This is a genomic window from Cereibacter sp. Soil_C_27, from assembly GCF_057657095.1.
The window spans coordinates 327,614-436,963 of sequence record NZ_JBDGJD010000001.1 but is presented as its reverse complement, the minus strand read 5'-3'; the positions used below and the strand labels follow the sequence as shown (position 1 = coordinate 436,963).

105 protein-coding genes, 1 pseudogene and 3 riboswitches (2 of these 109 only partly in view) are annotated in these 109,350 nt (G+C 69.0%); of the genes and pseudogenes, 39 read left to right on the top strand and 67 right to left on the bottom strand.

The genetic code is table 11. From position 1 onward, the window contains the following. Together AC3A5Z_RS02150 and AC3A5Z_RS02145 are read left to right on the top strand one after the other, a co-directional pair. Positions 1 to 451 carry the 3' portion of a GreA/GreB family elongation factor gene (locus AC3A5Z_RS02150; protein WP_487517764.1) on the top strand. It extends 47 nt beyond the left edge of the window, so only the last 451 of its 498 coding nucleotides appear in the window; the start codon falls outside the window, past its left edge; its stop codon occupies positions 449 to 451. A gap of 209 nt (positions 452 to 660) precedes the next feature. Further along, entirely contained in the window at positions 661 to 864 is a 204-nt protein-coding gene (locus tag AC3A5Z_RS02145) for a hypothetical protein (RefSeq protein ID WP_487517763.1), read from the top strand. A gap of 72 nt (positions 865 to 936) precedes the next feature. On the opposite strand, the gene groL is transcribed toward AC3A5Z_RS02145, so the two are convergent. Together groL and AC3A5Z_RS02135 are read right to left on the bottom strand one after the other, a co-directional pair. Next, entirely contained in the window at positions 937 to 2,586 is a 1,650-nt protein-coding gene (gene groL, locus AC3A5Z_RS02140; RefSeq protein WP_487517762.1) for a chaperonin GroEL, read from the bottom strand. A gap of 74 nt (positions 2,587 to 2,660) precedes the next feature. Then, positions 2,661 to 2,948, bottom strand: coding sequence for a co-chaperone GroES (locus AC3A5Z_RS02135; protein ID WP_487518611.1), 288 nt, complete (start codon positions 2,946 to 2,948; stop codon positions 2,661 to 2,663). Positions 2,949 to 3,132: 184 nt separating this feature from the next. Between AC3A5Z_RS02135 and AC3A5Z_RS02130 the strand changes: the two genes are divergently transcribed. Then, entirely contained in the window at positions 3,133 to 4,119 is a 987-nt protein-coding gene (locus AC3A5Z_RS02130; protein WP_487517761.1) for a TraB/GumN family protein, read from the top strand. Positions 4,120 to 4,123: 4 nt separating this feature from the next. Here the strand turns inward: AC3A5Z_RS02130 and AC3A5Z_RS02125 are convergent, their stop codons facing one another. Continuing rightward, positions 4,124 to 4,312, bottom strand: a complete 189-nt coding sequence (locus AC3A5Z_RS02125) for a hypothetical protein (RefSeq protein ID WP_487517760.1) — start codon at positions 4,310 to 4,312, stop codon at positions 4,124 to 4,126. A 224-nt stretch (positions 4,313 to 4,536) separates the two neighbouring features. On the opposite strand from AC3A5Z_RS02125, the gene AC3A5Z_RS02120 reads away from it, so the two are divergent. The 7 genes from AC3A5Z_RS02120 to AC3A5Z_RS02090 all read left to right on the top strand — a co-directional run bounded on the left by AC3A5Z_RS02120 (position 4,537) and on the right by AC3A5Z_RS02090 (position 10,699). Then, on the top strand, positions 4,537 to 5,454 hold the full coding sequence (locus AC3A5Z_RS02120; protein WP_487517759.1) for a manganese-dependent inorganic pyrophosphatase: 918 nt from the start codon (positions 4,537 to 4,539) through the stop codon (positions 5,452 to 5,454). Positions 5,455 to 5,612: 158 nt separating this feature from the next. After that, the gene (locus AC3A5Z_RS02115) at positions 5,613 to 6,506 is read left to right on the top strand and encodes a TIGR01459 family HAD-type hydrolase (protein WP_487517758.1); all 894 of its coding nucleotides are present in this window, start codon (positions 5,613 to 5,615) and stop codon (positions 6,504 to 6,506) included. A gap of 114 nt (positions 6,507 to 6,620) precedes the next feature. Beyond that, on the top strand, positions 6,621 to 7,064 hold the full coding sequence (locus tag AC3A5Z_RS02110; RefSeq protein WP_487517757.1) for a MaoC family dehydratase: 444 nt from the start codon (positions 6,621 to 6,623) through the stop codon (positions 7,062 to 7,064). A 27-nt stretch (positions 7,065 to 7,091) separates the two neighbouring features. Continuing rightward, positions 7,092 to 8,015 (top strand): bifunctional riboflavin kinase/FAD synthetase, encoded by a 924-nt coding sequence (locus tag AC3A5Z_RS02105; protein ID WP_487517756.1) that lies wholly within the window; start codon positions 7,092 to 7,094, stop codon positions 8,013 to 8,015. 40 nt (positions 8,016 to 8,055) lie between these two features. After that, on the top strand, positions 8,056 to 8,514 hold the full coding sequence (locus AC3A5Z_RS02100) for a YcgN family cysteine cluster protein (RefSeq protein ID WP_487517755.1): 459 nt from the start codon (positions 8,056 to 8,058) through the stop codon (positions 8,512 to 8,514). Further along, the gene (locus tag AC3A5Z_RS02095) at positions 8,514 to 9,539 is read left to right on the top strand and encodes a threonine aldolase family protein (protein ID WP_487517754.1); all 1,026 of its coding nucleotides are present in this window, start codon (positions 8,514 to 8,516) and stop codon (positions 9,537 to 9,539) included. The genes AC3A5Z_RS02100 and AC3A5Z_RS02095 overlap by 1 nt, the downstream gene beginning before the upstream one ends. 140 nt (positions 9,540 to 9,679) lie before the next feature. Further along, entirely contained in the window at positions 9,680 to 10,699 is a 1,020-nt protein-coding gene (locus AC3A5Z_RS02090) for a ribose-phosphate pyrophosphokinase (protein ID WP_487517753.1), read from the top strand. Here the strand turns inward: AC3A5Z_RS02090 and AC3A5Z_RS02085 are convergent. From AC3A5Z_RS02085 to AC3A5Z_RS02055, 7 genes are all read right to left on the bottom strand, one after another. Further along, positions 10,696 to 11,046 carry an H-type lectin domain-containing protein gene (locus AC3A5Z_RS02085; protein WP_487517752.1) on the bottom strand — a complete coding sequence of 117 codons (351 nt, stop codon included), beginning with the start codon at positions 11,044 to 11,046 and terminating at the stop codon, positions 10,696 to 10,698. The two genes, AC3A5Z_RS02090 and AC3A5Z_RS02085, sit on opposite strands and share 4 nt — an antisense overlap. A gap of 98 nt (positions 11,047 to 11,144) precedes the next feature. Next, entirely contained in the window at positions 11,145 to 11,543 is a 399-nt protein-coding gene (locus AC3A5Z_RS02080; protein ID WP_487517751.1) for a F0F1 ATP synthase subunit epsilon, read from the bottom strand. 9 nt (positions 11,544 to 11,552) lie between these two features. Beyond that, a complete protein-coding gene (atpD, locus tag AC3A5Z_RS02075; RefSeq protein ID WP_487517750.1) occupies positions 11,553 to 12,983 on the bottom strand; it encodes a F0F1 ATP synthase subunit beta in 1,431 nt (476 codons plus the stop codon). A gap of 18 nt (positions 12,984 to 13,001) precedes the next feature. Beyond that, positions 13,002 to 13,871, bottom strand: a complete 870-nt coding sequence (locus tag AC3A5Z_RS02070; RefSeq protein WP_487517749.1) for a F0F1 ATP synthase subunit gamma — start codon at positions 13,869 to 13,871, stop codon at positions 13,002 to 13,004. Between the two features lie 22 nt (positions 13,872 to 13,893). Further along, positions 13,894 to 15,432 carry a F0F1 ATP synthase subunit alpha gene (gene atpA, locus AC3A5Z_RS02065; protein WP_487517748.1) on the bottom strand — a complete coding sequence of 513 codons (1,539 nt, stop codon included), beginning with the start codon at positions 15,430 to 15,432 and terminating at the stop codon, positions 13,894 to 13,896. After that, a complete protein-coding gene (locus AC3A5Z_RS02060) occupies positions 15,433 to 15,993 on the bottom strand; it encodes a F0F1 ATP synthase subunit delta (protein ID WP_487518610.1) in 561 nt (186 codons plus the stop codon). Between the two features lie 306 nt (positions 15,994 to 16,299). Continuing rightward, on the bottom strand, positions 16,300 to 17,082 hold the full coding sequence (locus tag AC3A5Z_RS02055; RefSeq protein WP_487517747.1) for a class I SAM-dependent methyltransferase: 783 nt from the start codon (positions 17,080 to 17,082) through the stop codon (positions 16,300 to 16,302). A gap of 63 nt (positions 17,083 to 17,145) precedes the next feature. Between AC3A5Z_RS02055 and gloB the strand changes: the two genes are divergently transcribed. Together gloB and clpA are read left to right on the top strand one after the other, a co-directional pair. Continuing rightward, positions 17,146 to 17,913 (top strand): hydroxyacylglutathione hydrolase, encoded by a 768-nt coding sequence (gloB, locus tag AC3A5Z_RS02050; RefSeq protein WP_487517746.1) that lies wholly within the window; start codon positions 17,146 to 17,148, stop codon positions 17,911 to 17,913. 167 nt (positions 17,914 to 18,080) lie between these two features. Beyond that, the gene (gene clpA / locus AC3A5Z_RS02045; protein WP_487517745.1) at positions 18,081 to 20,399 is read left to right on the top strand and encodes an ATP-dependent Clp protease ATP-binding subunit ClpA; all 2,319 of its coding nucleotides are present in this window, start codon (positions 18,081 to 18,083) and stop codon (positions 20,397 to 20,399) included. 361 nt (positions 20,400 to 20,760) lie between these two features. Here the strand turns inward: clpA and AC3A5Z_RS02040 are convergent, their stop codons facing one another. From AC3A5Z_RS02040 to AC3A5Z_RS02030, 3 genes are all read right to left on the bottom strand, one after another. Further along, positions 20,761 to 22,401 (bottom strand): peptidoglycan -binding protein, encoded by a 1,641-nt coding sequence (locus tag AC3A5Z_RS02040; protein WP_487517744.1) that lies wholly within the window; start codon positions 22,399 to 22,401, stop codon positions 20,761 to 20,763. Between the two features lie 3 nt (positions 22,402 to 22,404). Then, positions 22,405 to 23,589 carry a biopolymer transporter ExbB gene (locus AC3A5Z_RS02035; RefSeq protein ID WP_487517743.1) on the bottom strand — a complete coding sequence of 395 codons (1,185 nt, stop codon included), beginning with the start codon at positions 23,587 to 23,589 and terminating at the stop codon, positions 22,405 to 22,407. A gap of 73 nt (positions 23,590 to 23,662) precedes the next feature. Continuing rightward, positions 23,663 to 24,208, bottom strand: a complete 546-nt coding sequence (locus AC3A5Z_RS02030) for a gamma-glutamylcyclotransferase (protein WP_487517742.1) — start codon at positions 24,206 to 24,208, stop codon at positions 23,663 to 23,665. Positions 24,209 to 24,271: 63 nt separating this feature from the next. On the opposite strand from AC3A5Z_RS02030, the gene AC3A5Z_RS02025 reads away from it, so the two are divergent. Further along, positions 24,272 to 25,267, top strand: coding sequence for a DUF2125 domain-containing protein (locus AC3A5Z_RS02025; protein WP_487517741.1), 996 nt, complete (start codon positions 24,272 to 24,274; stop codon positions 25,265 to 25,267). Here AC3A5Z_RS02025 and AC3A5Z_RS02020 read toward each other — a convergent pair. The 7 genes from AC3A5Z_RS02020 to AC3A5Z_RS01990 form a co-directional block, all read right to left on the bottom strand. Further along, entirely contained in the window at positions 25,255 to 26,121 is an 867-nt protein-coding gene (locus AC3A5Z_RS02020) for an extensin-like domain-containing protein (protein ID WP_487517740.1), read from the bottom strand. The two genes, AC3A5Z_RS02025 and AC3A5Z_RS02020, sit on opposite strands and share 13 nt — an antisense overlap. A 3-nt stretch (positions 26,122 to 26,124) precedes the next feature. Then, entirely contained in the window at positions 26,125 to 27,057 is a 933-nt protein-coding gene (locus tag AC3A5Z_RS02015; RefSeq protein WP_487517739.1) for a prephenate/arogenate dehydrogenase family protein, read from the bottom strand. Then, complete coding sequence (gene hisC, locus AC3A5Z_RS02010) at positions 27,057 to 28,142, bottom strand: histidinol-phosphate transaminase (protein WP_487517738.1); 1,086 nt, start codon at positions 28,140 to 28,142, stop codon at positions 27,057 to 27,059. The genes AC3A5Z_RS02015 and hisC overlap by 1 nt, the downstream gene beginning before the upstream one ends. Before the next feature lie 193 nt (positions 28,143 to 28,335). Next, the gene (gene rpsD, locus AC3A5Z_RS02005; RefSeq protein ID WP_487517737.1) at positions 28,336 to 28,956 is read right to left on the bottom strand and encodes a 30S ribosomal protein S4; all 621 of its coding nucleotides are present in this window, start codon (positions 28,954 to 28,956) and stop codon (positions 28,336 to 28,338) included. A 170-nt stretch (positions 28,957 to 29,126) separates the two neighbouring features. After that, positions 29,127 to 29,582, bottom strand: a complete 456-nt coding sequence (gene derI / locus AC3A5Z_RS02000) for a D-erythrulose-4-phosphate isomerase (RefSeq protein ID WP_487517736.1) — start codon at positions 29,580 to 29,582, stop codon at positions 29,127 to 29,129. Positions 29,583 to 29,593: 11 nt separating this feature from the next. Then, positions 29,594 to 30,361, bottom strand: coding sequence for a triose-phosphate isomerase (locus tag AC3A5Z_RS01995; protein ID WP_487517735.1), 768 nt, complete (start codon positions 30,359 to 30,361; stop codon positions 29,594 to 29,596). After that, positions 30,358 to 31,134, bottom strand: a complete 777-nt coding sequence (locus AC3A5Z_RS01990; RefSeq protein ID WP_487517734.1) for a DeoR/GlpR family DNA-binding transcription regulator — start codon at positions 31,132 to 31,134, stop codon at positions 30,358 to 30,360. Before AC3A5Z_RS01990 ends, AC3A5Z_RS01995 begins: the two co-directional genes overlap by 4 nt. Before the next feature lie 161 nt (positions 31,135 to 31,295). On the opposite strand from AC3A5Z_RS01990, the gene fsa reads away from it, so the two are divergent. Further along, the gene (fsa, locus tag AC3A5Z_RS01985; protein WP_487517733.1) at positions 31,296 to 31,949 is read left to right on the top strand and encodes a fructose-6-phosphate aldolase; all 654 of its coding nucleotides are present in this window, start codon (positions 31,296 to 31,298) and stop codon (positions 31,947 to 31,949) included. 6 nt (positions 31,950 to 31,955) lie between these two features. On the opposite strand, the gene AC3A5Z_RS01980 is transcribed toward fsa, so the two are convergent. From AC3A5Z_RS01980 to AC3A5Z_RS01955, 6 genes are all read right to left on the bottom strand, one after another. Then, the gene (locus tag AC3A5Z_RS01980; protein WP_487517732.1) at positions 31,956 to 32,906 is read right to left on the bottom strand and encodes a sugar-binding transcriptional regulator; all 951 of its coding nucleotides are present in this window, start codon (positions 32,904 to 32,906) and stop codon (positions 31,956 to 31,958) included. Between the two features lie 4 nt (positions 32,907 to 32,910). Then, complete coding sequence (locus AC3A5Z_RS01975) at positions 32,911 to 34,047, bottom strand: iron-containing alcohol dehydrogenase (RefSeq protein ID WP_487517731.1); 1,137 nt, start codon at positions 34,045 to 34,047, stop codon at positions 32,911 to 32,913. A 1-nt stretch (position 34,048) separates the two neighbouring features. Beyond that, positions 34,049 to 34,486, bottom strand: coding sequence for a 6,7-dimethyl-8-ribityllumazine synthase (locus AC3A5Z_RS01970; RefSeq protein WP_487517730.1), 438 nt, complete (start codon positions 34,484 to 34,486; stop codon positions 34,049 to 34,051). A 71-nt stretch (positions 34,487 to 34,557) separates the two neighbouring features. Continuing rightward, a riboswitch (FMN riboswitch) is annotated at positions 34,558 to 34,686 on the bottom strand. 56 nt (positions 34,687 to 34,742) lie between these two features. Continuing rightward, entirely contained in the window at positions 34,743 to 35,675 is a 933-nt protein-coding gene (locus AC3A5Z_RS01965; protein ID WP_487517729.1) for a sugar phosphate isomerase/epimerase family protein, read from the bottom strand. A 10-nt stretch (positions 35,676 to 35,685) separates the two neighbouring features. Then, positions 35,686 to 37,191, bottom strand: a complete 1,506-nt coding sequence (locus tag AC3A5Z_RS01960; protein WP_487517728.1) for a glycerol-3-phosphate dehydrogenase — start codon at positions 37,189 to 37,191, stop codon at positions 35,686 to 35,688. Continuing rightward, positions 37,188 to 38,786, bottom strand: a complete 1,599-nt coding sequence (locus AC3A5Z_RS01955; protein WP_487517727.1) for an FGGY family carbohydrate kinase — start codon at positions 38,784 to 38,786, stop codon at positions 37,188 to 37,190. The genes AC3A5Z_RS01960 and AC3A5Z_RS01955 overlap by 4 nt, the downstream gene beginning before the upstream one ends. 675 nt (positions 38,787 to 39,461) lie before the next feature. On the opposite strand from AC3A5Z_RS01955, the gene AC3A5Z_RS01950 reads away from it, so the two are divergent. From AC3A5Z_RS01950 to AC3A5Z_RS01880, 15 genes are all read left to right on the top strand, one after another. After that, entirely contained in the window at positions 39,462 to 40,115 is a 654-nt protein-coding gene (locus AC3A5Z_RS01950) for a DUF2291 family protein (RefSeq protein ID WP_487517726.1), read from the top strand. Then, on the top strand, positions 40,112 to 41,647 hold the full coding sequence (locus AC3A5Z_RS01945; protein ID WP_487517725.1) for a sugar ABC transporter ATP-binding protein: 1,536 nt from the start codon (positions 40,112 to 40,114) through the stop codon (positions 41,645 to 41,647). The genes AC3A5Z_RS01950 and AC3A5Z_RS01945 overlap by 4 nt, the downstream gene beginning before the upstream one ends. 23 nt (positions 41,648 to 41,670) lie before the next feature. Further along, positions 41,671 to 42,705: an ABC transporter permease gene (locus tag AC3A5Z_RS01940; RefSeq protein WP_487517724.1), complete on the top strand. Its 1,035-nt coding sequence runs from the start codon at positions 41,671 to 41,673 to the stop codon at positions 42,703 to 42,705. 97 nt (positions 42,706 to 42,802) lie between these two features. Continuing rightward, a complete protein-coding gene (locus AC3A5Z_RS01935) occupies positions 42,803 to 43,750 on the top strand; it encodes a substrate-binding domain-containing protein (protein ID WP_487517723.1) in 948 nt (315 codons plus the stop codon). A gap of 100 nt (positions 43,751 to 43,850) precedes the next feature. Further along, positions 43,851 to 44,720: a DeoR/GlpR family DNA-binding transcription regulator gene (locus AC3A5Z_RS01930; protein ID WP_487517722.1), complete on the top strand. Its 870-nt coding sequence runs from the start codon at positions 43,851 to 43,853 to the stop codon at positions 44,718 to 44,720. A 1-nt stretch (position 44,721) separates the two neighbouring features. Beyond that, positions 44,722 to 46,218: an FGGY-family carbohydrate kinase gene (locus AC3A5Z_RS01925; protein WP_487517721.1), complete on the top strand. Its 1,497-nt coding sequence runs from the start codon at positions 44,722 to 44,724 to the stop codon at positions 46,216 to 46,218. 17 nt (positions 46,219 to 46,235) lie between these two features. After that, positions 46,236 to 47,924, top strand: a complete 1,689-nt coding sequence (locus AC3A5Z_RS01920; protein ID WP_487517720.1) for a glycerol-3-phosphate dehydrogenase/oxidase — start codon at positions 46,236 to 46,238, stop codon at positions 47,922 to 47,924. Between the two features lie 123 nt (positions 47,925 to 48,047). Continuing rightward, the gene (gene exbB, locus AC3A5Z_RS01915) at positions 48,048 to 49,067 is read left to right on the top strand and encodes a tonB-system energizer ExbB (RefSeq protein ID WP_487517719.1); all 1,020 of its coding nucleotides are present in this window, start codon (positions 48,048 to 48,050) and stop codon (positions 49,065 to 49,067) included. 3 nt (positions 49,068 to 49,070) lie between these two features. Further along, entirely contained in the window at positions 49,071 to 49,529 is a 459-nt protein-coding gene (exbD, locus tag AC3A5Z_RS01910; protein ID WP_487517718.1) for a TonB system transport protein ExbD, read from the top strand. Beyond that, complete coding sequence (locus AC3A5Z_RS01905; protein WP_487517717.1) at positions 49,526 to 50,431, top strand: energy transducer TonB; 906 nt, start codon at positions 49,526 to 49,528, stop codon at positions 50,429 to 50,431. Before exbD ends, AC3A5Z_RS01905 begins: the two co-directional genes overlap by 4 nt. Then, positions 50,428 to 51,408, top strand: a complete 981-nt coding sequence (locus tag AC3A5Z_RS01900; RefSeq protein ID WP_487517716.1) for an ABC transporter substrate-binding protein — start codon at positions 50,428 to 50,430, stop codon at positions 51,406 to 51,408. The genes AC3A5Z_RS01905 and AC3A5Z_RS01900 overlap by 4 nt, the downstream gene beginning before the upstream one ends. Further along, positions 51,405 to 52,394: a FecCD family ABC transporter permease gene (locus AC3A5Z_RS01895; protein ID WP_487517715.1), complete on the top strand. Its 990-nt coding sequence runs from the start codon at positions 51,405 to 51,407 to the stop codon at positions 52,392 to 52,394. The genes AC3A5Z_RS01900 and AC3A5Z_RS01895 overlap by 4 nt, the downstream gene beginning before the upstream one ends. After that, positions 52,391 to 53,338 (top strand): FecCD family ABC transporter permease, encoded by a 948-nt coding sequence (locus AC3A5Z_RS01890; RefSeq protein ID WP_487517714.1) that lies wholly within the window; start codon positions 52,391 to 52,393, stop codon positions 53,336 to 53,338. Before AC3A5Z_RS01895 ends, AC3A5Z_RS01890 begins: the two co-directional genes overlap by 4 nt. Beyond that, positions 53,335 to 54,108 carry an ABC transporter ATP-binding protein gene (locus AC3A5Z_RS01885; RefSeq protein WP_487517713.1) on the top strand — a complete coding sequence of 258 codons (774 nt, stop codon included), beginning with the start codon at positions 53,335 to 53,337 and terminating at the stop codon, positions 54,106 to 54,108. Before AC3A5Z_RS01890 ends, AC3A5Z_RS01885 begins: the two co-directional genes overlap by 4 nt. An 18-nt stretch (positions 54,109 to 54,126) precedes the next feature. Next, on the top strand, positions 54,127 to 55,152 hold the full coding sequence (locus AC3A5Z_RS01880) for a siderophore-interacting protein (RefSeq protein WP_487517712.1): 1,026 nt from the start codon (positions 54,127 to 54,129) through the stop codon (positions 55,150 to 55,152). Between the two features lie 67 nt (positions 55,153 to 55,219). Here AC3A5Z_RS01880 and AC3A5Z_RS01875 read toward each other — a convergent pair whose 3' ends face one another. The 9 genes from AC3A5Z_RS01875 to cbiE all read right to left on the bottom strand — a co-directional run bounded on the left by AC3A5Z_RS01875 (position 55,220) and on the right by cbiE (position 64,538). Beyond that, positions 55,220 to 57,343: a TonB-dependent siderophore receptor gene (locus tag AC3A5Z_RS01875; protein ID WP_487517711.1), complete on the bottom strand. Its 2,124-nt coding sequence runs from the start codon at positions 57,341 to 57,343 to the stop codon at positions 55,220 to 55,222. 67 nt (positions 57,344 to 57,410) lie between these two features. Further along, positions 57,411 to 58,307, bottom strand: coding sequence for a helix-turn-helix domain-containing protein (locus AC3A5Z_RS01870; protein ID WP_487517710.1), 897 nt, complete (start codon positions 58,305 to 58,307; stop codon positions 57,411 to 57,413). A gap of 110 nt (positions 58,308 to 58,417) precedes the next feature. Next, complete coding sequence (gene cobF / locus AC3A5Z_RS01865; RefSeq protein WP_487517709.1) at positions 58,418 to 59,194, bottom strand: precorrin-6A synthase (deacetylating); 777 nt, start codon at positions 59,192 to 59,194, stop codon at positions 58,418 to 58,420. Between the two features lie 48 nt (positions 59,195 to 59,242). Then, the gene (locus tag AC3A5Z_RS01860; RefSeq protein ID WP_107665674.1) at positions 59,243 to 59,920 is read right to left on the bottom strand and encodes an energy-coupling factor ABC transporter permease; all 678 of its coding nucleotides are present in this window, start codon (positions 59,918 to 59,920) and stop codon (positions 59,243 to 59,245) included. A 33-nt stretch (positions 59,921 to 59,953) separates the two neighbouring features. Then, a riboswitch (cobalamin riboswitch) is annotated at positions 59,954 to 60,175 on the bottom strand. A 20-nt stretch (positions 60,176 to 60,195) separates the two neighbouring features. Continuing rightward, complete coding sequence (gene cobA / locus AC3A5Z_RS01855; protein WP_487517708.1) at positions 60,196 to 60,924, bottom strand: uroporphyrinogen-III C-methyltransferase; 729 nt, start codon at positions 60,922 to 60,924, stop codon at positions 60,196 to 60,198. Continuing rightward, the gene (locus AC3A5Z_RS01850; protein WP_487517707.1) at positions 60,921 to 62,237 is read right to left on the bottom strand and encodes a cobyrinic acid a,c-diamide synthase CobB; all 1,317 of its coding nucleotides are present in this window, start codon (positions 62,235 to 62,237) and stop codon (positions 60,921 to 60,923) included. The genes cobA and AC3A5Z_RS01850 overlap by 4 nt, the downstream gene beginning before the upstream one ends. After that, positions 62,237 to 63,019 carry a precorrin-4 C(11)-methyltransferase gene (gene cobM / locus AC3A5Z_RS01845; protein ID WP_487517706.1) on the bottom strand — a complete coding sequence of 261 codons (783 nt, stop codon included), beginning with the start codon at positions 63,017 to 63,019 and terminating at the stop codon, positions 62,237 to 62,239. The genes AC3A5Z_RS01850 and cobM overlap by 1 nt, the downstream gene beginning before the upstream one ends. After that, positions 63,016 to 63,363 carry a cobalamin biosynthesis protein gene (locus AC3A5Z_RS01840; RefSeq protein ID WP_487517705.1) on the bottom strand — a complete coding sequence of 116 codons (348 nt, stop codon included), beginning with the start codon at positions 63,361 to 63,363 and terminating at the stop codon, positions 63,016 to 63,018. The genes cobM and AC3A5Z_RS01840 overlap by 4 nt, the downstream gene beginning before the upstream one ends. Continuing rightward, positions 63,360 to 64,538, bottom strand: a complete 1,179-nt coding sequence (gene cbiE, locus AC3A5Z_RS01835; protein ID WP_487517704.1) for a precorrin-6y C5,15-methyltransferase (decarboxylating) subunit CbiE — start codon at positions 64,536 to 64,538, stop codon at positions 63,360 to 63,362. Before cbiE ends, AC3A5Z_RS01840 begins: the two co-directional genes overlap by 4 nt. On the opposite strand from cbiE, the gene AC3A5Z_RS01830 reads away from it, so the two are divergent. Next, positions 64,537 to 65,280 carry a cobalt-precorrin-6A reductase gene (locus AC3A5Z_RS01830; protein WP_487517703.1) on the top strand — a complete coding sequence of 248 codons (744 nt, stop codon included), beginning with the start codon at positions 64,537 to 64,539 and terminating at the stop codon, positions 65,278 to 65,280. The genes cbiE and AC3A5Z_RS01830 overlap by 2 nt on opposite strands. Here the strand turns inward: AC3A5Z_RS01830 and cobJ are convergent. Genes cobJ through AC3A5Z_RS01800 form a run of 6 tightly spaced genes read right to left on the bottom strand, consistent with a single transcriptional unit; the run spans position 65,259 to position 71,961 of the window. Beyond that, on the bottom strand, positions 65,259 to 65,990 hold the full coding sequence (cobJ, locus tag AC3A5Z_RS01825) for a precorrin-3B C(17)-methyltransferase (protein ID WP_487517702.1): 732 nt from the start codon (positions 65,988 to 65,990) through the stop codon (positions 65,259 to 65,261). The genes AC3A5Z_RS01830 and cobJ overlap by 22 nt on opposite strands. Next, entirely contained in the window at positions 65,987 to 66,715 is a 729-nt protein-coding gene (locus AC3A5Z_RS01820; protein WP_181247715.1) for a precorrin-2 C(20)-methyltransferase, read from the bottom strand. Before AC3A5Z_RS01820 ends, cobJ begins: the two co-directional genes overlap by 4 nt. Then, positions 66,715 to 67,341: a precorrin-8X methylmutase gene (locus AC3A5Z_RS01815; protein ID WP_487517701.1), complete on the bottom strand. Its 627-nt coding sequence runs from the start codon at positions 67,339 to 67,341 to the stop codon at positions 66,715 to 66,717. Before AC3A5Z_RS01815 ends, AC3A5Z_RS01820 begins: the two co-directional genes overlap by 1 nt. Continuing rightward, the gene (gene cobN / locus AC3A5Z_RS01810; RefSeq protein ID WP_487517700.1) at positions 67,328 to 70,564 is read right to left on the bottom strand and encodes a cobaltochelatase subunit CobN; all 3,237 of its coding nucleotides are present in this window, start codon (positions 70,562 to 70,564) and stop codon (positions 67,328 to 67,330) included. Before cobN ends, AC3A5Z_RS01815 begins: the two co-directional genes overlap by 14 nt. A 3-nt stretch (positions 70,565 to 70,567) precedes the next feature. Beyond that, the gene (cobW, locus tag AC3A5Z_RS01805) at positions 70,568 to 71,602 is read right to left on the bottom strand and encodes a cobalamin biosynthesis protein CobW (protein WP_487517699.1); all 1,035 of its coding nucleotides are present in this window, start codon (positions 71,600 to 71,602) and stop codon (positions 70,568 to 70,570) included. Then, entirely contained in the window at positions 71,599 to 71,961 is a 363-nt protein-coding gene (locus AC3A5Z_RS01800; RefSeq protein WP_487517698.1) for a DUF1636 family protein, read from the bottom strand. The genes cobW and AC3A5Z_RS01800 overlap by 4 nt, the downstream gene beginning before the upstream one ends. 102 nt (positions 71,962 to 72,063) lie before the next feature. Continuing rightward, positions 72,064 to 72,267: riboswitch (cobalamin riboswitch) on the bottom strand. A 35-nt stretch (positions 72,268 to 72,302) separates the two neighbouring features. Between AC3A5Z_RS01800 and cobO the strand changes: the two genes are divergently transcribed. Next, positions 72,303 to 72,926, top strand: a complete 624-nt coding sequence (cobO, locus tag AC3A5Z_RS01795) for a cob(I)yrinic acid a,c-diamide adenosyltransferase (protein ID WP_487517697.1) — start codon at positions 72,303 to 72,305, stop codon at positions 72,924 to 72,926. Here the strand turns inward: cobO and AC3A5Z_RS01790 are convergent. Both AC3A5Z_RS01790 and AC3A5Z_RS01785 read right to left on the bottom strand, forming a co-directional pair. Continuing rightward, on the bottom strand, positions 72,923 to 74,122 hold the full coding sequence (locus AC3A5Z_RS01790) for an NnrS family protein (RefSeq protein ID WP_487517696.1): 1,200 nt from the start codon (positions 74,120 to 74,122) through the stop codon (positions 72,923 to 72,925). The two genes, cobO and AC3A5Z_RS01790, sit on opposite strands and share 4 nt — an antisense overlap. Before the next feature lie 83 nt (positions 74,123 to 74,205). Further along, positions 74,206 to 75,183, bottom strand: coding sequence for an aldo/keto reductase (locus tag AC3A5Z_RS01785; protein WP_487517695.1), 978 nt, complete (start codon positions 75,181 to 75,183; stop codon positions 74,206 to 74,208). A 301-nt stretch (positions 75,184 to 75,484) separates the two neighbouring features. Here AC3A5Z_RS01785 and AC3A5Z_RS01780 point away from each other — a divergent pair, with 301 nt between their 5' ends. Together AC3A5Z_RS01780 and AC3A5Z_RS01775 are read left to right on the top strand one after the other, a co-directional pair. Then, entirely contained in the window at positions 75,485 to 77,185 is a 1,701-nt protein-coding gene (locus tag AC3A5Z_RS01780; RefSeq protein WP_487517694.1) for an ABC transporter ATP-binding protein, read from the top strand. A 241-nt stretch (positions 77,186 to 77,426) separates the two neighbouring features. Then, on the top strand, positions 77,427 to 79,085 hold the full coding sequence (locus AC3A5Z_RS01775) for a calcium-binding protein (RefSeq protein WP_487517693.1): 1,659 nt from the start codon (positions 77,427 to 77,429) through the stop codon (positions 79,083 to 79,085). A gap of 43 nt (positions 79,086 to 79,128) precedes the next feature. Here the strand turns inward: AC3A5Z_RS01775 and AC3A5Z_RS01770 are convergent, their stop codons facing one another. The 6 genes from AC3A5Z_RS01770 to AC3A5Z_RS01745 form a co-directional block, all read right to left on the bottom strand. Next, entirely contained in the window at positions 79,129 to 80,070 is a 942-nt protein-coding gene (locus AC3A5Z_RS01770) for an MYG1 family protein (protein WP_487517692.1), read from the bottom strand. 28 nt (positions 80,071 to 80,098) lie between these two features. Further along, positions 80,099 to 80,284 carry a hypothetical protein gene (locus AC3A5Z_RS01765; protein ID WP_487517691.1) on the bottom strand — a complete coding sequence of 62 codons (186 nt, stop codon included), beginning with the start codon at positions 80,282 to 80,284 and terminating at the stop codon, positions 80,099 to 80,101. Positions 80,285 to 80,424: 140 nt separating this feature from the next. Then, positions 80,425 to 81,987, bottom strand: a complete 1,563-nt coding sequence (locus AC3A5Z_RS01760) for a DHA2 family efflux MFS transporter permease subunit (RefSeq protein WP_487517689.1) — start codon at positions 81,985 to 81,987, stop codon at positions 80,425 to 80,427. Continuing rightward, complete coding sequence (locus tag AC3A5Z_RS01755) at positions 81,974 to 82,477, bottom strand: isoprenylcysteine carboxyl methyltransferase family protein (protein WP_487517688.1); 504 nt, start codon at positions 82,475 to 82,477, stop codon at positions 81,974 to 81,976. The genes AC3A5Z_RS01760 and AC3A5Z_RS01755 overlap by 14 nt, the downstream gene beginning before the upstream one ends. Beyond that, positions 82,474 to 83,526 (bottom strand): type III polyketide synthase, encoded by a 1,053-nt coding sequence (locus AC3A5Z_RS01750; RefSeq protein ID WP_487517687.1) that lies wholly within the window; start codon positions 83,524 to 83,526, stop codon positions 82,474 to 82,476. Before AC3A5Z_RS01750 ends, AC3A5Z_RS01755 begins: the two co-directional genes overlap by 4 nt. A gap of 133 nt (positions 83,527 to 83,659) precedes the next feature. Beyond that, entirely contained in the window at positions 83,660 to 83,941 is a 282-nt protein-coding gene (locus AC3A5Z_RS01745; RefSeq protein ID WP_487517686.1) for a PepSY domain-containing protein, read from the bottom strand. Positions 83,942 to 84,070: 129 nt separating this feature from the next. Between AC3A5Z_RS01745 and AC3A5Z_RS01740 the strand changes: the two genes are divergently transcribed. Both AC3A5Z_RS01740 and AC3A5Z_RS01735 read left to right on the top strand, forming a co-directional pair. Further along, on the top strand, positions 84,071 to 84,730 hold the full coding sequence (locus AC3A5Z_RS01740; RefSeq protein ID WP_487517685.1) for a response regulator transcription factor: 660 nt from the start codon (positions 84,071 to 84,073) through the stop codon (positions 84,728 to 84,730). Continuing rightward, positions 84,727 to 86,037: an ATP-binding protein gene (locus AC3A5Z_RS01735; RefSeq protein WP_487517684.1), complete on the top strand. Its 1,311-nt coding sequence runs from the start codon at positions 84,727 to 84,729 to the stop codon at positions 86,035 to 86,037. Before AC3A5Z_RS01740 ends, AC3A5Z_RS01735 begins: the two co-directional genes overlap by 4 nt. Before the next feature lie 22 nt (positions 86,038 to 86,059). Here the strand turns inward: AC3A5Z_RS01735 and AC3A5Z_RS01730 are convergent, their stop codons facing one another. From AC3A5Z_RS01730 to AC3A5Z_RS01720, 3 genes are read right to left on the bottom strand one after another with little or no spacing between them, the layout of a single operon-like run. Continuing rightward, on the bottom strand, positions 86,060 to 86,533 hold the full coding sequence (locus tag AC3A5Z_RS01730; RefSeq protein WP_487517683.1) for a diheme cytochrome c: 474 nt from the start codon (positions 86,531 to 86,533) through the stop codon (positions 86,060 to 86,062). 8 nt (positions 86,534 to 86,541) lie between these two features. Further along, positions 86,542 to 86,931 carry a DUF1924 domain-containing protein gene (locus AC3A5Z_RS01725; RefSeq protein WP_487517682.1) on the bottom strand — a complete coding sequence of 130 codons (390 nt, stop codon included), beginning with the start codon at positions 86,929 to 86,931 and terminating at the stop codon, positions 86,542 to 86,544. Positions 86,932 to 86,935: 4 nt separating this feature from the next. Further along, on the bottom strand, positions 86,936 to 88,027 hold the full coding sequence (locus AC3A5Z_RS01720; protein ID WP_487517681.1) for a cytochrome b/b6 domain-containing protein: 1,092 nt from the start codon (positions 88,025 to 88,027) through the stop codon (positions 86,936 to 86,938). A 234-nt stretch (positions 88,028 to 88,261) separates the two neighbouring features. On the opposite strand from AC3A5Z_RS01720, the gene AC3A5Z_RS01715 reads away from it, so the two are divergent. From AC3A5Z_RS01715 to AC3A5Z_RS01700, 4 genes are all read left to right on the top strand, one after another. After that, a complete protein-coding gene (locus AC3A5Z_RS01715; RefSeq protein WP_487517680.1) occupies positions 88,262 to 88,849 on the top strand; it encodes an ImuA family protein in 588 nt (195 codons plus the stop codon). Next, entirely contained in the window at positions 88,830 to 90,242 is a 1,413-nt protein-coding gene (locus AC3A5Z_RS01710; RefSeq protein ID WP_487517679.1) for a Y-family DNA polymerase, read from the top strand. The genes AC3A5Z_RS01715 and AC3A5Z_RS01710 overlap by 20 nt, the downstream gene beginning before the upstream one ends. Then, positions 90,239 to 93,673 (top strand): error-prone DNA polymerase, encoded by a 3,435-nt coding sequence (locus AC3A5Z_RS01705; protein ID WP_487517678.1) that lies wholly within the window; start codon positions 90,239 to 90,241, stop codon positions 93,671 to 93,673. The genes AC3A5Z_RS01710 and AC3A5Z_RS01705 overlap by 4 nt, the downstream gene beginning before the upstream one ends. 633 nt (positions 93,674 to 94,306) lie before the next feature. Continuing rightward, a complete protein-coding gene (locus AC3A5Z_RS01700) occupies positions 94,307 to 96,061 on the top strand; it encodes a GMC oxidoreductase (protein WP_487517677.1) in 1,755 nt (584 codons plus the stop codon). A gap of 6 nt (positions 96,062 to 96,067) precedes the next feature. Here AC3A5Z_RS01700 and AC3A5Z_RS01695 read toward each other — a convergent pair whose 3' ends face one another. The 15 genes and pseudogenes from AC3A5Z_RS01695 to AC3A5Z_RS01625 all read right to left on the bottom strand — a co-directional run. Beyond that, positions 96,068 to 96,937, bottom strand: a complete 870-nt coding sequence (locus tag AC3A5Z_RS01695; RefSeq protein ID WP_487517676.1) for an SRPBCC domain-containing protein — start codon at positions 96,935 to 96,937, stop codon at positions 96,068 to 96,070. Next, a complete protein-coding gene (locus AC3A5Z_RS01690) occupies positions 96,934 to 97,410 on the bottom strand; it encodes an SRPBCC family protein (RefSeq protein WP_487517675.1) in 477 nt (158 codons plus the stop codon). The genes AC3A5Z_RS01695 and AC3A5Z_RS01690 overlap by 4 nt, the downstream gene beginning before the upstream one ends. A gap of 25 nt (positions 97,411 to 97,435) precedes the next feature. Further along, positions 97,436 to 97,738 (bottom strand): ArsR/SmtB family transcription factor, encoded by a 303-nt coding sequence (locus AC3A5Z_RS01685; protein WP_487517674.1) that lies wholly within the window; start codon positions 97,736 to 97,738, stop codon positions 97,436 to 97,438. A gap of 316 nt (positions 97,739 to 98,054) precedes the next feature. Next, positions 98,055 to 98,510, bottom strand: coding sequence for a cupin domain-containing protein (locus tag AC3A5Z_RS01680; protein WP_487517673.1), 456 nt, complete (start codon positions 98,508 to 98,510; stop codon positions 98,055 to 98,057). Then, positions 98,507 to 99,142 (bottom strand): TetR/AcrR family transcriptional regulator, encoded by a 636-nt coding sequence (locus AC3A5Z_RS01675; protein ID WP_487517672.1) that lies wholly within the window; start codon positions 99,140 to 99,142, stop codon positions 98,507 to 98,509. Before AC3A5Z_RS01675 ends, AC3A5Z_RS01680 begins: the two co-directional genes overlap by 4 nt. Before the next feature lie 201 nt (positions 99,143 to 99,343). After that, a pseudogene (locus AC3A5Z_RS01670) lies at positions 99,344 to 100,777 on the bottom strand (DUF6880 family protein). Positions 100,778 to 101,197: 420 nt separating this feature from the next. Then, on the bottom strand, positions 101,198 to 101,347 hold the full coding sequence (locus AC3A5Z_RS01665) for a hypothetical protein (protein WP_169310927.1): 150 nt from the start codon (positions 101,345 to 101,347) through the stop codon (positions 101,198 to 101,200). Further along, on the bottom strand, positions 101,340 to 102,719 hold the full coding sequence (locus AC3A5Z_RS01660) for an amidase (protein WP_487517671.1): 1,380 nt from the start codon (positions 102,717 to 102,719) through the stop codon (positions 101,340 to 101,342). The genes AC3A5Z_RS01665 and AC3A5Z_RS01660 overlap by 8 nt, the downstream gene beginning before the upstream one ends. Then, the gene (locus AC3A5Z_RS01655) at positions 102,709 to 104,127 is read right to left on the bottom strand and encodes a TRAP transporter large permease (protein ID WP_487517670.1); all 1,419 of its coding nucleotides are present in this window, start codon (positions 104,125 to 104,127) and stop codon (positions 102,709 to 102,711) included. Before AC3A5Z_RS01655 ends, AC3A5Z_RS01660 begins: the two co-directional genes overlap by 11 nt. Next, positions 104,124 to 104,723 carry a TRAP transporter small permease subunit gene (locus tag AC3A5Z_RS01650; protein WP_487517669.1) on the bottom strand — a complete coding sequence of 200 codons (600 nt, stop codon included), beginning with the start codon at positions 104,721 to 104,723 and terminating at the stop codon, positions 104,124 to 104,126. Before AC3A5Z_RS01650 ends, AC3A5Z_RS01655 begins: the two co-directional genes overlap by 4 nt. 79 nt (positions 104,724 to 104,802) lie before the next feature. After that, positions 104,803 to 105,942, bottom strand: coding sequence for a TRAP transporter substrate-binding protein (locus AC3A5Z_RS01645; RefSeq protein WP_136793485.1), 1,140 nt, complete (start codon positions 105,940 to 105,942; stop codon positions 104,803 to 104,805). Positions 105,943 to 106,447: 505 nt separating this feature from the next. Beyond that, the gene (locus AC3A5Z_RS01640) at positions 106,448 to 106,606 is read right to left on the bottom strand and encodes a hypothetical protein (protein ID WP_487517668.1); all 159 of its coding nucleotides are present in this window, start codon (positions 106,604 to 106,606) and stop codon (positions 106,448 to 106,450) included. A 482-nt stretch (positions 106,607 to 107,088) separates the two neighbouring features. Then, entirely contained in the window at positions 107,089 to 107,676 is a 588-nt protein-coding gene (locus tag AC3A5Z_RS01635; RefSeq protein WP_487517667.1) for a DJ-1/PfpI family protein, read from the bottom strand. A 58-nt stretch (positions 107,677 to 107,734) separates the two neighbouring features. Then, entirely contained in the window at positions 107,735 to 108,697 is a 963-nt protein-coding gene (locus AC3A5Z_RS01630) for a substrate-binding domain-containing protein (RefSeq protein WP_487517666.1), read from the bottom strand. A 43-nt stretch (positions 108,698 to 108,740) separates the two neighbouring features. Further along, positions 108,741 to 109,350 carry the 3' portion of an ABC transporter permease gene (locus tag AC3A5Z_RS01625; protein ID WP_487517665.1) on the bottom strand. The gene runs 374 nt beyond the window's last position, so only the last 610 of its 984 coding nucleotides appear in the window; its start codon lies beyond the right edge, outside the window; it ends in the stop codon at positions 108,741 to 108,743.

Below are 109,350 nucleotides of genomic sequence, written 5' to 3'. Positions count from 1 at the left end.
GCCCGATCTGCCGGTCAGCCCGCATCCCAACCATGTGACGCCGCGCGGTCTTGCCCAGTTGCAGGCCCGACTGGCCGAGGCACAAGCCCGGCTTACCGCGCTGCGTGCCCGGGCCGAGCGGCTGGACCGTCTGCCGGAGGCGGCGGCGGAGCGCGACATTCGCTATCTCGAGTCGCGGCTGCGCAGCGCCATCCTCACCGATCCGGCCAGCCTGCCGCTGACCGAGGTGGCATTCGGCCTGTCGGTCACGGTGGAGGATGACGAGGGCACCGAAACCACCTGGCAGATCACCGGCGAGGACGAGGCCTCGGCCGCCGAACACCGCATCGCGCCGCAATCCCCCCTGGCGCGGGCGCTGATCGGGGCACGGCTCGGCGACGAGGTGATCTGGCGCCGCCCGGCGGGCGCGCTCGGCCTGACCGTGACGCGGATCGCGGCGCCCGAGGCGTAGCGCCGCCGCCACCGACCGGGCAAAAGGTCGGATCGGCGCATGAAAACTTGTCATTCTGCCAATAATTCTGGCGCATACTGCGGCAATTGCCGCTTGCTTGCCTATTCCGCCGTCAAGCGCGCCCTAGGTGACAGCGCAAGAAGGCCGCGATCCCCCGCCCTTGGGGTAGGATGACCGCGGGGAGAGACATCTTTCGTCGAGAGGTCGAGATGATCGAATTGATGTTTGTGGTCTGCCTGAGCGCCTCGCCGCAGGATTGCGAAAAGCGCAGCCTCTACTATTCCGACATATCGCATCAGGCCTGCATGCTGGGGGCCGCGCCGACGCTGGCGAAATGGGTGGTCGATCACCCGCAATGGCATCTGGCCCGCTGGGCCTGCCGGGCGCGGGACAAGTCCGAGCGCGACGCCTGAGCCCTGCCAGGCACCGCACATGAAAAAGGGGGGCGCGAGGCCCCCCTTCTCCGATAGGCAATCCGGGCAGGATTACATCATGCCGTCCATGCCGCCCATTCCGCCCATGCCGCCGCCCATGCCGCCGCCAGCACCTTTTGGCTCCGGCTTGTCGGCGATCATGGCTTCGGTGGTGATCAGCAGCGAGGCGACCGAGGCCGCGTCTTCCAGGGCGGTGCGAACCACCTTGGCCGGGTCGATCACGCCGAACTTGAACATGTCGCCATATTCTTCGGTCTGGGCGTTGAAGCCGAAGTTCTTGTCGTTCGACTCGCGCACCTTGCCGGCCACGACCGAACCGTCGACGCCCGCGTTCTGGGCGATCTGACGCAGCGGAGCTTCCAGCGCCTTGCGGACGATGATGATGCCCGCGTTCTGGTCGGCGTTGGCACCGACGAGACCGTCGAGCGCTTTGCCAGCCTGGATCAGCGCCACGCCGCCGCCGACGACGATGCCTTCCTGCACGGCCGCACGGGTCGCGTTCAGGGCGTCATCGACGCGGTCCTTGCGCTCTTTCACTTCGACTTCGGTCATGCCGCCGACGCGGATCACCGCAACGCCGCCAGCCAGTTTGGCCACGCGCTCTTGCAGCTTCTCTTTGTCGTAGTCCGAGGTGGTTTCCTCGATCTGGGTGCGGATCTGACCGACGCGGGCCTGGATCTCGGCCTTGTCGCCAGCGCCGTCGATGACGGTGGTGGTGTCTTTCGTGATCGTGACCTTCTTGGCGCGGCCGAGCATGTCGATCGTGACATTCTCCAGCTTCATGCCGAGGTCTTCCGAGATCACCTGGCCGCCGGTCAGGATCGCGATGTCCTGCAGCATGGCCTTGCGACGGTCACCGAAGCCCGGAGCCTTCACGGCGGCGATCTTCAGGCCGCCACGCAGCTTGTTCACCACGAGGGTGGCCAGCGCTTCGCCTTCGACGTCTTCCGAGATGATCAGCAGCGGCTTCTGCGACTGGATCACGGCTTCCAGCAGCGGGACCATCGGCTGCAGCGACGAGAGTTTCTTCTCGTGCAGCAGGATCATCACGTCTTCCAGATCCGCAACCATCTTGTCGGGGTTGGTCACGAAGTAGGGCGACAGGTAGCCGCGGTCGAACTGCATGCCTTCGACGACTTCGGTCTCGGTCTCGAGGCCCTTGTTCTCTTCGACGGTGATGACACCCTCGTTGCCGACCTTCTGCATCGCATCGGCGATCTGACGGCCGATTTCGACTTCGCCATTGGCCGAGATGGTGCCGACCTGGGCGACTTCAGCCGAATCCGACACCGGACGGGCAGCAGCCTTGATCGCTTCGACGACCTTGGTGGTCGCGAGGTCGATGCCGCGCTTGAGGTCCATCGGGTTCATGCCCGCGGCGACGGCCTTGAGGCCTTCCTTGATGATGGCCTGGGCCAGCACGGTCGCGGTGGTGGTGCCGTCACCGGCCTCGTCGTTGGTGCGGGAAGCGACTTCCTTCACCATCTGCGCGCCCATGTTCTCGAACTTGTCGGAAAGTTCGATTTCCTTGGCAACCGTCACACCGTCCTTGGTGATGCGCGGCGCGCCGAAGGATTTGTCGATGACCACGTTGCGGCCTTTCGGGCCCAGCGTCACCTTCACGGCGTCGGCGAGAATGTTCACGCCGCGCAGCATGCGGTCGCGGGCATCGGTGTCGAACTTGACGTCCTTAGCAGCCATTGTGTTGCTCCTAGTCTATTGTTTCAGGGGACTTCTCGGGATTTCGCTCAGCCCTTGCGGGCGAGCGGACGCCATCAGGCGATGATGCCGAGAATGTCGCTTTCCTTCATGATCAGCAGGTCTTTGCCGTCGATGGTGACCTCGGTGCCCGACCACTTGCCGAACAGGACGCGGTCGCCAGCCTTCACGCCAACCGGGATCAGCTCGCCCGAATCCTTGCGCGCGCCTTCGCCGGTGGCGATCACTTCGCCTTCCGCGGGCTTCTCTTTCGCGGTATCGGGGATGATCAGGCCGCCCTTGGTCTTTTCTTCGCCTTCGATGCGGCGGACCAGCACACGGTCATGCAGCGGTTTGAATGCCATCTGAGAACACTCCCTAGGTTCCAGGTTGAATATCATTGGCACTCGATCGTGGTGAGTGCCAACGAGCCGTAGATAGGCAACACCCCCGAGTCTGTCAACCGCGGCTTGTGGCGAATTGCGCCCATCGCCTTGGTTTGGCCGCAGCCGCGTGGCACCCTGCGGGCCTCAGCCAAAGGACCTCCGGATGCCGCGTTTCCTGCCTCTCGCCGCCCTGCTCGCCCTGCTCTGCGTCCCCGCCTTTGCCGCCTGCGAGGGCGAGAACCTGATCGACATCCTCCCCGCGCCGGAGCGGGCGGCTCTGGAGGCGGCGGTGGACCGCCAGCCCTTCCCGCGCGGCAATTTCTGGCGCGCGACCCGCGGCGCGGCGGTGCTGCACCTGATCGGCACCTACCACCTCGACGATCCGCGCCACGCCGCCACCATGGCCCGCCTCGGCCCGGTCATCGCCGAGGCCGCGACGCTTCTGGTCGAGGCCGGACCCGAAGAAGAGCAGGCGCTGCAGCAGGCGATGGCCGAAAAGCCCGCGACGCTCTTCACCACCGGCCCCACCCTCCCCGAGACGCTGAGCGAGGCCGAATGGCAGACGCTCGCCTCGGCCATGCGGGCACGCGGCATCCCGCCCTTCATGGCGGCGAAGTTCCAGCCCTGGTATGTCTCGATGATGCTGGGCATCCCGGCCTGCGCGATGAGCGAAATCAGCCAGAAGAACGGGCTCGACCAGCAGGCGATCAGGGCCGCCGATGCCGCCGCCGTGCCGGTGCGGGCGCTGGAGCCCTACGACACCGTGCTCACCCTCTTCGGCGATCTGCCCGAGGAGGAGCAGCTGGCGATGGTCCGCTCCGCCCTGCCGCTCGAGGCGCAGGGGCCGGATTACGCGGTGACGCTGGCGGATGCCTATTTCGCGGGGGAATCGCGGCTGATCTGGGAGTTCATGCGGCTCGAGGCGCAGAAGCTGCCCGATCACACCGCCGAAAGCGCGGATGCCGAATATGCGCGGCTGGAAGAGGCGGTGATCTTCGCGCGCAACCGGGCGTGGCTCCCGGTGATCGAGGCGGCGCTGGAGCGCGGCCCCGCCGTTGCGGCCTTCGGTGCGTTGCACCTGCCGGGCCGCGACGGCGTTCTCGAACTGCTCCGGCGGGAGGGCTTCACCATCGAAGCCCTGCCGCTCTAGCGGGTCAGCGGATGTTGGCGTAGGCGGCCGGGTCGATGCCCAGCGTGCGCAGGTCGCGCGTCTTCGGCTTGCGATGGCTTTCCGCGGCGGCCGACACAGAAATGGCCGCATCCAGCACCGCGAACACCGAGCCGAACCATGCCAGCACCGAGCGGAGGCCGAGGCTTTGCGGTTTCATGGCGATCGTGTTCATGGCGTCTTTCCTCAATGTATTGCTTGTCTTGATGACTGTTTGAACATGGGCCTCCGCCCCCTTCGCCGCAACGCAGAAAACCCGCATTCCTGCTATGCGGTCTGGGCATGGCAAGTGCTGTTGCCGCAACGCAGCATCCGCCCTGCCCGGCCCTCGCAGGCGTGACAATGCGGGTCGCCGCGCCTATAAGGCGGCAAATTAACCCGCGCACCAAGGCATCTCCCATGATCAAGGTTTTTGGCCACAAATCCCCCGACACCGATTCCACCGGCTCCCCCATCATCTGGGCCTGGTATCTGACCGAGATCGCGGGCACCCCCGCCACTCCCGTGCTTCTGGGCGAGCCCAACACCGAAGCCGCCTTCATGCTGCGTCACTGGGATCTGCCCAAGCCCGAGATCATCGCCGACGTGGCCGCCGGCGACAGCTGCGTGATCGTCGACACCAACAACCCTGCCGAGCTGCCGCCCTCGATCAACGAGGCGACCATCCTCGGCATCATCGACCATCACATGCTGGTCGGCGGTCTCAAGACCCGCGCCCCGATCGACATCACCGTCCGCCCGCTGGCCTGCACCGCCACCATCATGCATGACCTGATGGGCGAAAAGCTGGCGCAGGCGCCGCGCGCCATTAAGGGCGCGATGCTCTCCTGCATCCTCTCCGACACGCTGGAATTCCGCTCGCCCACCACCACGCCGCATGACCGTTCGGTGGCCGAAAAGCTCGCCGCCGAGCTGGACGTGAACATCCCCGACTTCGCCGCCGAGCTCTTCGCCGCCAAATCCGACGTCTCGGCCTTCTCCGACGCCGAGCTGCTGCGGATGGACTCCAAGGAATACGAGATCGAGGGCAAGCAGTTCCGCATCTCGGTGCTGGAGACCACCGCGCCGAAAGTGCTGCTCGACCGCAAGGCCTCGCTGATGGCCTCGATGCCCGGCATCGCCGCCGAGGATGGCGCCGATCAGGTCGTGCTCTTCGTCATCGACATCCTGCGCGAGGAAGCGACGCTGCTGGTGCCGAACGATCTGGTGAAGACGCTGGCCGAGAAGAGCTTCGGCGCGACCGTGACCGGCGACTCCGTCGTGCTGCCGGGCATCATGAGCCGCAAGAAGCAGATCATCCCGGCGCTGAAGCTCTGATCTCCGGGCCGGGCGCCCTGCCCGGCCTTCCGCCCCGCGCCGGGCGACCCGCCCGGCAGCCCTCCGGGGCCCGCCCCTACACCCGCCGCCGTCACAGGCGATATGCATGCGCCGTGCATGCTCCGTGCATCGAAATCACCCTCACCGAAAGGCCGCAGATGACCCGCCTCATCGCCTCGCTCGCCGATGTTTCCTCCCAGTATCGCGCCGTGTTCTGCGACCTCTGGGGCTGCCTGCACAACGGCCGCGAAGCCTTCCCCGAGGCGGTCGCCGCCCTGCAAGCCTTCCGCGCCCAAGGCGGCACCGTGCTGCTCCTCACCAACGCGCCGCGCCCGAAGCCCAGCGTTGTCAGGCAGTTGGACGTGATCGGCGTGCCGCATGATGCTTATGACGAGGTGGTGACCTCCGGCGACGCCGCGCAATATGCGCTCATCACCGGCGCCGTGGGCCGGAAGGTCTATCACTTGGGCCCCGAGAAGGATCACTCTTTCTTTACCGAATTCGCGGATGATCTGTCGCAGACCCTCGCCTCCGAACCCCCTGTCACCCGCGTCCCGCTCGATCAGGCCGAAGGCATCGTCTGCACCGGCCTCTTCGACGATCTGACCGAAACGCCCGACGACTATCGCGCCACCCTGCTCTACGCCAAGACCAACGGATTGAAACTGCTCTGCGCCAACCCCGATATCGTCGTCGATTACGGCGACACCCGGATCTACTGCGCCGGTGCCATCGCCGCCGCCTTTGACGAGATGGGCGGCGAAAGCCTCTACTTCGGCAAGCCGCATCCGCCGATCTACGACCTCGCCCGCCGCCGGCTCGAAGCCCTGCGCCCCAGCACCGCGGCCGAGGAGATCCTCTGCATCGGTGACGGGATCTTCACCGATATCCAGGGCGGCGTCGGCGAAGGGCTCGACACACTCTTCATCGCCGACGGTCTGGCCGCTGGCGAGTTCGGGCCGGATTCCCACAACCTTGACAAGGACTTGCTGGAAGCATGGCTGGCAGAGCGCAATCTCGACCCGACGCTGACCGTGGGCAAGCTGCGCTGACCGACTAACAATATTGCGCCCCTGGTCGCACCGGGGAACAATTATTGCCAAGACATGTTGTGCTGCGCCGCAGCACAGTCTATGCTGCGTTCACCTTTCTGAAGGAATCGCAGGATGCTCGACAACATGCCCCGCGGCACGATCTGCATCGAAGACATCGAGATCGGCATGGTCCGCTACCTGCGGAAAACCGTGACCGATCGCGATATCGAGCTGTTTGCCGAGGTCTCGACGGACCGCAACCCTGTGCATCTCGACGATGCCTACGCGCAGGACACCATCTTTCAGGGCCGCATCGCCCACGGGATGCTGACGGCGGGGTTGATCTCGGCGGTGATCGGCGAGCAGTTGCCCGGGCATGGCACCGTCTATCTCGGCCAGTCGCTGAAGTTCCTGGCCCCGGTCCGCCCCGGCGACACGGTCTATGCCGAGGTGAAGGTGACGGCCATCGACCACCAGCGGCGGCGCGTCACCCTTGAAACCCACTGCGCGGTGGGCGATACCGTTGTCCTGAAGGGCGAGGCGCTGGTTCTGGCGCCCAGCCGGAAATTCGACTGACGGCGGGGTCCCCGCCTCTGGGGACCGATGCGGATCTATCAGCACTGGCAAGGGCTTGAGCCTGCGGACCGTGGCGCTTCCGTCGCTATGGGCAATTTCGACGGTGTGCATCTCGGCCATCAGCATGTGATCGACCTCGCCCGCACCGAGGCGCCGCTCGGCATCGTCACCTTCGAGCCGCACCCGCGCGAGGTCTTCGCCCCCGACGCCCCACCCTTCCGGCTGATGAGCCCGGAGGCGCGCGCCAACCGTCTGGCCAAGCTCGGGGTGCAGCGGCTCTACCAGCTGCCCTTCGGCCCCGCGCTGGCCGGTCTGACGCCCGAAGCCTTCGCCCGCGAGGTGCTGGCCGAAGGGCTTGGCGTCAGCCATGTCGTCGTCGGCGCCGACTTCTGCTTCGGCAAGGGCCGCAGCGGCACCGCCGCCGATCTGCAGGCCCTCGGCCAGCGCCACGGCTTCGCCGTCACCATCGCCGATCTGGTGCACTCCGACGAGCGCGAGATCTCCTCGACCGCCATCCGTCAGGCGCTCTCCGACGGTCGCCCGCTCGACGCGGCCACCATGCTCGGCCATTGGCACCGCATCGACGGCGAGGTGCTGCACGGCGAGAAGCGCGGCCGCGAGCTCGGCTATCCCACGGCCAACATGTCGGTGGCCGGGCTGCACCTGCCGCGGCTCGGGGTCTATGCGGTGAAGGTCGATGTGCTGACCGGCCCGCAGAAGGGCAGCTACAACGGCGCGGCGAGCCTCGGCGTGCGGCCGATGTTCGGGGTGAACCAGCCCAACCTCGAGACTTATCTCCTGGATTTCAAAGGCGATCTCTACGGCCAGCATCTCTCGGTCGCCTTCGTCGAGTTCCTCAGGCCCGAGATGGTCTTCACCGGCCTGCCGGGGCTCGTGGCGCAGATGGATGCCGATTGCGCCCGCGCCCGCGAGATCCTCGCCCGTCTCTGACCCCCTTCCCTTTTCCGGGCCAAGCCCCCAAGGTGCGCCGATGAAACCGCCCCGCCTTCGTCCCAGATTCTGGGAAACTGTCCCGTTGAAGGACATGACGCCACCCGAATGGGAGGCGCTTTGCGATGGCTGCGGCAAGTGCTGCCTGAACAAGATCGAATTCGAGGACACGGGCGAAGTCGCCTTCACCCGCGTCGCCTGCCGCCTTCTGGATGGCGACAGCTGCCGCTGCTCGAATTACGAGAACCGCCGCCAGTTCGTCCCCGACTGCGTGCAGCTCTCGCCTGCCACCCTGCACAAGATCGCCTACTGGATGCCGCGCACCTGCGCCTACCGGTTGCTGCACGAGGGCAAGCCGCTGCACGACTGGCATCCGCTGATCTCCGGCAGCCCGGAAACCGTGCATGACGCAGGTGTCTCCGCCCGCGGCTGGACGGTGCCCGAGTTCGAGGTCGCGGAAGAAGACTGGGAAGACTATATCATCGAGGAAACGCCCTGATGTTCTTTGCCTCCGACAATGCCTCGGCCGTGCCGCCGCAGGTCATGGCCGCGCTTGCTGCCGCCAATGACGGATATGCCATGCCCTATGGCCGCGAGCCGCAGATGACCGGAGTGCGCGACCGCCTCCGCGACATCTTCGAGGCGCCCGAAGCCGCGGTCTATCTGGTGGCCACCGGCACCGCCGCCAATTCGCTGGCACTGGCCACGCTGGGCGAGCCCTGGGGCGCCACGCTCTGCCACAGCGACGCCCATATCCAGATGGATGAATGCGGCGCGCCGGAATTCTACGGCTCGGGCAAGCTGGTGCTGGTCGAGGGCGAGCATGGCAAGATCGACCCCGTCGCGCTGGATGCGGCGATCCGCAAGGCGACGCCGGGCGGCGTCCATGGCGTGCAGCCGACCGCGCTGAGCCTGACCAACGTGACCGAGGCCGGCACCGTCTATTCCCCCGCCGAAGTCGCCCAGCTCACCGCCATCGCCCGCTCGGCGGGGCTCGCCTGCCACATGGACGGTGCGCGCTTTGCCAATGCGCTGGTCGCGGCGAGCTGCAGCCCCGCCGAGATGACCTGGAAGGCCGGGATCGACGTGCTCTCCTTCGGCGGCACCAAGAACGGGCTGTTGGGGGTCGAGGCCGTGGTGCTCTTCGATCCGCAGAAGGCCTGGGAGTTCGAGCTGCGCCGCAAGCGGGGCGCGCATCTGTTCTCGAAACACCGCTATCTCTCGGCGCAGATGCAGGCCTATCTGCAGGACGATCTCTGGCTGTCGCTGGCAACCCGGGCCAATACTGCTGCCGCGCATCTCGCCTCGGGCCTTGCCGCCGCCGGGGCGGAGCTGCTGCACCCGGTGCAGGCCAACATGATCTTCGCCGCCCTCCCCCGCGCCGCGCATGAGAAGGCGCAGGCGGCGGGTGCGGTCTATTACCCGATGGCCGAGACGCCCGACCGCATCATCGCGCGGCTGGTCTGCTCCTGGTCCACCGGCGAGGCCGAGGTCGATCAGTTTCTTGGCAGCCTCGCCGCCTGAGCCTCGGCTGCGCCCCACGGGGCGCATTCGCCACACCGCAAGGGCTTGGGTCTCTCCCCGCGGTTTTCAAGAGCCGGGCCGGGTGATATGCGGGGGCAACGTCACGAATCCGTCAGCCGGACCATCGAGGATTGCCCCCAATGCCTGCCATGAACGAGCCGAAGCTGATCTCCGGCAATGCCAACCTGACGCTCGCCAAGTCGATCGCCCGCCGCATGTCGGTGCATCGCGGAATGGCGGTCGCTCTGGTCGACGCCCGGGTTGAACGGTTCAACGATCAGGAGATCTTCGTCGAGGTCTACGAGAACGTCCGCGGCGAGGACATGTATGTGATCCAGCCGACCTCCAACCCGGCCAATGACAACCTGATGGAGCTCCTGATCATCGCCGATGCGCTGCGCCGCTCCTCGGCGGACCGCATCACCGCCGTGATCCCCTATTTCGGCTACGCGCGGCAGGACCGTCGCGCCAAGGCCCGCACGCCGATCTCGGCCAAGCTGGTGGCCAACCTGATCGTCGAGGCCGGCATCGACCGCGTGCTGACGCTCGACCTGCACGCCGCCCAGATCCAGGGCTTCTTCGACATCCCTGTGGACAACCTCTACTCCGCCCCGGTCTTCGCGCTCGACATCGAGCATCACTTCAAGGACCAGCTCGATGACGTGATGGTGGTCTCGCCCGACGTCGGCGGCGTGGCCCGTGCGCGCGAGATCGCCAAGCGGATCAACGCGCCGCTGGCCATTGTCGACAAGCGCCGCGAGAAGGCCGGCGAGATCCAGGAAATGACGGTGATCGGCAACGTCGCCGGCAAGAAATGCATCATCGTAGACGACATCTGCGACACAGCGGGCACGCTCTGCAAGGCCGCGGAGCTTCTGTCCGAGAACGGCGCGACCGAGGTCCATGCCTATATCACCCACGGCGTCCTCTCCGGCCCGGCGGTGGAGCGGGTGTCGAAATCGGTGATGAAGAGCCTCGTCATCACCGATTCCATCGAGCCCTCGGCTCTGGTCCGGTCGGCGCCGAACATCCGCATCGTGCCGACCGCGCCGATGTTCGCCCAGGCCATCCTCAACATCTGGAGCGGCACTTCGGTGTCGTCGCTGTTCGAGACCGACACGCTCGTGCCGATCTACGAAGGCATGTATCAGCGGGGCTAGTCCAGTTCCCAATCGTCCTCGTCCCTGAGGGCGCCGATCGCTGTCCAATCCGCACGGATGCGGGCGACCCGCGTGTCGCCCCATGTGCGGAACACCAGATGGAAGCCCTGCGCCGTAACCTCCTCGGCCAGAAGGTCGGCGCGGCTGTTGGTCCGCCGGTCCAGATCCCACATCGAGATCGCCACCTGCACCGCAGGCGCCTCGCGGAAGCCTTCCCTGAAGCTGATGACATGACGGCACTCGCGCGGGCCGCTGCCCGTCCACATCGCGCCGCCATCCGCGAAATCCGAGAACATGATCCGCGACCCCTGCAGGATGCCGAGGCTGCGGGCAGAGAGGTGTTTCATGGCGTCCCCGGGGCTGGGTGGTGCCCCAGCCTACCCGCCACCGGTAAACAAAAAGGCCCCGCAGAGCGGGGCCTTCCTGTGTTCCTGCTCTCGCGCGGTCAGTGACCGGCGGAGCCCCGCATCGCGAGGATCTCGTTCACCATCTTCTCGGCGGCGTCCTTGTCATCCGGCAGCGCGGCTGCGGCAAGGCTGCGCGCTTCGGCCAGAAGCTCGTCGAACACGGTCCCGGTCAGTTCCTCGACCGGGATGGCGCGCTCGGCCAGAACCGAGATGCTGGTGGCGGTGATCTCCGCGAAGCCGCCGGTGACGGCATAGGACTGGACGCCCGCCGCACTGACTGCCCGGAGGATGCCGGGGCGCAGGGTGGTGATGGTCGGGGCATGCCCCTCCATCGCCGTCATGTCGCCGTCGGCCCCCGGGATCTGCACCTCGGTGGCCCGGACGGAGGCAAGCCTCCGCTCGGGCGACACGAGGTCGAATTGCAGCGTTCCCGCCATGGTGCCCCCTTACGCCGCGGCTGCAGCGAGACGCTGCGCCTTGGCGATCACGTCCTCGATGCCGCCGACCATGTAGAAGGCCGCTTCCGGCAGGTGATCGTATTCGCCGGCCACGACCGCCTTGAACGAGGCGATGGTGACGTCGAGCGGAACCTGCACCCCGTCGGAGCCGGTGAAGACCTTGGCCACGTCGAAGGGCTGGCTGAGGAAGCGCTGGATCTTCCGGGCGCGGGCCACGGTCAGCTTGTCCTCTTCCGACAGTTCGTCCATCCCGAGGATGGCGATGATGTCCTGCAGCGACTTGTAGCGCTGGAGGATCCCCTGGACCGCACGGGCGGTCTCGTAGTGCTCGAGGCCGACGACGGTCGGGTCGAGGATCCGCGAGGTCGAGTCGAGCGGGTCCACGGCCGGGTAGATGCCGAGTTCCGAGATGGCGCGCGACAGAACGGTCGTGGCGTCGAGGTGGGCGAAGGAGGTCGCCGGAGCCGGGTCGGTAAGGTCGTCGGCCGGAACGTAGATGGCCTGCACCGAGGTGATCGAGCCGGCTTTCGTCGAGGTGATCCGCTCCTGCAGCGCACCCATGTCGGTGGCCAGCGTCGGCTGGTAGCCCACGGCGGACGGGATACGGCCCAGCAGAGCCGACACTTCCGAACCGGCCTGCGTGAAGCGGAAGATGTTGTCCACGAAGAACAGCACGTCCGTCCCCGACTGGTCGCGGAACTGCTCGGCCAGCGTCAGGCCGGTCAGCGCCACGCGGGCACGCGCGCCCGGCGGTTCGTTCATCTGACCATAGACAAGCGCCACCTTGGACTCGGCGAGGTTGTCGATCTTGATGACGCCCGATTCCATCATCTCGTGGTAGAGGTCGTTCCCTTCACGGGTCCGCTCGCCCACGCCGGCGAACACGGAGTAGCCCGAGTGCACCTTGGCGATGTTGTTGATCAGTTCCATGATCAGAACCGTCTTGCCCACGCCCGCACCGCCGAAGAGGCCGATCTTGCCGCCCTTGGAGTAGGGGGCCAGCAGGTCGATCACCTTGATGCCGGTGACGAGGATGTCCGACGAGGTCGCCTGTTCGGCGAAGGTCGGGGCGGGCTGGTGGATGGCGCGCAGCGTCGTCGAGGCAACCGGACCCTTTTCGTCGATCGGCTCGCCGATGACGTTCAGGATGCGGCCCAGCGTGGCGTCGCCCACCGGCACCGAGATCGGCGCGCCGGTGTCGGACACGGGCTCGCCGCGGACCAGACCCTCGGTCGCATCCATGGCGATGGTGCGCACGGTGTTCTCGCCGAGGTGCTGGGCCACTTCCAGAACCAGTTTCTTGCCGTTGTTGCTGGTGACCAGCGCGTTGAGAATGGCGGGAAGCTCACCCTCGAACTGCACGTCCACCACGGCGCCGATCACCTGCGTGATCTTGCCCTGTGCTGTCGCTGTTGCCATGTTGTCTCTCCGTCTCGATCAGAGCGCCTCGGCGCCCGAGATGATTTCGATAAGCTCTTTGGTGATCGCGGCCTGCCGCGACCGGTTGTACTGGATGGTCAGACGGTTGATCATGTCGCCCGCGTTGCGCGTGGCGTTGTCCATCGCGCTCATCCGTGCGCCCTGTTCCGAGGCGGCGTTCTCCAGCAGGGCGGTGAAGACCTGCGTCGCCACGGCCCGCGGCAGAAGATCGGCCAGAATGCCTTCCTCGGACGGTTCGTAGTCGTAGAGCGACGACACCTGCGGGGCCTCGTCGAACTTCGCCGGGATCACCTGCTGCGCGGTCGGGATCTGCGAGATCACCGACTGGAAGCGGTTGAAGAACAGCGTGGCGACATCGAACTCGCCCTCGTCGAACCGCGAGAGCACGTCACGGGCGATGCCCTGCGCCTGGGCATAGCCCATGCGCTTGACCTCGCTGAAGTCGACATGGCCGACGAAATAGCTGCCGAAGTCGCGCTTGAGCTGCTCGCGGCCCTTCTTGCCGACGGTGAGGATCTTCACCGTCTTGCCCTCGGCGATGAGCCGGTTGGCATGCACCCGCGCCAGGCGCACGATGGTGGAGTTGAAGCCGCCGCAGAGCCCGCGCTCGGCCGTCATCACCACCAGGAGGTGCACCTTGTCGCTGCCCGTGCCCGCCAGCAGCCGCGGCGCGCCAGCGGAACCGCTGGCAGCCGACGACAGGCCGGACATGACCGAGGTCATCCGCTCGGCATAGGGCCGGGCGGCTTCGGCAGCATCCTGCGCGCGGCGGAGCTTGGCCGCCGCGACCATCTGCATGGCCTTGGTGATCTTCCGCGTGTTCTTGACGCTTCCGATCCTGTTTTTCAGGTCCTTAAGGCTGGGCATCCGTTATCTCCCTGCCGCGCCCTCAGGCGAAGTCTTTCGCGAAAGCGTCCAGTGCTGCGCGGATCTTGTCTTCCAGCTCGCCCTTCACCTTGCGGTCGTTGAGCGTGATGTCCGACAGGAGGTCCTTGGCATTGGTGCGCAGGTGCTTCAGCAGGCCCGCTTCCCAGCGGCCCACGTCCTTCACCGCGACCTTGTCGAGGTAGCCCTTGGTGCCAGCGAAGATGACGCAGACGATCTCGGCGTTGGTCAGCGGCGCGTATTGCGGCTGCTTCATCAGCTCGGTCAGACGGGCGCCGCGGTTCAGCAGCTGCTGGGTCGAGGCGTCGAGGTCGGAACCGAACTGGGCGAAGGCCGCCATCTCGCGGTACTGCGCCAGTTCCAGCTTCACCGGGCCGGCAACCGACTTCATCGCGTCGGTCTGGGCCGAGGAGCCCACGCGCGACACCGACAGACCTGTGTTCACGGCGGGGCGGATGCCCTGGTAGAACAGTTCGGTCTCGAGGAAGATCTGGCCGTCGGTGATCGAGATCACGTTGGTCGGAATGAAGGCCGACACGTCGCCACCCTGGGTCTCGATGATCGGCAGAGCGGTCAGCGAGCCCGAGCCGTGGTCGGCGTTCAGCTTGGCCGAACGCTCCAGCAGGCGGGAGTGGAGGTAGAAGACGTCGCCCGGGTAGGCTTCACGCCCCGGCGGACGGCGCAGCAGCAGCGACATCTGACGGTAGGCGACGGCCTGCTTGGAGAGGTCATCGTAGATGATCAGCGCGTGACGGCCGTTGTCGCGGAAGTATTCCGCGATGGCGGTCGCCGAATAGGGCGCGAGGAACTGCATCGGCGCCGGGTCGGACGCGGTCGCGGCAACGACGATGGTGTAGTCGATGGCGCCGGTCTCTTCGAGCTTCTTCACCAGCTGCGCCACGGTGGAGCGCTTCTGGCCGATGGCCACGTAGATGCAGTAGAGCTTCTTGCTCTCGTCCGAACCGGCAGCCTCGTTGTAGGACTTCTGGTTCAGGATGGTGTCGAGCGCGATCGCGGTCTTGCCGGTCTGACGGTCGCCGATGATCAGCTCGCGCTGGCCACGGCCGACCGGGATCATGGCGTCGACCGACTTCAGGCCGGTGGCCATCGGCTCGTGCACGCCCTTGCGCGGGATGATGCCCGGGGCCTTGATGTCGGCCACGCGACGCTCGGTCGCCGCGATCGGGCCCTTGCCGTCGATCGGGTTGCCGAGGCCGTCGACCACGCGGCCGAGCAGCGCGTCACCGGCGGGCACGTCCACGATGGACTTGGTGCGCTTGACGACGTCGCCTTCCTTGATGGAACGGTCGTCGCCGAAGATCACGACGCCGACGTTGTCGACTTCGAGGTTGAGGGCCATGCCGCGGATGTTGCCGGGGAACTCGACCATCTCGCCGGCCTGGACGTTGTCGAGGCCGTGAACGCGGGCAATCCCGTCGCCGACGCTCAGCACGCGACCCACTTCGGCAACTTCGGCATCCTGACCGAAGTTCTTGATCTGCTCCTTGAGGATCGCAGAGATCTCAGCAGCTTGGATACCCATTTATCCGACCTCTTTCATTGCATTCTGGAGAGCCGCGAGCTTTGCCTTGATCGAGGTGTCGATCATGGTCGAGCCGAGCTTGACGACAAGACCGCCGATAAGGGATTCATCGACGGTGGTTTTCAGTTTCACGTCCTTGCCGGCGCGCGCCTTCAGCGTCGCGGCGAGTTTGCTTGCCTGTTCGGGCGTGAGCGGCGCCGCGGCGGTGACTTCGGCAGTCATCTCGCCTTTCTCTTCGGCAATGCGGTCACGGATATTGGCGATCAGCTGCGTCAGCACGAACAGACGGCGCTTGGAGGCCATGAAGGCCAGCGTGTTCGTGGTGAGGCTGGACAGGCCCATCTTTGCCGCGATGGCGGCAACGGCCCTGGACTGGTCGTCGCGCGAATAGAGCGGCGAAAAGACCAGATCCCGCAGGTCGGCGCTGTCAGTCAACGCGGCTTCGAGCGCGTCGATGTCGGCTTCCAGTGCGGGGAGAGCGTTCTCTTCCTTCGCCAGTTCGAAAACGGCGGCGGCGTAGCGCGCGGCAATGCCTGTGGAAATCGAAGCTGGTTCGGACACGTCAACCCTTTCGATAACTTGGCCCCAGACCGCCGCAGGCTGTGCTTTGGTCAGAAGCGTTTCGTGGCGCATACGAGGTGCATGCGTCTCAAACTCCGGGCGGGTGTAGCAGAGGGCTTCTCACCCCGCAACCACCAAGGTCGCCGTCCGGCCATCGTCGGGAGGCGTTGTTTCCTTGTGTTTTCAACCTGTTTTCCGGTCGCCGCGTTTTTGGGCAAGTTCGGGGTGCGAAAATATTAAGCCCGCCGTCAAGGGCCGATTCACCTTGCTCCCTGCCCTGCGTCGAGATGTCGATGTATGGTGCCGCTAACGGTCCTGTTCAACGCCCTTCCGGCAATGTCGTCCACTGGGCGCGGGCAAGGGCTGCGGCAGCCCCTCCAGCACCCGCAGGGGGCGGCGCACCACATCCCGCAGCCCGCCCCGCGTCGGGGCATAGACCTGCTTCGAGGCTTCCACCATCAGCACGCCTCCCGCCAGCCAGGGCGCGAACTTGCGCCCGCCGCTCTCCCAGAACTCCGCCGTCTTCAGCCAGAACCGCTGGCCCGAGGGCGGGGCGAACAGCGCCGCCAGCGAGCGTTCGGGGGTGAAGTTGTGCCGTTTCAGCTGGGTTTCGAGCTGCGCCAGCGAATAGGGCCGGCCAAAACCGAAGGGCGTCCCGTCGCGCCGCGCCCAGAGCCCCGAGCGCGAGGGCACGATGAACAGCGCCCTGCCCCCCGGCCCCAGCACGCGCCAGGCCTCGTCCAGCACCTCGGTCGGATGCTCAGAAGTCTCCAGCCCGTGCAGCATCACCAGCTTGTCGACCATCCCCGTCGCCAGCGGCCAATGCGTCTCCTCGCAGAGCGACGAGACGTTCTCCATCCCCGCGGGCCAGGGCATCACCCCCTGCGGCCCGGGCATCAGCGCGATCACCCGGCGGGCGCTGGCGAGGTAGGGGCGCAGCAGCGGCACGGAAAAACCGAAGCCCGCGACAGTCTGGCCTTGCGCCTCGGGCCAGAGCTTCTGCATCTGGTCGCGGATGGCCCGCTGCGCGACCCTGCCCAGCTGGGTCCGGTAGTAGAAGTTTCGCAGATCCAGCACGTCGAGATGCATTGCAGGCGGGGCCTTGTCCGGGCGACTTTCAGCGCCACACTACAACAGAAGAGAGGAAAGACCATGCCGCTTGAACTGGTGACGATCCCCTGCCTCAAGGACAATTACGCCTTCCTGATCCATGACGCGGCAAGCGGCGAGACCGCGGTGATCGACGTGCCCGAAGCCGCGCCGATCCGGGCGGCGCTGACCGCCCGCGGCTGGTCCCTCAGCCACATCCTGCTGACCCATCACCACGCCGACCACATCCAGGGCGTGGCCGACCTGCGCGAGGCCACCGGCGCCCGCGTGGTCGGCAATGCCGCCGACGCCCACCGCCTGCCGCCGCTCGATCTCGCCCTGACCGAGGGCGGCAGCATCGAGATCGGCGGCGAGCCGGGCCATGTCATCGACGTGCCGGGCCACACTGTCGGCCACATCGCCTTCCACTTCCCGGCATCCGAACTCGCCTTCACCGGCGACAGCCTGATGGCCATGGGCTGCGGCCGGCTGTTCGAGGGCACCCCCGACCAGATGTGGTCCAGCCTCTCGAAACTCGCAGCTCTGCCCGGTGACACCTTGATCTGCTCGGGCCATGAATATACTGAAGCCAACGCCCGCTTCGCCCGCACCCTTGAACCCGAAAATCCGGCGCTTATCTTCCGCTCAGGATCCATCGCCGCCGCCCGCAAGGACGGTCGCCCAACCGTTCCCTCCCAACTGGCCGAAGAACGGGCCACCAACCCCTTCATTCGCGCCCATCTGCCGGAGATGAAGGCCGCCCTCGGCATGACGGATGCCGCGGATGCCGTCGTTTTCGCCGCGATCCGCGCCCGGAAGGATAATTTCTGACGCTTCCGCGCAAAGACGATCACAATTTGCGTAGAGGCCGCAGGAAACCACACGGAGCGGGAAATAACACTTGAAGACCGGCGAATAAAACCGAACTTTAAACCTTACGAGGCCAAGGTTGCGAGAGGCCCTACGCCCCTCCGCCCGCAGGACAGGAGCACCCGAACGTGCCATCTTTTTCGAACACTCTCGAGCAAGCCATCCACGGCGCCCTGGCGCTTGCGAATGCCCGCCGCCACGAACTCGCAACCCTTGAACATCTCCTGCTGGCACTCATCGACGAACCCGACGCATCGCGGGTGATGAAGGCCTGTTCGGTCGATCTGGACGAGCTGCGAAAGACGCTGGTCGATTTCATCGACGATGACCTCTCGACGCTGGTCACCACCGTCGAGGGCTCCGAAGCCGTGCCGACCGCCGCCTTCCAGCGGGTCATCCAGCGCGCCGCGATCCATGTGCAGTCCTCCGGCCGCACCGAGGTGACCGGGGCCAACGTGCTGGTCGCGATCTTCGCCGAACGCGAGTCGAATGCCGCCTATTTCCTGCAGGAGCAGGACATGACCCGCTATGACGCGGTGAACTTCATCGCGCATGGCGTGGCCAAGGACCCCTCATACGGCGAGCCGCGGCCGGTTACCGGCGCGGAGGAACACCACGAAACGCCCAAGGCCGAAGCGGGCGAGGCGAAGGAATCCGCTTTGTCGAAATATTGCGTCGATCTGAACGTGAAGGCCCGCAAGGGTGACGTCGATCCGCTGATCGGCCGTGAAATGGAGGTCGAGCGCTGCATCCAGGTGCTCTGCCGCCGCCGCAAGAACAACCCGCTCCTCGTGGGCGATCCCGGCGTCGGCAAGACCGCCATCGCCGAGGGCCTGGCCTGGAAGATCATCAACGGCGAAACGCCCGAGATCCTCGCCTCGGCCACCATCTTCTCGCTCGACATGGGCGCGCTGCTGGCCGGCACCCGCTACCGCGGCGATTTCGAGGAGCGGCTGAAGGCCGTGGTCAAGGAGATGGAGGATCACCCCGATGCGATCCTCTTCATCGACGAGATCCACACCGTGATCGGCGCCGGGGCGACTTCCGGCGGCGCGATGGACGCCTCCAACCTGCTGAAGCCCGCGCTGCAGGGCGGCAAGCTGCGCTGCATGGGTTCGACCACCTACAAGGAATACCGCCAGCACTTCGAAAAGGACCGCGCGCTCAGCCGCCGGTTCCAGAAGATCGACGTGAACGAACCTTCGGTCGAAGACACCGTGAAGATCCTCATGGGCCTCAAGCCCTATTTCGAGGAGCATCACGACCTGCGCTACACCCAGGACGCCATCCGCTCGGCGGTGGAGCTTTCGGCGCGCTACATCCATGACCGCAAGCTGCCCGACAAGGCGATCGACGTGATCGACGAGGCGGGCGCCGCCCAGCATCTGCTGAGCGACAGCAAGCGGCGCAAGACCATCGGTCCGAAGGAGATCGAGGCGGTCGTCGCCAAGATCGCCCGCATCCCGCCGAAATCGGTCAGCAAGGACGATGCCGAGGTGCTGCGCGATCTGGAGAAGACGCTGAAGCGCGTCGTCTTCGGGCAGGACCGCGCCATCGAATCGCTGTCCTCGGCGATCAAGCTGGCCCGCGCCGGCCTGCGCGAGCCGGAAAAGCCGATCGGCAACTACCTGTTCGCCGGCCCGACCGGCGTCGGCAAGACCGAGGTGGCCAAGCAACTGGCCTCGATTCTCGGGGTGGAGCTGCTGCGCTTCGACATGTCGGAATACATGGAGAAACACGCGGTCTCCCGCCTGATCGGCGCGCCTCCGGGCTATGTCGGCTTCGATCAGGGCGGCATGCTGACCGATGGCGTCGACCAGCACCCGCATTGCGTGCTGCTGCTCGACGAGATGGAGAAGGCGCATCCGGATGTCTACAACATCCTGCTGCAGGTCATGGACCACGGCAAGCTGACCGACCACAACGGCCGGACGGTGGATTTCCGCAACGTGATCCTGATCATGACCTCCAACGCCGGGGCGTCCGAACTGGCGAAATCGGCCATCGGCTTCGGTCGCGAGCGCCGCACCGGCGAGGATACCGCCGCCATCGAGCGGACCTTCACGCCGGAGTTCCGCAACCGTCTCGACGCCGTGGTGTCCTTCGCCCCGCTCGGCAAGGAGATCATCCTGCAGGTGGTCGAGAAGTTCGTGCTGCAGCTCGAGGCCCAGCTGATGGACCGCAACGTGCATATCGAGCTCTCGCCGGAAGCGGCGCTCTGGCTCGGCGACAAGGGCTATGACGACAAGATGGGCGCCCGCCCGCTGGGTCGCGTGATCCAGGAGCACATCAAGAAGCCGCTGGCGGAAGAGCTGCTGTTCGGCAAGCTGATGAAGGGCGGCGTGGTGCGCGTCGGCGTCAAGGACGACGCCATCGAGCTGACGATCGAAGAGCCGCAGAAACCGCGCCTCACCGGCAGCAAGCCGCCGCTGCTCACCGCCGAGTGACCGCAGCGCCAGATCAGGAAGGGCGGGGGAAACCCCGCCCTTTTTCGTTGTGGGGTCGCGGCGGGGTGGCGGAGAAGCCCGACCGACGTGACGGGAATCCGGGCGACGGATGAAGCTGCAGTGAAGCCTTGTCCGGGTCGGCGACCGGCACAACGGCGGCGTCGGAGCGCGGTGGGGTGGAACCCCACCCTACGTTTCCCGGGACGAACCGTTCGAACGTCGGGAGGCGATGGTGGGGCAGTACCCCACCCTACGAGGCTCCCGAACGTAGGGTGGGGTTTTACCCCACCCGCCGCAAGCCCGAACCAAGCGTAGGGGCGCTTCCTCCCGGAGCCTCCGGCAACTCCGGCGCGGCCCGCCCTTACCGCTCCGTCAGCTTCAACTCGATCCGCCGGTTCTGCGCCCGCGCGTCCGGCGTCGCGCCCTCCATCACCGGGCGGTACTCGCCGAAGCCCGTCGCCGCCAGCCGCGAAGGCGGGAAGCCGAGCCCGTATTGCATGTAGCGCACGACCGACAGCGCCCGCGCCTGGCTCAGCTCCCAGTTGTCGGCGAACTCGCCCAACCCCGAGAGCGGCACGTCGTCGGTGTGGCCGTCCACCCGGATGATCCAGTCGATCCCCGGCGGGATCTCGTCCGCCACCTCCAGGAGCGTGCTCACCACCCGCTCGATCTGCGCCCGGCCCTCGGAGGACAGATCGGCCGAGCCTGCCGTGAACAGTACCTCCGAGGAGAAGACGAAGCGGTCACCGACGATCCGCACCCCCTCGCGCCCGGCCAGCACCTGCCGCAGCTGGCCGAAGAACTCCGAGCGGAACTTCTCCAGATTGGCCGCCTCCGCCTCCAGCCGCTTGCGCTCGGCCTCCTCCATCTGCGCCCGCCGCCGCTGCTCCGACGCGACCTGCGCCAGCGCCGAATTGAGCTGCGTTCCCAAGGCCTGCAGCTGCACCTGCGAGGCCGCATCCTGCTCTGCCGCCGCATCCAGCAAACCCTGCAGCGACCCGAGCTGCGCCCGCAGGGCCGAGATCTGCTCGTTCAGCAACGTCACCCGCCGCGCGCTCTCCTGCGTCTGCTCCTGCTCCTTCGACAGCGCCTCCTGCGCCGCGGCCAAGAGCGCCTGCCGCTGCTCCTGCCCGGTCAGGGCCTGGGCCGCCTGCGTCTTGGCGGCGGCGAGCAGGGTCAGCGTGTCCTCGGCCCGCTTGCGCTGTTCCTCCAGCGCCAGCGTCATCGCCGTCAGCTCGGCATCGGACGAGGCGAGCCGGGCGCGCAGCGCCTCGGCAGCGGCGGCATCGGCCAGCCGCGCCTCCTCCTCCGCCGAAAGCTTCGTCTGCGTCTCGGTCAGCTCGGTCCGGGCCGCGGTCAGCGCCGTCTCGCCCTCGGCCACCTTGCTGCGCAGATCGGCCACCAGCGCGTCCAGCGCCTCGCGCCGGGCCGCCGCCAGCCGTGCGGCCTCGGCGCCCGCGTCGATCTCGGTCCGGGCCTGCGCCAGCGCCAGTTGCAGCGCCTCCTGCTCCGAGATCAGCCGCGCCTCCGCTGCCTTCAGCGCGTCCACCGTCGCCGTCAGCGCCGTCGCCTCGCCCCGCGCCTTGTCGCGGTCGGCCAGGAGCGTCGCAACCTGCGCCTCGAAGGAGGTGATCCGCGCCGAAGCCGCCTGCAGGTCGCTCTCCCGCGCCGCCAGCGTGCTGGTCAGCGTGGCGATCAGCGCCGATTGCCGCTCGCCCTCGCTCTGCGCCGCCGTCAGCTGATTGCCCAGTTGCCCGACCTCGCTCTCCAGCTCGGCGCTGCGCTGCTGCTCCAGCCCCAGGGCATCGGCGAGGCTGGCGATCTGGTCGGTCAGCGAATCGAGCTCGCTGTCCTGGGTGGTGATGGTCTCGCGCAGCACCGATTGCACGACGAGGAAGATCGTCAGCACGAACATCAGCACCAGAAGAAGCGCCGTCATCGCATCGACGAAACCGGGCCAGATGTTGGACTCGCGCCGCCCTCCCCGTCTCAGCAGGGCCATGGCCTAGCCCCGCCCGACAGCGCTGCGCGACAGTTGCCGCACCGCGCCGGTCAGCGCCGCGAGATCGCTGCGCAGGTCCGACACGCTCTCCTGCCGCCCGGCGGCGATCTCTTCGAGGATGCGCAGCAGCTGCACGTCGATCGAGCGCAGCCGCATCCGGCTTTCCGCATCCGACAGCGCCGCATGTTCCGCCGAGCCGAGCGCGGCTACCAGCCGCTCCTGCCCCGCCGCGACCCGCTCCATCGCCGCGGTCTGGCCCGTGGTGCCGCTGTCGAGATGGCTCGTCAGCCGTTCCACCGCCACCGCCAGCGCGCCGATCCGCTCGTCCACCAGCGCCCGGCTGGATTCGGACTGGGCATAGAGCGTCTGCATCGCATCCATCTGCACGGCCATCTGGTCGAGGATGCCGAAGATCGCGCCCTGATCGCCGTGTTCGCCGTCGAGCCCCGAGTCCGGCCCGGCATAGCCGAGCTTGGTGATGGTCGAGAGCCACTCTTCCAGCTCGCGGTAGAAGCGGTTCTGCCCATGCCCCGCAAAGAGCTCGAGCAGCCCGACGACCAGCGAGCCCGCAAGGCCCAGAAGCGAGGAGGAGAAGGCCGTGCCCATGCCGCCGAGCTGGTTCTCCAGCCCGCCCATCAGCTTCGAGAACACATCGACCCCGGTCTCGCCATCCCTCGGCGACAGCGAGCGGATCGTCTCGACCAGCGCGGGGACAGTGGTGGCCAGCCCGTAGAAAGTGCCGAGCAGCCCGAGGAAGATCAGCAGGCTGCCGAGGTAATGGGTGACATCGCGCTGCTCGTCGAGCCGCGTCGCCACCGAGTCGAGGATCGAGCGCGAGCTGGTGGACGAGATCTGCATCCGCGCCCCGCGCGAGCGCAGCAGCGCGGCCAGCGGCGCCAGCAGGCTCGGCGCCGGGGCGATGTCCTGCCCCGGGCGCTGGCGGACGAAATCCTCCAGCCAGTCGATCGAGCGCATCAGCCGGAACACATGCAGGAAGCAGATGCAGACGCCGAACAGGAAGACGAAGCCGATGAAGCCGTTCAGCCAGGGCTTGGCCATGAACAGCCCAAGCAGCTTGGAATAGGCCAGAACGATCCCTGTCCCGACCAGAGCGGTCACGATCAGCATCAGAACGATCTGCCGCACGGGCTGCGTGAACAGGGGATGAGCCGCGGAAGTCTTTTCCATCAAGCGCCGACGAACCTTGTAACTTTCCCCGGACAATAGGCGTGCGACCGCCGACTGCCAACCGACAATGATGTCAAGACGCCCGGGCGTTGCCCAATTCGCGCACCCTGTGTGACAACCAGCGCAGATCGGCATCGGCGATCCCGAGGCTTTCGAGGTGATCGGCGGTGTTCCACAGGTAGTCCCGGTTCGGCCCCCGCCCGCCCGTGGCCCGCGCGATGATCTCCGCCTGCTCCTCCAGCCCCAGCCCGCCGCAATACTGCACATGGCCGGGGTCGATCACATAGGCCAGCGTCTCCACCTGCCCGCCCGTCGCCAGCGTCACCGGCAGGCGGATCTCCAGATAGGCCGAGGAGATCAGCTCGCGTTCGCGCAGCGCCGCCAGCGTTTCGGCCTCGGCGCCTTCGGCCACCTGAAACGCCACCCCGTCGCAATGCGCGCCCTCCGCCCGGTCCAGCGCCAGCACCAGCCCCGGCTCCGCCTCGCTGCCGCGGTGGTGGATCGAGCGCATGCAGAAGCTGCGGTGCCAGCCCTCCAGCCGCGCCACCACTGCCTGCGCCACCGGGAACTCCGGGTTCCAGATCAACGAGCCATATCCGAAGACCCAAAGCCGTTCCATGCACTGTTCCTTTCGCGACGGGCCTTGTAGACATCAGGACAGGGCAGATGGGAAGAGGCTGGCATGCGCGCACTCCTGACTTTGGTTCTCGTGGCCGCGGCACTCTGGGCGGGCTACTGGTTCGTCGGCTCCCGCGCGCTGGAACGCTCGGCCGAGGCGTGGTTCGCGGCACAGGCCGATCAGGGCCGCATCGCCGAACGCGAGAGCCTGACCGTCGCGGGCTTTCCCAGCCGCTTCGATCTCACCGTGACCGAGCCGCATCTGGAAGACCCGGCCAGCGGCTTCGGCTGGCGCGCGCCCTTCGCGCAGGTCTTCACCCTGACCTACAAGCCCTGGCACCTGATCGCCGCCCTGCCCAACAGCCAGACGCTGATCGCCCCCGGGCAGGAGATCACGCTCGACTCCACCCGCCTGCGCGGCAGCCTGATCGTCACGCCGAACACCTCGCTCGCCCTCGACCGCATCGCCATCTCCGGCGAGAATCTGGCCGCCCGCTCCTCGCAGGGCTGGAGCCTCGGCGCCACCGAGGCGCGCTTCGCCACACGGCAGATCGACGATGACCCCAGCCGGCACGAGGTCGGGATCGACATCACCGCCCTCGCCCCCGACGCCCGCCTGCTGAGCGCCGCCGCCGAGGCCGGCCTGCCCCCGGTGATCGACAGCGCCAAGCTCTCCGCCCTTCTCGGCTTCACCGCACCGCTCGACCGCCACGCGGGCGAGACCCGCCCCGAACTGGCCAGCCTCGAGCTGAACGAGACCCTGATCGCCTGGGGCGACCTCAGGCTCTTCGCCACCGGCAGGCTCACCGTCACGGCCGGCATCCCCGAAGGCCGCATCGACTTCCGGCTGGAGAACTGGCGCAAGGCCGTCAGCCTCGCCGTGGCGCTCGGCCTCATCAAGCCCGAGGTCGCCCCGACATGGGAGCGGATGCTGGGCCTTCTGGCCGCGCAATCGGCGGATGCGGAAAAGCTGGATGTGCCGCTGATCTTCACCGAGGGCCGGATGAGCCTCGGCCCCCTGCCCCTCGGTCCGGCGCCGACCCTCGCTCAGCGGCAATAGGCCGAGCGGCGCTGGATCGTGTCGAAATGCAGGTGATCCTCGTGGAAACCGTCTGACCCCGGCCCCAGCGTCGTGCCGAAGATGCCGCAGGCCGCCTTGTGCGCCTTCTGCATCCCGCGCCCGGCCTTGCTGCGCCAGTCGCCCTCCACGGTCAGCGTCTGGCCATTGGCCAGCGTGATCCCCGAGATGTCGATCGCCTTGCCGCGGCCATGCTCGCTGATCGGCGCGCCGCGCTGGTTGTTGCGGCTGCGGCAGGTATAGGCCCCCGCCACCTGCAGCGCCATCACATCGCCCATGGCCGGGCGCACCGCGCGCTGCACCCAGATCTTCAGCGCCTTGGCGGTGGAGCAATCGACCGTCGCCGCCATGCTCAGCTTCACCCCGTCCACCGACGTGATCTTCACCGGCTCGTCGATGCCGCAGCCGCGCAGCTTGCCGGTGATCGGCGCCAGCACCTCGCCCCGGATCGCCGGGTCACCACAGACCGACCCCTTGCGCGGCTGCACCAGCGCCGCGCCGGGCTTGGTGCGCACCGCGGCGGCAGGCACCACGGCCTCGGGCGGGCGCGCCTTGGGGCGGAACATCCGGGCCAGCAGACCGGGCTTCGCCGCCTCGACCTGCGGCGCGGGTGCAGCAAAGGCCAGAACCGGGGCTGCGGGGGCGACGGGCACAGCTGCCTCGGGCAAGGCAGGCCGGGCGCGCGGGCGGATCGAGCTTGCCGCGGCCAGCACCACCGGCGCTTCGGTCGCCGCCTCGGGCCGGGGCATCGGGCGGATCGAGGCTTCGGGAGCCTTGGCCGAAACGGCCCCTGCCGTCATTGCGCACAAAGCGACCGTCGCCACGAGGTTCCGCATCCGTCAGCCTTTCCCTGTTGGTCCCGCCTCGGACGAGCGTCCGAAGTCGGGGGCCGCTGTGTCCTGCCCCGCCTCGATGATGCCGCGCCGGATGGCCCGGGTCCGGGTGAAATAGTCGTGCAGATGATCGCCATCGCCCAGCCGGATCGCCCGCTGCAGCGCGAAGAGCTCTTCGGTGAACCGTCCCAGAATGTCGAGCGTCGCTTCCTTGTTTGTCAAGAACACGTCGCGCCACATCGTCGGGTCCGAGGCCGCGATCCGGGTAAAGTCGCGGAAACCCGCCGCCGAATAGCGGATCACCTCCGAATCCGTCACCCGCCGCAGGTCGTCGGCGACGCCCACCATCGTATAGGCGATCAGGTGCGGCGTGTGGCTGGTCACCGCCAGCACGAGGTCATGGTGCGGCGCGTCCATCGTATCGACATTGGCGCCCATCGCCTCCAGCAGACTGCGCAGCCGCGCCACCGCCGCATCGGCCTCGCCCTCGCAGGGGGTCAGCAGCCACCAGCGGTTGCGGAACAGCGTGGCAAAGCCCGAGCGTGGGCCGGAATGTTCGGTGCCCGCCAGCGGATGCCCGGGGATGAAATGCACGCCTTCCGGGATATGCGGCTGCACGGCGGCAATCACCGCCTGCTTCACCGACCCCACATCGGTCACCGTCGCGCCTTGGGCCAGATGCGGCGCGATCTCGGCGGCGATCTCGCCCATCGCCCCCACCGGCACCGCCAGCACCACCAGATCCGCGCCCTGCACCGCCTCGGCCGCCGTCTCGTACACCCGGTCGCAGATCCCGATCTCCAGCGCCGCCGCCCGCGTCTCGGCGCTGCGGGCATGGCCGACGATCTCGCCCGCCAGCCCGCCCTGCCGCATGGCATGCGCCATCGACGAGGCGATCAGCCCGAGGCCGATCAGCGCCACCCGCTGGTAGATCGCCATCAGCGCAGCCCCTTGAACTGGGCGATGGCATGGGCGACCCGGCGTGACGAGGCCTCGTCGCCGATGGTGATGCGCAGGCAATGCGGCAGCTTGTAGCTGCTCACCCGCCGCACGATCAGCCCCTGCGACTGCAGGAAATTGTCGCAGGCCTCGGCCTCCTCGGCATCGGCAAAGCGGGCGAGGATGAAATTGGCCATCGACGTGTCGGAAGGCACGCCGATCTCGGCCAGCGCCTCGGCCAGCCAGATGCGCCAGCGCGCGTTCTCGGCCCGGCAGCGGTTGACGTGCTCCTGATCGCGCACCGCCGCCTCGGCCACCTCGAGCTGCGTGGTCGACAGGTTGAACGGCCCGCGGATGCGGTTGAGCACATCGATGATCGGCTTCGGCCCGTAGCCCCAGCCGATGCGGAGCCCGCCGAGCCCGTAGATCTTCGAGAAGGTCCGCGTCATCACCACATTGCCGCGCTCCTCGATCAGCGCGAGCCCGGCATCGAAGCCCGGCACATATTCGGCATAGGCCCCGTCCAGCACCAGAATGGCCTGCGGCGGCAGCCCCGCCGCCAGCCGCGCCACATCGGCGGCGCCGATCATTGTGCCGGTCGGGTTGTTCGGGTTGGCGATGAACACCAGCCGCGTCCGCGGCGTGCAGGCCGCCAGCAGCGCATCGACATCCGTCGTCCGCTCGCGCTCCGGCACCTCCACCGGCGTCGCCCCCACGGCCAGCGCCGAGATGCGGTACATCAGGAAGCCATGCTCGGTGAACAGCACCTCGTCGCGCGGCCCGGCATAGGCCTGCATCAGGAAGGTGATGATCTCGTCCGACCCGCAGCCGCAGATCACCCGGTCGGGGTCGAGCCCGTGCACCTCGGCGATGGCCTGGCGCAGCGGGGCGTGATCGGTCGAGGGATAGCGGTGCAGCGAATGGACCGAGCGCAGGAAGACTTCCTTGGCCTTGGCCGAGGGACCGAAGGGGTTCTCATTGGACGACAGCTTCAGCGCGTTGCTGATGCCGGCGAGATGCGACTTGCCGCCCTCGTAAAGGGCAATGTCAAGGATACCGGGCTGCGGGCGGATTGCGTCGGACATGGGTTACCTCTCGTGCCTGCGGGTTCTAGCCGCCGGGGCACGCTCTGGCCAGCGCGAAGTTGCGCAAGCGGCGTCTCCCCCCTTGACAGGCGGGGCGCTGCGGCGATCCGGCGCCAGCGCCGGATGGACATCCGAAAACGACAAGGGCCGCCGCGGTCTCCCGCGACGGCCCCGGATCTGGCGGAAAGCCGGATCAGTTCTTGGCGTAGAATTCGACGACGAGGTTCGGCTCCATCACGACCGGATAGGGCACATCGCCCAGACCCGGGGTGCGGACGAATTTCACCGTCAGCTTGGAGTTGTCGACTTCCAGATAGTCCGGCACGTCGCGCTCGGTCAGCTGGATCGCTTCCAGGATGATGGCCAGCTGACGCGACTTCTCGCGGACGGCGATGATGTCGCCTTCCTTCACGCGGTAGGAGCCGATGTTCACCCGGACGCCGTTCACGGTCACGTGGCCGTGGTTCACGAACTGGCGGGCGGCGAAGATGGTCGGAACCAGCTTGGCACGGTAGACGATCGCATCCAGACGACGCTCGAGCAGACCCACGAGCATCTCGCCGGTGTCACCCTTCACGCGCTCGGCTTCGGCGAAGATCTTGCGGAACTGCTTTTCGGTCAGGTCGCCGTAGTAGCCCTTCAGCTTCTGCTTGGCGCGCAGCTGCGTGCCGAAGTCGGAAAGCTTGTTCTTGCGGCGCTGGCCGTGCTGGCCGGGGCCGTATTCGCGCTTGTTCACCGGGGACTTCGGACGGCCCCAGATGTTTTCGCCCATACGGCGGTCAATCTTGTGCTTGGCAGACGTGCGTTTTGTCACGGCTGATCTCCTTCATACGTTGCGAAGGGCGTTGTCCTTTCCCCGAAGGGCGACAGGAGTCCCCTTGCGGGGTCCACCAACACCAATGAAAACCCCGGGCCAGAACCCGGGGATGCGCGCTTATACAGCCGGTCGCGGCGGTGTCAACAGCACCGCGACCGGCAGAAAGCTCAACGCGCGTTGTATTTCGCGTCGACCTCGTTGATCGCATCGACATTGCCGGCCGAGCGGCCCGCCGGATCGAATTCCTGCGCCAGATAGGCGTCGGCGATCGCCTTGGCCAGCTCCGGCCCGATCACCCGCGCGCCCATGGTGATGATCTGGGCATTGTTCGACAGCGCAGCGCGCTCCGCCGAATAGGTGTCATGCGTCAGCGCCGCGCGAATGCCCGGCACCTTGTTGGCCGCGATGCAGACGCCGATCCCGGTGCCGCAGACAAGGATCGCCTTGTCATAGGTGCCGTCCATGACGCCCGAGGCGACCCGGTCCGACAGGCTCGCATAGAAGGCATCCGGCCCCGCGTCGGTGCGCGACACTTCCGACACCTCGAAGCGGCCCTTCAGATGCTCGGCGAGCACCTTGGCCAGACCTTCGCCCGCGCTGTCTCCGGCAATGGCAAGTTTCATATCCGTCTCCTTCAGAGTTTTGCGGCGCATTTGGCCAGGATGTCGAGATAGCCTTCGACGGTCCAGGCCGAGCGCCCGATGAAAAGCCCGTCGACATACGGGCAGGTGATGAGTTCCTCGCAGTTGCCCGGATTGACCGAGCCACCGTAAAGACAGGGGACGCGGCGGCCCAGCACATCCTCGGCCACCGCGATGATTTCGGCCTGCCGCGCATCGGCATAGTCCGAGCTGGCCGGGATGCCGTTGACCCCGATGGCCCAGACCGGCTCGTAGGCCAGCAGCACCGGCGCGGCCTTCTGCTCCGCCGACAACAGGCCCAGGGCGCCGCGCACCTGCGCCTCCAGCACCGCCTGCGCCCGGCCTGCCTCGCGCTCGGCCAGCGTCTCGCCGATGCAGATCAGCGGGGTCAGCCCGTGCCGCACCGCCGCCTCGACCTTGCGGCCCACCGTCTCGTCGGTCTCGCCGAAATGCTCGCGCCGCTCCGAGTGGCCCAGTTCCACCAGATCCAGCCCGCAATCGGTCAGCATCACCGGCGACACCTCGCCGGTCCATGCGCCCTCGTCGGCCCAATGCATGTTCTGCGCCCCGACCTTCACCGAGGTCGCGGCCAGCATCGCCTTCACCTCGCGCACGGCGGTGAAGGGCGGGATGACGAAGCGCTGGATGCGCGGATCGCGCGCAGCATCGGCGGCCTGCAGCCCTTCGGCGAAGCTCCTCGCCTCGGCCAGCGTCTTGTTCATCTTCCAGCTGGTGCCGATCCAGATCTCGGGGTGGGTCATGTTGTCTCCTGAGCCTTGGCTATCTGCAGAACGAAGCCCTCGCGCGTCAGCGCCGCCAGCGCTTCGGGTGCGGGGTCGTCGTCGGTGATGATGGTGGAAAAGCTCGCCAGATCGGCCAGCACATGCAACGCGCTCTGGCCGATGCGCTGGTGGTTGACCAGGAGGCAGGACCGCGTCGCCGCGGCCATCATCGCCTGCTTGGTCCGCACCACGTCGTCGTCCATGTGGAAGGCCTGCCGCCCCGCCACCGCGGGGGCCGAGATGAAGGCGATATCGGCCCGGAGCCGCGCCAGCGCCTGCTCCGTGACCACGCCGAAGAACCCGTTGAACTTGGCGGAGAACACCCCGCCCAGCGCGATCAGCGTGATCCCGGGTTCGCCCTTAAGCCGCTCGATGATCGCGGCATTGTTGGTGATGACGGTCAGCGGCCGCTTTTCCGGCAGCAGCGCCCCCAGCACCGCCGCCATAGACCCGTCGTTGACCATCAGCGTCATGCCCGGCTCGACCAGCCCCAGCGCCGCCTCGGCCATCCGCGCCTTGGCCTCGCCGCCCTGCCGCATGCGGAAGCGGAAATCGCTCTCGAAATGGGTGCCTGCCTCGATGGTCGCCGCGCCGCGCAGCTTGCGCAACAGCCCGGCCTGCTCCAGATCGTCGAGATCGCGGTGGATCGTCATCTTCGACACGCCGAAGTGCCGCGCCAGATCGTCGAGATCCGCCGTGCGCTGCTCTACCAGCATGTCCAAGATCGCCTGCCTGCGCTCGTCGCGTCTCACCCAAAGCCCTCCCGGCTGTGGCGAGATATAACATGGCTTCTCACATTCACAACTAATTTTGCGTTATTTTGTGATTTTTGTTGTGATTTCACTGTGAAACTGCTAGATGTCTTGATGACTGCTCCGCCCGCGAAGGGTGGAAAACCCAAGGAAAGCTCCACATGAAATTCTTCGTCGATACCGCCGTCGTCTCCGAAATCCGTGATCTGCACGAATACGGCCTGCTGGACGGGGTCACGACCAACCCCTCGCTGATCGCCAAATCCGGCCGCGACTTCAAAGAGGTGATCGCCGAGATCTGCGCCCTGATCGACGGCCCGGTCTCCGCCGAAGTCGCCTCGATCGAGTATGACGGCATGGTGGCCGAGGGCGAGCATCTGGCCAAGATCGCCCCCAACGTGGTGGTGAAGCTCCCGCTCACCCTCGCCGGCCTCAAGGCCTGCCGCCACTTCTCGCAGCAGGGCATCAAGACCAACGTCACGCTCTGCTTCTCGCCCAATCAGGCGCTGCTCGCGGCCAAGGCCGGCGCGACCTACATCTCGCCCTTCCTCGGCCGCCTCGACGACCTCGGCCTCGACGGGATGGAGCTGATCCGCGACATCCGCCAGATCTACGACAACTACGCCTTCGAGACGCAGATCCTCGCCGCCTCGGTCCGCACCCCGAACCACGTCAAGGAAGTCGCTCTCGCCGGTGCCGACGTGGCGACCATCCCGGCGTCGGTCATCAAGGCGCTGGCAAACCACGTCCTGACCGACAAGGGTCTCGACCAGTTCGCGAAAGACTGGGCCGCGACCGGCCAGACGATCCTCTGAGACCGCCTACCCCGAGCCGACGAGCGCGCGCGCCGTCGGCTCGTCGGTGATCAGCCCCTTCAGGCGGCGGCTGGTCAGCACCGCCCTGAGCGGCGCCACCTTGTCCGCCCCGCCCGCGATCGCCACGATCTGCCCCGGCGCGTCCAAAGCCACCGCCAGCGTCCGCGCCGTCAGCGCCGTCTCCAGCACCCGGCCCCCGGCGTCGAAGAAATGCCCCAGCATCTCGCCCACCGCCCCGGCCGCGTTGATCGCTTGTATCTCCGCCGCCTCGATCATCCCCGAGGACACGAGCTGCGCATCGGCATCCACCGTGCCGATCCCGACCAGCTTCAGCCCCGCCCCGCTCGACATGTCGAACACCTCGCGCACCCCATGCTGCGCCAGCAGCACCTCGCGGTCCTCGGTGGTGTTGGCAAAGAACGGCACCGGCATGACATAGGCCTGCGCCCCGGTCCGCTCGGCCAGCCGGTGCATCACGTCATGCGGGTTGGCGGCATAGTTCCGGGTGAGCCCGCCCAGCAGCGAGACGAAGCGCAGCCCGCTGGCATCGAGCCGGGGCAGTTGCTGCACGGCGGCGGCCAGCGTCCGCCCGTGCCCGAGCCCGATCACCCGATGCTCGCCCCGCTCGATCTCGCGGCGCAGGAAGCCCGCCCCCGCCAGCCCCAGCGCGCGGATCGGCAGGCCCTCCTCGCCCAGATCCGGCGCCACCTCGCAGTGGTCGAGCCCGAAGCGCGCGCAAAGCGCCGCCTCCAGCTCCACGCATTCGACGATGTCGCCGTCGATGGTCACCTTGACCACCCCCTCGGCCACGGCGCGCGCGATCAGCCGGTGGGTCTTGACCGAGGGCAGCCCCAGCCGCTTGGCCACCGCCGCCTGCGTCAGCCCGCCGACGTAGTGCAACCATGCTGCACGAATGGCGAGCGACTCCTCGGGGTCGGTCTGGCTCTTGCGCGCCATCGCCTCAGCCCGCCGCCGCCAGCAGGGCTGCGAGATCGTCCTCGCTCAGCGGCGCCGGATTGGCCTTCATCGACGAGGAAGACGCCGCCGCCCGCGCCGCCGCCGCGCAATCCCCGGGCGTGACGCCGAGCGCCGAGAGCGCGGGCAGGCCGCAGTCGCGCGACCAGTCGGCGAGCCGCGCCGCCGCCCGCTCGGGCGGGCAGCCGAAGGCGGTGCCGATCCAGCCCAGCACCTCGCCGATCCGCGCGGCCAGTGCCGGGTCGGTCACCCGGGCGCGGTTCAGCGTCAGCGCATGCGGCAGCAGCACGCCGCAGATCGCCCCATGCGGCGCGCTCGCCAGCCCGCCGAGCGGCCCCGCCAGCCCGTGCACGACGCCAAGCCCGGCATTGGCCAACGCCAGCCCGCCGCAGAGGCTGACCCAAGCCATCGCATCCCGCGCCGCCGCATCCTCGACCTTCATCAGCCGTTGCAGCGCCGCCAGCCCCTTCGGGATCGCGTCGCGGCAGAGAGCGTCGGTCAGCGGGTTGGCGCGGGTGCAGATGTAGGGCTCGATCACCTGGGTGACCGCGTCGAGCCCCGAGGCCAGCGTGATCGGGCGGGGCAGACCGTCGGTCAGCGCCGGATCGACGATGGCGAGGCGCGGCAGCATGCGGGGGTCGCGCAGCGAGACCTTGCGGCGATGCTGGGGCACGCCGATGACCGCGTTGCGCGTCACCTCGGCGCCGGTGCCCGCCGTGGTCGGGATGGCGATGAAGGGCAAGGGCGGCAGATCGAGCGGCAGGCCGCGCCCCACCACCTCCAGATGGTCGAGCATCGGGCGCGGCGCAGGCAACAGCGCCGCCACCGCCTTGCCCGCGTCGATCACGGCACCGCCGCCGAGAGCGACGACCACCTCCGCCCCCCGCGCCTCGGCCAGAGCCGCCTCGATCAGCGGCATGTCCGGCTCGCGCGGGATGGAGAGGCGGATGACGCTGCAGCCCGCGGCCTCCAGCGCGTCGGCCAGCCAGTCGGCCCGCGCCGCGTTCGCTCCGTGGACAAGTGCCACCCGCTTGCCCAGCGAGGCCGCACGCGGCGCGGCCTCGGCTGCCTGCCCCCGCCCGAACAGGATTTCCGTCGCCGTCAGGAAGGAGAAGGAGGGCATGTCAGATCTCCAGATCGGCGATCATGCGCACGGCATGGGCGGCCTCGGCGCCCTTCTTGACGAAATGCGCCTTGAAGAAGCCGATGTGTTCCTCGGTCGGCTGGAAGTGATGCGGCGTCAGCGAGACCGAGAAGGTCGGCACGCCGGTCGCCAGCTGCGCCTGCATCAGCCCCGAAACCACGGCCTGCGCCACGAAATCATGCCGGTAGATGCCGCCATCCACCACCAGCGCCGCGCAGACGATGGCATCGTACCGGCCGCTCTGGCCCAGCTTCTGCGCCAGAAGCGGCATCTCGAAGGCGCCCGGCACGTCATGGGTGGTCAGCGCGATCTCGCGGCCGGCCTCGGCCATGCCGGAGGTGAAGCCATCCAGCGCCTGATCGACGATCTCGGCGTGCCAGCGTGCCTTGATGAAGGCGATCCGAAGGGGGTGGGACATGGAACCATCCTTTGCAAAGTCCAAACGGTCCCGAGGCGCGCACGACAAGGGCCCTGCCTGCGCAGGGTCCCAGCCGTTCTCTTTCATCCGGACTATACCGTCGGCCCCGGAGTTTCACCGGATCTGCTGACCCTGCCATCGGCAGGCGCTCGCGGGCTGTCACCGCCGGTGGGGAATTGCACCCCGCCCTGAGAACATCGAAGGTCTAGAAGCAACGGCCCGCCCTTTGCAAGCCGTCGCCTCGAAAAACAGTGGCTCAGATGTGCAGATCCTGCACACCCGTATCGATATGCGGCGCCCAGAAAGCCACGCTCTCCGCGATCTGCGGGATCACCTGCCGGTCGTTCGGCTCGCGCTCCTTGAAGCTGAGTTCGAGGCAGATCTCGTTGTCCTTCGCGCCACCTTCGGAAAACGCTTTCAGGAGCGGCTCGGGATGGATGCTGCCGCGCGCGTTGAAGTCGGCGGTGAAGGGGCGGTGGCCGCTCTTGTCCATCAGGCTCTGCTTGATGTGGATGATCGGCGAGACCTCGGGCACCGCCCGCGCCCAAGCGTAGGGGTCGAAATCGTCGGGATTGGCGGAGGTGACATCGCCGTGGTCGATGTCGGCCATCATCCACATCGGCACGGCCATGTTGGCCGCCGTCAGCCGGTCCTGCAGCTTCAGGCATTCCGCGATGGTCTCGCCGAATTCGCGCCCGATGCTCATCGGCTCCCAGAAGACGTAGCTCAGCCCCGCCGCCTTCGCATGTTCGGCCACCTCGGCCCAGCAGTCGATGGCGATCCGGATCAGATCCTCGCGTCGCGCGGGGTCGTCGTAGTCGCGATAGGTGAAAATCGCGAACTGGGTGCCGACGGAATTGCCGCCGAGATCGGCGGTGATGTCGGCGAAGGTCTTGAACCAGTCGATGTAATAGCGCCGCACCTCGGGGTCGGGATGGCCGAAGTGGTTGAGCCGCCCGTAGGGGCCAGTCATTCCCGAGGTGACGCGCACCCCGGTCCGGGCCAGCGCCGCGCCCATCTGCCGGGTCAGCCGGCGAAGCAGCGGGGCGGGCCACGAGGGGTTGATGAACTCATGCGTCAGCTGCAGGTCGCGGATCTTCAGGTCGCGCGCCACGGTGTCGATCAGATCGTCCGGATCGGCGAAGCGGTTAACCAGCGGATTGGTGTTGAGCGAGAGCGTCAGGGGCATGATGATCCTCTCAGGCCAGCGCCGGCTCGGCGGCGAACCAGGCCTCGAAGGCGGCTTTCTCGGGCGCGGTCAGGTGCAGCCCGTGCTTGGTGCGCCGCACCAGCACATCCTCGGCGGAGCGCGCCCATTCGTGCTGCACGAGATAGCGCGCCTCCGCCTCGTAGAGCGTGCCGCCGAAGTGCCGCCCCAGCCCGTCGAGCGAGGTGGCGCCCCCCACCAGCCGCCCGGTCCGCGCGCCGTAGAGCCGCCCGTAATGGGTGACGAGCGCGCGCGGCATCCAGGGGTAGGTCTCGCGCAGGTGGTCGGCGAAGCTCGGGTAGTCGGCCCCGGGCATCTCGCCGCCCGGCAGGGTCGCGTCATGCGTCCAGTCCGGCCCCATCTGCGGGAAGAGCGGCTGCAGTTTGTGCATCGCCCGCTCGGCGAGCTCGCGGAAGGTGGTGATCTTCCCGCCGAACACGTTCAGGAGCGGCGCGCCGCCGGTCTCGTCCAGATCGAAGACATAGTCGCGTGTCACCGCCGAGGGGTTGCCCTGCCCGTCGTCGAACAGCGGTCTCACCCCCGAGAAACTGTGCAGCACGTCGGAGCGGCGCAGCTTTTCCTTGAAGTAGCGGTTCACCGCGGCGATCAGATAGTCGATCTCGCCCTCGTCCGGCGTCACCGCCTCCGGCGCGCCGTCATAGGCGATGTCGGTGGTGCCGATCAGCGCCTTGTCTCCCTCGTAGGGGTTGATGAAGATCACCCGCTTGTCGTGGTTCTGCACGAGGTAGGCCTGCTGGCCGTCCCAGAACTTCGGCACGACGATGTGGCTGCCCTTGACCAGCCGCACGTTGCGCCGGCTGTTGGTGCCGGCCACGCGGGCGATGATGTCGTTGACCCAGGGTCCGCCGGCGTTGGCGATGGCGCGGGCGCGGAAGCTGCGGGTCTCGCCGTCGCTGTTGCGGGTCTCGATGGTCCAGCCGCCATTCTCGCGCCGGGCCGAGGTGCAGGCGGTGCGGGTCAGCACCTCCGCCCCCTTCTCGGCGGCGCCCATGGCGTTCAGCACCACGAGCCGCGCGTCATCCACCCAGCAGTCGGAATACTCGAACCCGCGGGTATACTGGTCGAGCAGCGGCGCCCCTTCGGGCGCGCGGCGCAAATCGAGCGTGCGGGTGCCCGGCAGCTTCTTCCGCCCGCCGAGATTGTCGTAGAGAAACAGCCCCAGCCGCACCAGCCAGGCCGGACGGTCCTGAGGCGAGTGCGGCAGCACGAAACGCATCGGCCAGATGATGTGCGGCGCGGCGTTCAGCAGCACCTCGCGCTCGATCAACGCCTCGCGCACCAGCCGGAATTCGTAATACTCGAGGTAGCGCAGCCCGCCATGCACCAGCTTGCCGGAGCGCGACGAGGTGCCCTGCGCCAGATCGTCCTTCTCGCAGAGCACGACCGACAGGCCCCGCCCCGCCGCGTCGCGGGCGATCCCGGCGCCGTTGATGCCGCCGCCGATCACGAAGAGGTCGATCATCCGGGGGTCTGTCATGGGGTGCTCCTTGGCAGTGGCGCGGGCTGTGAATCGGTGGGGGTGCGGGTCGCGGCCAGCGCGTCCCAGACCGGGGCGAGGCCTTGGCGGGCCGCGACATAGGCGGGGAAGAGCTGGCGGTAGCGGCGGGTCAGCCCGGCGTCGGGCGCCTCGGGCTGGCCGAGAAGCGGCGTCACCCATTCGGCAATGCAGGCATCCATCGTCGGATAGGCGCCGATGGCGACGGCCGCCATCATCGCCGCCCCCGCCGCCCCGGCTTCCTCGCGGGCCGAGACGCGCACCGGAGCCTCGACCGCCGCAGAAAGCACGCCGCGCAGCGCGCGCGACCGCGCGGCCCCGCCTGTCAGCCGCAGCTCAGAGGGCATGTCGCCCATCGCGGCATAGCAGTCGCGCATCGCCATCCCCAGCCCCTCGACCACGGCGCGCAGCAGATCGGGGAAGCGGTGACCGGAGGAGAGGCCGACGAAGCCGGCACGGGCATCGGCATTGACGAAGGGGCCGCGCTCGCCCGCCTCGGAGATATAGGGGTGATAGAGAAGCTGTCCCGGACGGCTCGCCGCCAGCCAGCCCTCGATGCGCGGCACCAGATCGGCGGCGGCGACCTCGGTCCCCGGCAGCGACATCAGATCGGCGGCGAGGCGCAGGGCCCAGTCGATGTTCAGCGTGGCGGCCATGTTGGTCTGCACCTGCGTCACCACGCCCGGCACCGGCAGGCAGATCACATAGCCCGTGCCCTCGGCGTTCAGATGCACCTCCTCGGCCCGCACCGCGCGCATGTGCACCCCGGTGGAGCCGACGGTGGAGCAGGCGGCCCCGGCATCGCCGGTATGCACCCCGGCCCCCAGCGCGGTCATCACCATGTCGACATAGCCGAGGCTGACCGGCGTTCCGGCCAGCAGTCCCGTCGCCCGAGCGGCCTCGGCGGTGAGCGGATGGGTGGTCTCGGTGCCCTCGACGATCTCGGGCAGCAGGTGACGGCGGGCGCCGAGGCCGAGCGCCTCGATCACCGTGTCGTCGTAGCGGCGGTCGCGGAAATTGCCGAAGGTGAAGCTCGCCTCGGACGGATCGGTCGCGCGCACCCCCGTCAGGTTCAGATAGAGCCAGTCCTTGCAATGCAGCGCCACCTCGGCGCGGTCGAGCAGGTCGGGCTGGATGCGCGCCATATGGGCGAGCTGCGCCCCCTGCTGGCAGGTATTGAGCCCGGTGCCCGTCGCCTCGAACCGCGCGCGGGCCAGCGGGCCGTCTGCCAGCCGCGCCACCGTCGGCGCCGCGCGGGCGTCGAGCCAGAGCCAGGCATCGCCCGCTGGCGCATTGCCCTGCCCGACGAGCCAGGTCCCGTCGCCCTGCGCCGTCACTGCAACCGCCGCCGTGCGCCGCGCGAGCTCGGGCACCGTCTCGCCCAGCCGCCGCAGCGCCAGCGCGCAATCCTGCCAGGTGCGCAGCAGGGGCTGCGTGGCCGAGCCGTCGCCGCCCGAGGCATAGGCATTGGGCACCGAGGCCGCCGCGATCTGCCGACCCGCAAGATCGAAGGCCACGGCCTTGATGACGGAGGTGCCCGAATCGATGCCGATCAGGATGTCGGCCCCGCTACGCATCGCGGCCTGCCGCGTCTGTCGCCCACATGGTCATGCTTGCCTCCCACCGGCGCGGATGCGCCCCCGGCTCAGATATCTCCGCCACCCGTGCCGACCACCTCCCACAGTGTTAACACAGGTAATGAATTTTTTTGCGGACACAGCAATTTATTTCAGATAAACTCAGGCCTGTCAACATTGCCGAGGGGATCAACCTGCGAGGAGGCAGGGCGGTTGGGACAGGCGGAAGACGGCGCTTCGGCGCGGGTCACCCGCTTGGAAGCGCGGCGGTAAGGCGGCAGGGCGAGGAGAAATTATAGTGACAATTCAGGTATTTAAGACGAGGACGCTCGCTGCGCTGCAACATCGGTCGCTTGCACGGCGTGCCGCCGCCCTCTCGCCGCGTGGCCTGCTTCCGCACGGCGGGAATCACCTCGGCGCGGCACGACACCTGTCCGAACAGCCAGTTGACAAAGCCGCGCGGACTTCACATCATCCGCTTTACTGATAGCACAAGTCTATCATAGGCGCCCTCATCGGGCGCCACCGAGATCAGGACAAGGGCTGCCGACGGGGGGAGATCGTCGCAGCGGGTCGCAGGGGAGGATGCCATGGCAGGACGGATGACCGTCGGCACCAAGCCCCGCAGCTTCGGCTGACGCCCCACCCTTCGGCAACAGCAAGAGGTCGCGCATCATGAGCACAGGATCCCACAGCCCTTCCCCGACCACCGGCGGCTCGCGCCTGCTGATCGCCGGCGTGGCGGTAGCCGTGCTGCTGGCCGGCGGCATCGCGCTCGACACCACCGTGGTCCGCATCGGCTCGGAGGCGGACACCCGCAAGCAGGGCTTCTCGGCCGAGGCTTACGGCGCCGAGCAGTTTCCCGGCGTGCAGGCCAGCATCGAGGAGCGCGCGGTCGAGGCGGTGACGCTCTTCGAGGCGATCGCCGCCGACAAGGAGGCCGCCACCGCGCAATATGGCGTGGCGGGCAGCACCGGGCCGATCTTTCCGGTGAAGTTCTCCGGCTTGGTCGGCGAGGGAAAATCGGGGGTCTACACCATTGCCGTGCCGGGCCTGCCCGAGGAGCTGCGTGTGCGGGTCCAGACCGGCCCCGCGATCAACGGCACCGAACTGCGCGACGCCACGGGCACGATCAGCTTCGGCCAGTTCACCAACCAGATCGAATACCAGAACGCCGGGTCGGCGCTGAACAACGAGATGAAGGCCTCCGTGCTCTCGACCATCGACAACAGCGCGCTCACCGGCAAGACGCTGACCGTGACCGGGGCCTTCCGGCTGGTGAACCCGAAAAGCTGGCTGGTGACGCCGGTCAGGCTGGCCGTCGAATGAGCGCCCTGCCCTCCTCCGACGCGCCGGAAGCAGTGCTGGCCGCGCGCAACATCGCCAAGTCCTACGGCCCGGTGCAGGCGCTGAAGGGCGTGAACTTCGACATCCATCGCGGTCAGGTCACGACGCTCTTCGGCGAGAACGGCGCGGGCAAGTCGACGCTGATGAAGATCCTGTCCGGCGTGGTGCAGCCGACCTCGGGCGAGATCGTGCTCGACGGCCAGCCGGTGCAGTTTGCCTCCTCCACCGACGCGCGCAACCGCGGCATCTCGATCATCCATCAGGAGCTGAGCCTCGCGCCGAACCTGAGCGTGCGCGACAACATCTTCATGGGCCGCGAGATCATGGGCCGGACCGGAGTGAACTTCGCCGAGGAGGAACGCCAGACCCGGGCACTGATGGAGGAGCTCGAGGAGGACATCGACCCGCTGACGCCGGTGGAGGATCTGCGGCTGGGCCAGCAGCAGATCGTCGAGATCGCCCGCGCCCTGTCGGTGGACAGCCGCATCCTGATCATGGACGAGCCGACCTCGGCCTTGAGCGCCTCGGAGGTGGAGGTGCTGTTCAAGGTGATCCGGGATCTCAAGGCGCGCGGGGTCTCCATCGTCTATATCTCGCACCATCTGGAAGAGGCGCTGCAGATCACCGATCACGCGGTGGTGCTGCGCGACGGCACGATGACCGCCTATGCGCCGCGCGCCGAGATCGACCTCGAGTGGATCGTGCGCAACATGGTGGGCGACAACTTCGATCTGGGCTCGCCGCCCGAGGGCCATGGCTTCGGCGAGGTGGCACTGTCGGTGCAGGATGTCAGCGTCCCCGATCCGGCGGGGGCGGGCTACATGGTGGTGGACCGGCTGTCGCTCGACGTGCGCGCGGGCGAGATCGTCTGCATCTACGGGCTGATGGGCGCCGGGCGCACCGAGCTCATGGAATGCGTGGCCGGGCGGCTGGGCGCGTCGGAGGGCCGGGTGATGCTGCACGGGCGCGACGTGTCGCGGCTGAGCATCGCGCAGCGCATCGCCGCCGGACTGGTGCTGGTGCCGGAAGACCGGCAGCGCGACGGGCTGGTGCAGACGATGAGCGTCGGGCAGAACCTGTCGCTGGCCAGCATCGGTGCCTTCACCAAGGGGCTCTTCACCTCGCGCAAGCGCGAGCAGGATCTGGTCGAGGCCTCGATCCGCAAGGTGCATGTCAAGACCAGCGGCGGGGCAGCGCCCATCGGGTCGCTCTCGGGCGGCAACCAGCAGAAGGTGGTGATCGGCAAGATGCTGGCCACCGACCCCAAGGTGATCCTGCTGGACGAGCCGAGCCGCGGCATCGACATCGGCGCCAAGGCCGAAGTGTTCAAGCTTCTGGCCGAGCGGGCGAAGGAGGGGCTGGCGGTGGTCTATTCGACCTCGGAAGTCGGCGAATGCCTGAGTGTCGCGCACCGGATCATCGTCATGCATCGCGGCAGGATCTCTGCCGAATTCGGATCAAACGTCACCAAGGAAAAGATCATGGCCGCCTCGGGCGAAGCCGTGGTCGCCTGACCGACCCATCACGGAGCCAACCCATGTCGCACACCAAGACCGATCCGGCGCCCGCCAAGCGGCTCGACATCCTCGCTCTGCTGCTGGAGGGCCGGGCGTTCTTCGCGCTGATCGCGATCATCGTCGTCTTCTCGATCCTGTCGCCCTATTACTTCACGCTGAGCAACTTCCTCATCATGTCGTCGCATGTGGCGATCTACGGCATCCTGTCGATCGGCATGCTGCTGGTGATCCTGAACGGCGGGATCGACCTGTCGGTGGGCTCGATCCTCGGGCTGTCGGGGGTGGTCGCCGGGTTCCTGATGCAGGGCGTACAGCTCGAGGCGCTGGGGGTCATCCTCTATCCGCCGGTCTGGGCCGTGGTGGTGCTGACCTGCGCGATGGGCGCGCTGGTGGGGGCGCTGAACGGGGTGCTGATCGCCTATTTCCGCGTGCCCGCCTTCGTCGCCACGCTGGGCGTGCTCTATGTCGCCCGCGGCGTCGCGCTCCTGATGACCAACGGGCTGACCTACAACAACCTCGGCGGCCGGCCCGAGCTGGGCAACACCGGCTTCGACTGGCTCGGCTTCAACCGGCTCGGCGGGGTGCCGATCTCGGTGCTGGTGCTGGCGACGCTGGCGATCGTGACCGGGCTGGTGCTGAGCCGCACCGCCTTCGGGCGCTGGCTCTATGCCTCGGGCGGCAATGCCCGCGCCGCCGACCTGTCGGGCGTGCCGGTGAACCGGGTGCAGGTGATGGTCTATACGCTGTCGGGCGTGCTCTCGGCCATCGCGGGCCTCGTGCTGTCGTCGCAGCTGACCTCCGCCGGGCCGACCGCGGGCACCACCTACGAGCTGACGGCGATCGCCGCGGTGGTGATCGGTGGCGCCGCGCTGACCGGCGGGCGTGGCACGATCCGCGGCACCATGCTCGGCGCCTTCGTCATCGGCTTCCTGTCGGACGGGCTCGTGATCATCGGCGTGTCCTCCTACTGGCAGACCGTCTTCACCGGAGCCGTCATCGTGCTCGCCGTGCTCCTGAACAGCATCCAGTACGGCCGCGGCGGCCGGAAGACCTGACCTTCCCCGCCGGGGCCCGCCGCGAGGAGCGGGCCCCGGCGGAAAGCAACGCCGCGCGCGCGGCACCACGTCAACACACCAAAGGGAGAGAGACCACATGCTTACCAAAGGAAAGCGCCTGCTTCTGGCCGCCGTCGCAGCGACCCCGCTGCTGGCCGGTTCGGCCTGGGCCGAGGGCCTGATCACCATCATCGTCAACGATCCGGCGAACCCCTACTGGTTCACCGAAGGCGAGGTCGCCAAGGCCACCGCCGAGGAGATGGGCTACACCGCCTCGGTCGGCGCCCACAAGGGCGACACCAATACCGAAAGCACGCTGGTCGATACCGCCATCACCAACAAGTCGGTGGCGATCATCCTCGATCCGGCGAATGCCGACGGGTCGGTCGGTGCGGTGAAGAAGGCCGTCGATGCGGGCATCCCGGTGTTCCTCGTCAACGCCGAGATCAACCAGGAAGGTCTGGCGAAATCGCAGCTCGTGTCGAACAACGCACAGGGCGCCGCACTCGGGGCCGCGCAATGGGTCGAGGCGGTGGGCGAGACCGGCAACTATGTCGAGCTGTTCGGCAACCCCGCCGACAACAACGCCGCCACCCGGTCGAACGGCTACGAGACCGTGCTGACCCAGTATCCCGACCTCGTGAAGGCCGCGCAGGAAGTGGCCGACTGGGACCGCACCAAGGGCTACAACAAGATGCAGTCCATGCTGCAGGCCAACCCCGACATCATCGGCGTGATCTCGGGCAATGACGAGATGGCGCTGGGGGCGATCGCCGCGCTGAAGGAAGCGGGCAAGCTGGAGGGCGTGAAGGTCGGCGGCTTCGACGGTTCGCCGGATGCGGTCGAGGCGATCAAGGCGGGCGAGCTGCAATATACCGTGCTGCAGCCGGTCGCGGTCTTCTCGGCCGAGGCGGTGCGTCAGGCCGACAGCTTCATCAAGACCGGCGCAACCGGCGTCGACAGCGAGAAGCAGCTGTTCGACTGCCTGCTGATCACGGCCGACAACGTCGACAAATACACCGCTCCCTTCGTGCTGAGCGAGTGATGCAAGCGGGGGTGCCGGTCACGGCGCCCCCTTCCCTGCCGAAGCAGGTCTTTGGCCTTTTCCCGCAACGCACGCTATGGCACCGGGGTGGAGAGCACCAATGACCGACACCGCCATGACCTTCGAAGATGCCGTCGAACGCCTCGTCTCGGACCAGGTGCCGAGCGACAGCCGCCACGCCCGCCAGCTTGCCCGCCGCCAGCTGATCGCCGAGGCGGTGATGGCCGAGGGCAGCATGCGGATCGAGGATCTGACCGAGCGGTTCGGCATCAGCCTGATGACCGCGCATCGCGACCTCGACGAGCTGGTGAGCCGCGGGCTCCTGCGCAAGTCGCGCGGTCTCGTCTCGGCCGCACCGACCAGCCTGATCGAGTCGAGCGACATCTACCGCTCCAGCCGCCAGTCGCCGGAAAAGCGCGCCATTGCCGAGGCGGCGATGCAGTTCGTCGAACCGGGACAGGCGATCTTCTTCGACGATTCCACCACCGTGCTGCAGATGGCGGCGCATCTGCCGGCCAAGGTGCCGCTGACCGCGATCACCAATTCGCTGACGCTGATGACCGCGCTGAAGGACGTGCGCGACCTGACGCTGCTGGGTCTTGGCGGCCAGTTCCATCACTGGTGCAACGCCTTCATGGGGCGGATGACCACGGCGGAGATCTCGCGGCTGCGCGCCGACCGGGTGTTCCTGTCGATGGCCGCGATCACCGATGACATCGTGTTCCACCAGTCGCCCGACATGGTGGAGACCAAGCGTGCCATGCTCGACTCCTCCGCCATGCGGGTGCTTCTGGCCGATCACAGCAAGTTCGACCGCCGCGCCCTGCACGGGCTGGCGGCGCTGACCGATTTCGACGTGGTGATCGTCGACGACCGCACCCCCGCCGAACATCTGGCGCGGATGCGTGACAAGGGGGTGAACGTGGTGATCGCCCCGGTGCCGCGCCCGCAGCCTGCCGGGGAGGCCTGAAATGCCGAGCCTTCTGGGGCTGGACAACGGGCTCACCGTCACCAAGGCAGTGATCTTCGATGTTGACGGCCGTCAACTTTCCGTCGCCCGCCGCCGGGTGCCGCAGCGGATGCCCGCGCCGCGCCATGTCGAGCGCGACATGGACGGGCTGTGGCAGGCCACCGCCGAGGCAATTGCCGAAGCCATCGCACTGAGCGGCCGCCCGGCGGGCGACATCCTCGGGGTGGCGGCGACGGCGCATGGCGACGGGGTCTACCTGCTCGACGCCGAGTGCCGCTCGCTCGGCCCCGGCATCCTGTCGCTGGACAGCCGCTCCGGAGACGAGGTTGCGGGCTGGATGCGGGACGGCACCGCCGAGGCCGCCCTCGCGCTCAGCGGGCAGCTGCCGCATGCCTCCGCCCCCTCGGCGCTGCTGGCCTGGATCAGGGACCACGAGCCGGAGCGTTTTGCGCGCATCGCCCATGTGCTGGCCTGCAAGGACTGGCTGCGGTTCTGCCTGACCGGCAGCCTCGGCACCGACCGGACCGAGGCAAGCACCTCCTTCACCCATGTGGCGACGCAGGCCTACGACCCGGAAATCCTGCGGCTCTACGGGTTGTCGGCGCTGCAGGGCGCCCTGCCCCCGGTCGCCGGATCGGCGGAGGTGGTGGGTCATGTCACCCAAGCCGCCGCCCGGCTGACGGGGCTGGTGCAGGGCACGCCGGTCGTGGCCGGGCTGCACGACGTGACAGCCTCCGCCCTCGGGATCGGCGGCCATGCCGAGGGGACGGTCGCCATCGTCGCCGGGACCTATTCGATCAACGAGGTCGTCTCGGCCCGGCCCAAGGTCGATGCGCGCTGGTTCTGCCGCAACGCCATCGCGCCGGGCGCGTGGAACAACATGGCGATCTCGCCCGCCTCTGCGGCGAATTATGACTGGTTTCTCGACACGCTCTGCCAGAGCGACAAGGCCGCGGCGGGAGCGGACATCCATGCCCGGCTTGCCGCCGAGATCGACGCGGCGCTGGCGCGGCCCTCGACCGTGCTGTTCCACCCGTATCTCTTCGGCTCGCCGCAGGGGCCACTGGCCAGCGCCAGCTTCCTCGGGCTGCGTGGCTGGCACGAGCGGGGCGACCTTCTGCGCGCGGTGCTGGAGGGCATCGCCTTCAACCACCGCGCCCATGTCGATGCGCTGCGCGACGGCTTCCCTGTGACGGCGGCGCGGCTGACCGGGGGGGCCTCGCGCAATCCGGCCTTCGCCCGGATGTTCGCCGACGTGCTGGGCATGCCGGTGACGGTGACCGACACCGACGAGGCCGCCGCCTGGGGTGCCGCGCTCTGTGCCGGGGCGGGGGTGGGGATCTACCCTTCGCCGCAGCACGACCCGCGCCGGATCGCCTGCGAGACCTACACGCCCGACCCCGACCGTGCCGCCGCCTATGACCGCCGCTACCGGCTGTTCTGCCGCGTGGCCGAGACGATGGCGCCGCTCTGGCCCGAGATCGAGGCGCTGGCATGACCCCGGAGGGACAGACCATGACCGAAGCGGTCCGCGACATCGACGTGCTGATCCTCGGCGCGGGGGTGAATGGCGCGGGGCTGTTCCGCGATCTCTGCGAGCAGGGGGTGGACTGCGTGATCGTCGACAAGGGCGATTTCGGTTCCGGCACCAGTGCAGCGCCGTCGCGGCTGATCCACGGCGGGCTGAAGTATCTCGAGACCGGCGAGTTCGGCCTCGTGGCGCAGTCGACGCTGGAGCGGAACCTGCTGCTGACCAACGCGCCGCATTGCGTCGAGCCGCTGCCGACGATGATCCCGATCTTCAGCTGGACCAAGGGCATCCCCGCCGCGCTGCGCACGCTCTTCGGCACCACCAGCGCCCCGCGCAGCCGAGGCGCGGTGCTGATCAAGATCGGCCTCGCGCTCTACGATTTCTACGGGCGCCGCCACCGGGTCATGCCGCGCCACCGTCTGGTGTCGAAGGGCCGGGCGTTGCGCGACATGCCGCCGCTGACCCCCGCCATCGTCGCGGTCGGCACCTATTACGACGCCAAGATCAGCCGCCCGGAGCGGCTGGTGCTGGAGCTGGTGCAGGACGGGCTCGCCGCCAACCCGCGCGCGGGAGCCGAGACCTATGCCCAGCTGACCGAGGCCGCGGAGGGCGTGCTGCGCATCGCCCGCGCCGACGGCTCCGAAATGGCGCTCCGCCCGCGGATCGTGGTCAATGCCGCGGGGCCGTGGATCGATGCGGTGAACGCCAGCCTCGGCGCGCCGAGCAAGCTGATCGGCGGCACAAAGGGCTCGCATGTCCTGCTCGACCATCCCGAGCTGTTGCGGGCCCTGAAGGGGCGGATGATCTATTTCGAGGCGGATGACGGGCGGATCTGTCTGGTCTTCGATTATCTCGGCAAGGCGCTGGTCGGCTCCACCGACATCCCCGCGGCCAACCCCGACGCGGTGCGCTGCGAGGCACCGGAGATCGGCTATTTCCTCGAGGCGCTGCGCGGGCTGCTGCCGGGGCTGGCCTTCGACGAGAGCCAGATCGTCTATGCCTATAGCGGCATCAGGCCGCTGCCCGCCTCGGATGCGACGCAGCCGGGCCTGATCAGCCGGGACCATTCGGCGCCGGTGATCGAGCCCGCGCCGGGGCGGCCGTTTCCGATCCTGTCACTGGTCGGCGGCAAGTGGACGACCTTCCGCGGCTTTGCCGAGGAGGTCGCCGACACGCTGCTTTCCCGACTCTCGCGCCCGCGCCGCGTCTCGACCCGCGCGCTGGCGATCGGCGGTGGCAAGGGCTTCCCCTCGCCTGCCGAGCGGGACCACTGGATCGCGGAGGTAGCGCGCGAGACCGGGCAGAGCGGGGCGCGGGTGGCGGAGCTGCTGGCGCGCTACGGCAGCACGGCGCGGCAAATCCTGGGGCATGAAAGCCACTGGGGCGCGGCGCGGCTGGAGGATGCGGCGGGCTACGGGCTGACCGAGTTCGACTGGCTGGCGCGCAACGAGCAGGTGGTGCATCTGTCCGATCTGGTGATGCGGCGCAGCACGCTGGCGATCACCGGCAGCCTGAGCCTGCGCGATCTGGAGCGGATCGCCACCGTCGCGGCCGAGGCGCTGGGGTGGGACGACGCCCGCCGCGCCGAGGAGATCGCGGCGACGGCGGGGCATCTTGCGTCGGTGCATCGGATGCGAGGGGCGGCGGAAACGGGCAATTTGCCTCAAACTTGACTGTTTCGCTCAACATAGGGTAAGCCACGGACAGCCCGCGACTCCCTGCCTGCTGCAGGGCGTCCTAGCCATCTGATATTCCCAAGGCGCCCCGGCGCTCCCGACCACTCCCGGAAGGCTTTGATGGTTTGCCCTGATCCCCGCCTGCGCCCCGTGGCTTTCACCGCGGTTCTCCTTTCCCTGCTGGCGGTTTCGCAAGCGACGGCGCAGGAGACCGGCGCGCCGCAGGTCTTCGATGCCGCCCCCGAGCTGAGCCAGCCCGCGGCCCCTGCGACCGAGGCGGCCCCGGCCCTGCCTGCCCCCGCGACGGAACCGCCCGCCCCGGCGCAGGCAGCCCCCGCCGCTCCAACTGAGGCGCCTGCCCTTCCGGCAGGCGATGCCGCAGCGCCCGCAGCCGAAGCCCCCACCTTCGATGCCCCCGTCCCGCCAGAGGCCGCAGCCCCCTTGCCGCATGACCTGACGCCCTGGGGCATGTATCAGGCGGCGCATCCGGTAGTGAAGGCGGTGATGATCGCGCTGGTGGCGGCGAGTTTTCTCACCTGGACGGTGCTGCTGTTCAAGGCGGTGGAACTGTGGATCGCGCGGCGCAGGCTCGTCGCCTCGGCGGGATCGATCCGCGGGGCCACGACACTGGCGCAGGCGGCGGACCGGCTGGGCGCGCGGCGCGACCCGGCGGCCTTCATGGCCCGCGCGGCGCTCGAGGAGCTTCGCGCTTCCGAGGCTGCGCTGGATGGCGCGGGACCGGAGGGCGTGAAGGAACGGGTGCGCAGCATCGTCGAACGGGTTGAGGTGCAGGCGGGCGAGCGGCTGCGGCGCGGCATCGGGCTTCTGGCCACCATCGGCTCCACCGGGCCCTTCGTCGGGCTGTTCGGCACGGTCTGGGGCATCATGAACGCCTTCATCGGGATTTCCGAAAGCCAGACGACAAACCTCGCCGTCGTGGCCCCGGGCATCGCCGAAGCGCTGCTGGCGACGGCGATGGGTCTGGTCGCGGCCATTCCGGCGGTGGTGATCTACAACCACTTCGTCCGCTCCATCGCGGCATGGCGGGTGACGCTGGCCGATTCCGGCGCCGGGGTCGAGCGGCTCCTGAGCCGCGATCTCGACATGCGCCGCGCGGGGCTTCCGGGCGGGAGGGTTTGAGCCATGGCAGGCGGACGGCAGCGTGGCGACGAGCTGGAGGTCAATCACGAGATCAACGTGACGCCGTTCATCGACGTCATCCTCGTGCTGCTGATCATCTTCATGGTGGCGGCGCCCTTGTCGACGGTCGATGTGCCGGTCGATCTGCCCGGCTCCAGCGCCCCCGCCTCGCAGCGCCCGGAGGAGCCGGTCTGGCTGAGCCTGCAGCGCGATCTGGCGCTGTCGCTGGGCAACGCGCCGGTGGCACGCGAGGGGCTGGGGGCAGCGCTGGAGGCGGCAACCGGGGGCGACCGCGAGACGCGGATCTTCCTGCGCGCCGATGAGACCGTCGCCTATGGCGAGGTGATGACGGTGATGAACCTGCTGCGCGGGGCGGGCTATCTGAAGGTTGCACTGGTCGGGCTGGAAGCGGGCGCCGCTGCCGGTGCGGCCTCGGGCACCGTCTCGGGGGCCGCGCCATGAGCCGCGCGCCCGCCTTCAGCGACTGGCACCAAAGCCTCGGGCCGGGCACGCGCCGGCGCGAGGCCTTGGCCTGGACCGGGGCCGCGCTGAGCGTGGCGCTGCTGGCGACGGCGACCGCCGCACTGGCGATGCGGCTGGAGGACAGGCTGGGCGGCGAGGCCGAAAGCGAGGCGGTGGTCTTCCTCGACCTCGCGCCCGAACCGCCCTCCTCGGCCGCCGCCCTGCCCGAGTTCGCGCCGGAAACGCCGATGAGCGAGCTGCCCGAACCGGAGCTGGAGCCCGAGCCGCCGGTCGAGGCGCCGCCCGAGCTGAGCCCGCCGCCGCCCGACATCCGCCCGCCGACCGATCTTGCAGAGCTGCCCGACATGGCGCTGCCGCCCGACAGTTTCAGCCCCGAACCGCCGCCGCCTCCTCCGGAGCCCGAGCTGGAGCCGGAGCCCGAGATCGCGCAGATCCCGGACATCCGCCCGCGCCCGCGCCCCGAGCTGAAGCCGGAACCGAAACCCGAGCGCCGGGCCGAGCCGGAGCGCAGGCGCGCAGAGCCCGAGGCACCGCGCCAGCAGCGGCAGGCGAGCGCCCCCTCGGCCAGCCGCGCGCCGAGCCAGGCGGCGGTGCCTCAGGGTCAACTCAACGATCTCACCGCCCGCTGGGGCAACAGCATCCGCGCAAAGATCCAGAAACGCGCTGTCGCGCCGCGCCGCGCGCGGGGGTCGGTCGTGATCCGGCTCGACGTGGCGCGCAATGGCAGCCTGCTGTCGGCGGCCATCGCCCGTTCCTCCGGCAATCAGGCGCTTGATGCGGCGGTGCTGAAGGCGATCCGCTCCGCCGGCCGCTTCGCCGCGGCGCCGCCGCAGCTGACGCAGGCGAGCTATCCTTTCCAGTTGCCGATCGATTTCAGATGATGCGCCGTTCCTTTGCCGCCCTCGCAGCCCTTCTGCTGCTCGGTTTCCCTGCCTTGGCGCAGGACTTTCCGCAACGCTTCGAGCATGCCTTCGGCGAGACGGTGGTGCCCGAGCAGCCGCAGCGCGTCGTGTCGCTCGGCTACGTCGGGCATGACGATCTGCTGGCCATCGGCGTCGTGCCGGTGGCGCTGCGCTACTGGTTCGGCGATGTGCCGAACGGGGTCTGGCCCTGGGCCGAGCCGGCGCTGGGAGAGGCGCGGCCCGAGGTGCTGCAGGGCGAGGTCTCGATGGAGCGGGTGGCGGCGCTGGCGCCCGACCTGATCCTCGCGGTGTCTTCGGGCATCACCGCCGAGGAATATGCGGTGCTGTCGCAGATCGCGCCGACCGTCGCTTCCGAGGCGCGCTATGGCGGCTTCTCGACGCCTTGGGACGTGCAGGCGCTGACGCTGGGCCGCGCCACCGGGCATCTGGCCGAGGCCGAGGCGCAGGTGACCGCGATCCGCGACCGGCTGGCAGGGCTGCGCGCCGAGCATCCCGAGTGGCAGGGGCGCAGTGCCGTCGCCGCCTATCTCTGGAGCGGCACGCCGGGGGCTTTCCTGCCGGGGGACAGCCGGGTGAACTTGCTGGCTGAACTCGGCTTCGTCACCCCGCCCGCGGTCGCGGCGCTTGGCGACGGCTTCTTTGCCGAACTGTCGCCCGAGGATCTGGGGCTGCTCGATGCGGATCTGCTGGTCTGGGTGTCGAGCGACGGCGATACCGGGCCGCTGCGCGACCTGCCGCTGCGCCCTACCCTGCGCGCCCATGGCGAAGGCCGCGAAGTGCTGGCCGATGCGCTGCTCGGCTCGGCGATGAGCCACGCCAGCCTGTTGAGCCTGCCCTATGCGCTGGACCGTCTGGTGCCCGAGCTCGAGGCCGCCATCGACGGCGATCCGGCGACGGGGGTGCCCTCGGCGCAGGAAGCGCAGTTGGCGCCGTGAGACCGGCGCTCTGGCTCGGGATGACGGCGGCCCTTGCGGTCGCAGTGGCGCTGAGCCTCTGCGTCGGCGCGCGTCCGCTGTCGCTGACCGAAGTCCGGGCCGGGCTGACCACCGCCGATCCCGACGATCCGGCCAGCATCGTGCTGCAGGCGCTGCGCCTGCCCCGGCTGATCGCCGGGCTGATCGCCGGGGTGTCGCTGGGCATGGCGGGGGTGCTGATGCAGGGGCTGACGCGCAACCCGCTGGCCGAGCCGGGGATCATGGGGATCAATGCGGGGGCGAGTTTCGCCGTGGTCTTCGGCGCCTTCGCCTTCGGGCTCGGCAGCACGGCGATGCTGTCGGGGCTGGCCTTTGCCGGGGCGGCGCTGGCCGCCGTCGCCGTCTTCGTGCTGGGCGGCGGGATGGCGGGCGGCGGGCCGGTGCGGATGACGCTGGCCGGGGCGGCAATGAGCGCGCTGCTGCTGTCGCTGGTCTCGGCGTTGGTTCTGATGCGCAGCGAGGCCCTGGACGTCTACCGCTTCTGGGTTGTTGGCTCGCTCTCCGATGCGGCCTCGCGCCCGCTGGGGCCGATGGCCGCGGTCGCGGCAGCGGGGGCGCTGCTGGCGCTGGCCTCGGGCAGCGCGCTTGATGCGCTGTCGCTGGGCGATGCCACGGCGCGGTCGCTGGGCGTGCGCGTCGGGCTGGCCCGGTCGGCGGTGCTGGCGGCGGTGACGGCGCTGTCGGGCGCGGCGGTGATGGTCGCGGGGCCGCTGGTCTTCCTCGGGCTGGTGGTGCCGCATCTGGCGCGCTGGCTTGTCGGCACGCAGACCCGCCCGATGCTGGCGGCGTCGGCGCTGCTCGGGCCGATGGTGCTGCTCTGCGCCGATGTGCTCGGCCGTATCGCCCTGCCGCCGGGCGAGGTGCGCGCGGGCGTGATGACGGCGCTGATGGGTGGTCCGGCCTTCGTCTTGCTGGCGCGGCGGATGCGGCCGGGGGCGGTGGCATGAAGGGTCTCGTGCCGGCGCTGGTGCTTGCCTGCCTTCTGGCGCTGTCGCTGGGCGAGGTGCTGCTCGGTCCGCTCCAGCTCTGGCGCGGGCTCTGGGGCGAGGCGCCGGGGGCCCTGATGCTGTCGGTGCTGCGCGGGCCGCGGGTGGCGACCGGGGCGCTGGCCGGTGCGGCGCTGGGGCTGTCGGGGGCGATCTTCCAATCGCTGCTGCGCAATCCGCTCGCCTCGCCCGAAGTGCTGGGCTTCACCTCGGGCGCGGGGCTCGGGGCACTGGTGACGGTGGTCTTCGGCGGGCTGTCGGCCACGCTGGGGGCGGCGCTAGGCGGGCTCTTGGCGGCGGTGATCGTGGGCATCAGCGCGGCGGGGCGCGGCGGGGTGGTACCGATGCGGCTGATCCTCGTCGGCATCGGCGTGGGCTTCACCCTGAACGCGGTCACCGGATTTCTGATGACGCGGCTGACCGGGCCCGAGGCAACCGAGGCGCAGCGCTGGCTCACCGGGTCGCTGGCCGCGCGGAATTGGGACCATGCGCTGCAGATCGGGCTGAGCCTCGCCGCGCTGGCCTTTGCCGCGGCGACGCTGGCGCGGCCTCTGGCGCTTCTGGAGCTGGGCGACGATCTGGCTGCGGGGCTGGGTCTGCGGGTTTCGGCGGCGCGGGGCGGGCTGGCGGTGCTGGGGGTGGGGCTGGCGGCGGCGGCAGTCGCGGTGATGGGGCCGGTACCCTTCGTCGCGCTGATGGCGCCCCCCCTCGCCCGCGCAGTGCTGCGCGACGCGGGGACCGGGCGACGGCTGGCAGGGGCGGCCTTGACCGGGGCGGCGCTGACGGTGCTCGCAGATCTCGCGGCCCGGACGGCGGTGCCGGGGGTGCAACTGCCCCTCGGGGTGATGACCGGCATGCTGGGCGCGCCCTACATGCTGTGGCTTCTGTCGCGGAGCATGACATGACCGGATTGCGGGCGGAGCATCTGACGCTGGCCTATGACGGCCGCCGGGTGATCGAGGATCTGACGCTGGCGCTGCCGCCGGGCGCGGTGACGGCGATCATCGGGCCGAACGGCTGCGGGAAATCGACGCTGCTCAAGGCGCTCGCGCGCATCCTGAAGCCGGTCTCGGGCCGGGTGACGCTGGACGGGCGGGATCTGGCCGCGCAGCCGACCCGGATGCTGGCCCGCAGGCTGGGGCTCTTGCCGCAGGCGCCACTGGCCCCCGAAGGCATCACCGTTGCCGATCTGGTCGCCCGCGGCCGTGCGCCGTGGCGCGGGATCTTCGCACCCTGGAGCGCCGCCGACGAGGCCGCGCGCCATGCCGCGCTGGAGGCCACCGGCACTGCCGATCTGGCGGCGCGGCCCTTGGCCGAGCTGTCGGGCGGGCAGCGCCAGCGGGTCTGGATCGCGCTGGCTCTGGCGCAGGAGACACCGCATCTGCTGCTCGACGAGCCGACGACATGGCTCGACCTCGCGCATCAGATCGAGGTTCTGGCGCTCCTGCGCCGGCTGAACCGCGAGGCCGGGCGCAGCATCGTCGTGGTGCTGCACGACCTGAGCCTTGCCGCGCGCTTTGCCGATCATCTGGTGCTGATGCGCGCGGGCCGGGTGCAGGCCACCGGCAGCCCCGCCGATGTGCTGACCCCTGCCGCGCTGGAAACCGCCTTCGGCCTGCGCGCCGAGGTGATCGCCGATCCTGTCCATGGCACGCCGCTGGTGCTGCCGCTCTGACCCCGTGAAGGAGAGCCCATGAACGCCGAGGCCCTGCCGCCGCCCGCGACCGTGACCGGACAGATCGCCGGAGGTGCCGCCGTGATCGCGCATCTGCGCGAGGTGGCGCCGCTGCGCGAGGTGGAATGCCGCACGCTCGGCGCCGGGATCGAGCTGCGGTATGACGGCAGCACCGCGCGGGTTGCTCTGGAAGGCGACCGCGCGGTGCTGCGGCTGGCGGCGCGGGATGCGGCGGCGCTGCATGTGATGCGCGAGGTGACGGCCTATCTCCTGGACGCCGCCGGTGACCGGGTGATCTGGGACGCGCTCCTGCCCGAGGGGATGCTGGCGCCGAACCTGCGGCTGGTCGAGATCGTCTCGGTGACGCCGATCTCTCCGGGGTTCCGGCGGGTGCGGGTGGCGGGGGATGTCGCGCGCTTTGCCGGGCCGGGGCTGCATCTGCGGCTGCTGCTGCCGCCCGAGGGCCGTGCGCCGCTCTGGCCGAGGATCGACGCCACCGGGCGCACGCGCTGGCCCGAGGGGGACGCGAAGCTGCATTGCCCGGCCTATACGGTGCGCCGGCTCGATGCCGCGGCGGGCTGGCTGGAGTTCGACCTGTTCCGGCATGAGGGCGGGCAGGCGACCGGCTGGTGCGACAGGGTGCAGCCCGGAACGCGGGTGGGGCTGATCGGCCCGGGCGGCGGCGGTGTGCCCGAGGCGGGCTGGGTCGCGCTCTTCGGCGACGAGACCGCCCTGCCCGCCATCGCCCGCATTCTCGAGACGCTGCCCACGACGACGCGCGGCGCGGCGACGATCCGCATCGCCAATCCCGCCGACTGTCAGGCACTGGTCCGCCCGGCGGGGGTCACGCTGAACTGGATGACGCGGGGGGATCGCGGCGGGCTCCTGGAGGCGCTGGACCGGCTGACCCTGCCCCCGCCCGAGGCGAGCCGCTTCGTCTGGTTCGCCGCCGAGGAGGCCGAGGCATCGGCGGCACGGGCCCGGATGCGCGCGCGGGGGCTGGCGCGGGGCGAGATGCTGGCAGCGGGCTACTGGAGCGCATGAAAACGGGGCGGGCCTGCAGCCCCGCCCCGTTCCCCGCCCGGCAGACCGGAGCCTGCTTCGCGTCTCTTCAGAAGCTCTTGCGCAGCACGAGGCTCGCCTTGCGCCCGTCGCCGTAGAAGCAGGAGAGCGCCGTCTGGCAGGAAGCGACATAGGTCTCGTCCGTCAGGTTCGACACCGCCAGATTGGCGTTCCAGCCCTCGCCGAAGTCATAGCTGGCCCCGGCGTCGAGCAGCGTGACCGAGGGCACCTTCTGCGTGTTGGCCGCATCGACCCACGAGCTGTCGAGCCAGCGCACCCCGCCCGTCACCGTGAGCCCGGGCAGGCTGGCCACGTCATAGGCCAGCTTCAGCGAGGCGTGGTTCTCGACCGTGGCATAGGGGGTGGTGCCGATCAGCGTCGCATCGGCGTCCTCGGTCACCTCGACCTCCATCGCCGTGGCCTCGGCGGTCAGCACCAGACCCTTGGCGATCTCGCCCCTGGCCTCAAGCTCGATCCCGCGCGAGCGGACTTCGCCCAGCTGGGTCTCCTGCAGGAAGGGGCCGGTCAGCACGTTCTGCCGCTCGATCTCGAAGGCGGCGACGGTGAAGAGCGCGTTCATCCCCTCGGGCGCCCATTTCACCCCGGCCTCGATCTGACGCCCGGTCTCGGGCTCCAGCATGCCGAGCGAGGAGGTGCCGATCTGCGGGTTGAAGAAGCTCGCCGCCGAGACATAGGGCGTGACGCCGCCCGGCAGTTCCTTGGCCAGCCCCAGCCGCCACGAGACCTCGCGATCGGTGGTGTCGAGGGCGGGCGTGCCCTCGGCCTCGAGGCTCACCACGTCGAAGCGGGCATTGGCGGTGGCGATCCAGCCCTCGCCCCAGCGGATCTGATCCTGCGCGTAGATCCCCACCTGCTGCTGGGTGACGACATTGTCGATGTAGGGCGTGGGCTCGATCTGGCCCGCGCCATAGACCGGGTCGGTGACCGAAAGCCCGGTCGCCGCATCCGGGAAGGCGATGGAGGCCTGCACCTGATCCATGCGGAAATGCTTGAGATCCAGCCCGAACATCAGCCGGTGCTCGGCGCCGCCGGTCTGCAGCGTGGTCTCGGCGCGCAGGTCGTTGAGGAAGGTCGTCGTCTCGGTCTGGTGCTGGAAGAAGATCCGCGCCAGCATATTGTCGGCATCGGTCGGCGCGGCGGCAAAGCCGGCATAGCCGAAGCCGTAGACCGAGCTTTCATCCACATCCGACCAGCCGGCCCGGGTGGTGTTGGTCAGGGTCCAGCCGCCGAAATCATGCTCGACAATCGAGGTGAGCAGAAGCTGGTCGCGTTCGTACCAGTCGAGCCCCGGCTCGCCGGTGTTGAAGTCGCGGTCGATCCTGCCGAAGGGCGCGTCCTCGACCGTGCCGTAATAGGGCAGCCAGGAGCCCCCCGCGTGATCCTCGTCGATGCGCGTGTAGCTGGCGAGCAGGGTCACGTCGGTGCCGCCGTCGAGGCTGAAGGAGAGCGAGGGGGCCAGCACGCCGCGGAAGCCATCCTCGAAAACGCCGTAGCCGTCGGTCCGCTCGGTCTTGCCGGTGAAGCGCCAGGCGAGGCCTCCGGCGGTCAGGCCGTTGGCGTCGATGCCCGCCCAGACGCGGCCGTTCTCGTCAAGCCCGAGCTCGTAGCTGCCGCCCGGGGTGCCGGTCGGGCGCTTGGAGACGTAGTTCAGCAGGCCCCCCGGGTTCGCCCCGCCGTAGAGCACCGAGGCCGGGCCCTTCAGCACCTCGATCCGCTCCAGCGTGAAGGGATCGACGTAGAAGCCGCCGAAGCCGTAGGAGTAATGCGCCAGCCCGTCCTGGAACACGCCGGTCGCGGTCGAGGCGAAGCCGCGGATGAAGTGCCAGTTGGTGTCGCTGTCATAGCCATAAGGCGCGCCGATCACGCCCGCGGTATAGCCGAGCGCCTCGTCGATCTTGGCGACATTGGCGGCCTGCAGCGTCTCGGCGCCGATGACCGAGACCGATTGCGGGATCTCGGTGATCGGTGTCGCAGTCTTGGACCCGGCGAGCGTGGCGGGATTGGCCGCACCGGCCACCGCATCCGTGCCGCTCTCGCCTTCCAGCACGATGGGAGCGAGAGTCGTCACCTCCTGAGCCAGAAGCGGAAGCGGAAGGAGGGCTGCGACGAGGGCCGTGTGGCCCATGAGCCGCGCGAGAGAGGTGGCGCGCATGGAGACGATTCCCGACAAGAGACAGATATTTCCTGAGCGTTTAACTCAGCCATCGGCGCGGGTCTTGTCACTTCCTGTCGTCGCTTGCAAGATTCCCCTGCAAAGCGCGCCTGCGCCAGTCCGACGGGGTGGTGCCGCTGGCGTTGCGGAAGGCGCGGCTCAGATGCGCCTGATCGGCAAAGCCAGTAGCGGCGGCGACATTGGCCAGAGTCTCGGCGGGTTCGACCAGCATCTGCCGCACGCGCTGCATCCGCAGCTCCATCTGCCAGCGGTGCGGGGTGGTGCCGGCAGTCTTCTTGAAGGCATGGGCGAACCAGCTTTCCGACAGGCCGACGACCTCGGCCAGATCCGCCACGCTGACGCGCAGATGCAGCCGCGCCGCCATGAACCCGGCAAGCTGGCGCATCTGATGCGGGGTGAGCCCGCCCTGCGCGGTTTCGGCGACCTCGGCCGGCAGGGCGAAGAGGTCGATCAGCAGCGCCTGCACCAGCGCGTCGAACATCTGCGGATGGCGGCTCGGCGCGGTGGTCTCTTCGGCGATCATCCGGGCGAGACCGATGACGCGCGGCTGGTCGGTCAGAAACAGCGGCTGCGCCAGATCGGCCTGCCCCGCCGCCTCGCCCAGCCGCCCCTGCAGCGCGCGGATGTCGAAATGCAGGTCGAGATGGCTGAGGCGGCAGCCCCGCCCGATGCGCGAGCGAAGCGGCATCCCGGCGGGGACATAGAGCACCCGCGCCACCGCGCCCGGCGTCGCCACGGGGCCGGGGTGCAGCTCCACCGCCTCGGCACCCTCGTCGAGGAAGACGACGACGCGCGGATCGGGCGAGAGATAGCGCCCCGAGCCGCCCGCCTCGGCCTCGGCATGCCAGAGATCGGCCACCATGCCATGCGCCGCACGCCATGACAGCGGCGCGGTCGGGCGGATGCCTTGGGTGAAACAGGTCATGTTCGGGCGGAAAGCCATCGCTCTGGTCCGGCTTGGGGCGAGGGGATGGCTGGCCGTGCGGGGCACGTGCTGACTGCCCCCTCTCTGCGCAGTTGCGCGGCGGCTGTCAAGCCGCGGGCGCCCGAGGGTCAGGCCGGCGCCGGGCCGTCGGCGGTTATGCCGCGTCTCAGCACATAGATGTCCATGATCCAGCCGTGCCGCGCCCGTTCGCGCTCCCGCAGGGCAAGGATCCGCGGCCCGGCCTCGGCCAGCGGCCCCGAGAGCACGACCTCCTCGGCCATGCCGACATAGGCGCCCCACCAGATCGTCACCCCGGCCGGGTCGAGCGTCCGGAAGGCGCAGCCGCCGTCCAGCATCACCACCAGCGTGTCGACGCCGGCAGGCCAGCCGTGGTCGCGGATCTGCCGACCCGTCGTCACGAGGAAGGGCGCGCCGATCTCGTTCAGGGCGATGGCATGGGCGGCGGCCAGCGCCTGCATCGAGGTGATGCCCGGCACAACCGACACTTCGAGCGGCAGACTGCGGTCCACCCGCGCGGCGATGCGCAGGCTGCTGTCGTAGAGCGAGGGATCGCCCCAGATCAGCAGCGCCACCCGGCCCGCCGTGCCCAGCCCGTCGCGGATCGCGGTCTCCCAGCAGGCGGCGATGGCGTCGTGCCAGTCGTCCACCCGGCCGCGATAATCGCCGGTCTCGGCCCGCACCGGCAGGTCGAACTCCGCCAAATGCGTGGCGGGGTTGGTCAGCACCTCGGCGCAGATGGTGCGACGCAGCCCGGCGAGATCGGCCTTGTCGGCCCCCTTGCGCGGGATCAGCACCAGATCGGCGGCATTGAGCGCGCGGATCGCCTGCAGCGTCAGATGCTCGGGGTTGCCGGTGCCGATGCCGATGAGGGAGAGCTGGATCATTCTGTCGTCCAATGTGGCGCGGCCCCCCTGCGGGAGCCGCGCGAAGGGTCAGGCCGCGTGGTGCAGCCGGTGGGTGAAGAGGCCGGATTTCGCCAGACCGCGCGCGCCCTTGGCCGCGCCCAGCACCGCGAGATCGACCAGGGGCTCGATCAGCACGACGAGCATGTAGGCCGCGCCGAAGCTGCCGATGGCGGCAAGGTTGCCCGCCTCGAAGCCGTGGCCGTAGAGCGCCCAGAACCCGACCCAGGCCACCACGCCGCCCTGATAGGCGACCGACAGCGACAGGACCTGCAGGTAGCCAAGATCGACATAGGCCGTCTCGCGCGGGATGACCTTGTGCGCGAGGGCGGTCAGGCCGAACAGCGGCACCAGGAGCGTGGTCACGTTCATGCCGTATTGCGGCAGGTCGAAGGGCGCGAAGAACAGGCCTTGGACCAGCAGGCCCAATGCCAGTCCGATGGCGGCGGGGGCGGCTCCGAGGATCAGGAACAGGGTCGAGCCGAGGATCAGGTGAACCTCGGAGACGCCGACCGGGTAATGCGGCAGGATCTCGAAGAACGAGAAGACGAGGCCGGTGGCCAGCACGGAGCGGGCAGCGAGCGAGGCCAACCCCTTTTCGCGCGCGGCCTCCCAGGCGAGTTTCAGGGCATAGCCTCCGGCCGCCGCGGCGGTGCCGTAGCTCAGGAGGATCTTGGCGCCGGTGACGACGCCCTCTTCGATATGCATGTCAGTGACTCCAGGCCGTCACACCCGACGGCGGTTTCGGTTGCCTGCAGGGCCGGTATCCTGGCTGGCGGGTCTGGGCGGGTCTTCGGCCTTCCCGGGCTTGTCGCCCAGTGACCAGAGGTGAAGACCCGCTCGCCGCTGACAGTCGCGGGGGCGGCTGGGTCCGGGGCGCCGCAAATTGGTCCGCCCCTCCCCATTCCCGATTGAGTTCCGGTGCTTTGCACCTGACGGAACACCATGCAGAGCTGAACTCCGACACCATCCTTGCCGCTGCGTCAAGCATGATCGGACTCCCCGGCCAAGGGGCCGTAGAGGATCAGCGCGGGCGAGCTGCCGCTGCCGCCGGCCAGCTGGGCGGCGAGGGCGGCGATGGTGCTGCGGGTAAGGGTCTGATCGGCGTGGCTGACGGATTCCGCCAGCAAAGCCGGGGTATCGGGCGGCAGGCCCGCGGCGATCAACGACGCGGCCAGGGCCGGGAACGTGCGCTTGCCCATGAAGACGACGGTGGTCGCCTCGGGGTCGGCCAGCGCCTGCATGTTCAGCCGCGGCAATTCGCCCGTCACATCGGCGCCGGTGACGAACTGCACCCGCCGCGCGGTCAGGCGGCGGGTCAGCGGGATGCCCGCGAAGGCGGCGGCGGCGCAGGCCGAGGGCACGCCGGGGATGATCTCATAGCCGATGCCTGCGGCTTCGAGCGCGGTGATCTCCTCCTCCAGCCGGCCGAAGATGCCCGCATCGCCGGATTTCAGCCGCACCACCCGCGCCCCGGTCAGGGCGTAATCGACCAGCAGACGGCTGACGTGATCCTGCTTCGGCGAAGCCCGCCCGGCCCGCTTGCCGACCCCCACCAGATCGGCCCCCTCGCGCGCATGAGCGAGGATCGGGCCGGAGGAGAGATCGTCGAACAGCACCGCATCGGCGGTTTGCAGGCGCGACACCGCCTTCAGCGTCAGCAGTTCGGGGTCGCCGGGACCGGAGGAAACGAAGGATACGAAGCCGGTCATGTCGCCTCTGCGATCAGATGAAAAAAGGTTCCGGTGGACAGCCCGCCGCCCGCCTGCCGCCTGAGCGAGCCGGTCTCGGGCACCGCCTGCCCCGCCGCATCGCTGACGCGGGCCAGCGGGGCGTCGGGCTGCTCGAGGATGGTGGAATAGTGGAACTCGTGGCCCCGGAGCCGCGCGCCCTGTCCCGGGATCGGTGCGGCAAGCTCGGCCAGCCGGTAGCCAAGATGCATCTTGCGCTTCTGGAAGGAGGTCACGAGCCCCAAGAGCCCGGTCATCGGATGGGCCACGCCCTCGGCATCGACCAGCGTCTCGCCCATCACCATGTAGCCGCCGCATTCGCCATGCACCGGCCGCGTTTCGGCAAAGCGCCTGATCCCCGTGCGAAAGCCGCTCGCCGCCGCCAGACGGCCCGCGTTCAGCTCGGGGTAGCCGCCAGGCAGCCAGCAGACATCGGCGCTGTCGTCGGGGGCCTCGTCGGCCAAGGGCGAGAAGGGCAGGATCTCGGCCCCCGCCGCGCGCCAGCCCTGCACCAGATGCGGATAGGCGAAGCTGAAGGCCGCATCCTGCGCCAGCGCGATCCGCTGGCCCGGCGGCGGCATCGCCGCTTCCGGCGCAGCCTCGCGCTGCCCGCCCGCCGCCGCCCGCAGCAGCGCGTCGAGATCGACCCGCTCCGCCATCAACGCGGCGGCCTCGGTCATCAGCCGCTCCAGCGCCGGATGCTCGCCCGCCTGCACCAGCCCCAGATGCCGTTCCGGCAGGGCGATGCTCGCCAGCCGGGGCAGCGCGCCGAAGACGGTGATCCCGGCCCCGGCCATGCCGGCGCACACCAGCGCCTCGTGCCGGGGGCTGGCCACGCGGTTCAGGACCACCCCCGCAACGCGCACACCCGGACGGAAGCCGGCAAGCCCCGAAGCCACCGCCGCCGCCGTCTGCGCCTGGCCAGAGACATCGACCACCAGCACCACCGGCCAGCCCATCGCCGCGGCGACATCGGCGCTGGCGCCGCTGCCGGTCTCGCCCGGCACGGCCACACCGTCGAACAACCCCATCGAGCCCTCGGCCAGCACCAGATCGGCCCCCGCCGCGCGCGAGGCGAGCCCGGCGATCCGCGCCGGCGTCATCGCCCAGCTGTCGAGATTGACCGAGACCTGCCCGGTCGCCGCGGTGTGGAAGGCGGGGTCGATGAAATCCGGGCCGCTCTTGAACGGCTGCACCCTGAGCCCGCGATCGCGGAACGCCCGGCAAAGGCCGAGCATCACCGTGGTCTTGCCCGCCCCGGAGGCGGGCGCCGCGATCATCAGGCCTGCGGGCATCACGCCGACTCCGGAAAGCGCGGCGCGGTGCCGACCGGGCGGTAGCGGCGGTCGTAGTCGCCGGCATAGAGCCGGCTCTCGTCGAAGCCCTCCTGCCCCAGCGCCCGTCCCACAAGGATCAGCGCCGTGCGCTCCATCTCGGCGCCGACCTCGGTCGCGAGCGAGCCCAGCGTGGCGCGCACCACCCGCTCGTCGGGCCAGCTGGCGCGCCAGACCACCGCGACCGGGCAATCGGCGCCGTAATGCGGGGTCAGCTCGGCCACGACCGTCTCCAGCACATGCACCGAGAGATGGATCGCCAGCGTCGCCCCGGTGGCGGCGAAGGCGGCCAGCCGCTCGCCCTCCGGCATGGCGCTGGCCCGGCCGGAGGTGCGGGTCAGCACCACCGATTGCCCGATGCCGGGCAGGGTCAGCTCCGCCCCCAGCGTCGCCGCCGCCGCCGCGAAGGAGGGCACGCCGGGGGTCACGTCATAGGGGATGCCGAGCGCGCGCAGCCGCCGCAGCTGCTCGCCCATCGCCGACCAGACCGAGAGATCGCCGGAATGCAGCCGCGCCACATCCTCGCCGCGCGCATGGGCGGCGGCGATCTCGTCGATGATGGCGTCGAGCGACAGGGGCGCGGTGTTGACGATGCGGGCGCCGGGCGGGCAATGCGCCAGCACCGCCTCGGGCACAAGCGAGCCCGCATAGAGACAGACCGGCGAGGCAGCGATCAGGTCGCGCCCGCGCAGGGTCAGAAGGTCGGGCGCTCCCGGCCCCGCCCCGATGAAATGCACCGTCATTCGTCCCGTCCTTCCGCAATTGCCGCCGTGGCCCTGCCATCGGCTGAAGTCACCCGCGGCCCCAGAAGCCGCGCCCCCGGCCCCGCCGCCGCCAGCGCCGCCGCCTCGGCCAGCGAGCCCGTGCCATAGAGCGCCGCCACCCGGGCCGAGCGGGTGAGCACCGGCTGGCGCGCGAGATCGTCGGGGGCGATGCCCCGTACCGGCAGGCCGGGCGCGAGGCCGCGCAGCGCCGCCGCTTTGGTCTCCGCCGTCGCCAGAGCCTCGGCGCCGCCGGCCTGCGCCAGCGCGTCGCGGATCGAGGCGACCGTCGCGCGGCTGTTGAAGCCGATCCCCGCCACCCTCATCGCACCACGCTCCACTGCACCACCGGCAAGGCCGCGCGCCAGCCGCGCTTGCGGCCCAAAGGCATGGCCTCGGCCAGTTCGATCCTGAGCAGGCTGCCGCCCTTCCGCTCCGACCAGAGCGCCAGCAGCGCCTCGGTCTCGAGCGTCACGGCATTGGCGACCAGACGGCAGCCGTCGGGCATCCTGTCCCAGAGCGCCTGCAGAAGCGGCTCCGACGCGCCGCCGCCGATGAAGACCGCATCGGGGCGCGGCAGGCCGTCGAGCCCTTGCGGCGCGCGCGCCTCGTGCAGCGTGAAACGGTGGCCGAGGCCGAAACCTTCGGCATTCGCGCGCGCCCTCGCCGCGCGGGCGGCATCGGCCTCCAGCCCGACCGCGAGCGATCCGGGCGCGGCCAGCAGCCATTCGATCGAGACCGAGCCGGAACCCGTGCCGATATCCCACAGAAGCTCGCCCGGGCGGGGGGCGAGGGCGGAGAGCGTCAGCGCGCGCACCGGGCGCTTGGTGATCTGGCCGTCATGCTCGAAGAGCGCATCCGGCAAGCCGGAGGCGCGCGGCAGGCCGTGGCCGACCGCCTCGATCGCCACGGCGACGGGCGCCTGACTGTCGGAAATCCCGAAGGACGCGGCTTCGGCCTGCCGGATGCGCTCGCGCGGGCCGCCGAGGCATTCGAGCACTGTCAGCCGGGAAGCGCCGAAGCCCTGCGCCGTGAGCCATGCGGCAAGCTCGGCCGGGGCGGCGCCGTCGCGCAGGAGGCAGATCGCCCGCACCCCCTGCCCGAGCAGCGGGCGCAGCCGGGTCAGGGGCGCGGCGTGGAGACCCAGGCAAAGCACCTCTTCCAGCCGCCAGCCCAGCCGGGAAGCCGCCAGCGAGAAGGTGGAGGGCGCCGGGAAGGCGCGCCATTCGCCCGGCGCAAGATGCGCCGCGAGACTGCCGCCCGCGCCGTGCCAGAACGGATCGCCCGAGGCGAGCACCGCCACCCGCTGCCCCCGGCAGGCCAACACCGGCGCGACCGAGAAGGGCACCGGCCAGTCGCGGCCACGCCCACCCGCCAGCGCAAGATGCCGCGGCCCGCCGAAGACCAGCTCGGCCTCGTCCAGCGCTTTGCGGCTTGCGGCGGAGAGACCGGACAGGCCATCTTCGCCCAGACCGATGATCGACAGCCAGGGCTCAGCCATGCTTCACCCCCTCATCCTTGGCGGCACCACCGAGGCCACCCAGCTGGCCCATGCGCTGGCCGTGGCGGGGGTAAACGCCGTATTCTCCTATGCCGGGCGCACCGACGCGCCGGTGGCCCAGCCGCTGCCGACGCGGATCGGCGGCTTCGGCGGCGCAGCGGGGCTGGCGGAGTATCTGCGGGCGGAGCGGATCAGCCATGTGATCGACGCAACCCACCCCTTCGCCGCCGGGATGAGCCGGAACGCGGCGGAGGCCTGCGCCGCGACCGGCATCCCGCTGCTGGCGCTGGAGCGCAAGCCCTGGGTGGCGGGCGACGGCGACCGCTGGACCAGCGTGCCCGATCTCGACGCCGCCGTCGCCGCCCTGCCCGAGGCGCCGGGCCGGATCTTCCTCGCCATCGGACGGCAGCACCTGCAGGCCTTCGCCACGAAGCCGCAGCACCATTACCTGCTGCGCCTCGTCGATCCGCCGCCCGCCCTGCCGCTGCCCAAGGCCGAGGCGGTGATCGCCCGCGGGCCTTTCACCTTTGAGGGCGACCTCGCCCTTCTCGCGGCGCAGGACATCGGGCTGATCGTCGCCAAGAACTCCGGCGGCGAGGGGGCGCGGGCCAAGCTCGAGGCGGCGCGGCAACGGCGGATCCCGGTGATCCTCATCGACCGCCCCGCCCTGCCGGAGCGGGCAAGCGTCGAGACCGTGGCCGAGGTGCTGGACTGGCTGCATCAGGCCCGCCTTGGGGTGTAGACCCAGCGTCCGACCCGACGGGTGGCGGAGTTGCCGACGATCACCATGGTGCGCATGTCGGCCATCTCGGGCCGCGCCTCGGCCAGCGTCACCGTCTGCAGCCGTTCCTCGGGGGTGGAGACGGCGCGGGCGAAGGTGATGAGCCGCTCCGGCGCGCATTCCTCGCGCAGGATCTCCAGCACGCGGGCGAAGCCTTCGGGGCGGCTGGCCGAGCGCGGGTTGTAGAAGGCCATGGCGAAATCGGCCTGCGCGGCGAGGCGCAGCCGGGTCTCGATCACCGCCCAGGGCTTGAGATTGTCGGACAGGTTGATGGCGCAGAAGTCGTGGCCCAAGGGCGCCCCGGCCCGCGCCGCCGCCGCCAGCATCGCGGTGATGCCGGGCAGCACCCGGATGTCCAGTTCCTGCCAGAGGGGCGCACCCTCCAGCGCCTCGAACACTGCCGAGGCCATGGCGAAGACCCCCGGATCGCCGGAGGAGACCACGACGACCCGCCGCCCCTCGGCCGCCATCTGCAGCGCGTGCCGCGCGCGGTCCAGCTCCACCCGGTTGTCGGAAGGATGCAGCGTCAGGCCCGGACGCGCCGGGATGCGGGCGACATAGGGGATGTAACCGACGATATCCGTCGCTTCGGCCACGGCGTTCGTGACTTCCGGCGTCACCAGCGCCTCGTCGCCCGGGCCGAGACCGGCGATGACCAGCCAGCCGCTCACTCCGCGATCTCCGGGCGGCGGCCCTGACCGTGGACCAGCACGATGGCGAAATACGGGCAGTCCTCCGGCGCCTCGGCCAGCATCGCCACGCGCTGCCCCGGCATGGTGCCGCGCTCCACCAGCCAGGCCTGATCGAGCCGACCGGCGCTGGCTAGGGCGCGGCGGATCTTGGGCAGGTTGCGTCCGGTCTTCATCACCACCAGCGCATCCGCCGTGCCCATGTGGCGCACCAGATCCTCCTCGGGCAGCGTGCCCATCAGCACGGTCAGCACATCGTCGCCCCAGGTGATCGGCTGGCCGGTCGCGGTCCAGCAGCCGGTCATGCCGGTGATGCCGGGGATCACCTCGACCGGGACGCGGCCCTGCAGGCGGCTGTGCAGATGCATGAAGGAGCCGTAGAAGAAGGGATCCCCCTCGCAGAGCACCAGCACATCCGTCGTCTCGACCAGCTGGGTCAGCCGGGCCGCCCAGTCGTCGTAGAAGCGGGCGAGGGCGTTGGTGTAGTCGGGGCTGGCGAAGGGGATCTCGGTGGTGACCGGATATTCCATCGGCAGTTCCACCGCATCGCCGCGCAGCATGCCCTCGACGATGGCGCGCGCCTGGCCGGCCCGCCCGGCCTTGCGGAAATAGGCGACATGCGTCGCCTGCCCGATGGCGCGGGCGGCGCGCAGGCTCATCAGGTCGGGGTCGCCGGGGCCGAGCCCCGCGCAGATCACACGTCCCATCATTCCCTCCGGCAGGCGAGCGCGTTGACCGCGGCCACGGTGATCGCCGAACCGCCGAGCCGGCCCAGAACGGCCAGCGACGGCACCGGCGGGGCCTCCATCAGCGCGGCCTTCGACTCGGCGGCGCCGACGAAGCCCACCGGGCAGCCGATGATCGCGGCCGGGCGCGGACAGTCGGGGTCTTCGAGCATGTTCAGAAGGTGGAAGAGCGCCGTCGGCGCGTTGCCGATGGCGACCACCGCTCCCGCCAGGTGCGGCCGCCACAGCTCCAGCGCCGCCGCCGAGCGGGTGTTGGCCATCGCTTTGGCCAGCTCCGGCACGGAGGGATCGTGCAGCGTGCAGATCACCGCATTGTCGGCGGGCAGGCGGCTGCGGGTGATGCCCTCGCTCACCATGCGCGCGTCGCAGAGGATCGGCGCCCCCGCCTCCAGCGCCGCGCGGGCGGCGATGGCCATGCCGGGCGAGAAGGCGACATGCGCCTCCAGCCCGACCATGCCGGCGGCGTGGATCATGCGGACGGCGACGATCTCCTCTTCCGGCGTGAAGCGGGCGAGGTCGGCCTCGGCGCGGATCATGGCGAAGGATTGGCGGTAGATCGCGGCCCCGTCGGTTTCATAGTGATGCATCGGAACTCTCCAGCAGGGCGGCGATGGAATTGCGGCGGGGGGTCCAGAGGCCCGCGTCATGCAGGCGCCGGAAACAGGAGCGCAGCGCCTCGAGCGCCTGCGGATTGGCCTCGGCGAGGAAGGCCACGAGATCGGGGCGGCCCAGCGTCGCCTCGTGATAGAGGTCGAAGAGATGGGCCGGCACCACCTGCGCCAGATGCGCGAAGGCCGCCATGTGATCGAGCGTCGCGGCGATCTCGGCGGCGCCGCGGAAGCCGTGCCGCATCATGCCCGTCGCCCAGTCGGGGTTGGCGGCGCGGGCGCGGACGGTGCGGGCGATCTCTTCGGTGAGCGAGCGGGCGCGCGGGGTCGCCTGCGTCGTGTCGAGATGGTAGAGCGCGGGGGCCTCGCCGCCCAGTCTGGCGACGGCGGCGGCGAAGCCCGCCTCATGCGCGGCATAGTCGGCGGCCAGCAGCAGGTCGGATTCCGCCAGATCCTGCGGGTGCACGAAACTGTCGGCGGCCAGCACCCGCGCCTCGAGGCCGGGGCGGTCCTGCCGCGACTGACCGTCCTTGCCGATGGCCCAGCTCGAGGCGGCAAGCCATGCCTCGCCCGCCGCCAGTCGCGCGCCTTCGGTGAATTCCTCCAGCGCCGAGCCCATGCCGAGGCCGAACATCCCCGGTTTCGGGCCGAAGACCCGGGCGGCGCGCTGGCGGTAGGGATTGTCCTCCGGCGGCTCTTCCCGCTCGGCCAGCGCCTCGGCCCCGGCTTCGAAGAGTTGGGCGAGACCGGGGAAGATGTCGCGGAACAGGCCGGAGACCCGCAGCGTCAGGTCGATGCGCGGCCGGCCCAGAAGGGCGAGCGGGATCACCTCGAAGCCCGCCACCCGGGCCGAGCCCTCGTCCCAGCGCGGGGCAAGGCCGGCCAGATGCAGCGCCATGGCGAATTCCTCGCCCGCCGTCCGCATCGAGGCCGAGCCCCACAGATCTATGACCAGCCCGCGCGGGTAGTCGCCATGGTCCTGCAGGTGGCGGCGGATCAGCTCTTCGGCCAGCTTCACGCCCTGCGCATGGGCGGCGCGGCTCGGCACGGCGCGGGGATCGACGCTGAAGAGGTTGCGCCCGGTCGGCAGCACATCGGCCCGGCGCTGCGGCGAGCCGGCGGGACCAGGCCGGACACGGCAGCCGGAGAGCGCCGACAAGAGCCCGTCGCGCTCCGCCTCGCCGCAGTCGCCGCGCCCGAAGACATGCAGGCCGACGCCGAAGCGGCTTTCCTTGATGTCGCAGACGAAACGGTCAATCCGCACGATGGCCTCGGCGGCGGAGGCGCCGGGCGGGATGCCCAGATCGTCCTCGACGCCCCGCGCCCGGGCCTCGTCGCGGATCGCGCCGATCAGCCGGCCGCGGCGCGCGGGGTCGAGCCCGTCGGCGGTGGAATATTCATCCAGCAGCCGCTCCAGCCCGGCCAGCGTCTCCGGCATCCCGGCCTCGGCCAGAGGGGGCGGCAGGTGGCCCAGAGTCAGCGCGCCGATGCGCCGCTTGGCCTGCGCCGCCTCGCCGGGGTCGTTGACGATGAAGGGATAGATCACCGGGGTCGCGCCGATCAGCGCCTCGGGCCAGCAGGCGCCGGAAAGCGCCACCGCCTTGCCCGGCAGCCATTCCAGCGTGCCATGCGCCCCCATGTGGATCAGCGCCTGCGGCGCCTGCGCGCGAAGCCAGAGGTAGAAGGCGACATAGCCGTGGCGCGGCGTGCGCGTCAGGTCGTGGTAGTCGCCGTCGCGGGTCAGCGCCTCGCCGCGCTCGGGCTGCAGTGCGACCAGCGCCTTGCCCCGGCGCAGCGCGGCAAAATGAAAAGCATTTTCACGGCAGGCGGGGTCAGCCTCGGGCGCACCCCATGTGTCGTGAAGATCGGCCTGCAGTTCCGGCGGCAGGCTGGCCAGCGCGGTGCGATAGGCGTCGAGCGGCCAGCTTTGGAAACTGTGCTGCAGGCTCTCCAGCGGCGCACCGGGATCGATGGCATAGTTCGCGTCCGCCAGATCCTCCAGCACCGCCTCGGTCGAGGCCAACGCGTCGAGCCCGACGGCATGGGCCATCTGCCAGCCCTTGCCGGGATAGGTGGAAAGCACCAGCGCCAGATCGCGGTTCCCGACCGGCGTCCGGCGCAGGCGGTCCCAGGCGCTCACCCGCGCCACCACGGCCTCGATGCGGGCGGCGTCGGGGCGGTGGGCGAAGAGGTTGAACTGCAGCGCCGGGTCGCGCTTGCCCGGCGACTTGAAGCTGACCACCCCGGCGAAGAGCCGGCCGTCGACCTCGGGCAGCACGACATGCATGGCGAGATCGGCGGGCGAGAGGCCACGGTCGGAGACCGCCCATTCCCGCCGCCGCGCGGTGGAGAGCGCGACCTGGAACACGGGGCAATCCGCCGTCTCGAAGGGGGTCGTGCCGTCGGGCCCCTGCGCCGAGAAGGCGGTGGCGTTGACGATGGCCAGAGGCGGATGCGCGCGGAGATGCGGCGCGAGCCAGTCGGCAAGGCCCGGGCTCTTCAGCGAGGGCGCGAAGACGCCATGCGCGGCAAAGCCCGCCTGCCGCAGCGCCGCGATCAGCGCGTCCACCGGCGCGGTGTCGCCCGCCGTCAGATAGGAGCGGTAAAAGCTGACCAGCACCCCTGCGCTTTCCGGCGCCGGGATCACGCCGCGCTCGGGGTCGTAGAAGCCCATGTCGGGCACGGTCTTGGCGCCGATCACCGGCCCGGCATAGAGCCCCGCCGCCAGCGCCAGCTGCGCCAGCGCCGCCTGCGCCGCCACCGCCCCGCCCGCGTCGCAGAGCGCCGTCAGCCGCCGCAGGGTCGAGACCGGCAGGGTGGAGAGCCGGTCGAGCCGCGCATCCTCGCGCCCGTCGGCCGGCAGCACGGCAAGTGCGATACCCTGCCGCCGCGCCAGATCCTGCAGGGTGGCGAGCCCATAGGCCCAGTAATCCTCGCCGCCGATCACCCGCACCAGCACGGCCTTGGCGCCGCCCAGCGTGCGCTCGGCATAGGTGTCGACCGAGAGGGGATGACGCAGCGCCACCAGATTGGCGAGCCGGAGCGAGGGCAGCGCGCCCTTCGCCCGGTGCCAGCCCGCCGAGAAAGCCCCGAGGTCGCTGTCGGAGAAGGACAGCACGACCAGATCCGCCGGGTCCTGCCCCGGATCGAAGGGCGTCTCCGCCTCTTCCAGACCATGGCTTTCGCGGAAGACCAGATGCACCCGTCAGGCCCCCAGAACGGCGCTGATCGCGGCTTCGTCGATGTGGTGATGCTCGGCGATGACCACGAGGCGCGACTGGCGCGGCTCCGCGCCCCAGGGCCGGTCAAACTGCATCCGCACCCGCTCGCCCACCGCCTGCACCAGAAGCCGCATCGGCTTGCCGGTCACGGCGACATGGCCCTTCACCCGCAGGATATGCTGCTCGCGCGCCAGACGGACGATGGCGGCGCTCAGCACCTCGGGGTCGGTCAGTTCCGGCAGCGCGATCACCACCGAGTCGAAATCGTCATGCTCGTGATCGTCGGCGCCGTCATGATGCGAGGGCCGCGCCGCCAGATCGTCCTCCGCCGCCGCGCCGAGCCCGAGGATCACCCGCGGGTCGATCACCCCGTCGGTCATCGCCAGCATCGGCACCTCGCGCGGGGTTTCGGCGGCGATCAGCGCCCGCGCCTCGGCCAGCCCGGCGTCGCCCGCCAGATCGGCCTTGGACAGAAGGATGATGTCGGCGCAGCAGATCTGGTCCTCGAAGACCTCCGAAAGCGGGGTCTCGTGGTCGAGACTGTCATCCGCCGCGCGCTGCGCCTCGACCGCCGCAACATCGGGGGCGAAGCGGCCAGCCGCCACGGCCTCGGCATCGGCCACGGCGATCACCCCGTCGACGGTGATGCGCGACCGGATCGCCGGCCAATCGAAGGCCTTCAGCAAGGGCTTCGGCAGGGCGAGGCCCGAGGTCTCGATCAGGATGTGGTCGGGGCGCTGCGGCAGGGCCATCAGCGCCTCGATCGTCGGGATGAAATCATCGGCCACGGTGCAGCAGATGCAGCCATTGGCCAGCTCGACGATGTTCTCCACCGGGCAGGACTCGTCGGCGCAGCTTTTCAGGATGTCGCCGTCTACCCCGACAGTGCCGAACTCGTTGACGAGGATCGCCAGCCGTTTGCCTTGCGGATTGGCCATCAGGTGCCGGATCAGCGTGGTCTTTCCCGCGCCGAGAAAGCCGGTGATGACGGTGACGGGGATCTTGGTGAGCGCGGTCATGGGGCCTCCAGCGGCGGGATGCGGGCAAGGGATTGTTTGCGGAAGATCTCGGGTCGCTCGCGCCAGGGCACGATGCCGTCGGCGGCCCCGGCATAGGCGCCGGCCCCGGCAAGGATGGCGGGCGCGTCGGTCTCGGGGTTCAGCCGGCCATAGACATAGGTCCAGCGGCCCGGCGCGCTGAGCGCCACGGCGCAGCCCTGCGAGCAGGCGGAGAGGCATTCGACCGGGCGGATGGTCACGCCCTCGGGCGCCTCGCCCGCGCAGAGTGCCTCGTGCAGCCGTGCGCCGGGCGGCAGCGCGCCCTCGGGCACGGGCTCTCCCGCACGGCATGTGGTGCAGACGTGAAGCGTGACGGCCATCCCCGGTCCTTTGCGTAAGGCATGGGGGGTCCGGGCCAATGGAAGACACGACTGGGCGGGCCGGGCGCGTCATCACACCGGTCGCGGAACACCCCGTCCGCCCGTTAAGTCTCTGTGCTGGCAGGTCTCCCGGCTTGCGGATCCTGGGTCTTCACCCAACGGACGCCCGCCTTCCCGACCTTGCGGTCAGTGGCCTCGGGCGGCCTTTCCGGTCACGGTCGCGGGGGCGGCTGCGCCTCGGGCCGAAGCCCTGTCGCATTCCCTCTTCGCCTGTCATAAACAGGAACCAACACGGGGGCATGTGACGCAGGAGCCTCCCCGATGTCAAGGAGCAGCACCGCATGAGCGACAGCACGGAACAGGCCGAACTCGACCGCCACGCCGGCAAGATGGCCAAGAAGAAGGCCGCCCGCGACCGGATGATGGAGGGCAAGAGCGGCGAGAAGGGTCTGGTGATCGTCCACACCGGGGCGGGCAAGGGCAAGTCGTCCTCCGGCTTCGGCATGATCCTGCGCTGCATTGCCCATGGCATGCCCTGCGCCGTGGTGCAGTTCATCAAGGGGGCCTGGGACACGGGCGAGCGGCGGCTTCTCACGGAAAACTTCGCCGATCTCTGCCAGTTTCACGCCATGGGCGAAGGGTTCACTTGGGAGACGCAGGACAAGGCGCGCGACATCGCCGCCGCCCGCGCGGGCTGGGAGAAGGCCAAGGAGCTGATCCGCGATCCGTCGATCCGGCTGGTGCTGCTGGACGAGATCAACATCGCGCTGCGCTACGGCTATCTCGATCTGGAGGAGGTGCTGGCCTTCCTGCGCGACGAAAAGCCACATCTGACGCATGTCGTTCTGACCGGCCGCAACGCCGCCGAGACGCTGATCGAGGCGGCGGATCTGGTGACCGAGATGACGCTGGTCAAGCACCCGTTCCGGTCGGGCATCAAGGCGCAGGCCGGGGTGGAGTTCTAGGCCTTCGGCCCGCTGAAGATCGGACGCAGGACGGGCCCGAGCGCCGTGGGCAGGAAGGCCAGCAGGAACAGCGCCCAGCCGAGGGTCCAGAGCGTCGCCGCCCCGGCGATCAGCCCGGGGTAGTGGTCGGGCAGCGCATCGACCGCCAGCCGCGCGCCCGTGGCGAGCCAGATTAGCGCGTAGCCGAGGATCAACGGCGGCCCGGCCCGCAGCGCCGGCCCGTCACGCCGCGCCGCCGCCCGGGCGGCGATCGACAGGATCATCCCGCCCATCGCGCCCATGGTCAGCGCATGCACCGCATCGGCCTCGCGCAGGATCTCGGGGGAGAGCCGGGCGAGACCGACCAGCATCAGCCCGACGGGCAGCCAGAGGAAGGTCAGGTGCAGCATCGCCAGCAGCGGGTTGCCGAGCGCGGTGAGGCTGGCCCAGCCGGCGAAGCGCCAGAGCTGGGCAAGCGCCGCCAGCATCAGCGCGACGGCGCTGGCCCGCTCGACCCCGGCGAGCGTCAGGCCGAGGGCGGCGAAAAGCAGCAAGAGCCCCAGCCGGTCGGCCAGCGGGTTCTGCCGGGGCATGCGGCCCCTGCCGGTCAGCTTGAGCCAGTTGCCGGTGAAGGCGGGCAGCATCTTGCCGCCGATCACCGAAACCTTGATGGCGAAGAACATCCAGAGCGCGCGGGTCAGCGCCTGCATGTCGAAGGGCAGCGTGCCGTCGCGCGCCCCCAGCACGAAGAGCAGATCCGCCAGCCCCAGCGCCACGACCGCCGAGGGAAAGCCGAGCTTGCCCCAGACCCGTGCGCCGAGGATGTCGTGGTAGAGCAGCCCTGCCACCAGCCCGAAATAGCCGATCCCGGGCAGCACCAGCAGCGGCAGCGGCAGGCTGTCGCCCCAGACCATCGCCAGCCGCTCCAGACACCAGAGCGCGACGACGGCCTGCAGCAACCGCCCCGTTACCGGGGGCCGCCCGGTCCAGCCAGTGACGGCGGTGAGGAAATAGGCCGCCATCGAGGCGCCGCCGAAGCCCGCCAGCATCTCATGCGCATGCCAGTGCACCGGCGTGCCGAGGCCGGGCGACGGCAGGCCGAGCACCGCGCCCCATTGCCACCAGACAAGCGCGATCACCGACCAGAGCCCCGCCGCCAAGAACAGCGGCCGGTGCGGCGCGAGCCAGAGATCGGAGAGGCGCTTCGGGAGGGTCATCGGGCGGGTCCGGATTGGGCAGCCCTGCTATGGACCGCCGCGGCCCCGTCCCGCAAGGGGGCTGGCCGCGGCGGGCCTGCGCGTCAGCGGTCGATCTGGGCCATCATCTCGGCGGGATAACGGTCGCCCTGCACCTCGATCTGCGTCAGCACACCGCCGATCTCGCCCAGCTCCTGCGGCGAAAGCTGCAGCTCCGCCCCACCGAGGTTCTCCTCCAGACGGTGCAGCTTGGTGGTGCCGGGGATTGGCACGATCCAGGGCTTCTGCGCCAGAAGCCAGGCCAGCGCGATCTGCGCCCGCGTCGCCCCGAGCCGCCCGGCGATCTCGCCCAGAAGATCGACCAGCCGCTGGTTGGCCCGCCGCATCTCTTCCGAGAACCGCGGCAGCTTGGCGCGGAAGTCGCCGGGCGCGATGGGCGTCGCGGCATCGATTGCCCCGGTGAGGAAGCCGCGGCCCAAGGGGCTGAAGGGCACGAAGCCGATGCCGAGTTCTTCCAGCACCGGCAGGATCTCCGCCTCCGGCTCGCGCCACCAGAGCGAATACTCGCTCTGCAGCGCCGCCACCGGCTGCACCGCATGGGCGCGGCGGATGGTCGAGGCGCCCGCTTCGGAGAGGCCGAAATGCTTGACCTTGCCTTCGGCGATCAGCGCGGCCACCGTGCCCGCCACCTCCTCGATCGGCACGTCGGGATCGACGCGGTGCTGGTAGAACAGGTCGATCCGGTCGGTGCGCAGCCGCTTCAGCGAGGCCTCGCAGACGGCGCGGATATTCTCGGGGCGGCTGTTGGCGCGCTTGTCCGGCGTGCCGCCGATGAGGCCGAACTTGGTGGCGATGACCACGGCGTCGCGGATCGGTGCCAGCGCCTCGCCGACGATTTCCTCGTTGGTGAAGGGGCCATAGACCTCGGCGGTGTCGAAGAAGGTCACGCCGCGCTCATGCGCCGCGCGCAGGAGCGCCACCGCCTCGTTCCGCGGCATCGGCTGGCCGTAGGAGGCGTTCAGGCCCATGCAGCCGAATCCGAGGGCCGAGACCTCGAGCCCGCCCAGCGTGCGAATGTCCATATCCTGTCCTTTCCTGCGAGTGTCCTGCCAGCCTAGCCGCCGCGCGCGGGAATGTCTGCCACGCTGCCGGACTTTCTGCGAAAGATCCACAGCGGTTTCGCAGAAACCGTGCCCTTCAGGATTTTCGCAGAAAATCCGCGTCCCGTCCGGCGCGCTCCGCGACGGGGGTGGACAGCCGATCCGCGGCGGCCTAAAGCCGACAAAAAGCGTAGCCATTTCAGCCGCCTTTTCCGGCGGTCTGCATAGCCACAGGAGCCGGGCCCCGCCCCGCCTCCACGCCCCCTGCCCGAGGATGCCGCCGATGCTGCGCCAGTTCTTTGCCTATTACCGCCCCTGGCGCCTGCTCTTCTGGGTCGATTTCACCTGCGCCGTGATCTCCGGCCTCTTGGAACTGGCCTTCCCGCTGGCCGTCACCGGCTTCATCGACCATCTGCTGCCGACCGGCGACTGGAACCTGACGGCGCTGGCGGCGGTGGGGCTGCTGTTGATCTACATGCTCAACGCCGGGCTGATGGCCATCGTCATCTACTGGGGACACCGGCTCGGGATCAACATCGAGACCGAGATGCGCGCCCGGGCTTTCGACCATCTGACGCGGCTGTCCTGGCGCTGGTTCGACCGCGCCCGCACCGGCAAGCTTGTCGCCCGTGTGACGCGCGATCTCGAGGAGATCGGCGAGGTGGCGCATCACGGGCCGGAGGATCTGTTCATCGCGGTGATGACCTTCGTCGGCGCCTTCTTCCTGATGCTGTCGATCCATCCGCAGCTGGCGCTGATCACCGCGCTGGTGGTGCCGGGCACGGTGTGCATCGTCACCATCTACGGCGGGCGGATGACGCGGACCTGGCAGGAGATCTATGCCCGCGTCGGAGCCTTCAACGTGCGGCTGGAGGAGATGCTGGGCGGCATCCGCGTGGTGCAGGCCTTCGCCAACGAGCGGCACGAGCGCGCGCTTTTCGCCGCCGACAACGCCCGCTACCGCGCCACCAAGCTCGATGCCTATCGCGTCATGGCGGCTTCCTCGGCGCTGAACTACATGGGCATGCGGCTGGTGCAGGTGGTGGTGATGGTGGCGGGCGCCGCCTTCGTGCTGGAGGGCAGCATGACCACTGGCGGTTTCGTCGGCTTCCTGCTGCTGGTCGGCGTGTTCTTCCGGCCGATCGACAAGATCGCCGCGGTGATCGAGACCTATCCCCGCGGCATCGCCGGGTTCCGCCGCTATCTGGAGCTGCTGGCCATCGAGCCCGAGATCGCCGATGCGCCCGAGGCCATCCCCGCCCCGGCGCTGCGTGGCGACATCCGCTTCGAACATGTCGATTTCGGCTACGAGTCGGGCCGCCCGGTGCTTCGCGACATCTCGCTCGAGGTGGCGGCGGGCGAGACGGTGGCCTTCGTCGGAGCCTCGGGCGCGGGCAAGACCTCGCTGCTGGCGCTGGTGCCGCGGTTCTACGACCCGTCGGCGGGTCGCATCCAGATCGATGGCCAGCCGCTCGGCGCCTATACGCTGGAAAGCCTGCGGCGGCAGATCGGGCTCGTGTCGCAGGATGTCTTCCTGTTCGGTGGCACGCTGCGCGAGAACATCGGCTATGGAAGGCTGGAGGCCTCGCCCGAGGAGATCCGCCGCGCGGCGGAGCGGGCGCAGCTCGGGCCGCTGATCGCCAGCCTGCCCGAGGGGCTGGAGACGGTGGTGGGCGAGCGCGGGGTGATGCTGTCGGGCGGCCAGCGCCAGCGCGTCGCCATCGCCCGGGCCTTCCTGAAGAACCCGCCGATCCTGATCCTCGACGAGGCGACCTCGGCGCTCGACCGCGAGACCGAACGCGAGATCCAGAGCGCGCTGGAGGCCCTGTCGCAGGGCCGCACCACGCTGGTGATCGCGCACCGGCTGGGCACGATCCGCAATGCCGACCGGATCGTGGTGATGGAGGCGGGCCGGATCATCGAGACCGGCGCGCATGACGAGCTGATCGCTCGCGCCGGGGCCTATGCCCGGTTGGCTGCGTGACAGTCCGATGAAATCGTTCGTGCGCATATAGCGCGGGATTGATTGTCAACATGAGAACATGCAGGGTCGCCCCGTTGAGCGGATCATGGCCGGCGCACCGAGACCCGCTGCACCGGCCATGATCCGCAAAACATTTTTTCACTAGGCATGCGGGCCGCAGACCTGCGGACCCGGACGGCAGGCGAACACGGCGGCGCACCCGGGGTTGCGCCAGACAATCAACCCCGTATCCGGAGGTTCCATGACTGACTACACGTTCGACGGCGCGCAAGATCTCATCATCGATGACTTCATCTTCGCGGACGACACCCTGATCTTCGATCTGCCCGCTTCCGAAGTGGCGACAGTCTTCGCCGTCGGCGATGCCGTGGTGATCACCACAACCAGCGGCGCCACCCTGACGATGGCCGGCGTGACGCTGTCCGATTTCGCGACCGGCCAGATCGCGATGCAGCCTACTGCGGACTTCATCGTTGTCGGCTCGAACGTTGCCGACACGCTGTCCGTTGAGTCCGCCGGATCGGTGGTCACCGCGCTCGAGGGGAACGACTCGGTGATCGGCAGCGGTGGGGGCGACGTGCTCTTCGGCAATCAGGGCGACGACATCATCTTCGGCAATGGCGGGGACGACCGGCTCTATGGCGGCCAGGGAGACGATTCCATCAGCTTCGGCTATGGCGGGCCGACCCTCCTCCGCGCGCCACTCAACGAGCAGGTGCTCGTGGTCGGCGGCATGGGGCGTGACGTGATCGAAGGCCAGGTGACGGGATCGGCCACGATCTACGGCGGGTCCGAGACCGGCCAGCCGGGGGACGGCTCCGACGACATCTACCTGTGGCTGACCCCGGGCGCACAGGTCTCGATCATGGCCGATGCAGGGAATGACTACATCTCGGTGATGGGCGACAGCATGGCCAGCGAAACCTCCGCCCTGATCGACGCGGGGGCCGGCAACGACCGGATCTACGGCGACTACAGCGGAGCGACCGGGATCATCGGGGGCCTCGGCTCCGACGAGGTCTCCATCTATGCCACCGGTCAGGTCGTGGTGCTGGGCGGAACGGATCTGGCCGACGCCCGCGATGGCGCCGACATGATCAACATCGACCTCGGGCGTGGCGAGGGCGAAAGCGAGAGCATGTCGAGTGCGACGATCTTCGGCAACGCCGGCAACGATCAGATCACGGTCTCCAGCGAGGGTCCGGCACTCGTCTATGCTCATGGCGGCAAGGGCACCGACATCATCCGGGCTTGGGGTCTGGGCGAGGGCAGCGAGATCAGCGGCGGCGTCGGCAGCGACCAGATCGAGACTTTCGTCGCCGAGGGCGGCACGACCATCTACGGCGGCGGCGGCAAGTCTTCGGCCGAGGATGGCACTGACTTCATCTTCAGCAACGTGGCCGCCGGCGCGTCGGTGACGGTCTACGGCAACGGCGGCGACGACATGATCGTCGTGGACGGCCAGGGCGACGCGATCATCCTCGGCGGCAAGGGCGGCGACACGCTCAGTGCCGATGGCGAGGGCCGCTTCGTGCTGACCGGCGGGACGGATGCCGATACGTTCATCTTCAACACCGCGAGCACGACCGCGGCGACGCTGTCAAAGATCACCGACCTGAACTTCGACGAGGATTTCGTGGGGAGCAACGCTTCCATCGAGACGCTCGTTGAAGTGACCGGCCTGGCCGACAGCTTCGATGACCTGATCCTGCTGGCCTCGCCCGACACGTTGGAAGGCGACGAAGCGACCCTCATCACGATCGAGGACGGCGAGTATGCGGGGAGCTACCTCGCCTACGAGCGCGACGGTGAGAGCCTGCAGATCGTCGACGTCACGGGCTACACCGGCGATGTGGATGTGGGCATCTTCGTCCCCTCGACCGGCTACCTGATCGGCTGATGCAGAAACGGAAGGAGGGCATCGGCGATGCCCTCCTTCCCCCTCAGGACGATGCGGGATCGGCGGCCTGTGCAGCCAGCGCCTCGCGCACGGCGATCTCGGCCATGGCGAGGGCCGCCTCGCGGGTCTTCGCGGCGGCGATGAAGCGGCCGTTGTGGCAGAAGCTGGCGCCCGCGACCCCCGAAGCCGCCTCCAGATCGGCGTTGGTCAGCCCGGCCCAGGCGGCGGGCAGGTCGGCGCGTTGCGCGAAGCCCTCGCTGCTCTGGCGGATGCCGGTCAGGCACCAGTCCTGCTGGCGCGGATGCACCACGAACCAGAGATGATCCGCGCCTGCCTTCACAACGGCGGGGCGGAAGGGCATGCCCATCGGCAGCTCCAGCACCCGGCCCTCGCCCGCAGCGGCGATGGCCTTCAGCACCACCGCCTCCGCGCGGAGCTTGGCGGCGCTCATGGTGATCCGTGCCTCGGCGAAGCTGCGTGCGATGGCCAGGGCCGCATGGAAGGCACGCGTCTCGGAGCCGGGATCGCTGTCGTCGAAGACCGGCTTCAGCGTTTCCAGCAGGTTCGGCAGCGTCATCCCCGCCAGCGGCCCCGAGAGGCTCGCCGCGCCGTTATCGGCAAGGTCGATCGGCAGCACGAAACTGGCATCGAAGGAGGCGTGGATCGCCTCGGCATGCGCGTCGGACAGATCGAAGCTGGCCAGATAGGCGCGGCCGAAATGCTTCCAGACCAGCCCGAAGGAGCTGTAGGGCTGGCCTTCCTCGCGGAGCGGCGCGCCGCGCTGGTGGTGATCGAAGATCCCGGCCTCGGCATCGTAGGCGCCGCCGACATCGTAGACGATGCGGTCCGGCCCCGGGGTGATCCACTCCGCCGCTCGGCTGCGCACGATGCTCGCCTCGGGGAAGAGCCGGGTCAGGATGACGCTGGAGAACAACTCATCGGCATGGAAGCCGCCCGAATGGGTGACGAGATAGGCGGGGCTCATGCCGACAGCCCTTGGCTCGGGATGCACGTCATGCTGCGGCACGCCCGCCGCGCTGCGCGAAGATCGCCTGCCAGCCCGCCACGGTCTTCTCGTCGAGATAGAGCAGCCCCGCCACATCCTCGACCGACAGCCCCTCGGCGAGCAGCAGCAGGGCATTGGCCATGCGCGCCTGCACCACGGCGGGGGATTTGCTCTGCAGGGCCTGCTGCAGCATGTCACGGTCTTCGGGAGAAATAAGCATATCGGTCACTGTTCTGGCGGTTCGGTGAAAGGGGAACTGAGCGAGTGACACAGGAAACCGTCGTGGGCAATGGGGTCTCGGAGCCCGGGCGGCGAAGACTGGCCGCTCTTCGCCTAGGGGTTGCCGGGCTGCCCCGCCGCTTCGCGCGCCGGTCGGCCTGCGCGGGCGAAGGGCACCGAGGCCAGCGCCGCCAGCGTCAGCAGGGCGATCATCAGCCAGGCGTCGTTGATCGCCTCGGTCAGCGCGGCCTTCTCCAGCAGCGGGGCGAGCATGGCCTGCGCACCGGGCGGCAGCGGGCCGGGAGGCAGCGTGGCAAAGACCTCCGCGGGGATGCCGACGAAGCGCGCCGCGTCGGCATCGCCCGCCTGCAGCCGTTCCATGAGCGCCGTGGCATGGCCGGGGCTGCGCGAGTAGATCACCGTGTCGATCAGCGCCAGCCCGATGGCCCCGCCGAGGTTGCGCATCAGGTTGAAGAGGCCGCTGGCATCCGGCACCCGCGCTTCCTCGAGATGCCCCAGCGCCAGCCGGGTCGGCGGCAGCAGGCAGAACATGATCGCCACCCCGCGCAGCACCTGAGGCCAGAACATCTCGGCATGGTCGGTCGCCGGGGTCTGGACGGCGCTGAGCCCGAGCCCCACGGCGAAGAGAGCAAAGCCGAAGCCGGTCAGCAGCCGGGCGCCCAGCCGCTGCTCTGCCGCAGCGGCAAGCGGCGCGGTCAAAAGCTGCGCCACCCCGGTCACCAGCATGATCGTGCCGATCTCCAGCGCGCCATGGCCGCGCACGAAGGCCAGGAACAGCGGCATCAGATAGACCGATCCGAAAAGGCCTATGCCGAGCACGAAGCTCAGAAGGCAGCCCAGCGCGAAGCGGCGGTCGGCGAAGCTGCGCAGATCGACCACCGGCGCGGCGGCGCCGAGGCTGCGCGAGACGAAGCCCGTGCCCGCCGAGAGCGACAGCACCAGCAGGGCCAGCACCGGGCCGCTGATCCAGCCGCGCGCCGGCGCCTCCTTCAGCGCGATCTCCAGCGCCGCCAGCGCCACCGCCAGCAATGCCAGCGCCACCAGATCCAGGCTGCGCCCCGCCCCGCGCTGCATCGGCGCACGCGGCAGCAGGGCCGCGCCCAGCAGCGCCGCCACGATACCGGGCAGGAGGTTGATGAGGAACAGCCAGTGCCATGACCATGTCTCGGTGATCCAGCCACCGACAATGGGCCCGACCGTCGGCGCCAGCACCGCCAGCACACCGGCCAGCGTGGTGGCGAGCCCTTGCCGGTTCAGCGGGAACAGCAGGAAGACCGCGGCGAAGACCGCCGGGATCAGCGTGCCCCCGGCAAAGCCCTGCAGCACACGCCAGAAGATCAGCCTGGCGAAACTGTCGGAGGCGGCACAGCCGAGCGAGGCCAGTGTGAAGAGCGTGGTGGCGATGACGAAGAGCCAACGCATCGTCAGAAGCCGCATCAGCACGCCGGTCAGCGGAATGGCGATGACCTCGGCGATCAGATAGGCGGTCTGCACCCAGCTCATCCGGTCGGGCGCGATGCCCAGCGCCTGCTGGATGTTGGGCAGGGAGGTGGCGACGATCTGCACGTCGAGGATCGCCATGAACATGCCGGTGCACATGGCGAGAAAGCCCGCCCAGACGGCAGGCCCCGCCGGGCGCGCGTCAGGCGGCGACATGGCGCGCCGCCCGGAGCGCTGACGCCTCGGCGCGGATGCGGATGGTCAGCACCGCCGCGTTGAGCAGGCTGAACAGCAGCGCGATCCAGGGCAGCCCGAGGCAGAGCGGCAGCACGGCGATCTCGCCCACCACCACCACGTAATTCGGATGCGAGACGAAGCGGTAGGGCCCGCGCGCCACCAGTGCCGCACCGGGCAGCACGATGATCCGCGTGGTCCAGCGCGGGCCGAGGGTCGCCAGCGTCCAGACCCGCGCCACCTGCAGCAGAAGGAAGACCGCGAGCCAGCCCGGCTGCACCGGGTTGCCCGCCCCCCAGATCCAGAGCGCCGCCAGCCATGCCGCATGCAGCGCCACGATCAGCGGGTAATGCCCCGGCGCCACCTCCACCGCGCCCTGCGCCAGAAGGGCCCGGGTGTTGCGCCGGGCCAGCCAAAGCTCGCCCAGCCGCTCCGCCGTGACCAGCGCCAGAAGCAGCACCGCCCCCGTCATGCGGCAGCCCGCAGCGAGACGCAGCTTGCGGTGAAGCCCGGGCCCATCGCCGTCAGCAGCGTGCGCGGCCGGGACGCCTCTCGCAGCACGCGGTCGAGCACGAAGAGCGCGGTCGGCGCCGACATGTTGCCATGTTCGGCCAGCACGTCGCGCTCATGGTCCAGCGTGCCCTGATCCATTGCCAGCGCCCGCTCCAGCGCGGTGATCACCTTGGCCCCGCCGGGATGGCAGGCGAAGCGGTCGATATCGTCCAGCACCAGCCCGGCCCGCCCGAGGATCGTGCCGACCGCCGCCGCCACATTGGCCTCGGCGAAGGGCGGGATCGCCCGGTCGAAGATCACGCCGAGCCCAGTCGCATCGACGCTCCAGCCCATGATGTCGAGCGTGTCGGGCCATGTGTGCTGGCCCGACATCTCGACCCGCGCCAGCCCGCCCTCGCCCGCGCGCAGCACGCAGGCAGCGGCGCCATCGGCAAAGAGCGCGGTGGCGACGATGTTTTCCTTGGTCAGCTTGTCGAGCCGGAAGGACAGCGAGCAGAGCTCCACCGCCACCACCAGCACCGTGCTGCCGGGCCGGCCCTGCGCCAGACGGCTGGCGATCGACAGGCCGGTGACCCCGCCCGCGCAGCCCAAACCGAAGACCGGCACCCGCTCCACATCGGCGCGAAAGCCCATCTCGCCCGCCACCCGCGCATCGAGGCTCGGCGTGGCGATGCCGGTAGAGGAGACCGTCACCACGCAATCGACCTCGGCGGCGCGCATCCCGGCCTGATCAAGCGCGCGGCTGGCGGCCTGGGTAAACAGCAGCGTCGCCGCCTCGGTATAGGCGGCGTTGCGCTCCTCCCAGCCCATCGGGCGCAGATACCATTCGACCGGGCGGGCGAGGTTGCGCGTCAGGATGCCGGAGCTTTCGAAGACCTTGGCCAGACGCTCGAAATCGTCGTAGCGCGCCGAAAAGCCCTGCTGGGCCGCCCGCGCCGCGTCACGCTGGCTGACCTGATGCGGGGGAACGGCGGTGGCGATGGACATGAGGCTGATGGGTTGGGTCAATCCGAACTCCTGCGGCGGGGAGGGAACGCGGGGACGCCGGGCGTTCGGGCCGGTTGAAGCAGAACACCCGGGTGATGCAGGCTGTTCCGTGCGATCGGCGCGGGCCCGGCGCCCGGGGCAGAATGAGGGCCGGTCAGTCGTCCGTCTCCTCTGCCAGATGCGCGTCGTCTTCCATCCCGACCACGGCCAGCGTCGCGGGATCGAGGGTGATCTCCACCCGCCGGCCCTCGCTGTCCCAGCCGTCGATCTCGTAGCAGCCGTCGTCGATCTTCAGCCGCCGAATGGTGAGGCCCTGCGTCTCCGCAAAACGGCTCACGGCGGCGCGGGGCTGCCAGTCGACCATCGGCACGGTGCAGTCGTCATCGGCAAGGGCCGGCCCCGCCAGCACCGCCACCATCAAGACCCACCTGCCCATCCCTGCCTCCGTTTCGTCCGCCCCTTCTGCCATCGCTTCCTGACAGCGACCTGACGCCGCGCCTCAGCCGATGTCAGTCCGGTGTCAGCTTTTCCCGGCAAGACTGTCGCAGCCAGAAGGGAGGGCCGGATGCGCATCCTGCTGATCGAGGACGACGAGGTGCTGGGCGAGGCGGTGGCCGACCAGATCGCCGACGAGGGCCATTCGGTGGATCGCGCGCGGCGGCTGGAAGAGGCGCGCGACGCTATGGCCGGGGCACGCCACGACCTGATCCTGCTGGACCTCATGCTGCCCGACGGTCTGGGCATCCCCTTCCTGCGCAGCCTGCGCCAGCAGGGCTGCAGCACGCCGGTCATCATCCTGACCGCGCTCGACCAGATCACCGAGCGGATCGACGGGCTGAATGCCGGGGCCGACGACTATCTGGTGAAGCCCTTCGACCTGAGCGAGCTGTCGGCACGGATCGGCTCCGTCGCGCGGCGCTATTCCGGCAATCCCAACCCGCTCGTCACGCTCGGCCCCTTCGAGGTCGATCTGGCGGCGCGGCTGGTGCGCCGGGCCGGGCGGGCGATCTCGCTGACCGCGCGGGAATGGGTGCTGTTCGAGGCCTTCCTCAGCCGCCCGACGCAGGTGCTGTCGCGGATGCAGCTGGAAGAACGGCTTTGGTCGTTCGAGAGCGAGATCGAAAGCAATGCGATCGAGGTCTACATCAGCCGCCTGCGCCGCAAGCTGGCGCGCGAGGTGATCGAGACGGTGCGCGGGCTGGGCTATCGGCTGGGGCAACCGTGAGAGGACCACGCTCGCTGCAGACCCGGCTGGCGCTGGTGCTGGGCGCGGGCATCACGCTGCTTTGGCTCGGCACGGCGGCGGTGACGGCGCGGCTGCTGCGCGACCAGCTCGACGAGGTGTTCGACTCGGCGCTCGCCGAAACCGCACAACGCCTGCTGCCGCTGGCGCTGGTCGACATCCTCGGGCGCGAGGAGGAGGGCGTGAGTCAGCGCGTGGCCACGCTGCGGGCGCATGACGAGTTCTACACCTACCTCGTGCGCGATGCCTCGGGGCGGGTGCTGATCGCCTCGCATCGCGCCGACCCAGCCGATTTCCCGCCCTGCGGCCCGACCGGCTTTGCCGAGACCGCCCACCACCGGATCTACTGCGATTCCGCCCTGCGCGGCAGCATCGGCATCGCCGTGGCCGAGCCGCTGAGCCACCGGCGTGAGATGGCGCAGCGGCTGATGTGGACGCTGGGCCTGCCCGCGCTGCTGGCGATCCCGCTGGCACTCTTCGGCATCGCCGGCGTGGTCCGGCTCAGCCTGCGTCCGCTGCGACGGCTGGGCGAGGCGCTGGCCCGACGCGGGGCGCGCGATCTCTCCGCCGTGGGAACGGGCGAGCTGCCGACGGAGATCCTGCCGGTTGCGGGCGCGGTGAACCAGCTGCTCGACCGGCTGCAGGCCGCCTTCGAGGCGGAGCGCAGCTTTGCCGCCAATGCGGCGCATGAGCTGCGCACTCCGGTGGCCGGGGCCACGGCACAGGCCCAGCGCATCCGCAGCGAGACCTCCGACCCGCAGGCGGCGCGGCGGGCGGGCGAGATCGAGGCGACGCTGAAGCGGCTGGCGCGGCTGTCGGAAAAGCTGATGCAGCTGGCCCGCGCCGAGGGAGGGAGGGTGACAGGCGCCCCCGCCTGCGACCTGCGCCGGGTGCTGGAGATCCTCGTGGCGGACGTGGGCGGCACGGGGCGCGTGCGCCTGTCGCTGCCGCCCGATCCCCTGCTGGCCGCGATCGACCCCGACGCCTTCGGCATCCTTGCCCGCAACCTGATCGAGAACGCTTTGCGCCATGGCGATCCGGACGCGCCGGTCGAGGTGACGCTGTCGCCGGATCGCTGGCTGCGGGTGCGCAACCCCTGCCCGCCGCTGCCGCCCGCGCTGCGCGGGCGGCTGACCCGGCGTTTCGAGAAGGGGGCGGGCGAGGGCTCGGGGCTGGGCCTCTCCATCGTGCGCAGCATCAGTGAACGGGCGGGCGCGCGGCTCGAGCTGCTTGCGCCCCTGCCCGGCCAGAATGGCGGCTTCGAGGCTGGGGTGCTGCTGCCCGGCTGAGCGGGCCGGGCAGGCCGCGCCGTCAGTCGTCTTCGAAGATCCCGCGCTCGGCGCCGCTGTGGCAGGCGGCGCAGTTGGCCATGCTCTTGGCCCGCGCCTTCATGCTGGCCGAGACCTCGCCCTCATGCTCGCGCAGGAACCAGGGCAGTTCGCTGATCCTCAGCGGCACCGCCGTGGCGGCAACCCCGCTCAGCGCGTGGGCGGCGCCCCTCGCATCCGCCGCATTGGCGACCAGCCAGGCTTCGATCTCGTCCCGCGCCGCCGCGTCGAGCGAGGCATCCTCGCCGAAGTGGTTGTCGAGCGTCGTCATGATCGCCGTCCAGGACCGCGCCGGCAGGAAGCCCGGCGGATAGGCGATGTGGCAGGCGCTGCATTCCGCCTTGGTCGCGGGATGGGTGACTGGCGCCATCCCGCCGCCCTCGTCGCCGTCGGCGGCTGCCGGAAGGGCTGCCAGCGGCAGCGCCAGACAGGCCAGAGCCAGTGTCACCCGTGTCATCGCCCACCTCATTGCATTGCCAGCCAGCCGAGGAGATCGGCCTTCTCCGAGGGGGTGCAGTCGCGCCCCAGCACCGAGTTGCAGTTGCGGCCGAACCATTTCTCCACCTTGGCGCTGTCGGTGAAGCGGGTCGGGATGACCGAGGGGGCCATCGGCTCGATCGCCTTGCCGCTGCGGCCCTCGCCGGGTTGGCGCGGATCGGCGGTGTGGCAGGTGGTGCAGGAGGGCGTGTCGGGCTTGCCGCCGCCCGGGCTGGCGAGGAACAGCGCCTTGCCACGCGCGGCGTCGGCCGCCTGCCCCGCCGCCGCCTCGTATCCGGCGATCAGCGCGGCGGGCGTGGTGTCCTGCGCCTGCGCCGGAAGCGCGAGACAGGCAAGAGGGATAAGCAGTTTTTTCATCGGGTTACTCCTTGGGGATCGCAATGGAAAAGGCAGAGAATAGGCCAGTTTCGGCATCGGCGTGGCAGGCCGCGCAATTGGCGCGGCTGCGCACGGAGCGGCGGGCGAAGACAGCTTCGGGCAGGGAGGCGTGCCGGCTCTGCCAGAAGGCCGTGCGGGTCAGGGCGACGGGCGCGGCGGTCTCGGTCCGGCGGAAGACATGGGCGGGCAGCGTGTCGGCGGTCTCGGCGGCATGCGCCGTCAGCCAGGCCTCGATCCGGGCGGCAGTGGCGGGATCGAGCCGCGCATCCTCGCCGAAATGGTCGCCGAGCCCGGCCATCAGTGCCCGCCACGAGGCGGCGGGCAGCAGGCTCGGGTGATAGGCCATGTGGCAGGCCGAACATTCGTCCTGCACCGTCGCATCGAAGGCGACCGGCAGGCCTTGGGCGGGCCGCGCCGCGAGCGGGGCCTGCGCCGCCCAGAGCCCGGCCCCGACCAGTAGCAGCAGGAACAGCGCCAGCGGCCCCCGGGCCGGCAGGCTGCGCACCGGATGATCGCCGGGACGCGCTTGCTTCTTGCCGGTCAGCATGGCGCGGGCCAGATTCTCGCGGCTGCGGCGGCTTTCCAGCACCACCCCTCCGAGATGCAGGCCGACCAGCCCCACCACCGCCCAGGCCGCCGCCTCGTGCAGCGAGAGCCCGGCGCGCCCTGCGTCGAAGGACCAGAAGGCGAGCGGCCCGGTCTTCAGCACGCCGCCCAGCGCCGCGAGCCCGGTGAGCCCGAGGGCCAGCATCAGCCCGAGCAGCGCGAAGACCATCAGCGCCCCCAGCGGGTTGTGCCCCAGATGCCGCGCCGCGCCGGGCCTGAGGTGCCGCGCCACATCGCCGGGCCGGGGCAGGAAATCGCCGAAACGCGCATGGGTGGGGCCGGTAAAGCCCCAGACGATGCGCGCCAGCACCAGCGCCACCGCGATCAGCCCGGCCCCCAGATGCCAGCGGATCGCCCCGGCGCCACCAAAGAAACCAACGCCCCCCGCCACCGCGACCGAGAGGGCAAGCGACCAGTGGAACAGCCGGATCGGCAGATCCCAGACACGGACGGAGCTTGGCTTCGGCATGACGGTTCCCTGCAGCGCGTGTTGCACGAGAACCTTGTGCCCCGGCGGTCTGACGGGGTGCTGACGGGGGCAGTCAGCTTGGCGTCAGGATACGGATTTCCGCGAGGGAAGGTGCCGGGCGGCCGGCCGCCTGCGCCCGCAGGTCGGCATCGCCCGCTTCCCAACGGGCCGATGTTCCCCTATCGTTCCAGCCTGAGTCTTCCTCTTCCAGCCCCGCCGACGGACCCCGGACCCATGCTTTTCGACCGCGCCACCGAAAGCCCCGCCCTGCTCGTGCCCGCCCGGGTTCACGAGGCCGAGGGGCCGGGGCGGCGGGTGTTCGCGCTCTATCATGCGGCGCGGCAGAAGGGCCCGGTGCTCTGGGTGCTGCCCGCGCATCAGGCCGAACAGCCGATGCTCTGGGGCCTGCCGCGCGGTCTGGCCGAGCGGCTGCATCTGGTGCGGGCCAAGGGCGAGACCGATCTGCTCTGGTCGGTGGAAGAGGCGCTGCGCTGCGCCGAGGTGGCGGCGGTGATCGCCGAGCCGGAGAAACCGCTGAACCTGACGGCGGGGCGGCGGCTGCAGCTGGCCGCCGAAGCCGGGCGCACGCTGGGCCTCGTGCTGGTGCGGCAGGGCATGGGCAGCAATGCCGCCGAGACCCGCTGGAGCTGCACCCCCGAGCCTTCCGCTGCGGCGGACTCGACTCTGCATCGCTGGTCTCTTACAAAGAACAAAAAGGGAACACTGGGAGATTGGACGCTGAGTTGGGATGGCAAGACGGCTGCTTTCCATATGGTTTCCGCGACTGGCGAGCGATCACGCCTTGCGGATTCGCCCCTGTGAGGGGCCCTTTGCCCTGACCCTGCGGTCGGGCAATGCCGATCACCTGCATTGCCTGAACACCGCCGCCACGGCGCAGGGTCTGGCGCGTGGCATGCCTCTGGCCGATGCCCGGGCGATCTGCCCCGATCTGGCGACCCGCCCCGCCGATCTGGCCCGCGAGGCCGCGGCGCTGGAGGCGCTGCGCCGCTGGGCCGGGCGCTATGCGCCACAGGTCGCGCGCGACGGGACGGACGGGCTCATCGCCGACATCTCGGGCGTGGCGCATCTCTTCGGCGGCGAGGCCGAGCTGCGAGCCGATCTGCAGGACAAGGTGGCGCGCAGCGGGCTTGCCGCGCAAAGCGCCATCGCCGGAACGCGGGGGGCCGCGCATGCGCTTGCGCGGCATGGCGGCGGGATCGTCGCCGACGGGGCGCTGGCCGCGCATCTGGGGCCGCTTCCGGTGACGGCGCTGCGGCTCGACCATGACACGGCGGCGGCGCTGGCGCGGCTGGGGCTGCGCCGCATCGCCGATCTGATCCCCCTGCCCCGCGCGCCCCTCGCCCGCCGCTTCGGTCAGGCGCTGATCCTGCGGCTGGATCAGGCGCTCGGCCAGCAGCCCGAACCCGTCGCCGCCGAGGCCGCCGCACCGCATTTCGGCGTGCGGATGACCCTGCCCGACCCGATCGGGCTGCAGGCGGATGTGATGGCGGGGCTCCTGCGGCTGCTCGACCGGCTTTGCGAGACGCTGCTTGCGCATCAGATGGGCGCGCGCCGCCTGCGGCTGGAGCTGCGGCGGGTGGATGGCGGCACCGCGCAGGTGGAGATCGGGCTGGCCCAGCCGATGCGCGATGCCGCCCGCATCGCCGCGCTGTTCTCGCGCGGGGTGGACGAGGTGGACTCGGGCTTCGGCATCGATGCGCTGCGCCTGACCGCCCCGGTGGTCGAGCCGCTGGCCCCGGCGCAGATCGTGGCAGGCCGGGCCGCGCCGCAGGACGGCATGGCCGATCTGGTCACCCGTCTGGGCAACCGGGTGGGTTTCGAGGCGATCCAGCGCCTCCTGCCCGCCGAAAGCCTGATCCCCGAGCGCAGCTTCCTCCTCGTGCCCGTCGCCTATTCCGATCCCGTGCCGGTGCCGCCCTGCCGCCTGCCACGCCCGGTGACGATCTTTGCCCCCGAGCCGGTCAGCGGCGTCGCGGGCCACCCGCCCAGCCGTTTCCGCTGGCGGCGGATGCAGTTCACCACGCTGCGCGCCACCGGGCCCGAACGGATCACCCCGGAATGGTGGCTCGACGATCCGGCATGGCGCGGCGGGCTGCGTGATTACTGGCGGGTGGAGACCATGCAGGGCCCCCGGCTCTGGCTGTTCCACACGCCGCAGGAGCCCGGCTGGGCCGTGCAGGGCGAATTCGCATGAGTGCCGCCGATCCTCCGGTGGCGATCCGGCGACCGCACCCCGAACCGGCCTATGCCGAGCTTTGCGTCACCTCGAACTTCACCTTCCTCACCGGCGCCTCGCATCCCGAGGAGCTGGTGACGCGGGCGGCGGAGCTGGGGCTGGGCGCCATCGCCATCACCGACCGCAACTCGCTGGCCGGGGTGGTGCGGGCCTTCTCGGCGCTGAAGGAACTGGCGCGGCTGCGCGACGAGGCGCGGGCCAAGGCCGAGGCCGAGGCACAAGAAGAGGAACAGGACAGGACACCGGACCGCCCGGAGATCCGCGACAAGGCGAAGGCGGGGCCAATGATCCGCTCGCAGCGCGTCACCGACCACTCCAGCCGCCAGACCGTGCCGCATTTCACCGGCGAGACGGAGACCCCCAGCCTGCCCGAGCTGCTGCCGAAGCTGATCGTCGGCGCCCGGCTGGTGCTGACCGACAGCCCGGTGCAGTGGCTGGCGCTGCCCACCGATCTTGCCGCCTATTCCCGGCTGTCGCGGCTGCTCAGCCTTGGCAAGCGGCGCGCGCCCAAGGGCGAGTGCCATCTGACGCGGGCCGATCTGATGCTCTGGGCGCAGGGCATGATCCTGATCGCCCTGCCGCCCTGCCCGCTGGCCGAGCCCTGCGCCCGCGCCGATATCCAGCATGTCGCGCGCCGCTTTCCCGGCAGCACCTTCCTCGGGGCGGCGCCGCAGTATGACGGGCGCGATCAGGCGCGGCTCGACCGGCTGGCGGCGCTGTCGCAGGCGACCGGCCTGCCGATGGTGGCCTGCGGCGACGTGCTGATGCACCGGGGTTTCCGCCGCCCGCTGGCCGATGTGCTGACCTGCCTGCGCATCGGCTGCACCATCGACACGCTGGGCAGCCGTCGGCTTGCCAATGGCGAGCGGCGGCTGAAATCGGGGGCCGAGATGGCGCGGCTGTTCCACCGCTATCCCGCCGCGATCCGCCGCACGGTGGAGATCGCCGACCGCTGCGCCTTCGATCTGAAGGAGCTGCAATACCAGTATCCCGACGAGGAGGCGGAGGGAGAGGCGGCGCCCGACCGGCTGGAGCGTGTCGCACGCGAGGGGCTGGCCTGGCGCTATCCCGAAGGTGCCTCGCAGAAGATCCTCGACCGGGTGGAGAAGGAACTGGCGCTGATCCGCGACGTGGGCTACGCGCCCTATTTCCTGACGGTCTACGACATCGTGCAATTCGCCCGCTCGCAGGGCATCCTCTGTCAGGGGCGCGGCTCGGCGGCCAATTCGGTGGTCTGCTACCTTCTCGGCATCACCGAGGTGCCGCCCGAAAGCATCACCCTGATCTTCGAGCGCTTCATCTCCAAGGAACGCGGCGAGCCGCCGGATATCGACGTCGACTTCGAGCACGAGCGGCGCGAGGAGGTGATCCAGTGGATCTACGAGCGCTATGGCCGCGATCGGGCGGGGCTGACGGCGACGGTGATCCATTTCCGCAGCCGCGCGGCGATCCGCGAGGTGGGCAAGGTCATGGGCCTCAGTCAGGATGTGGTCGCCCGGCTCTCGGGGCAGATCTGGGGCTGGTCCTCCGCCGCGCCCTCGGAAGAGCGGGTGCGCGACGCGGGGCTGAACCTCAGCGACCGCCGGGTGACGCTGGCGATGAAGCTGATCGGCGAGATCATCGGCTTTCCACGCCATCTGAGCCAGCATGTCGGCGGCTTCGTCATCACCCAAGGACGGCTCGACGAGCTCTGCCCGATCGAGAATGCGGCGATGGAGGATCGCACCATCATCGAGTGGGACAAGGACGACATCGACGCGCTGGGTCTGCTGAAGGTCGACATCCTGGCGCTGGGAATGCTGACCTGCATCCACAAGACCTTCGATCTGCTGGCCGATCATCGCGGGCTGGACCTGACGCTGGCCACCATCGCCCCCGACGACAAGCAGGTCTACGACATGCTGTGCCGCGCCGATGCCATCGGGGTGTTTCAGGTGGAAAGCCGGGCACAGCTGAACTTCCTGCCCCGGATGCGACCGCAAGCCTTTTACGATCTGGTCTGCGAGGTGGCCATCGTCCGCCCCGGCCCGATCCAGGGCGGCATGGTGCATCCCTTCATCCGTCGCCGCGAGGGCAAGGAGCCGATCGAAGACCTCGGCCCCGAGATGATGGAGGTGCTGAAGCGCACCTACGGCGTGCCGCTGTTCCAGGAGCAGGCGATGCAGATCGCCGTGGTTGCCGCCGGCTTCACCCCCTCCGAGGCCGACCGGCTGCGCCGCAGCCTCGCCACCTTCAAGCGGATGGGCACCATCGGCGGCTTCCGCGAACGATTCATCTCGGGAATGCTGGAGCGCGGCTATGCCGAAGACTTCGCCCTGCGCTGCTTTGCCCAGATCGAGGGCTTCGGCAGCTACGGCTTTCCCGAAAGCCATGCAGCGAGCTTTGCCCGGCTGGTCTACATCTCGGCCTGGCTGAAGCGGCATCATCAGGCGGCCTTCACCTGCGCGCTGCTCAACAGCCAGCCGATGGGCTTCTATGCCCCGGCACAGCTGGTGCGCGATGCCCGAGACTGCGGGGTGGAGGTGCGGCCCCTGTCGGTGAACCATTCCGACTGGGACTGCACGCTGGAGAAGCGGGCCGACGGCAGTCTCGCGCTGCGGCTGGGCTTCCGCCAGATCAAGGGGCTGCGCAAGGAGGATGCGGTCTGGATCGTGGCGGCGCGCGGCAACGGCTATCCCGATGTCGAAAGCCTCTGGCGCCGCGCCGGGATCGTGCCCGACGCGCTGGAGCGGCTGGCCGAGGCCGATGCCTTCGCCGCACTGGGTCTGACGCGCCGCGACGCGCTCTGGTCGGCCAAGGCGCTGCGCGCCCCTGCCCCGCTGCCGCTCTTCGGTCCGGATGGCGAGGGCGGGGTGGAGCCCGCCGTGACCCTGCCGCAGATGAGCTTCGGCGAGGAGATGATCGAGGATTACCTTTCGCTGCGCCTGTCGCTGCGCGGCCATCCGATGGAGGTGCTGCGCCCGCGCCTGCCCGGGCTGACCGCCCATGCCGCGCTGATGCAGGCGCGCGGTCGCGTCACGGTGGCAGGGCTGGTCATCACCCGCCAGCGCCCCGGCACCGCCTCGGGGGTGATCTTCCTGACGCTGGAGGACGAAACCGGCGTCTCCAACGTCGTGGTCTGGAGCCGGGTCTACGAAACCTTCCGCAAGGCGGTGGTGGCCGGGCGGCTCCTGCGCGTGACGGGGCGGATCGAGCGCGAGGGGCAGGTGGTGCATCTGGTGGCCGAGGTGATCGAGGACATCTCGGCCGATCTCGCCACGCTGGGCCATCAGGCCAATCTGATCGACCCGACCGGAGGTCGCGCCGACGAGACGCGGCAGATCGTGCCCACCGCCCGCCATCCGCGCGATCAGGCCAAGGCGCTTTTCCCCAGCCGTGACTTCCACTGAAGCTGATTCTCAAAGTTACACACAGGCAAAGGGGCATTACTCAACCTCGGATAGTTTAACTCTGGCTGCCCTCTCGCACTGCGCGAAGCCGCACAGCAAATGGGCGGAAACAGAATCCGGATTTCCCGCCATGACCCGGGCAAAGCGCCCCCGGCCCCCCGACCCGGGCGAATTCGCTGTTCCGCATCGGCCCCGCGTGGTAATCATTGCAAGTGCCGCAAGGCAATTTCAGCCTGACTTCATTGAACATTATTCTCCCGGCGCCCCGTTTTGGAGGGTAACTTCCATGAATGCTCGTATCCGCTGCCTCACCCGATCCCGCACCTGCGGATCGCTCACCGGGCTGGCCTTGCGCGTTCCGGCGCCGCTGGCAGCCTGCACCCAGACACGCCCCGCCACCGAAACGGCGCGACCTGCGCCGGTGGCAAGATCCAAGACCGACCGGCGCACCGGATCGTGCCGGACGTGACCCGCCTCCCGATGGACATGCCGACTCCCAGACATCTCCGCGCCGAGCCCGAGGAATTGCCAGACCATCGTCTGAGGAAATCGGCAGTCCCAGACGGCACCCTGATCCGCGCCGCTTCCGGGCGGCAGGCACCCCGGCAGAAGTGCAAGAGTGAGAGCATGTGAATGAAAGACGGTTCCGTGACGCGTATGTCGGACCAGCCCGATTTCGACGTGGCCATCGTCGGCAGCGGCCCCGCCGGGCTCGCCGTCGCGACGCGGCTGATCGGGCAAGGCCTGTCGATCGCCGTGATCGAGGCGGGCAACGACCGGCATGATCCGACGGACGAGAAGCACAGTTTCGCCGCCGCCAACCAGATCTCGCCCTATCACCCCGCCGCCCATCTCTACCGCCGCCGCATGCTCGGCGGGGCCTCGACGTCATGGGGCGGGCGCTGCCTGCCCTTCGATCAGGTGGATTTCAGCCGGGGCGCGGGGGGCCGGGGCTGGCCCTTCGCCATGGAGGAGGTCGACCGCCATATCGCCGACGCGCTCGATTTTCTCGATGCCGGCAAGGCCGAATATGGCGAGGACGCCTTCGCCACGCCGATGCGCTGGAACAGCGACGCCTGCCCCGATCTCGACCTCGATTCCATCGAGCGTTTCTCGCTGCCGACCGATATCTGGCGCAAGCTGCGCGACCGGCTGGCCGGACGCGCCGACCTGACGCTGATCCCCGACCATCTGGTGCTCTCGGTGGAGCTGACGCCGGATGGCAGCGCCGTCTCGGCACTTCGGGTGCTCGACCGCCCGAGGCGCAGCGAGCGGATGATCCGCGCCCGGCAGGTGGTGTTGGCCTGCGGCGGGATCGAGACGACGCGGCTGCTCCTCGCCTCACGCTCGGTCGCCGAGCGCGGCATCGGCAACCACAGCGACCATCTGGGCCGCCACTACATGACCCATGTGATGGGCGACATCGGCGAGCTGGAGCTGACGCCCGAAGCCGATCAGACCAAGCTCGACTACCGCCGCACCACCGATGGCGTCTATGCCCGCAGCCTGATCCGCCTCTCCGAAGCGCGGCGGCTGCGCGACGACCTGCCCAACGCGCTCTGGCGGCCCACCGTGCCCTCGGTCTGGGACCCGGCGCATGGCAGCTCGATCCTTTCGGCGGTGCATCTGGCCAAGGAGATCCTGCCCAAGGAATACAGCTGGCGTCTCAGCGCGCGCGATGGGCAGGCGGGGGCCTTCGGCTGGAGCTTCCCGATGCGCCATGCCGCCAATCTGCTGCACCATCCGGTCGATCTGGTGCGTTTCCTGCCGATGATCGTCAACAAGCGCTTCCTCGCTCAACGCAAGCTACCCTCGGTCTTCCTGCTCAGCCCGCTGCGGCGCTACATGCTGGAGATCAACGCCGAGCAGCTGCCCGACCCGGAGTCGCGCATCTCGCTGGCCAGCGCGGTGGACCGCTATGGCATGCCGCTGATCCAGCTCGACTGGCGGATGAACGCGGCGACGGTCGAAGGCGTGCAGCGCAATCTGGCGGCGCTGGCCGAAGAGGTGGCCCACAGCGGGATCGGCAGCTATCGCTACGATCCCGACCGGGTGGAGGCTGGCCTCGCCTCGCAGAGCGGCCATCACATCGGCACCACGCGCATGGCCGCCACGCCGGGCGACGGGGTGGTCGACCCGAACGGCACCGTCTTCGGCGTGGAGAACCTGCATGTCGTCGGCGCCTCGGTGTTCCCCAGCTCGGGCGCGGTGAACCCGACGCTGCTGACCACCTGCCTCGCCTTCCGTCTGGCCCAGCATGTGCTGCGCCAGACCCGCCCGGGGATCATCCAACTCGCCTATCCGCCGCGCGCCGAGCCGGTGCGTCTGATGCCCGACCACGCCGCGATGATCGCGAGCCCGATCCAGGGCGCGGTGGAGCTGCCCTGACCGGGCTCACTCCGCCCCGGCGAAGCGGGCAAGCTTGCCCAGGGTCTGCATCCCCAGCGCCTCGGCACCAAAGCCCCGCGCCGTCTGAAACTCCGCCGCCGTGCTGAAGACCATGCCCAGCGTCACCAGCGTTCCCCCGTCCTGCTCCTCGAAGCTGGCCCAGGCATCGGCATGTTTCGGGCCGTCCTCGCCCCAGTGCAGCGTGTAGCGAAGCCGGTCCTGGTCACGGATCTCGGAGTAGCGGTGGTGATTGGGAAAGACCGTCCCATCCGGCCCGATCATGTCGAACACCCACTCGCCGCCCGAGCGCAGGTCGATCCGCGCGGTCCGGCAGGAGAACCCGTCCGGTCCCCACCACTGCGGCAGCGTCTCGGGGTTGACCCAAGCGCCCCAGACCGCCTGCCGAGGCGCGCAGATCACCCGCTGCAGCACCATGGTCCGCGCCGCGACCCCGGCCAGCCCGTCGAGCCCGGCACCATAGCCCTGCCGATACCCCGCCTCCATCCCCTCGGCCAAGGACGACAGCTGCACCGTCACCACGAGACGGCTGCCTGCGCCCGCCTCCGAAAGCTCCGCCGTCACCAGCGCTGCCGCCTGCGCGGCCCCCTCGCCCGAAACCACCTCGTAGTTCACGCTCCGTCGCAGCGGCTCCTGCGCCAGCCAGCCGACCTCGCAGCGCAGATCCGGGCTGCCTTCCACCTTGCAGAGCGAGACCTCGCGCCCGCCGACGCGGGTATCGGCCTCGAGAAACTCGACCGTCACCGAAGGCGTCGGCGCCGCCCAGACCGCCCGGGCCGCAGGCGCCGTCCAGGCCTGCCACAGGGTCGCGACGGGGGCGGCCACCTGCCGCTCGAAGCTCAGTGTGGCAAAGCTCATCGCATCAAACCCTTGGCATAGGTCTCGAGCTGCGTCGCCACCGTGCCCCAGCCGTCGAGGAAGCCCATCTCCTCATGCGCCTTGCACGAGTCCGGATTGCGGTGGCGGGCGATGGCGGTATAGCGCGTACCGCCGCCGGGCGCGTCGGCCAAGAGCAGGATCGCCGTCATGAAAGGCTCCGGCGCGGGCTTCCAGCCCTCGGTATAGCCATCGGTGAAGACCAGCTTCTCCTCCGGCACCACCTCCAGATAGACGCCCCGGTTGTCCATCACAGTGCCCTCGACGTCGAAGCGCGTGTTGAACCGCCCGCCGACCCTGAGGTCGACGTCGACCGCCGTCACCCTGTGCGGCGCGGGGATGAAAAACTGCGGGATATGCTTCGGATCGGTCCAGCACTCCCAGATCAGCGGCCGGGGCGCGGCGAGGATACGGGTAAAGCTCAGGTCGGTGGTCGGATCGAGGTCTGGTATCATGTCTCGCGCTCCTTCATCAGCTTCATCACGTGGTCATCCAGCCGGTCGAGCCTGCCCTCCGGACCGCCCGCTGCTCGTCGAGCCAGCTCTGCATCGGCGCCAGCGCCGCGGGCACCCTCGCACAGGTCCGCACCCGCCCGTCCTTGCTGCTGGCGACCAGCCCGCCTTCCTCCAGAACGGAAAGATGCCGCATCACCCTCGGCAACCGCAGCCCCGTCGGCCCCGACATCTCCGACACCCCGGCCGCCCCCTGCGCCGACATCGCCCGCCGCGACGGGTCGGCGAGGGCGCGGAAGAGGAGCGAGAGATCGGGATCATGCTTAGCCATAGGGCCAAGTATACAGGCGGAAAGGGCTCTGGGCAGCTCTGTTGTGCAAATCGGCTGACGGTCAGAGTTCCCGTTTCCCGGACAGACCTATGCCGCGACCTCTGTGATGGACATGCCAGGCGCAATGAAGCCGTTCAAGATCTCAATTGGCGTGCATCTATTACCCGCCGAAACACACCGGGCATTCGTCATCCAAGTCAATGGTCCCGGAAGCCATCAGTTTCCAGCTTTTACCTTTCGCAGACCGGCAGCTTTTAAAGCGACGAGCAAGTTGCACCGGCACCTCGGTGCCGGCGCGATCAAAAGCTATGCGGTTTCAGGCCGCACTGGCGAGCGCTTCGATGCCATGTCTCTCCATTGCAGCGCCAATTCGCGCAAGGTCTGGCACACCGCTTGCCGGCTCGGCGGACCCGATATCGCGAAAGAACGCCACCATGCTTGCCTCAAGCATTGCCAGCATGCGAACCGGCTTGCCGCTTTCATTGAGATAGTTGTGAGGCACGCGGGAGGGAATCTTCACCGATGTTCCAGGGCCGGCATGGATGACCACCGGAGGAAGTTCCGAGCCGAACTGCCGCACAGTCAGTTCTCCCTCCAGCACATAAAGGAGCTCTGCCGCCTCGTGCGTGTGAGGCGGAGTACCGGAGCCCGCAGGCACCTCGATGTCCAGAAGCTCGATCGGGAAACCCGGGAGGCTGCCCAGGAAGCGTATCTTGTCGGCGACCACCCAACGGCGATCGGCATTGGCGGGAATAGTTACGTCTATGGTCATCGCATATCTCCTTTGGCTGCGATGGTTGCGTCCGCCGCAGTTTCGCCAGAGTTGATCGCGGACAGGATCAGTTCGAGCGCCCAGGAAGCGGCCTCGCCGGCCTGGGTGCCGTCGAGACCGCCATAATCTTTGAGAACCTCCCATGCGGAGGCGGAGTAGAGCAGGTGAGCCAGCGCTTCGATCTTCTGGCGCTCCATGTGCGATACTTTGTCGAGGGCGGGAGCGAGTGCCGCCGAGAAGTCCCGGCGCCGATCCGCAACGGTGCCTGCCCGCATCTCCCGCCCGGTGCGGGAGTGGAGTGCTGCCCGAATGGCGGCCTCATGCGCGTCGAAGAGAGGAAACGCTTGGCGCGGCCCGCCGGAAATCTCCTCCGGGGTCATCGGCTTGACCGAGGCCCCGAGGCGCGCATTGAGCCATGGCCAGAATGTCCGCAGCAATTCTTCCTTGTTTTCGAAGTGCCTGAAAATCGTCCGGCGCTGCACGCCCGCCTCGGCGGCGATTGCATCCATGCCGATGTCGTCCGGGGTAGCCGCAGACTCCATCAGAGAGAACAAGGCAGAAAGGATGGCCTCGCGGGTTTCGCGGAACTGTGCCGCGCGTATCGGGCTGTTGTAGGCGCGGGTTGGGGACAAGGCAGAACCTCCGATTTGATGACGCTATGTGTGTCATCAAATTGGCGATCTGTCAATTCATGTCTCGTTATGTGCTTCGGAATGGCGTTGTTGCAGACGAGGTCTCCCCCTTCCCTGTTGATCTCAAGCCACGCGGACGATCTCGGCGGTGCCGACTACGTTGAAGCGGTTGGAAGGCTGACTGACAGAAACGGGTCGGCCTCACCCATCAACCAGGTGCCAGAACCCGTGTCTGCGGCCGTGTTTCTGCCGGAGGGCGGCAAGGAACTGTTGATGCGAGGGCAAGTCGCCATGATCCCTTATGGCCGGATCACAGGACTGACATTCCGCAAGGTGGCGGGCTGCGTGGGCGTAGCGCTTGGACTTCGCTCCGTCGAGGGTGTCCTGGATCATGGCGCGGCGCAGCACCGTCGCGGCCAGCGGATGACTGGCTTCGAGAGCGTCAGCCGCAGGTGTAAGGGTATCATACGCGTTGCCGTCCACTTCGGCGGCACGCGCCAGCACCACGGCAGCGGCCCGGTCGCGGGCGGGCCAGCCGACAAGAAAGCTGATGGCAGCGCCCAGATGGGGGTGGGCCTCGGCAAGGTCGAGCGCCTTGTCCTCCGCCTCGATGTCGTCGAAGTCCGGCAGCAGCTTCAGATACTTCCGCAGGCTCGCCGCGTTGAGCCCCTGAAGAAAGGTCTCCCACAGGTGGTCCTTCAGTGTGTCGATCCGGCCCAGTTTTCCGAGACACTCCTCATAGACTTCGTCGAGGTCGTAGCGGAACATTCGGACCGCCTTGCCCTTCTCGGCCGCCCTTGCGCGGGTCACGATTTCAAAGGCCTCCTCGGTCCGCCCCGCGTCCAGCAGGCGGCGTGCGACATCGGGTGCGATCGTGCCAAAGGTCAGCTGTTCCTCGGTGTAGCGGGCCATGTGGGCGTCCACATCGCCCTGCGCATCGGCAATGTCGGCCAGGATGATGGAGCGCGTGGTCTGCCGGTAGCGCCGGACAATGGCTTCGGGCGAGCCGGCGCCATAGCCGCGGTATCTCGCCAGTTCCTGAGCCGTTGCGGGCTCATCGGCCCATGCGTCGGTGATCCGCTTCAGATGGTCGAGCCCCTCCGTCCCGAGTGTTTCGGCCATCGCCGGGATGATGCCGTCGAATTCGCCGAACCCCGCCTCGGCGACGGCGTCGAGAACCCGTTCAGCAAGCGCCTTCGGGTCTTGAGCAAGCCTCGGCGAGACCTTGGCGATCAGATCCATGGCTTCGGCCATCGCGCCGCCGACAGCACCGTTGCTGTCATCGGTGCGCGCATGAATCGAAGGGGCAAGCTGCAGGAATGACTAGAGCAGGTCGAAGGCCTCTGCGGCATCATGCGGGAGGATGCTGGTGTCGATCATCGACAGCAGACCCTTGAGATCCCTGACCAGCGCCTTCTGCCCGCGCCAGTCCACGAAGCCGGTCGAGCGGCGGAGCGAGACGAACCGCTTGCGGATATCGGCCGCGACCTCCTGAGGACCCTGCGCGGCGCTCAATTCCATCCGCGCGCGCCGCTGCAGGGCCGCGCTGCCCTGCACCAGATCCATCACCAGATCCGCAAGCTTCTCCGCACCCAGCCTTTCGAGATTTGCCTTGTTGAGGGTCTTTTTCGACATCGGGACCTGCCTAGCTCATCGGGAGCCAACCTACCGGCGATGCGCCACGGCGCAAGGCAGGAAGACAAGGCGCAGCGCCTTGACCCCGTTGCTGAACCGGTGCCGCAGCGAAGTCGATGATATCGCGGCGGCTGGCGAAGCAAACGTCGGCCCGACTTGACGGCAGCAGGCGCCGCCCTCGATCCCGAAAGCCTGCCTGAAGCCCATCCTGCGCAGAGAAAGCACAAGCTGCCCAAAGCGGACGGCGAGCTACCAGGGATGCTGCATGGCCGGTCTCCAAAGCCGCCTTTCGAAGGGCGCCTCAGCAAAGCTCGGGCAGGAGTGGTAGTGATGCGACCCGACCCCGCGTTCGCTGCACCGCGAGGGTTTACGTGTTTCTCCCTCGCGGTGGGCCTACGACGACAGGCTCAGTACCACGCCTCAGCGCCGGCCGAGGGCGTCCCATGCGGCGAGGACGATTGTCAGGCCGACGACGATCGTGAGGTCAAGGCGCTGAAGCTTCCACACCAGGATGCCGAGAAAGCCGATCAGAACGGTCAGGGCGGCGACGGAGGCGGCGCGTTCAAGCATGGGACTCTCCCTGAGAGGACACGAGCGCGGTCCATATCCAGCGCGCAGTGCGCAGCAGGCGGGCGTCGTCGCCGCGCCGGCCCACGACTTGAAGCCCCATCGGCATGCCGTCTGACGAGGTGAGCAGCGGAAGCGTCACCGTCGGCACGCCGCAAAGCGACCACAGGCCGTTGAAGGCGGAGCTTCCCGTCGTCTCGGCTCCGGGGGCTGCGCCGGGGGCAGCCGGGGTCACGATGGCATCGCATCGGTCGAAGATCGTGTCGAGAGCCGCATTCAGCACGCGCGGCCAGTCGAGCGCCGCGAGGTAATCGCGCGCCGGTATCGCGCGGCCGCGCTCCATGGCCCCCGCGAGCGTCTCCGACATCAGCGCCGCCCCCCGCCGCTCGTGCGGGTGGTAGCACTTGGCCATCTCAGCAAGGTTGATGCACTCGCGCGCCGGCAGCGCCTCGTCGAACAGGCTGGGCAGCGTCAGGGCGAAGCCGGCCTCGCCGAGTGCCGCTTCGACCTCAGCCAGTGCCGCGGCCATGTCGGGCTCGGGGGCAAGCCCGCCCGGCGCAAGGTGTAGGATCGCGAGGGTCGGCCGCACCGGGGGCACGGAGGACGCGATGTCCAGCAGCCGCAGCGGCGCGCGGGGTATCGTCGCCGGGTCACTCGGATCGTCGCCCGTTAGCACCTCGGCCAGCAGGGCTGCCGCCTCGATGCTACCGGCGAACACACCCACACAGTCGAGCGAGGGCGACTGCGTCAAGATTCCGGTGCGCGGGATCAGCCCGAAGCTTGGCTTGAACCCCACCACGCCGCAGAACGACGCCGGGCGGATCACCGAACCGCCGGTCTGCGTTCCGATGCAAAGCGGCAGCATCCCCGCCGACACGGCCGCCGCCGACCCTTGCGAGGAGCCGCCGGGGGTGCGCGATGGGTCAGCCGGGTTCTGCGTCGGGCCGGGATGCAGATAGGCCATCTCGGCCGTGACGGTCTTCGCTGCGATCAGGGCACCCGCCGCGCGCAGACGGCGAACCACGAATGCGTCCTCGGACGGCACGCGCCCCGCGTCGATTGCGGTCCCGTTGCAGGTCGGAATCCCGCGGGTGTCGATGATGTCCTTCACGCCCACGGGGATCCCGTGCAGCGGCCCCACCGGCAACCCGGTGCGGCGCAGGCGGTCGAGGCGGTCGGCCTCGGCCCGCAGGGTGCCTGCGTCGAACCAGGCAAAGGCCTGCACTTCGGGCTCGTGCTCTGCCACCCGGGAGATCACTGCCTCGGCAACTTCGCCCGCGCGCAAGGCCCCTGTGGCAAGCCGGTCGCGCAGGGTCAGGGTGTCAAGATCCAGCAGGTCTGCTCCGGGACGGCGGGGAGAGATATCAGCGGCCATAGATCGCCTCCGGCAGGGCAAAGACGAAGCCCGGATAAGTGTACATCAGCATCATGCATAGGAACACCATACCGACGAAGGGCAGGCAGCCGCGGAATATCTCGGTCAGCGTGACCCCTTCCGGGGCGATGCCCTTGAGGTAATAGGCCGACATCGCCATGGGCGGAGTCAGGAATGAGGTCTGCAGGTTGAGCGCCACCAGAATGCCGAAGAACAGCGGATCGATGCCGAACAGGGGCAGCAGCGGAAGGAAGATCGGCACGAAGATGATGATGATCTCGGACCATTCGAGCGGCCAGCCGAGTAGGAAGATGATGATCTGTGCCAGCAGCAGGAATTGAAGAGGCGTCAGGTCCAAGCCCTGAACGAACTCGGAAATGACCTGCTCGCCTCCCAGATAGGAAAACACCGCCGAGAAGGTGTAGGAGCCGATGAACAGCCAGCACACCATGGCCGTCGTCCGCACCGTGAGGTAGACGCTCTCGCGCAGGCGCTGCCAGGTCAACGCACGGTAGGCAGCGGCCAGCAGCAGACCGCCAAGCGCGCCGATGGCGGCGGCCTCGGTCGGGGTCGCGAGGCCGAACAGGATCGAGCCGAGCACCGACAGGATCAGCACGGCCAGCGGCAGGAAGGACTTCAGCAGCATGATCGAAAGCGTGCCGATCGGGATGTCCGGCACCTCGTCGCGCGTCGGGCGGGGAGCAGCCGAGGGCTGCAGGATCGCGCGGCCCACCACATAAACGAGGTAGAAGCCGACCAGCGTGAAGCCCGGCACCAGTGCCGCCGCGTATAGCCGCACGATCGAGACACCGGACGCCGCCGCGTAGACGATCAACATGATCGAAGGCGGGATCAGGATGCCGAGGGTGCCTCCCGCACAGATGATGCCGGAGGCGAAGGAGTTGGAATAGCGCGCCTTCAGCATCTGCGGCAAAGCCAGAAGGCCCATGAGCGTGACCACGGCCCCGACGATGCCGGTGGCGGTGGCGAAGAGGGCGCAGGTAAAAAGCGCCGCCACTCCCATTGATCCGGGGATACCCTTGGTTGCGACGTTCAGGGTACCGAAGAGCTTGTCCACGATGTTGGACCGCTCCACCACATAGCCCATGAACAGGAACAGCGGGATCGCGGTCAGCACCTCGTTCGACATCACGGTGTAGCTCTGGTTCACGAAAAGGTCGAAGATCCGGTTGTTCAGGAACCCCTCTAACCAAAGCGATGTGGAGTCCCACCAGGAGGCGGTCTCGTCCAGCCGTTCATAGGCGCGCCACATGCGCCCCTCGTCCCAATACGCGTAGTAGCCGAAGAAGATCCCCATCGCCATCAGGGTGAAGGCGATCGGAAAGCCGAGGAACACCACGACGATGAACAGCCCCAGCATCAGCAGGGCGATCTGCGGCTCGGTCATGGATGGCCTCCCGACTGGCCGCTGCCTGCCTCGGCCTGCGTTGCCTGCCGCATCAACAGGTCCTCCGTCTCGACCACGTCATCTTCGGGGGTCATCCAGCGGTTCTGGCGGATCGCGATGATGCAGCGCATGATTTCTGCCACTCCCTGGATCGCCAGCAGAAGACCTGCCGCGACGAGGACAGACTTGAACTGGTAGATCGGCACGCCCGCTGGGCTGTTGACCGACACTTCGCCATAACCCCAGGACCGGGACGAGTATTTCCACCCGGTGAACACCAGAGCCAGCACGCCGGGATAGAAGAAGGTCAGGTACAGCACCAGATCCACCTTCCCCTGCGTGCGAGGCTGCCATGAGCGGTACAGAAAGTCCCCGCGCACATGCTGGCCGCGCGACAGGGTATAAGCACCGGCCATCATGAACATCGTTCCGTACATGATGAACGACACATCGTAGGCCCAGGGCGTCGGGTTGTTGAAGACGTAGCGCACCAGCACCTCATAAGAGGTCCCGAGCGTCATCAGGATTATCAGCCAGGCGAAGGCCTTCCCAAAGGCCGCCGAGAGCGAATCGATGAGGCGGATGGTCTGGATCATGGGGCCTCGCGGTTAGGATGTGTCAGCACGCATCGGCCAGACGGAGTCCGGCCGATGAGACGTCGAGTCGCGAAGGCCCTCAGAGGGCGAGCTTGCCGGGGAAGTAGTGGTTGTAGGCGAGGACGTAATCGGGCGCATTCATCAGCTCGTAGTAGCTGACGCGCTCGACCCAAGCCCGCTGGCTGTCCATCACACGCTTCATGAACTCGTCCTGCTCCAGCTCGCCGATCAGCGTGTCCCAGGCGGCGATCTGGCCGTCGAGGATCTCCTGAGAGGTGCGCCGCACGGTCACCCCCAGCTCGTTCTGGATGCGCTGCAGATCCGCCGAGTAGTTGTTGAGAGCCGTCATCGTGTTGGCCGTCGCCGAGGCTTCCACCCCGTAACGGAGGATTGCCTGCAGGTCGGGCTCCAGATCCTCGTAGAAGTCGCGGTTGAACACGAACTCGAAGCTTTCAGAGGCCTGGTGATAGGAGGACAGGTAGTAGTTCTTTGCCACATCAGCCGCGCCGAAGCGAAGGTCGGAGGTCGGGTTGTTGAACTCGAAGGCGTCGATCACACCACGCTCCATCGCGGGGACGATCTCGCCGCCCGGAAGCTGCGCCACGGACATGCCCATCGACTGCATCAGATCCGCGGCGAGGCCGACGGTCCGATACTTGAAGCCCTGGATGTCGGCGATCGTGTTCACCTCCCCCTTGAACCAGCCGAAGGGCTGGGCTGGCATCGGGAAGCCGAACCAACCCACCGTGTTCAGGCCGAGAACGTCCTGCGTCAGCTCACGGTACAACTCCTGCCCGCCACCTTGGTAGAACCAGCCGATCATCGTCGTGGCCGAGCCGCCGAACACGGGACCCGTCCCGAAGAACGAGGCAGCCTTCGACTTGCCGTACCAGTAGGAAGACACCGAATGCGACGCGTCAATGACGCCGTCATTGACCGCATCCATCACTTGGAATGCGCCGACCACGGCACCCGCGGGCAAAAGGTCGACCTTCAGGCGGCCGCCTGACATCTCCTCGACGCGGGTGGCGTAATCCTGCGCCATCTCCTGCCAGACATCCGAGGCCGGCCACGAAGTCTGCATCTTCATCACGAGCGGCGCCTGCGCCAGAACCGCCGGCGCAGCCAATGTGCCGACGGCAGCGGCCCCGCCGCCAAGCGCGCCTGTGCGGATGAAAGACCGACGCGACAGCGCCCGGTCACCTGAGTGATTGGTCATTGCGTTCTCCTCCCTGATCTTCTCTTCGCCGCTTCGCGGTTCTTGTAAAAAGACTATAGGGAGGGAGCGTTTCGTTACAAACTTTTATTAACGCCTTTTCACAACCTCCAACCTAAGGCTGAGGCGGTCGGCGAGAGTGAAGGGCGCAACGGGGCGAGTGATCCCGGGTAGAGTCCGATGGAACTGACTGGCAGTGATGGTGGGCGTTGTTGCAGAACTCATGCTCGAGGCGAGGTTTCCCCTTGGCGCGATGCCGGGCAGTCCGTGCGCGGGTCAAACCGGCATCGGGTCGCGTTCCAGCTCTGCGGCGCGGTCCAGCAGCCGGATCACCGACCGCAGGTTCAACCTCCGCGCCCGTGTATCCGGGCGTTCCAGCGCCGCAACGATGGCCTCGACCGACGGTGGGAGGAGCAGGTCGTTACCCTTGCCTCCTTCGGCACCGACAACCTACACCTGCCGGTCCCGACAGCAGGCTGCTACGCCGCATCTTCCTGTCGGAGCGGCGCTACAGCCTCGGCCAACCTCCGCTCCTGCGCCGCCTCCGCAGCTTCCACAGGTGGTCGGTCAGGCGGCGGGTGATGTCCAGCTGCGAGGCATCGACGGCCGGGAACCACGCCTCGATGAGCCGGATGTGGCCTTTGGCCAGGATCGGGTCGGCGGGCATTGAAGCCTCCTCGAGCATGCCTCCGCCCATCGGGAAAACAGCGCTTTCCCGGTGGGGCAGATGTGGTTTTGGGAACTGCCGGGAAGGCTGGAGGCGTCAGCGCCTCTTCGCCGGACCGGACAAGATAACGGAAACCATGCTCAGGAGGGTCGGAACCGTCAACGGGGGTGGGGAGACGGCCGACCGGCTTGCATGGCCCGGAGGCGCTCGGCTGCTCGGTTGGCCAAGGCCATCTTTTCTCCGCCCCCGTGGACAGGCTCCAGTTCGAGAACCTGCTTCAGCAGACAACGCATGACGGTGCGGGCGGGCGGCGGCCGGTGCCCGATTGACGCCACCCGCCCGGCGCTCTTACCCGCTCCAGCCGTCTCGATCCGCTTGGCGCCCACGGTCGCAGGACCAAGGAGGCCGGCGCGCTCCGTTTTGAGCCGGGGGCGCAGGAAGACCTCCGGCCGGATCGCCGGAGGAAGGTTCGCGGAAATCTGTCAGCTGTGCGTGATCTGTGTGCCCAGCACCTTCATGCATTCGCGCATGAACGCACCCAGGCCCGTCCAGCCTTTTGCCGAAACCATCGTGCCGTCGACATAGGCTTCGTGCGGTTTTACGTCGATGTAGGTGCCGCCAGCCAGAATGACCTCGGGCTCACAGGCACCAAGGGCCGCAACCTTCTTGCCACGGATCACCCCGTCGACCGCCACGAGGATCTGCACGCCGTGGCAGATGGTGAAGATCGGCTTTCCGGCTTCGTGGAAATGCCGCACCATCGCCTGGATGCGCTTGTCGGTGCGGATGTATTCCGGGCCGCGGCCGCCGGCGCAGTAGACCGCATCGTATTCGTCAAGGTTGACCTCCGAGAAGGTCTTGTTGATCTCGGCCAGATGGCCGAAGCGCTCGATATAGGTCTGGTGGCCCTCGAAATCGTGCAGCGAGGTCTGGATCATGTCGCCCTTGTTCTTGTCGGGGCAGATGACATGGACGGTGTGGCCCACGGCCTCCATTCCCTGCTGGAACACGAAGATCTCGTATTCCTCGGTGAACTCGCCGCAGAGCATGAGGATAGTCTTGCCAGGCATGTGCCTCTCCTTCTTCAACTTGGTCGGGGGGAGCGCCCTGTGACGGGCGCTCCGGGGATCAGAACGGCGAGTCGGGGAAGTAGAACTGCTCCGCGTTCTCGGGGGTGATCAGCGGCGCATCCAGCTTGAAGGTGCCGCGCATCGGCGCCTGGCCGGTGAACTGCGCCGCCGTCATGTAGATTGCGGACTTGATCATGGACGGCGGGTAGGGCGTGGAGATCGGCGTGACCGGATCGTTGGCCATCACCATCTCGATCACGTCCTTCATGCCGTTGCCGCCGAGCGCATACTTGATCTCGGTGCGGCCCGACTCCTTCACCGCCTCCAGCACGCCCAGCAGCATGTCGTCGTCGTTGGCCCAGACCGCGTCGATCTGCGGATGCTTGGCCAGATAGTCCTGCATCAGGCTGAAGGCCTCGTCCTGGTTCCAGTTGGCGTATTGGATGTCGAGGATCTCGATGTTCGTGCCCTCGATCACCTCGGTGAAGCCTTGGATGCGCTCGTCGTCGATCACGGTGGGGATGCCGCGCAGCACGACGATCTTGCCTTCGTTGCCCAGCTTCTCCGCCAGCCATTTCGCGGTGTTCGCGCCCACGGCGATGTTGTCGCCGGCGACGTAGAGATCCTGGATTGCGGGATCGGTCAGGCCGCGGTCCACCACGGCGATGAAGGTGCCGTTCGCCTTCACCTGCTCGACCGGGCCGGTCAGTTCCTCCGAGGTGAAGGGCAGGATGACCAGCGCGTCGAGCGTCTGGCTGGCCGACATGTCCTCCAGCGCCGAGACCTGTGCCGTGGCCGAGGGCGAGGTCTTCACGATCACGTCGATGTTCGGAAAGGCCGCCTCGATCTCCTTCTCCGCCTGCTCGGCGTGATAGACCACGCCGCCGGTCCAGCCATGGGTCGCGGCGGGGATCGATACGGCGATGGTCTTCTTGTCCTGCGCCAGCGCCCCGGTCGCGGCGATGGCGGCAAGGCTGGCCGCCGACAGCAGGCCGAGCGCTCGTCTGGTGATGAAAGTCATGGTCTTCTTCCTCCCTTGGAAAGTCTTCGCCGCTTTGGGGCGATTATCTGATGAAACGATGCGCCAGCATGGCCAGGATGATGATCACCCCCTGCACGGCAGCGACGAGGTACTCGGACACCATGTTGGACAGCACCATCAGGTTGGCGATCACCTCGAGGATCAGCGCGCCGGCCACGGTGCCCCAGATGCGCGCCTTGCCTCCCCGCAAGAGCGTGCCTCCGATCACGACGGCGGTGATCACCTGCAGCTCCCAAAGTTGTCCGGTGGTCGGCGTCGCGGCACCGAGACGCGGGATGTAGCAGATGGCGGCGATGGCCACGCAGATGCCCTGGATCACGAAGGCCGTCGTGCGGATACGCGCCACGGACACACCGGAGAACCGCGCCACGTCGGGATTTGACCCCGCCGCCATGCAGCGCCGTCCGTAGCGCGTGCGGTAGAGCAGGAAGGCCCCGACCAGCACCACGATCAGCGTGATGAGCACCGGCAGCGGAACACCCAGCACATTGCCGAAATAGACCGGACGATAGGGCTCGCGCAGCGCCCGGTCGATCGGGATGGAGCCACCATCGGACATCCAGGTGATGAGCGCGCGGAAGATCCCCATGGTGCCCAGCGTGGCGATGAAGGGCTCGATCTTGCCGACCGTG

What these genes read in the sequence shown, in the direction of transcription:
- AC3A5Z_RS02105 (WP_487517756.1), top strand. Translation starts at nt 7,092, where the DNA reads ATGCGGATCTATCAGCACTGGCAAGGGCTTGAGCCTGCGGACCGTGGC.
- cobA (WP_487517708.1), bottom strand. Translation starts at nt 60,924, where the DNA reads ATGACCGGCTTCGTATCCTTCGTTTCCTCCGGTCCCGGCGACCCCGAA.
- AC3A5Z_RS02120 (WP_487517759.1), top strand. Translation starts at nt 4,537, where the DNA reads ATGATCAAGGTTTTTGGCCACAAATCCCCCGACACCGATTCCACCGGC.
- hisC (WP_487517738.1), bottom strand. Translation starts at nt 28,142, where the DNA reads ATGTCCGACGCAATCCGCCCGCAGCCCGGTATCCTTGACATTGCCCTT.
- AC3A5Z_RS02070 (WP_487517749.1), bottom strand. Translation starts at nt 13,871, where the DNA reads ATGCCCAGCCTTAAGGACCTGAAAAACAGGATCGGAAGCGTCAAGAAC.
- AC3A5Z_RS01815 (WP_487517701.1), bottom strand. Translation starts at nt 67,341, where the DNA reads ATGCATCACTATGAAACCGACGGGGCCGCGATCTACCGCCAATCCTTC.
- AC3A5Z_RS01860 (WP_107665674.1), bottom strand. Translation starts at nt 59,920, where the DNA reads ATGCATATCGAAGAGGGCGTCGTCACCGGCGCCAAGATCCTCCTGAGC.
- AC3A5Z_RS01830 (WP_487517703.1), top strand. Translation starts at nt 64,537, where the DNA reads ATGCTTCACCCCCTCATCCTTGGCGGCACCACCGAGGCCACCCAGCTG.
- AC3A5Z_RS01840 (WP_487517705.1), bottom strand. Translation starts at nt 63,363, where the DNA reads ATGAGGGTGGCGGGGATCGGCTTCAACAGCCGCGCGACGGTCGCCTCG.
- AC3A5Z_RS01780 (WP_487517694.1), top strand. Translation starts at nt 75,485, where the DNA reads ATGCTGCGCCAGTTCTTTGCCTATTACCGCCCCTGGCGCCTGCTCTTC.
- cobW (WP_487517699.1), bottom strand. Translation starts at nt 71,602, where the DNA reads ATGACCGCGCTCACCAAGATCCCCGTCACCGTCATCACCGGCTTTCTC.
- AC3A5Z_RS02090 (WP_487517753.1), top strand. Translation starts at nt 9,680, where the DNA reads ATGCCTGCCATGAACGAGCCGAAGCTGATCTCCGGCAATGCCAACCTG.
- AC3A5Z_RS01660 (WP_487517671.1), bottom strand. Translation starts at nt 102,719, where the DNA reads ATGGCCGCTGATATCTCTCCCCGCCGTCCCGGAGCAGACCTGCTGGAT.
- AC3A5Z_RS01905 (WP_487517717.1), top strand. Translation starts at nt 49,526, where the DNA reads ATGAGCCGCGCGCCCGCCTTCAGCGACTGGCACCAAAGCCTCGGGCCG.
- AC3A5Z_RS01645 (WP_136793485.1), bottom strand. Translation starts at nt 105,942, where the DNA reads ATGACCAATCACTCAGGTGACCGGGCGCTGTCGCGTCGGTCTTTCATC.
- AC3A5Z_RS01975 (WP_487517731.1), bottom strand. Translation starts at nt 34,047, where the DNA reads ATGCCCTCCTTCTCCTTCCTGACGGCGACGGAAATCCTGTTCGGGCGG.
- AC3A5Z_RS01930 (WP_487517722.1), top strand. Translation starts at nt 43,851, where the DNA reads ATGACCGACACCGCCATGACCTTCGAAGATGCCGTCGAACGCCTCGTC.
- AC3A5Z_RS02040 (WP_487517744.1), bottom strand. Translation starts at nt 22,401, where the DNA reads ATGGCCCTGCTGAGACGGGGAGGGCGGCGCGAGTCCAACATCTGGCCC.
- AC3A5Z_RS01920 (WP_487517720.1), top strand. Translation starts at nt 46,236, where the DNA reads ATGACCGAAGCGGTCCGCGACATCGACGTGCTGATCCTCGGCGCGGGG.
- cobO (WP_487517697.1), top strand. Translation starts at nt 72,303, where the DNA reads ATGAGCGACAGCACGGAACAGGCCGAACTCGACCGCCACGCCGGCAAG.
- AC3A5Z_RS01655 (WP_487517670.1), bottom strand. Translation starts at nt 104,127, where the DNA reads ATGACCGAGCCGCAGATCGCCCTGCTGATGCTGGGGCTGTTCATCGTC.
- AC3A5Z_RS01630 (WP_487517666.1), bottom strand. Translation starts at nt 108,697, where the DNA reads ATGACTTTCATCACCAGACGAGCGCTCGGCCTGCTGTCGGCGGCCAGC.
- AC3A5Z_RS01940 (WP_487517724.1), top strand. Translation starts at nt 41,671, where the DNA reads ATGTCGCACACCAAGACCGATCCGGCGCCCGCCAAGCGGCTCGACATC.
- derI (WP_487517736.1), bottom strand. Translation starts at nt 29,582, where the DNA reads ATGAAACTTGCCATTGCCGGAGACAGCGCGGGCGAAGGTCTGGCCAAG.
- AC3A5Z_RS01900 (WP_487517716.1), top strand. Translation starts at nt 50,428, where the DNA reads ATGATGCGCCGTTCCTTTGCCGCCCTCGCAGCCCTTCTGCTGCTCGGT.
- AC3A5Z_RS01665 (WP_169310927.1), bottom strand. Translation starts at nt 101,347, where the DNA reads ATGCTTGAACGCGCCGCCTCCGTCGCCGCCCTGACCGTTCTGATCGGC.
- AC3A5Z_RS01770 (WP_487517692.1), bottom strand. Translation starts at nt 80,070, where the DNA reads ATGAGCCCCGCCTATCTCGTCACCCATTCGGGCGGCTTCCATGCCGAT.
- AC3A5Z_RS02125 (WP_487517760.1), bottom strand. Translation starts at nt 4,312, where the DNA reads ATGAACACGATCGCCATGAAACCGCAAAGCCTCGGCCTCCGCTCGGTG.
- AC3A5Z_RS01965 (WP_487517729.1), bottom strand. Translation starts at nt 35,675, where the DNA reads ATGCCCCTGACGCTCTCGCTCAACACCAATCCGCTGGTTAACCGCTTC.
- AC3A5Z_RS02035 (WP_487517743.1), bottom strand. Translation starts at nt 23,589, where the DNA reads ATGGAAAAGACTTCCGCGGCTCATCCCCTGTTCACGCAGCCCGTGCGG.
- AC3A5Z_RS02030 (WP_487517742.1), bottom strand. Translation starts at nt 24,208, where the DNA reads ATGGAACGGCTTTGGGTCTTCGGATATGGCTCGTTGATCTGGAACCCG.
- AC3A5Z_RS02095 (WP_487517754.1), top strand. Translation starts at nt 8,514, where the DNA reads ATGTTCTTTGCCTCCGACAATGCCTCGGCCGTGCCGCCGCAGGTCATG.
- AC3A5Z_RS01945 (WP_487517725.1), top strand. Translation starts at nt 40,112, where the DNA reads ATGAGCGCCCTGCCCTCCTCCGACGCGCCGGAAGCAGTGCTGGCCGCG.
- exbD (WP_487517718.1), top strand. Translation starts at nt 49,071, where the DNA reads ATGGCAGGCGGACGGCAGCGTGGCGACGAGCTGGAGGTCAATCACGAG.
- AC3A5Z_RS02025 (WP_487517741.1), top strand. Translation starts at nt 24,272, where the DNA reads ATGCGCGCACTCCTGACTTTGGTTCTCGTGGCCGCGGCACTCTGGGCG.
- AC3A5Z_RS01640 (WP_487517668.1), bottom strand. Translation starts at nt 106,606, where the DNA reads ATGCCCGCCGACCCGATCCTGGCCAAAGGCCACATCCGGCTCATCGAG.
- AC3A5Z_RS01725 (WP_487517682.1), bottom strand. Translation starts at nt 86,931, where the DNA reads ATGAAAAAACTGCTTATCCCTCTTGCCTGTCTCGCGCTTCCGGCGCAG.
- AC3A5Z_RS01700 (WP_487517677.1), top strand. Translation starts at nt 94,307, where the DNA reads ATGAAAGACGGTTCCGTGACGCGTATGTCGGACCAGCCCGATTTCGAC.
- AC3A5Z_RS01800 (WP_487517698.1), bottom strand. Translation starts at nt 71,961, where the DNA reads ATGGCCGTCACGCTTCACGTCTGCACCACATGCCGTGCGGGAGAGCCC.
- AC3A5Z_RS01880 (WP_487517712.1), top strand. Translation starts at nt 54,127, where the DNA reads ATGAACGCCGAGGCCCTGCCGCCGCCCGCGACCGTGACCGGACAGATC.
- AC3A5Z_RS02110 (WP_487517757.1), top strand. Translation starts at nt 6,621, where the DNA reads ATGCTCGACAACATGCCCCGCGGCACGATCTGCATCGAAGACATCGAG.
- AC3A5Z_RS01635 (WP_487517667.1), bottom strand. Translation starts at nt 107,676, where the DNA reads ATGCCTGGCAAGACTATCCTCATGCTCTGCGGCGAGTTCACCGAGGAA.
- AC3A5Z_RS01695 (WP_487517676.1), bottom strand. Translation starts at nt 96,937, where the DNA reads ATGAGCTTTGCCACACTGAGCTTCGAGCGGCAGGTGGCCGCCCCCGTC.
- AC3A5Z_RS01885 (WP_487517713.1), top strand. Translation starts at nt 53,335, where the DNA reads ATGACCGGATTGCGGGCGGAGCATCTGACGCTGGCCTATGACGGCCGC.
- atpA (WP_487517748.1), bottom strand. Translation starts at nt 15,432, where the DNA reads ATGGGTATCCAAGCTGCTGAGATCTCTGCGATCCTCAAGGAGCAGATC.
- AC3A5Z_RS02015 (WP_487517739.1), bottom strand. Translation starts at nt 27,057, where the DNA reads ATGGCGATCTACCAGCGGGTGGCGCTGATCGGCCTCGGGCTGATCGCC.
- AC3A5Z_RS01740 (WP_487517685.1), top strand. Translation starts at nt 84,071, where the DNA reads ATGCGCATCCTGCTGATCGAGGACGACGAGGTGCTGGGCGAGGCGGTG.
- AC3A5Z_RS02145 (WP_487517763.1), top strand. Translation starts at nt 661, where the DNA reads ATGATCGAATTGATGTTTGTGGTCTGCCTGAGCGCCTCGCCGCAGGAT.
- AC3A5Z_RS01730 (WP_487517683.1), bottom strand. Translation starts at nt 86,533, where the DNA reads ATGACACGGGTGACACTGGCTCTGGCCTGTCTGGCGCTGCCGCTGGCA.
- AC3A5Z_RS01705 (WP_487517678.1), top strand. Translation starts at nt 90,239, where the DNA reads ATGAGTGCCGCCGATCCTCCGGTGGCGATCCGGCGACCGCACCCCGAA.
- AC3A5Z_RS01685 (WP_487517674.1), bottom strand. Translation starts at nt 97,738, where the DNA reads ATGGCTAAGCATGATCCCGATCTCTCGCTCCTCTTCCGCGCCCTCGCC.
- AC3A5Z_RS02100 (WP_487517755.1), top strand. Translation starts at nt 8,056, where the DNA reads ATGAAACCGCCCCGCCTTCGTCCCAGATTCTGGGAAACTGTCCCGTTG.
- AC3A5Z_RS01875 (WP_487517711.1), bottom strand. Translation starts at nt 57,343, where the DNA reads ATGCGCGCCACCTCTCTCGCGCGGCTCATGGGCCACACGGCCCTCGTC.
- AC3A5Z_RS02135 (WP_487518611.1), bottom strand. Translation starts at nt 2,948, where the DNA reads ATGGCATTCAAACCGCTGCATGACCGTGTGCTGGTCCGCCGCATCGAA.
- AC3A5Z_RS01790 (WP_487517696.1), bottom strand. Translation starts at nt 74,122, where the DNA reads ATGACCCTCCCGAAGCGCCTCTCCGATCTCTGGCTCGCGCCGCACCGG.
- groL (WP_487517762.1), bottom strand. Translation starts at nt 2,586, where the DNA reads ATGGCTGCTAAGGACGTCAAGTTCGACACCGATGCCCGCGACCGCATG.
- fsa (WP_487517733.1), top strand. Translation starts at nt 31,296, where the DNA reads ATGAAATTCTTCGTCGATACCGCCGTCGTCTCCGAAATCCGTGATCTG.
- AC3A5Z_RS02055 (WP_487517747.1), bottom strand. Translation starts at nt 17,082, where the DNA reads ATGCATCTCGACGTGCTGGATCTGCGAAACTTCTACTACCGGACCCAG.
- gloB (WP_487517746.1), top strand. Translation starts at nt 17,146, where the DNA reads ATGCCGCTTGAACTGGTGACGATCCCCTGCCTCAAGGACAATTACGCC.
- AC3A5Z_RS01850 (WP_487517707.1), bottom strand. Translation starts at nt 62,237, where the DNA reads ATGCCCGCAGGCCTGATGATCGCGGCGCCCGCCTCCGGGGCGGGCAAG.
- AC3A5Z_RS01755 (WP_487517688.1), bottom strand. Translation starts at nt 82,477, where the DNA reads ATGACGGGGGCGGTGCTGCTTCTGGCGCTGGTCACGGCGGAGCGGCTG.
- AC3A5Z_RS01995 (WP_487517735.1), bottom strand. Translation starts at nt 30,361, where the DNA reads ATGACCCACCCCGAGATCTGGATCGGCACCAGCTGGAAGATGAACAAG.
- AC3A5Z_RS01785 (WP_487517695.1), bottom strand. Translation starts at nt 75,183, where the DNA reads ATGGACATTCGCACGCTGGGCGGGCTCGAGGTCTCGGCCCTCGGATTC.
- AC3A5Z_RS02085 (WP_487517752.1), bottom strand. Translation starts at nt 11,046, where the DNA reads ATGAAACACCTCTCTGCCCGCAGCCTCGGCATCCTGCAGGGGTCGCGG.
- AC3A5Z_RS02130 (WP_487517761.1), top strand. Translation starts at nt 3,133, where the DNA reads ATGCCGCGTTTCCTGCCTCTCGCCGCCCTGCTCGCCCTGCTCTGCGTC.
- AC3A5Z_RS02020 (WP_487517740.1), bottom strand. Translation starts at nt 26,121, where the DNA reads ATGCGGAACCTCGTGGCGACGGTCGCTTTGTGCGCAATGACGGCAGGG.
- AC3A5Z_RS01870 (WP_487517710.1), bottom strand. Translation starts at nt 58,307, where the DNA reads ATGGCTTTCCGCCCGAACATGACCTGTTTCACCCAAGGCATCCGCCCG.
- AC3A5Z_RS01765 (WP_487517691.1), bottom strand. Translation starts at nt 80,284, where the DNA reads ATGCTGCAGCAGGCCCTGCAGAGCAAATCCCCCGCCGTGGTGCAGGCG.
- AC3A5Z_RS01745 (WP_487517686.1), bottom strand. Translation starts at nt 83,941, where the DNA reads ATGGGCAGGTGGGTCTTGATGGTGGCGGTGCTGGCGGGGCCGGCCCTT.
- AC3A5Z_RS01925 (WP_487517721.1), top strand. Translation starts at nt 44,722, where the DNA reads ATGCCGAGCCTTCTGGGGCTGGACAACGGGCTCACCGTCACCAAGGCA.
- AC3A5Z_RS01935 (WP_487517723.1), top strand. Translation starts at nt 42,803, where the DNA reads ATGCTTACCAAAGGAAAGCGCCTGCTTCTGGCCGCCGTCGCAGCGACC.
- AC3A5Z_RS01650 (WP_487517669.1), bottom strand. Translation starts at nt 104,723, where the DNA reads ATGATCCAGACCATCCGCCTCATCGATTCGCTCTCGGCGGCCTTTGGG.
- cobM (WP_487517706.1), bottom strand. Translation starts at nt 63,019, where the DNA reads ATGACGGTGCATTTCATCGGGGCGGGGCCGGGAGCGCCCGACCTTCTG.
- AC3A5Z_RS02115 (WP_487517758.1), top strand. Translation starts at nt 5,613, where the DNA reads ATGACCCGCCTCATCGCCTCGCTCGCCGATGTTTCCTCCCAGTATCGC.
- AC3A5Z_RS01890 (WP_487517714.1), top strand. Translation starts at nt 52,391, where the DNA reads ATGAAGGGTCTCGTGCCGGCGCTGGTGCTTGCCTGCCTTCTGGCGCTG.
- AC3A5Z_RS02080 (WP_487517751.1), bottom strand. Translation starts at nt 11,543, where the DNA reads ATGGCGGGAACGCTGCAATTCGACCTCGTGTCGCCCGAGCGGAGGCTT.
- AC3A5Z_RS01690 (WP_487517675.1), bottom strand. Translation starts at nt 97,410, where the DNA reads ATGATACCAGACCTCGATCCGACCACCGACCTGAGCTTTACCCGTATC.
- exbB (WP_487517719.1), top strand. Translation starts at nt 48,048, where the DNA reads ATGGTTTGCCCTGATCCCCGCCTGCGCCCCGTGGCTTTCACCGCGGTT.
- AC3A5Z_RS01820 (WP_181247715.1), bottom strand. Translation starts at nt 66,715, where the DNA reads ATGGGACGTGTGATCTGCGCGGGGCTCGGCCCCGGCGACCCCGACCTG.
- AC3A5Z_RS01720 (WP_487517681.1), bottom strand. Translation starts at nt 88,027, where the DNA reads ATGCCGAAGCCAAGCTCCGTCCGTGTCTGGGATCTGCCGATCCGGCTG.
- AC3A5Z_RS01950 (WP_487517726.1), top strand. Translation starts at nt 39,462, where the DNA reads ATGAGCACAGGATCCCACAGCCCTTCCCCGACCACCGGCGGCTCGCGC.
- cbiE (WP_487517704.1), bottom strand. Translation starts at nt 64,538, where the DNA reads ATGGCTGAGCCCTGGCTGTCGATCATCGGTCTGGGCGAAGATGGCCTG.
- AC3A5Z_RS01980 (WP_487517732.1), bottom strand. Translation starts at nt 32,906, where the DNA reads ATGGCGCGCAAGAGCCAGACCGACCCCGAGGAGTCGCTCGCCATTCGT.
- AC3A5Z_RS01760 (WP_487517689.1), bottom strand. Translation starts at nt 81,987, where the DNA reads ATGTCGCCGCCTGACGCGCGCCCGGCGGGGCCTGCCGTCTGGGCGGGC.
- AC3A5Z_RS01955 (WP_487517727.1), bottom strand. Translation starts at nt 38,786, where the DNA reads ATGCGTAGCGGGGCCGACATCCTGATCGGCATCGATTCGGGCACCTCC.
- AC3A5Z_RS01960 (WP_487517728.1), bottom strand. Translation starts at nt 37,191, where the DNA reads ATGACAGACCCCCGGATGATCGACCTCTTCGTGATCGGCGGCGGCATC.
- atpD (WP_487517750.1), bottom strand. Translation starts at nt 12,983, where the DNA reads ATGGCAACAGCGACAGCACAGGGCAAGATCACGCAGGTGATCGGCGCC.
- cobF (WP_487517709.1), bottom strand. Translation starts at nt 59,194, where the DNA reads ATGATCCAGCTCTCCCTCATCGGCATCGGCACCGGCAACCCCGAGCAT.
- AC3A5Z_RS01715 (WP_487517680.1), top strand. Translation starts at nt 88,262, where the DNA reads ATGCTTTTCGACCGCGCCACCGAAAGCCCCGCCCTGCTCGTGCCCGCC.
- AC3A5Z_RS01775 (WP_487517693.1), top strand. Translation starts at nt 77,427, where the DNA reads ATGACTGACTACACGTTCGACGGCGCGCAAGATCTCATCATCGATGAC.
- AC3A5Z_RS01680 (WP_487517673.1), bottom strand. Translation starts at nt 98,510, where the DNA reads ATGACCATAGACGTAACTATTCCCGCCAATGCCGATCGCCGTTGGGTG.
- AC3A5Z_RS01970 (WP_487517730.1), bottom strand. Translation starts at nt 34,486, where the DNA reads ATGTCCCACCCCCTTCGGATCGCCTTCATCAAGGCACGCTGGCACGCC.